The sequence below is a fragment of the Variovorax sp. J22P240 genome (genome assembly GCF_030316855.1).
GTDB lineage: Bacteria > Pseudomonadota > Gammaproteobacteria > Burkholderiales > Burkholderiaceae_C > Variovorax.
The window spans coordinates 446,269-554,884 of the sequence record NZ_JASZYR010000003.1; the positions used below are offsets into that span (position 1 = coordinate 446,269).

At 66.2% G+C, this 108,616-nt stretch carries 92 protein-coding genes and 2 pseudogenes (1 of these 94 cut by a window edge); 43 read left to right on the forward strand and 51 right to left on the reverse strand.

What is annotated here, in order from left to right; translation table 11 throughout:
* The 8 genes from QTI24_RS12095 to QTI24_RS12130 form a co-directional block, all read right to left on the reverse strand.
* Nucleotides 1–447, reverse strand: partial view of a poly(R)-hydroxyalkanoic acid synthase subunit PhaE gene (locus QTI24_RS12095; protein ID WP_286600656.1) — the 5' end (the start) only. It extends 567 nt beyond the left edge of the window; the window shows 447 of its 1,014 coding nt (coding positions 1–447); its start codon is at nucleotides 445–447; its stop codon lies off the left edge, out of view.
* 20 nt (nucleotides 448–467) lie between these two features.
* Nucleotides 468–1,250 carry an SDR family NAD(P)-dependent oxidoreductase gene (locus tag QTI24_RS12100; protein ID WP_286600658.1) on the reverse strand — a complete coding sequence of 261 codons (783 nt, stop codon included), beginning with the start codon at nucleotides 1,248–1,250 and terminating at the stop codon, nucleotides 468–470.
* Nucleotides 1,251–1,269: 19 nt separating this feature from the next.
* Nucleotides 1,270–2,919 (reverse strand): acyl-CoA synthetase, encoded by a 1,650-nt coding sequence (locus QTI24_RS12105; protein WP_286600659.1) that lies wholly within the window; start codon nucleotides 2,917–2,919, stop codon nucleotides 1,270–1,272.
* 4 nt (nucleotides 2,920–2,923) lie between these two features.
* A complete protein-coding gene (locus QTI24_RS12110; RefSeq protein WP_286600660.1) occupies nucleotides 2,924–3,463 on the reverse strand; it encodes a carboxymuconolactone decarboxylase family protein in 540 nt (179 codons plus the stop codon).
* A gap of 62 nt (nucleotides 3,464–3,525) precedes the next feature.
* Nucleotides 3,526–4,146: a protocatechuate 3,4-dioxygenase subunit alpha gene (gene pcaG / locus QTI24_RS12115; RefSeq protein ID WP_286600664.1), complete on the reverse strand. Its 621-nt coding sequence runs from the start codon at nucleotides 4,144–4,146 to the stop codon at nucleotides 3,526–3,528.
* The gene (pcaH, locus tag QTI24_RS12120; protein ID WP_286600666.1) at nucleotides 4,143–4,886 is read right to left on the reverse strand and encodes a protocatechuate 3,4-dioxygenase subunit beta; all 744 of its coding nucleotides are present in this window, start codon (nucleotides 4,884–4,886) and stop codon (nucleotides 4,143–4,145) included. The genes pcaG and pcaH overlap by 4 nt, the downstream gene beginning before the upstream one ends.
* Before the next feature lie 18 nt (nucleotides 4,887–4,904).
* On the reverse strand, nucleotides 4,905–6,317 hold the full coding sequence (locus QTI24_RS12125; protein WP_286600667.1) for an MFS transporter: 1,413 nt from the start codon (nucleotides 6,315–6,317) through the stop codon (nucleotides 4,905–4,907).
* A gap of 214 nt (nucleotides 6,318–6,531) precedes the next feature.
* Nucleotides 6,532–8,430: a bifunctional sugar phosphate isomerase/epimerase/4-hydroxyphenylpyruvate dioxygenase family protein gene (locus QTI24_RS12130; RefSeq protein WP_286600668.1), complete on the reverse strand. Its 1,899-nt coding sequence runs from the start codon at nucleotides 8,428–8,430 to the stop codon at nucleotides 6,532–6,534.
* Nucleotides 8,431–8,579: 149 nt separating this feature from the next.
* Between QTI24_RS12130 and QTI24_RS12135 the strand changes: the two genes are divergently transcribed.
* Nucleotides 8,580–9,377, forward strand: coding sequence for an IclR family transcriptional regulator domain-containing protein (locus QTI24_RS12135; RefSeq protein ID WP_286600669.1), 798 nt, complete (start codon nucleotides 8,580–8,582; stop codon nucleotides 9,375–9,377).
* Here QTI24_RS12135 and QTI24_RS12140 read toward each other — a convergent pair.
* Nucleotides 9,374–10,222, reverse strand: coding sequence for a shikimate dehydrogenase family protein (locus tag QTI24_RS12140; RefSeq protein ID WP_286600671.1), 849 nt, complete (start codon nucleotides 10,220–10,222; stop codon nucleotides 9,374–9,376). The genes QTI24_RS12135 and QTI24_RS12140 overlap by 4 nt on opposite strands.
* Nucleotides 10,223–10,308: 86 nt before the next feature.
* Here QTI24_RS12140 and QTI24_RS31480 point away from each other — a divergent pair, with 86 nt between their 5' ends.
* Entirely contained in the window at nucleotides 10,309–10,554 is a 246-nt protein-coding gene (locus QTI24_RS31480) for a formate dehydrogenase subunit delta (protein WP_353506089.1), read from the forward strand.
* On the opposite strand, the gene QTI24_RS12145 is transcribed toward QTI24_RS31480, so the two are convergent.
* Nucleotides 10,476–11,573, reverse strand: coding sequence for a cupin-like domain-containing protein (locus QTI24_RS12145; protein WP_286600672.1), 1,098 nt, complete (start codon nucleotides 11,571–11,573; stop codon nucleotides 10,476–10,478). The genes QTI24_RS31480 and QTI24_RS12145 overlap by 79 nt on opposite strands.
* A 133-nt stretch (nucleotides 11,574–11,706) precedes the next feature.
* Nucleotides 11,707–12,873, reverse strand: coding sequence for a helix-turn-helix transcriptional regulator (locus tag QTI24_RS12150; RefSeq protein WP_286600673.1), 1,167 nt, complete (start codon nucleotides 12,871–12,873; stop codon nucleotides 11,707–11,709).
* A 316-nt stretch (nucleotides 12,874–13,189) separates the two neighbouring features.
* On the opposite strand from QTI24_RS12150, the gene QTI24_RS12155 reads away from it, so the two are divergent.
* From QTI24_RS12155 to QTI24_RS12175, 5 genes are all read left to right on the forward strand, one after another.
* Nucleotides 13,190–14,515: an adenylate/guanylate cyclase domain-containing protein gene (locus tag QTI24_RS12155; RefSeq protein ID WP_286600675.1), complete on the forward strand. Its 1,326-nt coding sequence runs from the start codon at nucleotides 13,190–13,192 to the stop codon at nucleotides 14,513–14,515.
* 67 nt (nucleotides 14,516–14,582) lie between these two features.
* Entirely contained in the window at nucleotides 14,583–14,837 is a 255-nt protein-coding gene (locus QTI24_RS12160; protein WP_286600677.1) for a hypothetical protein, read from the forward strand.
* Nucleotides 14,838–14,902: 65 nt separating this feature from the next.
* Nucleotides 14,903–15,808, forward strand: coding sequence for an RNA polymerase sigma-70 factor (locus QTI24_RS12165; protein ID WP_286600679.1), 906 nt, complete (start codon nucleotides 14,903–14,905; stop codon nucleotides 15,806–15,808).
* Between the two features lie 110 nt (nucleotides 15,809–15,918).
* Entirely contained in the window at nucleotides 15,919–16,674 is a 756-nt protein-coding gene (locus QTI24_RS12170) for an SDR family oxidoreductase (RefSeq protein WP_286600680.1), read from the forward strand.
* A 117-nt stretch (nucleotides 16,675–16,791) separates the two neighbouring features.
* Nucleotides 16,792–17,811, forward strand: a complete 1,020-nt coding sequence (locus tag QTI24_RS12175; RefSeq protein WP_286600681.1) for an ABC transporter substrate-binding protein — start codon at nucleotides 16,792–16,794, stop codon at nucleotides 17,809–17,811.
* Nucleotides 17,812–17,831: 20 nt separating this feature from the next.
* Here QTI24_RS12175 and QTI24_RS12180 read toward each other — a convergent pair whose 3' ends face one another.
* From QTI24_RS12180 to QTI24_RS12225, 10 genes are all read right to left on the reverse strand, one after another.
* A complete protein-coding gene (locus QTI24_RS12180) occupies nucleotides 17,832–19,634 on the reverse strand; it encodes a tetratricopeptide repeat protein (protein ID WP_286600682.1) in 1,803 nt (600 codons plus the stop codon).
* Between the two features lie 72 nt (nucleotides 19,635–19,706).
* A complete protein-coding gene (locus QTI24_RS12185; RefSeq protein ID WP_286600683.1) occupies nucleotides 19,707–20,408 on the reverse strand; it encodes an ABC transporter ATP-binding protein in 702 nt (233 codons plus the stop codon).
* Between the two features lies 1 nt (nucleotide 20,409).
* Nucleotides 20,410–21,156: an ABC transporter ATP-binding protein gene (locus QTI24_RS12190; RefSeq protein ID WP_286600684.1), complete on the reverse strand. Its 747-nt coding sequence runs from the start codon at nucleotides 21,154–21,156 to the stop codon at nucleotides 20,410–20,412.
* An 82-nt stretch (nucleotides 21,157–21,238) separates the two neighbouring features.
* The gene (locus QTI24_RS12195; RefSeq protein WP_286600685.1) at nucleotides 21,239–22,189 is read right to left on the reverse strand and encodes a branched-chain amino acid ABC transporter permease; all 951 of its coding nucleotides are present in this window, start codon (nucleotides 22,187–22,189) and stop codon (nucleotides 21,239–21,241) included.
* Nucleotide 22,190: 1 nt separating this feature from the next.
* On the reverse strand, nucleotides 22,191–23,063 hold the full coding sequence (locus QTI24_RS12200; RefSeq protein ID WP_286600687.1) for a branched-chain amino acid ABC transporter permease: 873 nt from the start codon (nucleotides 23,061–23,063) through the stop codon (nucleotides 22,191–22,193).
* A gap of 19 nt (nucleotides 23,064–23,082) precedes the next feature.
* Nucleotides 23,083–24,249: an ABC transporter substrate-binding protein gene (locus QTI24_RS12205; protein WP_286600689.1), complete on the reverse strand. Its 1,167-nt coding sequence runs from the start codon at nucleotides 24,247–24,249 to the stop codon at nucleotides 23,083–23,085.
* A gap of 119 nt (nucleotides 24,250–24,368) precedes the next feature.
* Nucleotides 24,369–25,184 carry an alpha/beta fold hydrolase gene (locus QTI24_RS12210; protein ID WP_286600690.1) on the reverse strand — a complete coding sequence of 272 codons (816 nt, stop codon included), beginning with the start codon at nucleotides 25,182–25,184 and terminating at the stop codon, nucleotides 24,369–24,371.
* Complete coding sequence (locus tag QTI24_RS12215; RefSeq protein ID WP_286600692.1) at nucleotides 25,181–26,731, reverse strand: benzoate-CoA ligase family protein; 1,551 nt, start codon at nucleotides 26,729–26,731, stop codon at nucleotides 25,181–25,183. The genes QTI24_RS12210 and QTI24_RS12215 overlap by 4 nt, the downstream gene beginning before the upstream one ends.
* Before the next feature lie 45 nt (nucleotides 26,732–26,776).
* The gene (locus QTI24_RS12220; protein WP_286600694.1) at nucleotides 26,777–28,330 is read right to left on the reverse strand and encodes a 3,4-dehydroadipyl-CoA semialdehyde dehydrogenase; all 1,554 of its coding nucleotides are present in this window, start codon (nucleotides 28,328–28,330) and stop codon (nucleotides 26,777–26,779) included.
* Complete coding sequence (locus tag QTI24_RS12225) at nucleotides 28,327–28,791, reverse strand: 4-hydroxylaminobenzoate lyase (RefSeq protein ID WP_286600695.1); 465 nt, start codon at nucleotides 28,789–28,791, stop codon at nucleotides 28,327–28,329. The genes QTI24_RS12220 and QTI24_RS12225 overlap by 4 nt, the downstream gene beginning before the upstream one ends.
* Nucleotides 28,792–28,955: 164 nt before the next feature.
* On the opposite strand from QTI24_RS12225, the gene QTI24_RS12230 reads away from it, so the two are divergent.
* The 5 genes from QTI24_RS12230 to QTI24_RS12250 all read left to right on the forward strand — a co-directional run bounded on the left by QTI24_RS12230 (nucleotide 28,956) and on the right by QTI24_RS12250 (nucleotide 34,922).
* Nucleotides 28,956–29,888, forward strand: a complete 933-nt coding sequence (locus QTI24_RS12230; RefSeq protein ID WP_286600696.1) for a helix-turn-helix transcriptional regulator — start codon at nucleotides 28,956–28,958, stop codon at nucleotides 29,886–29,888.
* A gap of 134 nt (nucleotides 29,889–30,022) precedes the next feature.
* Nucleotides 30,023–31,693, forward strand: a complete 1,671-nt coding sequence (gene boxC / locus QTI24_RS12235) for a 2,3-epoxybenzoyl-CoA dihydrolase (RefSeq protein WP_286600697.1) — start codon at nucleotides 30,023–30,025, stop codon at nucleotides 31,691–31,693.
* Between the two features lie 44 nt (nucleotides 31,694–31,737).
* The gene (gene boxB, locus QTI24_RS12240) at nucleotides 31,738–33,165 is read left to right on the forward strand and encodes a benzoyl-CoA 2,3-epoxidase subunit BoxB (protein WP_286600698.1); all 1,428 of its coding nucleotides are present in this window, start codon (nucleotides 31,738–31,740) and stop codon (nucleotides 33,163–33,165) included.
* A 31-nt stretch (nucleotides 33,166–33,196) separates the two neighbouring features.
* A complete protein-coding gene (boxA, locus tag QTI24_RS12245; protein WP_286600701.1) occupies nucleotides 33,197–34,471 on the forward strand; it encodes a benzoyl-CoA 2,3-epoxidase subunit BoxA in 1,275 nt (424 codons plus the stop codon).
* Nucleotides 34,472–34,481: 10 nt separating this feature from the next.
* Entirely contained in the window at nucleotides 34,482–34,922 is a 441-nt protein-coding gene (locus tag QTI24_RS12250) for a MaoC family dehydratase (protein WP_286600704.1), read from the forward strand.
* A 33-nt stretch (nucleotides 34,923–34,955) separates the two neighbouring features.
* On the opposite strand, the gene QTI24_RS12255 is transcribed toward QTI24_RS12250, so the two are convergent.
* From QTI24_RS12255 to QTI24_RS12265, 3 genes are all read right to left on the reverse strand, one after another.
* A complete protein-coding gene (locus tag QTI24_RS12255) occupies nucleotides 34,956–35,771 on the reverse strand; it encodes a class I SAM-dependent methyltransferase (RefSeq protein ID WP_286600706.1) in 816 nt (271 codons plus the stop codon).
* A 181-nt stretch (nucleotides 35,772–35,952) separates the two neighbouring features.
* A complete protein-coding gene (locus QTI24_RS12260) occupies nucleotides 35,953–36,588 on the reverse strand; it encodes a response regulator (RefSeq protein ID WP_286600708.1) in 636 nt (211 codons plus the stop codon).
* A complete protein-coding gene (locus tag QTI24_RS12265) occupies nucleotides 36,585–37,670 on the reverse strand; it encodes a PAS domain-containing sensor histidine kinase (protein WP_286600709.1) in 1,086 nt (361 codons plus the stop codon). Before QTI24_RS12265 ends, QTI24_RS12260 begins: the two co-directional genes overlap by 4 nt.
* Before the next feature lie 231 nt (nucleotides 37,671–37,901).
* Between QTI24_RS12265 and QTI24_RS12270 the strand changes: the two genes are divergently transcribed.
* From QTI24_RS12270 to QTI24_RS12305, 8 genes are all read left to right on the forward strand, one after another.
* Complete coding sequence (locus QTI24_RS12270) at nucleotides 37,902–40,169, forward strand: DUF6351 family protein (protein ID WP_286600710.1); 2,268 nt, start codon at nucleotides 37,902–37,904, stop codon at nucleotides 40,167–40,169.
* 50 nt (nucleotides 40,170–40,219) lie between these two features.
* The gene (locus QTI24_RS12275; protein WP_286600711.1) at nucleotides 40,220–42,517 is read left to right on the forward strand and encodes a DUF6351 family protein; all 2,298 of its coding nucleotides are present in this window, start codon (nucleotides 40,220–40,222) and stop codon (nucleotides 42,515–42,517) included.
* 117 nt (nucleotides 42,518–42,634) lie between these two features.
* Nucleotides 42,635–44,449, forward strand: coding sequence for an FAD-dependent oxidoreductase (locus QTI24_RS12280; protein WP_286600712.1), 1,815 nt, complete (start codon nucleotides 42,635–42,637; stop codon nucleotides 44,447–44,449).
* Nucleotides 44,446–46,272, forward strand: coding sequence for a 2-oxoacid:acceptor oxidoreductase subunit alpha (locus QTI24_RS12285; RefSeq protein ID WP_286600713.1), 1,827 nt, complete (start codon nucleotides 44,446–44,448; stop codon nucleotides 46,270–46,272). The genes QTI24_RS12280 and QTI24_RS12285 overlap by 4 nt, the downstream gene beginning before the upstream one ends.
* Nucleotides 46,269–47,324, forward strand: coding sequence for a 2-oxoacid:ferredoxin oxidoreductase subunit beta (locus tag QTI24_RS12290; RefSeq protein WP_286600715.1), 1,056 nt, complete (start codon nucleotides 46,269–46,271; stop codon nucleotides 47,322–47,324). Before QTI24_RS12285 ends, QTI24_RS12290 begins: the two co-directional genes overlap by 4 nt.
* Before the next feature lie 44 nt (nucleotides 47,325–47,368).
* Nucleotides 47,369–47,806, forward strand: coding sequence for a CBS domain-containing protein (locus QTI24_RS12295; RefSeq protein ID WP_286600716.1), 438 nt, complete (start codon nucleotides 47,369–47,371; stop codon nucleotides 47,804–47,806).
* Between the two features lie 233 nt (nucleotides 47,807–48,039).
* Nucleotides 48,040–49,881: a pectate lyase gene (locus QTI24_RS12300; protein WP_286600718.1), complete on the forward strand. Its 1,842-nt coding sequence runs from the start codon at nucleotides 48,040–48,042 to the stop codon at nucleotides 49,879–49,881.
* Between the two features lie 137 nt (nucleotides 49,882–50,018).
* The gene (locus QTI24_RS12305; protein ID WP_286600719.1) at nucleotides 50,019–50,333 is read left to right on the forward strand and encodes an NIPSNAP family protein; all 315 of its coding nucleotides are present in this window, start codon (nucleotides 50,019–50,021) and stop codon (nucleotides 50,331–50,333) included.
* A 20-nt stretch (nucleotides 50,334–50,353) separates the two neighbouring features.
* Here the strand turns inward: QTI24_RS12305 and QTI24_RS12310 are convergent, their stop codons facing one another.
* Both QTI24_RS12310 and QTI24_RS12315 read right to left on the reverse strand, forming a co-directional pair.
* Entirely contained in the window at nucleotides 50,354–51,388 is a 1,035-nt protein-coding gene (locus QTI24_RS12310) for a VWA domain-containing protein (protein WP_286600721.1), read from the reverse strand.
* Between the two features lie 133 nt (nucleotides 51,389–51,521).
* The gene (locus tag QTI24_RS12315) at nucleotides 51,522–52,469 is read right to left on the reverse strand and encodes a DMT family transporter (RefSeq protein WP_286600722.1); all 948 of its coding nucleotides are present in this window, start codon (nucleotides 52,467–52,469) and stop codon (nucleotides 51,522–51,524) included.
* Nucleotides 52,470–52,525: 56 nt separating this feature from the next.
* Here QTI24_RS12315 and QTI24_RS12320 point away from each other — a divergent pair, with 56 nt between their 5' ends.
* From QTI24_RS12320 to blaOXA, 6 genes are all read left to right on the forward strand, one after another.
* Entirely contained in the window at nucleotides 52,526–53,083 is a 558-nt protein-coding gene (locus QTI24_RS12320) for a bactofilin family protein (RefSeq protein WP_286600723.1), read from the forward strand.
* Nucleotides 53,084–53,289: 206 nt separating this feature from the next.
* A complete protein-coding gene (gene bioA / locus QTI24_RS12325; protein ID WP_286600724.1) occupies nucleotides 53,290–54,699 on the forward strand; it encodes an adenosylmethionine--8-amino-7-oxononanoate transaminase in 1,410 nt (469 codons plus the stop codon).
* Nucleotides 54,662–55,894 carry an 8-amino-7-oxononanoate synthase gene (gene bioF, locus QTI24_RS12330; protein ID WP_286600726.1) on the forward strand — a complete coding sequence of 411 codons (1,233 nt, stop codon included), beginning with the start codon at nucleotides 54,662–54,664 and terminating at the stop codon, nucleotides 55,892–55,894. Before bioA ends, bioF begins: the two co-directional genes overlap by 38 nt.
* On the forward strand, nucleotides 55,891–56,631 hold the full coding sequence (gene bioD, locus QTI24_RS12335; RefSeq protein WP_286600727.1) for a dethiobiotin synthase: 741 nt from the start codon (nucleotides 55,891–55,893) through the stop codon (nucleotides 56,629–56,631). Before bioF ends, bioD begins: the two co-directional genes overlap by 4 nt.
* Nucleotides 56,632–56,639: 8 nt before the next feature.
* The gene (gene bioB, locus QTI24_RS12340; protein WP_286600729.1) at nucleotides 56,640–57,677 is read left to right on the forward strand and encodes a biotin synthase BioB; all 1,038 of its coding nucleotides are present in this window, start codon (nucleotides 56,640–56,642) and stop codon (nucleotides 57,675–57,677) included.
* Entirely contained in the window at nucleotides 57,674–58,471 is a 798-nt protein-coding gene (gene blaOXA, locus QTI24_RS12345; protein WP_286600731.1) for a class D beta-lactamase, read from the forward strand. The genes bioB and blaOXA overlap by 4 nt, the downstream gene beginning before the upstream one ends.
* Before the next feature lie 427 nt (nucleotides 58,472–58,898).
* Here blaOXA and QTI24_RS12350 read toward each other — a convergent pair whose 3' ends face one another.
* The gene (locus QTI24_RS12350) at nucleotides 58,899–61,292 is read right to left on the reverse strand and encodes a catecholate siderophore receptor Fiu (RefSeq protein ID WP_286600732.1); all 2,394 of its coding nucleotides are present in this window, start codon (nucleotides 61,290–61,292) and stop codon (nucleotides 58,899–58,901) included.
* Nucleotides 61,293–61,644: 352 nt separating this feature from the next.
* Here QTI24_RS12350 and QTI24_RS12355 point away from each other — a divergent pair, with 352 nt between their 5' ends.
* The 4 genes from QTI24_RS12355 (at nucleotide 61,645) to QTI24_RS12370 (ending at nucleotide 65,099) form a co-directional block, all read left to right on the forward strand.
* Entirely contained in the window at nucleotides 61,645–61,926 is a 282-nt protein-coding gene (locus tag QTI24_RS12355; protein ID WP_286600802.1) for an HU family DNA-binding protein, read from the forward strand.
* A 330-nt stretch (nucleotides 61,927–62,256) separates the two neighbouring features.
* Nucleotides 62,257–63,030, forward strand: coding sequence for a DUF2092 domain-containing protein (locus QTI24_RS12360; protein WP_286600733.1), 774 nt, complete (start codon nucleotides 62,257–62,259; stop codon nucleotides 63,028–63,030).
* Nucleotides 63,031–63,042: 12 nt separating this feature from the next.
* Entirely contained in the window at nucleotides 63,043–63,567 is a 525-nt protein-coding gene (locus QTI24_RS12365; protein WP_286600736.1) for a hypothetical protein, read from the forward strand.
* Between the two features lie 20 nt (nucleotides 63,568–63,587).
* On the forward strand, nucleotides 63,588–65,099 hold the full coding sequence (locus QTI24_RS12370; RefSeq protein WP_286600738.1) for an arylsulfatase: 1,512 nt from the start codon (nucleotides 63,588–63,590) through the stop codon (nucleotides 65,097–65,099).
* Between the two features lie 28 nt (nucleotides 65,100–65,127).
* Here QTI24_RS12370 and QTI24_RS12375 read toward each other — a convergent pair whose 3' ends face one another.
* From QTI24_RS12375 to QTI24_RS12395, 5 genes are read right to left on the reverse strand one after another with little or no spacing between them, the layout of a single operon-like run.
* The gene (locus tag QTI24_RS12375; RefSeq protein ID WP_286600739.1) at nucleotides 65,128–67,227 is read right to left on the reverse strand and encodes a site-2 protease family protein; all 2,100 of its coding nucleotides are present in this window, start codon (nucleotides 67,225–67,227) and stop codon (nucleotides 65,128–65,130) included.
* Entirely contained in the window at nucleotides 67,224–68,567 is a 1,344-nt protein-coding gene (locus QTI24_RS12380; RefSeq protein WP_286600741.1) for an efflux RND transporter periplasmic adaptor subunit, read from the reverse strand. The genes QTI24_RS12375 and QTI24_RS12380 overlap by 4 nt, the downstream gene beginning before the upstream one ends.
* Nucleotides 68,560–69,342: an efflux RND transporter periplasmic adaptor subunit gene (locus QTI24_RS12385; RefSeq protein WP_286600744.1), complete on the reverse strand. Its 783-nt coding sequence runs from the start codon at nucleotides 69,340–69,342 to the stop codon at nucleotides 68,560–68,562. Before QTI24_RS12385 ends, QTI24_RS12380 begins: the two co-directional genes overlap by 8 nt.
* Nucleotides 69,320–70,864: a TolC family protein gene (locus tag QTI24_RS12390; RefSeq protein WP_286600747.1), complete on the reverse strand. Its 1,545-nt coding sequence runs from the start codon at nucleotides 70,862–70,864 to the stop codon at nucleotides 69,320–69,322. The genes QTI24_RS12385 and QTI24_RS12390 overlap by 23 nt, the downstream gene beginning before the upstream one ends.
* 9 nt (nucleotides 70,865–70,873) lie before the next feature.
* Nucleotides 70,874–78,769 carry a cadherin-like domain-containing protein gene (locus QTI24_RS12395; RefSeq protein ID WP_286600749.1) on the reverse strand — a complete coding sequence of 2,632 codons (7,896 nt, stop codon included), beginning with the start codon at nucleotides 78,767–78,769 and terminating at the stop codon, nucleotides 70,874–70,876.
* Between QTI24_RS12395 and QTI24_RS12400 the strand changes: the two genes are divergently transcribed.
* Together QTI24_RS12400 and QTI24_RS12405 are read left to right on the forward strand one after the other, a co-directional pair.
* The gene (locus QTI24_RS12400; protein ID WP_286600751.1) at nucleotides 78,768–79,451 is read left to right on the forward strand and encodes a hypothetical protein; all 684 of its coding nucleotides are present in this window, start codon (nucleotides 78,768–78,770) and stop codon (nucleotides 79,449–79,451) included. The genes QTI24_RS12395 and QTI24_RS12400 overlap by 2 nt on opposite strands.
* A gap of 684 nt (nucleotides 79,452–80,135) precedes the next feature.
* A complete protein-coding gene (locus QTI24_RS12405; RefSeq protein WP_286600753.1) occupies nucleotides 80,136–81,302 on the forward strand; it encodes a hypothetical protein in 1,167 nt (388 codons plus the stop codon).
* A gap of 13 nt (nucleotides 81,303–81,315) precedes the next feature.
* On the opposite strand, the gene QTI24_RS12410 is transcribed toward QTI24_RS12405, so the two are convergent.
* The 3 genes from QTI24_RS12410 to QTI24_RS12420 are packed head-to-tail and all read right to left on the reverse strand — an operon-like array spanning nucleotide 81,316 to nucleotide 83,178.
* Nucleotides 81,316–81,438, reverse strand: coding sequence for a hypothetical protein (locus QTI24_RS12410; protein ID WP_286600754.1), 123 nt, complete (start codon nucleotides 81,436–81,438; stop codon nucleotides 81,316–81,318).
* Between the two features lie 26 nt (nucleotides 81,439–81,464).
* On the reverse strand, nucleotides 81,465–82,505 hold the full coding sequence (locus QTI24_RS12415) for an MBL fold metallo-hydrolase (protein WP_286600755.1): 1,041 nt from the start codon (nucleotides 82,503–82,505) through the stop codon (nucleotides 81,465–81,467).
* Nucleotides 82,506–82,518: 13 nt separating this feature from the next.
* Nucleotides 82,519–83,178 (reverse strand): peroxiredoxin, encoded by a 660-nt coding sequence (locus QTI24_RS12420; RefSeq protein WP_286600756.1) that lies wholly within the window; start codon nucleotides 83,176–83,178, stop codon nucleotides 82,519–82,521.
* A 203-nt stretch (nucleotides 83,179–83,381) separates the two neighbouring features.
* On the opposite strand from QTI24_RS12420, the gene QTI24_RS12425 reads away from it, so the two are divergent.
* Nucleotides 83,382–85,400 carry an acetoacetate--CoA ligase gene (locus tag QTI24_RS12425; RefSeq protein ID WP_286600804.1) on the forward strand — a complete coding sequence of 673 codons (2,019 nt, stop codon included), beginning with the start codon at nucleotides 83,382–83,384 and terminating at the stop codon, nucleotides 85,398–85,400.
* Between the two features lie 71 nt (nucleotides 85,401–85,471).
* Nucleotides 85,472–85,837, forward strand: coding sequence for a YbaY family lipoprotein (locus QTI24_RS12430; RefSeq protein WP_286600757.1), 366 nt, complete (start codon nucleotides 85,472–85,474; stop codon nucleotides 85,835–85,837).
* 27 nt (nucleotides 85,838–85,864) lie between these two features.
* Here QTI24_RS12430 and QTI24_RS12435 read toward each other — a convergent pair whose 3' ends face one another.
* A complete protein-coding gene (locus QTI24_RS12435) occupies nucleotides 85,865–86,266 on the reverse strand; it encodes a phage holin family protein (protein WP_286600758.1) in 402 nt (133 codons plus the stop codon).
* A gap of 119 nt (nucleotides 86,267–86,385) precedes the next feature.
* Here QTI24_RS12435 and QTI24_RS12440 point away from each other — a divergent pair, with 119 nt between their 5' ends.
* Together QTI24_RS12440 and QTI24_RS12445 are read left to right on the forward strand one after the other, a co-directional pair.
* On the forward strand, nucleotides 86,386–86,889 hold the full coding sequence (locus QTI24_RS12440) for a MerR family transcriptional regulator (RefSeq protein WP_286600759.1): 504 nt from the start codon (nucleotides 86,386–86,388) through the stop codon (nucleotides 86,887–86,889).
* Nucleotides 86,886–88,435: pseudogene (locus QTI24_RS12445) on the forward strand (MFS transporter). Before QTI24_RS12440 ends, QTI24_RS12445 begins: the two are co-directional and overlap by 4 nt.
* A gap of 34 nt (nucleotides 88,436–88,469) precedes the next feature.
* Here the strand turns inward: QTI24_RS12445 and QTI24_RS12455 are convergent.
* Complete coding sequence (locus QTI24_RS12455; RefSeq protein ID WP_286600762.1) at nucleotides 88,470–88,853, reverse strand: hypothetical protein; 384 nt, start codon at nucleotides 88,851–88,853, stop codon at nucleotides 88,470–88,472.
* A gap of 143 nt (nucleotides 88,854–88,996) precedes the next feature.
* On the opposite strand from QTI24_RS12455, the gene QTI24_RS12460 reads away from it, so the two are divergent.
* Nucleotides 88,997–89,638, forward strand: a complete 642-nt coding sequence (locus QTI24_RS12460) for a peroxiredoxin (RefSeq protein ID WP_286600764.1) — start codon at nucleotides 88,997–88,999, stop codon at nucleotides 89,636–89,638.
* A gap of 49 nt (nucleotides 89,639–89,687) precedes the next feature.
* Here QTI24_RS12460 and QTI24_RS12465 read toward each other — a convergent pair whose 3' ends face one another.
* The gene (locus QTI24_RS12465; RefSeq protein WP_286600765.1) at nucleotides 89,688–89,957 is read right to left on the reverse strand and encodes a hypothetical protein; all 270 of its coding nucleotides are present in this window, start codon (nucleotides 89,955–89,957) and stop codon (nucleotides 89,688–89,690) included.
* 41 nt (nucleotides 89,958–89,998) lie between these two features.
* The gene (locus QTI24_RS12470) at nucleotides 89,999–91,417 is read right to left on the reverse strand and encodes an 8-oxoguanine deaminase (protein ID WP_286600766.1); all 1,419 of its coding nucleotides are present in this window, start codon (nucleotides 91,415–91,417) and stop codon (nucleotides 89,999–90,001) included.
* 80 nt (nucleotides 91,418–91,497) lie between these two features.
* On the opposite strand from QTI24_RS12470, the gene QTI24_RS12475 reads away from it, so the two are divergent.
* Complete coding sequence (locus QTI24_RS12475; protein ID WP_286600767.1) at nucleotides 91,498–92,139, forward strand: hypothetical protein; 642 nt, start codon at nucleotides 91,498–91,500, stop codon at nucleotides 92,137–92,139.
* A gap of 3 nt (nucleotides 92,140–92,142) precedes the next feature.
* Here QTI24_RS12475 and QTI24_RS12480 read toward each other — a convergent pair whose 3' ends face one another.
* Nucleotides 92,143–92,745, reverse strand: coding sequence for a hypothetical protein (locus QTI24_RS12480; protein WP_286600768.1), 603 nt, complete (start codon nucleotides 92,743–92,745; stop codon nucleotides 92,143–92,145).
* Nucleotides 92,746–92,981: 236 nt separating this feature from the next.
* Between QTI24_RS12480 and QTI24_RS12485 the strand changes: the two genes are divergently transcribed.
* Nucleotides 92,982–94,235 (forward strand): CynX/NimT family MFS transporter, encoded by a 1,254-nt coding sequence (locus QTI24_RS12485; RefSeq protein WP_286600769.1) that lies wholly within the window; start codon nucleotides 92,982–92,984, stop codon nucleotides 94,233–94,235.
* A 21-nt stretch (nucleotides 94,236–94,256) separates the two neighbouring features.
* Here the strand turns inward: QTI24_RS12485 and QTI24_RS12490 are convergent, their stop codons facing one another.
* The 7 genes from QTI24_RS12490 to QTI24_RS12520 all read right to left on the reverse strand — a co-directional run bounded on the left by QTI24_RS12490 (nucleotide 94,257) and on the right by QTI24_RS12520 (nucleotide 101,550).
* Nucleotides 94,257–95,222: a tripartite tricarboxylate transporter substrate binding protein gene (locus tag QTI24_RS12490; RefSeq protein ID WP_286600771.1), complete on the reverse strand. Its 966-nt coding sequence runs from the start codon at nucleotides 95,220–95,222 to the stop codon at nucleotides 94,257–94,259.
* Nucleotides 95,223–95,249: 27 nt separating this feature from the next.
* Nucleotides 95,250–95,987 carry a ribonuclease activity regulator RraA gene (locus tag QTI24_RS12495; protein ID WP_286600772.1) on the reverse strand — a complete coding sequence of 246 codons (738 nt, stop codon included), beginning with the start codon at nucleotides 95,985–95,987 and terminating at the stop codon, nucleotides 95,250–95,252.
* Nucleotides 95,988–96,018: 31 nt separating this feature from the next.
* The gene (locus tag QTI24_RS12500) at nucleotides 96,019–97,020 is read right to left on the reverse strand and encodes a Bug family tripartite tricarboxylate transporter substrate binding protein (RefSeq protein WP_503011245.1); all 1,002 of its coding nucleotides are present in this window, start codon (nucleotides 97,018–97,020) and stop codon (nucleotides 96,019–96,021) included.
* Nucleotides 97,021–97,049: 29 nt separating this feature from the next.
* Complete coding sequence (locus QTI24_RS12505) at nucleotides 97,050–98,048, reverse strand: Bug family tripartite tricarboxylate transporter substrate binding protein (RefSeq protein ID WP_286600773.1); 999 nt, start codon at nucleotides 98,046–98,048, stop codon at nucleotides 97,050–97,052.
* A gap of 41 nt (nucleotides 98,049–98,089) precedes the next feature.
* Nucleotides 98,090–99,889: an L-arabinonate dehydratase gene (gene araD / locus QTI24_RS12510; protein WP_286600775.1), complete on the reverse strand. Its 1,800-nt coding sequence runs from the start codon at nucleotides 99,887–99,889 to the stop codon at nucleotides 98,090–98,092.
* A gap of 123 nt (nucleotides 99,890–100,012) precedes the next feature.
* Nucleotides 100,013–101,041, reverse strand: coding sequence for a LacI family DNA-binding transcriptional regulator (locus QTI24_RS12515; protein ID WP_286600777.1), 1,029 nt, complete (start codon nucleotides 101,039–101,041; stop codon nucleotides 100,013–100,015).
* A 140-nt stretch (nucleotides 101,042–101,181) separates the two neighbouring features.
* Nucleotides 101,182–101,550, reverse strand: coding sequence for a hypothetical protein (locus tag QTI24_RS12520; RefSeq protein ID WP_286600778.1), 369 nt, complete (start codon nucleotides 101,548–101,550; stop codon nucleotides 101,182–101,184).
* Nucleotides 101,551–101,636: 86 nt separating this feature from the next.
* Between QTI24_RS12520 and QTI24_RS12525 the strand changes: the two genes are divergently transcribed.
* Nucleotides 101,637–101,969, forward strand: coding sequence for a hypothetical protein (locus QTI24_RS12525; protein ID WP_286600779.1), 333 nt, complete (start codon nucleotides 101,637–101,639; stop codon nucleotides 101,967–101,969).
* Nucleotides 101,970–102,019: 50 nt separating this feature from the next.
* Here QTI24_RS12525 and QTI24_RS12530 read toward each other — a convergent pair whose 3' ends face one another.
* Nucleotides 102,020–103,816: a SulP family inorganic anion transporter gene (locus QTI24_RS12530; RefSeq protein WP_286600780.1), complete on the reverse strand. Its 1,797-nt coding sequence runs from the start codon at nucleotides 103,814–103,816 to the stop codon at nucleotides 102,020–102,022.
* 256 nt (nucleotides 103,817–104,072) lie between these two features.
* Here QTI24_RS12530 and QTI24_RS12535 point away from each other — a divergent pair, with 256 nt between their 5' ends.
* Nucleotides 104,073–105,698: a tetratricopeptide repeat protein gene (locus QTI24_RS12535; protein ID WP_286600781.1), complete on the forward strand. Its 1,626-nt coding sequence runs from the start codon at nucleotides 104,073–104,075 to the stop codon at nucleotides 105,696–105,698.
* A gap of 5 nt (nucleotides 105,699–105,703) precedes the next feature.
* On the forward strand, nucleotides 105,704–106,084 hold the full coding sequence (locus QTI24_RS12540) for a hypothetical protein (RefSeq protein ID WP_286600783.1): 381 nt from the start codon (nucleotides 105,704–105,706) through the stop codon (nucleotides 106,082–106,084).
* Nucleotides 106,085–106,129: 45 nt separating this feature from the next.
* On the opposite strand, the gene QTI24_RS12545 is transcribed toward QTI24_RS12540, so the two are convergent.
* Nucleotides 106,130–106,552, reverse strand: a complete 423-nt coding sequence (locus tag QTI24_RS12545; protein WP_286600784.1) for a gamma-glutamylcyclotransferase family protein — start codon at nucleotides 106,550–106,552, stop codon at nucleotides 106,130–106,132.
* A gap of 40 nt (nucleotides 106,553–106,592) precedes the next feature.
* Complete coding sequence (locus QTI24_RS12550; protein ID WP_286600786.1) at nucleotides 106,593–106,898, reverse strand: hypothetical protein; 306 nt, start codon at nucleotides 106,896–106,898, stop codon at nucleotides 106,593–106,595.
* 428 nt (nucleotides 106,899–107,326) lie between these two features.
* On the opposite strand from QTI24_RS12550, the gene QTI24_RS12555 reads away from it, so the two are divergent.
* Complete coding sequence (locus QTI24_RS12555; protein ID WP_286600787.1) at nucleotides 107,327–107,884, forward strand: dihydrofolate reductase family protein; 558 nt, start codon at nucleotides 107,327–107,329, stop codon at nucleotides 107,882–107,884.
* A 515-nt stretch (nucleotides 107,885–108,399) separates the two neighbouring features.
* Here QTI24_RS12555 and QTI24_RS12560 read toward each other — a convergent pair.
* Nucleotides 108,400–108,616: pseudogene (locus QTI24_RS12560) on the reverse strand (TorF family putative porin); the annotation flags it as partial.

A 108,616-nucleotide genomic window follows, 5' to 3' on the forward strand; every position in this document is an offset into this window, starting at 1 on the left:
GGCCAGGCCGCCATAGGCGCGTTCGAGGTTGAGCGACAGCGGTTGCAGCGCCTGCCCGAACATCGCCATGGGCTGGCCCATCAGGTTCCAGGCAGCCGCCGACGTGCCGCCCGACGACAGCGCCTGGCTGGTGCTGGACAACCCTTCGGCGAGCTTCTGCAGTTGACCCTGCATCTGTTCCTGGAAGGCGATGAAGGCCTCTTCGGGCTTCGGGTGCGCGAGCAGGGACTGGAAATAGCCTTGGAACATCGGTCCCATCAACTGCTGCATCATGGCCAGCGCCTGCGATACCTGGGGCAGCGGAAACGGCAGCGGGCCCGTTTCGTCGGCGGGCGGCGATGGCATGGGCGAGCCGGCGCCGAACAGGGTCGGTATCAGGTTGAGCCACCAGCCATAGAGCGGCTCGGAAGCCTGCGTCGCATCCACATCGTCCTTGTCATTGGCCATGGAGGGTTCCTTGTCGCGGCTCACAGCGAGCTCACCAGATGCCCGCCGTCGACCGCCAGCACCGATCCCGTCATGTGCCGGCCGGCGTCGCTCGCCAGCAGCAGCAGCGGCCCGTCGAGGTTCTCCAGTCGGCCGAAGCGGCGCGTCGGGATGCGCGAGCGCAGCTTCTCGCCCGCCTCGCTCTCGAGGAAGTCCCGGTTCAGGTCGGTCACGACGTAGCCCGGAAGAATGGCGTTGACGCGGATGTCGTAGCGCGCGAGCTCGAGCGCCATCGCCTTGGTCGCCTGCACCAGCCCCGCCTTCGAGACCGCGTAGGGCGCCACGCCGCCCGCCACGCGCTCGCCCAAGATCGAGGCGATGTTGACGATGCTGCCGCCTTTCTTAGCCGCCACCAGACGCCGCGCCGCCTCCTGGGCGACCATCCAGCCGCCTTTGAGATTGGTGCCGACCACCGAGTCCCAGTCTTCCTCGGTGTGCTGCAGCAGCGGCTTGGTGACTGTCACGCCGGCGTTGTTGACCACGATGTCGGCGGGCCCGCCGGCCGATCGCTCGATCTCGTCGAAGCAGGCCTGGACGCTCGCCGCGCTGGTCACGTCGAGGCTGACCGCGAGGCACTTGCCGCCGAGGCTGCCAATCTCCTCGACCAGGCCGCCGAGCTTGTCGGCGCGCCGCGCGACGACGATCAGTTCGGCGCCCGCCAACGCCAGAGTGCGTGCGAAGCGACGCCCGAGCCCGCTGGACGCGCCGGTGACCAGCGCGCGCCGGCCGTCGACCCTGAACATGCTTTCGATACGGTCTGCCATGGTGTTTGCTCCGTCCGGCTCAGAGGGACTTGGCCTGCTCGCGCAGCAGGAACTTCTGGATCTTGCCGGTCGAGGTCTTCGGCAGTTCGCCGAACACCACGTGCTTCGGGCACTTGAAGCTCGCCAGGTTGGCGCGGCACCACTTGATGATTTCCTCGGCCGTGGCAGCGCCGGCATCGGGCTTGAGCGCGACGAAGGCGCAGGGCGTCTCTCCCCATTTCTCGTCGGGCCTGGCGACCACCGCGGCTTCCATCACCTTTGGATGGCGGTACAGCACTTCTTCGACTTCCAGCGATGAGATGTTCTCCCCGCCGGAAATGATGACGTCCTTGAGCCGGTCCTTGATCTCGATGTAGCCGTCCGGGTGCATCACCGCCAGGTCGCCGGAGCGGAACCAGCCGTCCTTGAAAGCCTCCTCGGTGCCCTGCGGATTGCGCAGATAGCCCTTCATGACGGTATTGCCGCGGATCGCGATTTCGCCGACGGTCGCGCCGTCGCTCGGCACCCGTTCCCCCGTGTCGGCATCGAGCACCGTGACTTCCTGTTGCGTCGGCATGGCCACGCCCTGGCGCGCCATCTTGCCCGCGCGCCCGCCGAGATCGAGGCCGTCCCAGTCGCGCTGCCAGGCGCACAGCGTGGCGGGGCCGTAGGTCTCGGTCAGTCCGTAGAGGTGCGTGACCTTGAAGCCGAGTTGCTCCATCTGCTCGATCACCGCGCTCGGCGGTGCGGCGCCACCGGTCGCCACCTCGACCACGTGCGCGTAGCGCGCGGACGGCTTCGCCGGCGAATGGATCATCATGTTCAGCACGATGGGCGCGGCGCAGAAGTGGGTCACTCGCTCGCTTCCGATCAGCTCGAAGATGCGTGCCGGCTCGACTTGCCGCAGGCAGACGTGCGTGCCTCCGACCAGCGTCACGGCCCAGGTGTAGGTCCAGCCGTTGCAGTGGAACATCGGCAGCGTCCACAGGTAGGCGGTATCGGGCGTGAGGCCGAAGGCGAGCGCATTGCCCATCGCGTTCAGGTAGGCGCCGCGATGGTGGTAGACGACGCCCTTGGGATCGCCGGTCGTGCCGGAGGTGTAGTTCAGCGCGATGGACTGCCATTCGTCCGCCGGCAGCTGCCACGCGAACTCGGAGTCGCCCTGCGCGAGGAAGGTCTCGTAGTCGAGCTCGCCGACCGCCATCGAATCGGGATGGCCGTTCTTGCCCCCTGGGTCGACGATATCGATCACGAGCAGTGGCGCCTCCAGCTCCTTGAGCGCGGCGCGCACGACCTCGGCATGGTCGCGGTCCGCGATCAGCACCTTGGCGTTGCCGTGCTTCAGGCCGAAGCCGATGGCCGGTCCGTCGAGGCGCGTGTTGATCGTGTTGAGCACACCGCCGACCATCGGCACGCCGTAGTGCGCTTCCAGCATCGCGGGCACGTTGGGCGCCATGATCGCGACCGTATCGCCGAGCCCGACGCCGGCCCGGCTCAGGGCCGAGGCCAGGCGTTTGCAGCGCTCGTACAGCTCAGCGTAGCTGATGCGACGGTCGTCGTGGACCACCGCCACCTTCTGCGGATAGACCTTCGCGGCATGTTCGAGGAAGGTCAGAGGCGAGAGCGGCACATGGTTCGCCGCGCGGCGCTCCAGGCCTTCGTCGTCGCGCGCTTGCGTGTCGATGGCCATGGCATCACTCCCCGGCGGCATCGATGCCGAGGACGACCAGGAAACGCGACACCATGTTGTAGCCGGCGATGGTGCCCATCAGCTCGACCAGCTGCTGCTCGCCGAACAGCACCCGTGCCCGCTCGATGATCTCGGGACGCACGGCGACCTGGCGCGTCATGTCGAGTGTCAGGCGCAGCGCGGCGCGCTCGCGGTCGTCGAACAGCGTGGTGTCGTAGCAGGCGGAAGTGACGTCGTCGAGCGCGTCGAGCTGCGCCTGCGTGCCCTTGGCGGCGAGGAATTCCGGCGCATGCTGCAACCACTCGTAGTCGGCATTGTTGAGCCGCGCGACGGCGCAGATCGCCAGCTCGTTGATGTGGCGCGGCACCTGCATCTGGTTGCGGATCGCCGCGAACATCGAGTTCCACCCGCGCGCGAACTGGGGGCTGTGCAGCAGCATGCGGTCGAGGTTCAGCAGCTTGCCGCTCGACCGGCGCGCGCGGATCGTCGCGACCAGCTCCGCCAGTTCGGGGTCGTCGGTGTTGCGATAGGCGATGTTGGGCATGGCGCGTCTCCTCGCGGGTTGTTGTCGGTTTCGGAGCGTTGCAGCGCGCGGGGGCGCTTCGTTCAGATGTCGAAGAACACCGTCTCTCCTTCGCCCTGAAGGCGAATGTCGAAGCGGTAGACGACCGTGTCTCCGCGCGTTTCGCGTTGTGCGATCAAGGTCTTGCGGCGGACTTCCCACTCGATCAGGTTGAGCACCGGGTCCTTGGCGTTGGCCTCGGTCTCGTCGCTGAAGTAGAGCCGCGTATTGAGGCCCAGGTTGATGCCGCGCGCCACGATCCACAGCGAAATGTGCGGCGCCATCGGGCGGCCCTTGCGCCCTTGCACGATTCCGGGCTTGATCGTCTCGAAGCTGTAGAGGCCGGTGTCGAAGTCGCTACAGGCGCGGCCCCATCCGCGGAACGCCGGATCGATCTTCTTGCCCGGCTGCCGGTCGCCCGGGTGGTCGTACTTGCCTTCGGCGTTGGCCTGCCAGCACTCGATCAGCACGTCGCGCACCGGTGTGTTCGAGCCGTCGAACACCATGCCTTCGATGTGGATGCGTTCGCCCTTCGTCTGCGGTGTGACCAGCACGTTGCCGAAGTTGTTCTCGAAGATGTCGAAGCCGGCCTGGTTCGGCGCCAGGCCGATGTGCACATAGGGGCCCGCCGTCTGCGACGCCGTCTCGCGAAGAGTGCCAGTCATTGCGCTTCTCCCTGAACGAGGTTCTCGAAGAGCGTGGCCCGCCGCCCGCGCAGGACGATGTCGAAGCGGTAAGCCCGGCTGTCCAGCGGCACGAAGGCGCTCGTGTCCTGCATCGCGATCAGCCCGCGGATCTGCTCCTCGCTCGGAACGATGCGCAGGATGGGGCAAGAGGCGATCAGCGGATCGCCTTCGAAGTACATCTGTGTGATGAGCCGCTGCACCCAGCCGTCGCCCGAGATCGCGTAGTGGATGTGCGCCGGTCGCCAGTCGTTGACGCGATTGCGCCATGGGTAGGGCCCCGGTCGGATCGTGCGATAGGCGTAGTAGCCGTTCTCGTCGGTCAGCATGCGGCCGCAACCGCCGAAGTTCGGATCGAGGGCGCCGATGTACTGGTCCTTCTTGTGACGGTAGCGGCCGCTGGCATTGGCCTGCCAGACTTCCACCAGCGCGTTCGCCACGGGACGCTCGTACTGGTCGCGCACGAAGCCGTGAACGATGATGCGCTCGCCGACCGGCATGCCGTCTTTCGCGGCATTCATGATCAGGTCGTTGTCGCGCGGGCCCAGCTCCTCGGCGCGGAACACCGGCGCGGTCACTTCAGACAGCGACTGCTGGAGCGAGATCAGCGCGTTGCGCGGGCTGCGCAGCACGCTGGTCTTGTAGGCCGGCGCAAAGGCCGCCGGGTGCGACGTGGTGTCGCGCATCATGAATTCGTCGCCTGCCGCGGGAGCTCTGGACATCGCGCTCTCCTCTGCGGGCTAGGCCGTTGCGTTGGTCATCTTCGGCTTCTCGCCAAGTGCCTGCTCGCGGATGCGGTCGTACTCCTGCTTGGCCACGGGCACCGCGTTCCTGTCGCCGAGATCGTTCAGGTGCACGCGGTAGGTTTCGCGTGCGGTCCAGGCCGAGATGGCCGCCACGACGCAGATGGCGAAGGTGATGAGGCCGATGGTCAACGGGATGTTGGTGGCCCCCGGAGGCGCGACGGTCACGAACAGCACCGGCAGCAGTGCCGTGATTGCCGTGCCGAGGTTCTGTGAGATGGCCATGCCGGAGACGCGGGTGCGCGTCGGGAACATCTCCGGGTAGAAGCTCGGATACACGGCGTTGTAGCCCTGGTAGACCACGCCCCACATCAGCAGCGACATGATGATCGCCATCGGCACGTTGTGGATGCTGATCGCGTAGAGGTAAGCGAAGGACAGCAGCCCCGAGGCCAGCGCACCGATGATGATCGGCGGCCTGCGGCCGATCTTGTCCGACAGGTTGCCGATGAAGGGGATCACCAGCACGGCGACGATGTTGCCCATCACCGGGATCCAGAGGTACACGTCCTTCTCGAAGCGGATGCCGTAGCCCGGCTGCACCGCATAGGCGGCGCCGAAGATGGTGGCAACCACCGGGATCACGTTCATCAGTGAGCACAGCATCACGCGCAGCATGTCGCGCCAGCTTTCGGTGACCGCCTGAATCACGGGTGCCTTGGGCACGCCGCCCTCGGCGCTTTCTTCAGCGAAGGCCGGCGTCTCCTCGACCTCGCGCCGGATGATGTAGCCGGCAACGATGACGATGAAGCTCAGCAGGAACGGAATGCGCCAGCCCCAGGAGTTGAAGGCCTCCGCCGGCATGTAGTGCGCCAGCGGCAGGAACACCGCCGCGGCCATGATCTGGCCGGCCTGGACGCCTTGCAGCGTGAAGCTGGCGTAGAAGCCGCGCCGGCCGAAGGGCGCGTGCTCCAGGATCATCGAGCTCGCGCCCGAGATCTCGCCGGCCACCGCGAAGCCCTGGATCAGGCGCAGCACCACCAGCATCGCCGGCGCCCACAGGCCGACCTGGTCATAGGTCGGCAGCAGGCCGACGGCCACGGTCGAGAAACCCATCAGGAACATGCAGATGACCAGCACCATCTTGCGCCCGTGCGTGTCGCCCCAGTGGCCGAGGAAGAAGGCACCGATCGGCCGCGCCACATAGCCGACGCCGTAAGTGGCCAGCGACGCGACGATCGCGACCTTGGGGTCCGAACTCGGGAAGAAGACCTGCGGGAAGATCAGTGCCGCGGCGGTCGCATAGATGAAGAAGTCGTAGTACTCGAGGGCAGAGCCTATCCAGCCGCTGGCGGTGGCCTTCTTCGTCTGGTGCGTGCCATGCGGTTCGTGGTCAGTTGCACTTGTCATTCGATGTCTCCAAGTTCGCCTTGCCGATTGGGAATTTCGGGCTGCCGACCGGCATACGGCAGCCTGCATGACAGAGCACGGGGCCAGCAGACCTTAGTCCTGAGACCGGCCCCCCGCAATACAAGGCAAGCGCTGTGCGCACGCCTTGCGGACAACCTGTCCGGTGATCGATTCAATCAAGGGTGATCCCTGATAAGAAAGCCCCGCGCGGCGATCAGCGCGTGCCTGCCTGCTGCGCTTGCGATGCCATGCGCGCCGGTGCGTTGAGTGCGCCATAGGCATCGTAGGCGCCTGCGCGCTGGACGATCTCGAAGAAGAACCGGTCGCCGAAGCTTTCCGTGTAGATGTGGAAGTAGTCGCCGTCGGCCGTGCGGTCGAAGAGGATGCCGAGCGTGCGCATTCTTTCGAGCACCGGCGCCGCGATGTCGAAGCGGGTGGCCAGGTCGTCGTAGTAGTTGGCCGAGATCGGCACGAAGGGCGTCCCTCGTTCGCGCATCCGCTCGACGGCGGCAAAGATGTCCGTCGAGCCGAAAGCGATGTGGTGGACACTCCCGCCGCTGCCGCTGGACGCCACGGTACGTGCGGTACGAGTGCGCTGGCTCAGCGAGACGTTGAGCACGAAGCGCAGCGTGCGGTCTGCGTTGGCAAGGCCGCAGGTTCGGATCAGGCCGAAGGGGTCGGCCAGCTCCAGGCTGTCCCCCGGCGACAGCCCCAGCACGGCGCGGCAGAAGAGCACCCAGCTGTCGAGCTGGTCCTGGGCGAGCCCGAGCGCCAGGTGGTCCACGCATTGCAGAAGCGGAGCTACGTCGTCGCCATCGGCTTCGGGAATGAAGTCCACCTGATCGAAAGCCACGCTGGACGGGTCCGGCACGAAATGGATCACCGTGCCGCCGGGCGCCACGATGGCCGGCAGCCGGAGCTCCTCCTGCCCGATCGGACTGTCGAAGCGTGCAGAGAGCAAGGCCGCGGCCCGGCTGGCCGCCAGCTCCGGGTCGGTCGTCCCGAGCCCCAGCGCGTAGACCGTCGGGCCCTGCTGGTCGAATCGCTGGCGCGCCAGCGATTCGACCTGCGCGTTGACCACCAGTCGGATGTCGCCCTGTGCATAGAGAACGGCCTGCTTGCTGCGATGCCGACCCGCACGCCGGAATCCCATCTGCTCGAGCACGGTGCCGAGCCCGGCCGCAGCGGCCTCGTCGACCGCGAACTCCAGGAAGCGGAAGCCTGTCAGTCGCGGCATGGCTGGCGGATCGAACAGCTCTGTGCGCACGACCGGGCCGGCCTGCGCCTGCGTGGACGGCAGGCGCGCCCGGACCTCGCTCTCCAGCAGAAGCAGCGAGCGCATGGCATCGGTCGCCGTGCGGCGGTTCGGTGTTTCCCGAAAGATGTCGTTGAAGATCTCCAGCGACAGCGGACCGGTGTAGCCGGCACGCAGCACGACCTCCAGGAAGCCCACCATGTCGAACTGCCCCTGGCCGGGGAAGTTGCGGAAGTGCCGTGCCCACTGCAGCACGTCCATCGCCAGCCGGGGTGCATCGGCCATCTGCAGGAAGGCGATCTTGTCGCCCGGGATATCCGCGATGCCGGACGGATCGTCGTTCAGAGACAGCGTGTGGAAGCTGTCGAGGATCAGGCCGAGGTGCGGATGGTCGGCCCGCCGCACCCGCTCCCAGGCTTGGCCGAAGCGGTTGACATGGCGGCCCCAGGCGAGCGCCTCGTAGCCGATGCGCAGGTTGCGCCGCGCCGCGCGCTCGGCCAACTCGCGCAGTTGCTCGGCGGCGAGATCGACCTCGCCGAGCGACAAGGGCGAAGTGTTCGAGCACACCAGCACCAGCGGCGCGCCGAGCGCCTCCATCAAGTCGAACTTGCGCTCGGCCCGGTCCAGGCTGCGCTCGAACTGGGCCTGCGGCATGCCCTCGAAATCCCGGAACGGCTGGTACAGATCGAGGCTGAGGCCCAGGTCGGACAGCATCGTCCGCAACTCGCTCGCGCTGCCGGCGAACTGGACGAAATCGGGCTCGAAAAGCTCGATGCCGTCGAAGCCCGCCGCGGCGATGGCTTCGAGCTTCTGGCGCAGCGTGCCGCTCAGCGAGACCGTGGCGATGGAGCGGTGCATGTCGATTTCCCTTGGTAGAAGTCCGGAGGATCCGAAGCGGAGGACAAGCGTAGCGAGCACGCCATTCCGGCACAATGACTGCGCCTTGCGCACTGACCGCTTGGCGGCTGCACCCGTCCGATCAACGTTCGTTTAGATGGTTTCTACGGATGTCCGCACATGCCTCCCCGACGAGTTCGACCGATGCGTTCCCGATCGAACCGGAAGACCATATCGAAGGCCTGGCTCGCGGCCTCTCGGTGATCGAAGCCTTCGATGCAGCGCATTCGCGCATGAGCGCTTCCGAGGTGGCTGCGCGCACGGGACTGTCGCGCACCGCGGCGCGCCGCCATCTGCTGACGCTGTGCCATCACGGCTACGCCAACACTGACGGCAAGCTGTTCTGGCTGACGGCGCGTGTCCTGCGGCTCGGTGAAAGCTTCCTGGACGCGGCGCGCGTGCCGCGCCTGGTCCAGCCCGCGATCGAACACCTCTCTGCCCGCACCAGCGAGACCGTCAATGTGAGCGTGCTGGAAGGCCACGACGTGGTCTACATCTCGCGCAGCAACAGCCCGCGATTGGTGTCGGTCGGCTTCTACCCTGGCCTGCGTGTCGCGGCACACGTGGTGACCCCGGGGGTGGCGCTGCTCGCGACACTCGACGACAACAAGCTGCAGCGCTGGGTCGGTGAGCATGTGTTCACGGCTTTCACGTCGAAGACCGTGACCGATCCGGCGGTCTTCCTGGAGCACGTCCGTGCAGCCCGCGACCTGGGGTATTGGATCATCGAGGAACACCTCGATCCCGCCCTGCTCGGCGTGGCCATGGCCGTGCGCGACCGGCGGGGCGTTGCCGTCGCCGCGATCAGCATCACGCTGCAGATGCGCTCGTGGTCGCGCGAGCAGGTCATCGCGAGGCTGGTACCGGCCTTGAGCGAAACGGCGCAGTCCCTGCGGCCGCTGCTTTAGGCGCCGAACAGTGCGCGCACCCCGGACAAGTCCGCGGCGACCTTCCGCGAAATGTCCGCCATGCCGAAGAACGAAAGGTATTCGGGGACCTGCTGGATCAGCATCTCGAAGCCGGGATAGGCGCGAATGCCCCGGGTCTCGCAGGCGCGCAGCAGCGGGGTGGGCTGGTTCTTCATCAGGATGTCGACCAAGCTGGCACCGGCGTCCAGCCGAGCGACGTCGACAGCCAGCGGATCGCCGGGGTCGAGCCCGAGCGGCGTGGCGTTGATGACCAGGTCGTAGCCGGCGGGGTCGGGCGTCGCGACCGACACCACCTCGCACTCGAAGCGCTCGCGCAAGCGCGCGGCCACGTCGATCGCAGGGCCGGGATTTCGGGCGGAGAGCGCTACGCAGCCGGCGCGGCGTGCTGCCAACGACGCTGCGATCGCGACGCCGGCGCCGCCCACTCCCACCACCAGAATCCGCCGCCCTTCGATCGGGATCGCCCAGTGGTCCAGGGCCTTGGTGAAACCCACGCCGTCGAACAAGGCGCCTTCGATCGACCCATCGTCATTGCGGCGTGCCGCGTTGACTGCGCCGGCCGCGAGCCCCAGCGCATCGCAATGGTCCAGCAACGGGATCATGCTGCTCTTGTGGGGAATCGTGAGCCACAGGCCGTCGATGTTGCGCGCCTTCAAGGCCTGCGTCGCAAAAGCGGCGAAGTCCGCCGGCGCCACGTGGGCAGGGACCAGCACCGCGTCAACGCCGTGTTCACGGAAGAGGTGGTTGAAGGCCTGCGGAGCCTTGACCTGCGCCACGGGGTCGCCCAGGATGAGGAAGACGCGTGTGCTGCCTGAGATATTCATGGGCCGGCCCCGAGGTGAAAGGTGGTCGGCGGCAGAGTAGCCGGCAGGACGGGTGCAAAACAAGAAGGTCAGGCCCCCGTTGCACGATGACCGCTGGAAGTGCGCGCCATGCGATCGAACCGAGGGTATCCACCAAGGCGACGCCGACCTGCCATCGGCCCGCTGACCGGCCGCAGGCCATCGCCGACATAGCAGTGCATATCCAGCGCCTCTGGGAGCCGCGCATGCGCCGGCGGACGGGCCGTACCCCGCATCATCCCGCCGGGATCGTGCGGGGACGCGGATCGAAGTACGTGAACTGGTTTGCAATCGGCAGTGCCAGGTTCGAATAGGAGAATGAAAGGCTCACGTCCAGCGAGCGCACCTGGTGCCACCAGCCCAGCGGCAGGAACATCGTCTCGCCCGGTTCCACCACCACCTCCAGCACGTTCACTCCCTCGAACAAGGGAAATTGCGCGAGATCCACCGCATCCAGGTCGATGGGACTGAAGACCCCGTTCGTGTTGTAGAGGCGCGGCCCCTGAAGCGGAGAGATCAGTCTCCAGCGCTTGCGTCCTACGACCTGCGTGTGGAAGAGCATCAGCGTGTCGTGGTGAAGAGGGGTCACGGTGCCGGCCGGACCGAACCAGAAGGAAGAGCGCTCGGCCAGCTCCGCGCGATTGCAATACGGCGGCAGGCTTCCGATGTCATCCAGCAGCGGTGCGAATTCCGGCCGCCGCAAAGCCTCGTTGTTCGCAGTGAGGTAGTAGTCGTTGGTTGCCCCTCCTGCAAGTACCTGGTCGACAAAATCACCGAGTCGGACGGTGCGCCGATGCAAGCCCTTGTCTTCTTCGTAGCGAGGATTGACCTGGCGTTCTGCCTGGATCTCCACGTCGAAGCCTCCGAACCTCGTCTTGAGATCGGCAGGCGACCATCGCTGCATGGCTGGCCAATCCCGCGCGTGGCCGGTGAGCACCAGCGGGCGACATCCGAGAACATAGCGGTACACGAATTCGGCGTCCGAAACCACTGAGCGCTTGTCCACCGCGGCGTAGGTTGGCTCGAGCTCCCAAAGGCGCTGCAGGTTGGCCACCGTGGACTCCAGCTTGCGCAACTGATGTGCCTGGCGCTCGGCGGCGACATAGATCGGGTTACCGGGCACGAGCTCGATCACCGAAGCACTCGTCTCCCGCTCGAGGCCCGCGGCGGTCATCGATGCGAGCATGGACTCGGGCGTACATCCGCGCAGATGCTGCTCGGCAACCCAGCCCAGCCACTCGAGAGTCACCGGCGCCTCTGCAGGCGCCGGTGCCGTGTTCTTTGCCGATTGAGAAGGGCGAGGCGGAGTCGGCGGCGGCGTCAGATCCGTCACGTTGATCCCCCGAGGCCGACGGTCGGTCCATTGAGACTGACAGGCATGACGCGCTCCTTCCAAAGGCTGACAGGGCAAGGCCAAGTGCCCGGATGCTAGCGGAGTGGCCGCGTTCCGGTTAGCTTCGACTGACTCAGGTCGATGGCATCTGCAGCAGCAAGCGCACCAACTCCGCCTGACGATGCGTCTGGGTCTTCTCGAACACCGATCGCAATTGGGTTCGGACGGTCGGCATCCCGAGCCCGGTTCTTGTCGCATGCTCTTCTGGCGTTCTGCCTTCGGCCATGGCGATGGCCACGGCAGCCTCCGCCTTGGTGAGCCCGAAGGTCTCATGCAGGATTCTCGGCGTGAGGTTCACGGGAGCGTCGCGCATCTGCGCTGTGATCATGACGTCGGCGCTCGAGAGCAAGAGGCCGAATTCGGAGGGCCGCTCCAGTCGTGCGATTCGGAGCATGCATGAATCCAGCCCGCTGCGCAGCCCCGAAATGGCGAGGTTCACCGCGCAGCCTGTGTCCATCACCCGCTTTATCGCTACTCGTAGCGTGCTGGCATTGTCTGGAAGAAGGGCGGCAAGAAACCCATTCTGCTGCGCAAGGCAATCCCGGCGTTTCAACAGCGCTTCGGCCGCCGGATTCAGGTGGACGATGCGCCTGAATGAATCCAGACCTATCAGCGCGAAGGCAGACGCACGGGACAAATGCGTGCCGAGGCGCAGGGATTCGGTATGCGCCCACAGTTGACAGGCTTTGCTGACGTGGGCCATGAGGCGCTGCCCGGTCGCGATGTCTGCTTCGGAGAATGCGCTCGGGCGATCCGCATTGCGAAGCACCGCCAATGCGGTCTCGTGATTGGAGTTGCTGAGTGTCTTGGTCCCCATCATGTACCGGTGGCCGCTCGGCAACAGGAAGTCCTGATAGAACTCGCTGCGCGCGACGTAGGCTTCGGAGAACAGGTTCTGGCACAGGAAAAGCTCCCCGACCGGAATCGTCTCGGCGAACTGCCTTCTCGGATCGATGCCGCCGTAATAGGCCGAATACTTCTCGCCTTGCGTCACGAATTCAGGATTCGAAAACAGGTTGAAGTCGGTCTCGAACTTGGTCTTGTTCCAGCCCAGGAAGTGAAACGAATCCGCGCCGACGAGAGGCATGATCGATGACAAGGCGTCATGCCACCGGTCCGGCGTCACCGCAGCTTGATAGAGGCCGAACACGGCCTCGACTTCCGTCGCGTGCTTGCTCATCGGGGTCCCTCCAGACGCTGGCAGTGGACTGCCATGACGTAGCTTGAGCACGGCAAACAAGGCACGATTCCGACCCTCAGCCTCTCAATACTGTGCACTATTTGCCTACAAAGAGGCGCAATTCTTTACAAATATGAACGCGACGCCAAGGGGGCTTCGAGGAGCACGTTGTTGAAGTGCAACAAAGAAAGGGTCGTTCAAAAGACGTCGCGAGCGCTCGCTTGCATGGAGCTTCTTTGCTGGCGCGTGGGCATCGTTTACGGGGTAGGGGAAAGGGCGTAACCTTTCTTCAAAACCTGCGCGGCCGTAGCGGCAGACAACAGGCAAGCTTCAAACCGGCAACGCCGGAAGACCGAAGCTCTCAGGGGATGACTCCATGGTTCCCACCACCCACTACGCGAAGAGCGGTGGCGTCAACATCGCCTACCAGACGATCGGCAATGGCCCGCGAGACCTCGTGCTCGTTCCGGGATGGGTTTCGAACCTCGATGTCTTCTGGGAGGAGCCAGCGCTGGCGCGGATGTTCACGCGGCTGGCCTCGTTCTCCCGACTGATCCTGTTCGACAAGAGGGGAACGGGTCTGTCGGACCGCGTCAGCGACATGCCCACCCTCGAAGTCCGCATGGACGACGTGCGGGCGGTCATGGACGCCGTTGGCTCGGAGCGCGCGGCGCTGTACGGCTATTCGGAGGGCGGCGCGATGTGTGCCCTGTTCGCCGCCACCTACCCCGCTCGCGCTTCGGCGCTCATCATGTGCGGTGCCTTCGCAAGGCGCACTCGGGGGGCCGACTACCCCTGGGGCCTGACGAGGGATCAATTGCTCGTCGTTGCCGATCAGGTGGAGCGTGACTGGGGCGGCGCGGTCGGCATCGAGACACGGTGGCCGAGCCAGGTCGGGGACGAACGGTGCCGTCAATGGTGGGCGCGCTGGCTGCGCTCCAGTGCCAGCCCTGCAGCTGCAGCGGCGGTTTTGCGCATGAATCTGGATATCGATATCCGCCACGTGCTGCCCGCAGTACGCGTGCCCACCCTGCTGTTGCACAGCCGAAACGATCGCGTCATCGACTTCGGCGCAAGCCAGTACATGAGCGAGCAAATCGCCGGAGCGAAGCTGGTCGAACTTCACGGCATCGATCACGTCCCGTGGGGCTGCGATGGCGACGTCATTCTCGATGAGATCGAAGAGTTCCTCACTGGCGCCCGACTCGGCGTCGAGGCCGACCGGCTTCTGGTCACTGTCATGTTCACCGACATCGTGGGGTCCACGGAACGCGCCGCCGTCCTCGGCGATCGCGGCTGGCACGATCTGCTCGAAAGTCACCACGCATTGGTTCGCCGCGAGCTGGAGCACTTTCGGGGACGGGAGATCGACACCGCGGGAGACGGGTTCCTTGCCACCTTCGATGGCCCGGCTCGCGCAGTGCGCTGCGCGTGCGCCATCTCCCGCGAAGTCCGTGCGCTCGGCCTCGAGATCCGCGCGGGGCTTCATACCGGGGAGTGTGAGGTGATCGGTGACAAGGTTGCAGGTATTGCAGTGCATACCGGCGCGCGTGTGGCGACGCATGCGCAGACGGGCGAAGTGCTTGTTTCCAGCACTGTCAGGGATTTGGTGGCGGGCTCCGGGCTGTCATTTCTGGATCGAGGGATGCAGCGCCTGAAGGGAATCCCTGAGGAGTGGCGGTTGTTTGCCGTTGAGCAGTGAGGAGGTCGCCTCGGTCCCGGCGTTTTCGCGCATGATGCAGGCCCAACTCAAACCAAGGGGACTGCGAATGAGGACGCTCCTGCTCTCGGCTCTCATCGCCATCGCTCTCTGCGGATGCACGACGACCTCCTCGGACGTCGTGCTGCTGAAGACGGTGGTCGGACCGGCCCATTGCTCCGCACCGGCCAACGGTGCGTGCGCGAGCTGCGAGACGGCCTGTCCGGCGCTCAAGCAGGCGCTGTGCGTCGGCGGCTCCAGCGTGCTGGCGACCGACACTGCGGCGGCTTCGTGCGTCAAGCCGCCCTCGTGCGCCTGCCAATAGCATTCGAAAGCCGCCGCTGGTTGGACGGCTGTCACAAACCGGGGTGGCCGAACGTCTAGGCATTCATGAACGATACGACCGACACCTTCACGCGCCTGCGCCCTCGTTTGCAGGGCATCGCCTACCGCATGCTGGGCTCCTCCGCCGAGGCGGAGGAAGTCGTGCAGGACGCCTGGCTGCGCTGGCATGAGGCAGAGCAGGAGCGTGTGGACAACAGCGAGGCGTGGCTGGTCTCAGTCACCACGCGGCTGGCGATCGACCGGCTTCGCTCCGCCAAGGTCCAGCGCGAGCACTACATCGGCACCTGGCTGCCGGAACCCCTGCTGTCCGACTCGCCGAGCACGCCCGAGCAGATGCTGGAGCGTGCCGACGACATCTCCATCGCCTTTCTCGCCGTGCTGGAGCGCCTCGCGCCCGAGGCGCGCGCGGCCTTCCTGCTGCGGGAGGTATTCGACGCGGACTACGGCGAAGTGGCCGCGGCCCTCGGCAAGAGCGAGAGCGCGTGCAGGCAACTCGTGCACCGAGCCAAGGAGCAGTTGCAGGACAAGCGGCCCCGCCATGTCGTGCCTCGCGATACCCAGCTTCGGCTCTTGCAGGGCTTCGCCGATGCCGCGACGCGCGGCGAGTTCTCCGCGCTGAAGGCCATGCTGGCCGACGACGCGCAACTCATCGGCGATGGCGGCGGCAAGGTGCCGAGCTTCGGCGTGCCGCTGGTGGGCGGCCAGCGCATCGCGCAGCTCTACTACGCGACGAGCCTGCGGCATCACGAGGCGGTGCACTTCGAGGTCGTCATGCTCAACGGGGAGTGGGGCTTGCTGCGCTTTATCAACGGCGAGCTGGAATCCGCGCAGGCCATCGAAACCGATGGCGAGCGCATCCTGCGCATCCACGCGCAGCGCAATCCCGACAAGCTGGCACGCATCGTCGCCGCGCTCGGCGGGGATCCCGCCGCCGCGAATCGGCCGCACTGAGTTTTTTTCGCCGATCCGTCACAACCGGCCTTCGTCGCACGTCTTGCAGGTATGGATGGTCGAATGGGCTGCCGTCCTCCACCTCTCAACAACGTACTGAAGGACCTGACATGAAAGTCGTGATCGTCGGAGGCAGCGGCCTCATCGGAAAGAAGCTGTCGACCTTGCTGCGCCAATCCGGCCACGAGGTGACGTCGGCGTCGCCCTCATCGGGCGTCAATACCGTGACGGGGGAGGGCCTCGCCCAGGCGCTGGCGGGTGCGCAGGTCGTCGTCGACGTTTCCAACTCTCCCTCGTTCGCAGACGACCAGGTCATGCAGTTCTTCCAGGACTCGACCCGGAACCTGCTGGCCGCCAGTACCAACGCGGGAGTGGGCCACTTCGTCGCGCTGTCCGTGGTGGGTGCGGATCGCGCGCCCGCCAGCGGCTACCTGCGCGCCAAGGTGGCGCAGGAATCGTTGATCGAAGGCGGAGGCGTGCCGTACACCATCGTGCGCGCGACGCAGTTCTTCGAGTTCCTGATGCCCATCGCCCAGGCGAACACCAGCGGGCAGACGGTGCGGCTGCCGACCGGCCCTCTCCAGCCCATCGCCTCGTCCGATGTGGCGGCGGCTCTCTCCGAGGTCGTGGGCCACGAGCCATTGAACGGCATCAGGGACATCGCAGGCCCGCAAGCCGTTCCGCTGGATGACTTGATCCGCCACGTGCTGAGAACCGCGAAGGATGCACGCGAAGTCGTGACGGACCACGACGCCACCTACTTCGGAGCGCCGCTGACCGATAGTTCGTTGATCCCGGCCGGCAAACATTGGACGGGCAGGACGTCCCTGGACCACTGGCTGGCGGCCGAAGCAGACGCGCGCTGAGCGGATCCGACGCGTTCGCCCCCTCGCAAATCCTCGGCGTGAGCCGATTGACGGTCCCTATGTCGAGGCGTACCGTCCCAGCCGATGCCTGCCGGCATGCATGGGGGCGCAGAGATCATGATTTCCAGATCGCTCGATGCGGGCGGGAGGCTGAAGCGCCGAACTGCCTGCGCCGCGCTGCTCCCTCTGCTGACGCTGCCTTGGAGGAGCCTGGCCCAGGTCTTGGGCCGCCAGGCTCGCGTCGGGCTTCTGATCGAGCCGGCTCTCGATACCGGTATGCAGCGAGCGGTTGTCGAACCATTTCGCCAGGGTCTGCGCCAGTTGGGGTACATCGAGGGTCAGAACATCGTTCTCCAGGTCCGGTCAGCCGACGGCAAATTCGAGCGCCTGCCTGAACTCGCCAATGAGTTGCTGCGGCTCGAACTCGATGTCCTGGTCGCGGCGTTTCCCGCCGCAACTTACGCTGCCAAGAATGCAACCCGCACACTACCCGTGGTTGCCGCAAGTATCGAGAACCCGATCGTGATGGGCCTCGCGGTGACGATGGCGCGTCCCGGCGGCAATATCACCGGGATCAGCGCGTACGGACAGGAGGTCGTCGCCAAGCGCGTGCAGCTTGTGCACGAGTTCGTGCCAACCGTGCGCCGGATCGGGATCCTGGCCAATCCCAATGCGGGCCCGTTCACGGGCTTGGACCGCGAGATCGCCAAGTGGGAGCGTACGCTGGGCGTGCAGATCAGTGTGTATGAGGCGCGAGGGCCTGACGATTTCGAGGGCGCGTTTGCGGCCATGGCTCGCGAACAGGTTGGTGGCCTCGTCGTTTTCGCCGATAGCAACACGTACACGCATCGGGTGCGACTCAACGAGTTGTGCCTGCAGCGGCGCATGCCCTCCGTGTGGGGCGGCCGCGATTTCCTGACCGGAGGCGGCCTGGCCTCGTACCAGTCGGATTTCCCGGCCATGTTCAGGCGTGCGGCCTCCCTCGTCGACAAGATCCTCAAGGGCGATAAACCGGCCGAGATGCCCTTCGAGCAGGCCACCAAGCTCGAACTGGTGATCGACAAGCGGGCCGCCAAGGCGCTCGGCATCACCGTGTCGAAAGCGCGTTTGATGTCGGCGGACGTGGTTCTCGAATAGATTCCTGCTGACAGCGACCCTCAAAGCCGCGCCAGATCCGGCCCGCCACGCGGCCCGAACCACGCGCGCTCATAGGCCCCCTTCGCTGCCCGTTCCGCCGATGCGTCGCCCCTCTTGCGCTCCACCTCCACCAGCCCCGCGAGCGCCCAGCCGTTGTTGCGCACGTGGACCAACGAATCGCGAAACGCCTGCTGCGCCTCGTCGAGCTTGCCCTGGCGCAGCTTCACTGACCCGAGCGACTGTCGCACCGGGTAGTACCAGTAGGGCGGTTCGGTGTAGGGGATGGTGTCCTCGATCTTGATGGCGTCCGAATAGAGCTTGGCCGCCGTATCGAGATCGCCGTTCGCGTCGGCGAGCCGCGCCGCAGCCACGAGGCCCGCGGTGCGGATGATCTCCCTCGCGGGTAGCGCCCACGCCTCGAAGGCCTTGTAGTCGGCCGTGCGCTCGATGTTCTCGATGGCGTCGATTTCCTTCTGCGCGCCGGCCTTGTCCTTCTGCGATGCGAAGGCGACGGCGCGCGCATAGTGGTACATGGTCGAGACCAGTGCGGCGTCGTCGCTCGGCGGCGAGAGCTGGAGGATGGTGTCCGCATCGCTGAAGCGCGCATGGGCCGCGAAGGGGGCGGACTTGATCGGCTGCAGGATCGGGAACGCCTTCACCAGCTCCATCGGCACCGAGGCGTCCAGCTTCTTCGCCGACTCCACGGCGGTCTTGCCGTCGCCGCCCATCTGCGCCGACACCAGCACGAAGTGGATGTTGTGCGGGTAGTAGGCCGTCTTGTAGATCGGGTCCGACGGCGAGGTCTTGAAGTAGTTCTCGTCGACCTGGGCCGCCTTGCGGTTGAGCGTCATCGAGTCGCGGTACATGCCCACGCGGTAGTAGATGTGCGCGGGCATATGGACGATGTGGCCGGCGCCTGGCATCAGCGCCGCGAGGCGGTTGGCGTAGGGCAGGGCCTTCTCGGGCTTCGTCGACGCTTCCATCGCGTGGATGTACAGATGGATCGCGCCCGCATGAGCCGGGTCGCGACCGAGCACGGTCTCGAGCGTGCCGACGATGTCCGCGCCGCGCCCCTTCGCCTTGGCGCCGCCGGCTTCCCAGTAGTCCCAGGGCTGCGTGTCCATCGCGGCTTCGGCGTAGAGCGTCAGCACCGTGTTGTCGGAGGGAAAGGCAGTCGCGACCGCCTTCATTGCATCGGCATAGGCCGCATCGAGCGGCGCGCGATCGGGCGGAGGATTCGCGGCATAGCGCTTTTCGAGCGCACCGATCAGCGCCTGTTCCTTCGCGGTGGCGTTGCCCTTGAGGGCGACCGCCTTGCCCAGGGCCCCCATGGCGGGCGCGTTGGCCTCCGGCATCATCGGAACGTTGATGTTGGTGCCGAGCACATAGGCTTCGCCCCAGAAGCACATGGCGCACTGGGGGTCGAGCTTCTGCGCGGCCTGGAAGGCACGCTGCGCCTCGGCGTGGTTGAAGCCGAAAGCCAGTCGCAATCCTTGGTTGAAGTACGCCTGCGCCTGGGCGTTGCGGGTCGTGATGCGGAACTGGAGCGAGCCCAGGTTCTTGTAGAGCGGCGGCTCGCCGCCGGCCGCGTCCGCTGGCGGCGCAGTCTGGTTCGCGACGCGGATCAGCGCTTTCAACAATTCGGGGGGGCCGGAGACGACCGGTCCACAGATGCTGCCCGTGGGCGACAGCAATGGGTCGAACCCGTCAGCGGCGCGACCGGCGTTGACACCGTCCGCCACCAGCAAGCCGGTTGAAGCGAGGATGCAGGCGGACGCCGCGTAGACGCGCCGACGCGGCATAGGAGATCGATGCGAAGGCATGGCGTTCCTCCTTGGAGCGCCGAATTTTGGCACTCGATGCGGGGCTCCGCAATCGAGCTCCGCGCCGGCGGATCACACGCCCAGCAGTTCCTCCAGCACATCCGGCGCAGCCACCAGCTCCGCAGAAGCGCCCTGCCGCACGATGCGGCCCTTCTCCATCACCACCGCCCGGTCGGTGTGCGCGAGCACCTTGCGCCAGTCGCGATCGACGATCAGCGTCGCGATGCCCGTCGCGCGGATGTCGCTGATCACGCGCCAGATTTCAACCACGATCAGCGGCGCGAGTCCCTCGGTCGCCTCGTCGAGAATCATGAGACGCGGGTTGGTCATCAGCGCGCGGCCGATGGAGAGCATCTGCTGCTCGCCGCCCGACAGTTGCTGGCCACCGTGCGAGAGGCGCTCCGTCAGCCGCGGAAACGTCGCCATCACGCGGTCGAAGGTCCAGTCGCGCTTGCCGTCGATGCCGGCGCGCGCGCTCATCACGAGGTTCTCGCGCACCGAGAGGTTCGGGAAGATGCCCCGGCCTTCAGGCACGTAGCCGATGCCGCGGCGCGCCATCTTCTCCGGCACCCAACCGGTGACCTCCTGGCCGTCGAGCCGCACGTGGCCGGAAGCCGGGCGCACATAGCCCATCAGCGAGCGGATCAGCGTGGTCTTGCCCATGCCGTTGCGGCCGAGTAGGCCGACGGACGTGGCGGCGGGAATCTCGACATCCACGCCGCGCAGGATGTGGCTGTCGCCATAGTAGGTGTTGAGGCCTTCGATCTGGAGCATGTCAATGTTCCTCACCGAGGTAGGCCGTGCGCACTTCGGGGTTGGTACGGATCGAAGCGGGATCACCCGTCGCGATCACCGTGCCGTTGACCATCACCGTGATGCGGTCGGCAATGCGGAACACCGCATCCATGTCGTGCTCGACAAGAAGGATCGCGTGCGAGGCCTTCAGGCTGGACAGCAGCCCCAGCATGCGCTCGGTCTCCTCGGCGCCCATGCCGGCCAGCGGCTCGTCGAGCAGCAGAACGCGCGGATTCGTGGCAAGGCACATTGCGACTTCGAGCTGGCGCTTGGCGCCGTGGCTCAGCGTTCCGGCGATGCGATCGGCCACAGCGTCGAGTCCGGCGGCCGCGAGGGACTCGCGCGCGGCGGCATTGCTCGTGGCGCACTGCTTCGACGATTGCCAGATGGCCCATGGCCGCGGCGTCGCGGCCTGCGCGGCGAGCCGGCAGTTCTCGAGCACGGTGAACTCCGGAAAGATCGTGGTGCGCTGGTAGCTGCGGCCCACACCGGCCAGCGCGCGGCGGAACTGTGCGCGCTGCGTGATGTCGGCGCCGTCGAGCGAGATGCGGCCGTCGGACGCGCTGATCTCGCCCGAGAGCATGTTGATCAGCGTGGATTTGCCGGCGCCGTTGGTGCCGATCACGGCATGCACCTCGCCCCGGCGCAGGTCCAGCGTCACGGCATTGACGGCGACGAGCCCGCCGAAGCGGCGCGTCAAGGTATCGACTGCAAGAAGGGTGGTCATACAAGCCCCCAAGCTCGGCACTTTGTGTCCTCGCTGCCCCCCGAGGGGGTGCGAGCTTGCTTGGGGCGGCCCGGCGCCGCGCTCATGCGGCCCCCTTCGGCGAAATGCGCGACGCAATCCCGATGATGCCCTTGGGCAGCAACGCGACGAAGGCGATGATGGCGAGGCCCAGCGTCAGCTGCCAGTGGTCGGCCAGCGGCCCGACGATGGCATGCGTGGACAGCAGTTCCTTCAGCAGCGTGAAGGCGACGGCGCCGATCACCGCGCCGCGCAGATGGCCGAGGCCGCCCAGGATGATCATCAGCAGCACCTCGCCCGAGTTGTGCCATGCGAGCAACTCCGGGTTCACCACGCCGTCGCGCGACGCCACGAGAAAGCCCGCCAGCCCTGCCAGCGCCCCCGCGATCACGAAAGCCGCGAGCTTGTAGCCGTACACCGGAAAGCCCGCCGCGCGCATGCGCTGCTCGTTGACGCGGATGCCCGCCAGCGCGGCACCGAAGCGCGACCGCCGGATCAGCGCGAGAAAGCCGTAGGTGCCCGCGAGGGCGGCCAGCACGAAATAGAACTGCACGCTGCGGTTCTCCATGTCGAGCGCGCCGAGGGCAGGGCGGATGTACATGTAGATGCCGTCGCTGCCGCCGCCCAGCGCGGTGTCGTGGAATACGAAGAAGGCCATCTGCGCGAAGGCCAGCGTGACCATGATGAAGTACACGCCGCGAGTGCGCAGGCTCAGCGCGCCGACGACGAGTGCATAGGCTGCCGCCGAGCCCATCGCCAGCGGCAGCAGGAAGGCGATCGAGCCGCCGTCCTTGCCCGAGCCGAGCACCGTGGCATACGCGCCGATGCCGTAGAAGGCCGCGTGGCCCAGGCTCACGAGGCCGGTCATGCCGACCAGCAGTTCGAGGCTCAGCGCGAAGATCGAAAGGATCATCACCTTCACGACCAGGTCCGAGAGATAGGGGCTCAGCATCGGGCCGAGCAAGGCCAGCGCGATGGCGCAGAGCAGCGGGATGAAGTGCGAGATGCGTTGCATGTCAGACCTTGCGCCCCATGAGACCTTCCGGGCGCCAGATGAGCACGATGGCCATCAGCACATACACCCCCATGCCGCTCAGTTCGGCGAAGAAGACCTTGCCGAAGGTATCGACAAAGCCCACCAGCAGCGAAGCCACGAGGGCACCGGTGATCGACCCGATGCCGCCGATCACTACCACCACGAAGCAGATGATCAGCACGCTCGCACCCATGCCCGGATAGACGGAGGACATCGGCGCCGCAATCATCCCGGCCAACGCCGCCAGCGCCACGCCGGCCGCGAAGACGATGCGATACAGCCGGCGGATGTCGATGCCCAACCCGCGCACCATGTCGCGATTGCTCGCACCGGCGCGGATCATCATGCCCAGCCGCGTGCGGTTGACCACGTAGTACAGCGCGACCGCCAGCACCACGCACGCCGCCGAAGCGAAGAGCCGGTACCACGGGTAGCTCATGAGATCGCCCAGCGCGAAGCTGCCTTCGAGCCAGGGCGGCGCCTTCACGCCGTGCACGTCATTGCCGATCAGAATTGAACGCAGTTCCTCGAAGACGAGGATCAAACCGTAAGTCATCAGCACCTGCTGCAGATGGTCCCGTTGGTAGAGGTAGCTGAAGAAGGCCCACTCCAGCACATAGCCGAAGACGGCAGCCAGCACCACGCCCGCCACCAGCATCACGATGAACTGGTCGCCGAACAGCGGCGACAGCGCGAACGCCATGTAAGCGCCGATCATGTAGAAGCTGCCGTGGGCGAGATTGATCACGCCCATGATCCCGAAGATCAGCGTCAGCCCGGAGGCGACGAGGAACAGCAGCAATCCGTACTGCACGGAGTTCAGGCACTGAACGAGAAAGGTACCGAAGTCCATGCAGTCTCTTCGTTGACGATTAAAGCTTGCAGCCGCGGGCGGGGTCGGCCAGATTTTTCACGGCGATGTTGACGACCTTGTTCTCGTTGCCTTCGACCTTGCGCAGGTAGATGTCCTGCACCGGGTTGTGCGCCTTGTTCATCGTGAAGGCGCCGCGCGGGCTGTCGATCTTGGCCTTCTCGATGGCGGAGGCGAACTCGGCCTTCTTCGAAATGTCGCCCTTCACGGCGCTGAGGCCGACCGCGAGCATCTGCGCCGCGTCGTAGCCCTGCACCGCATACACGTCAGGCTGCAGCTTGAAGGACTTGGCGTAGGCCGTGCGGAAAGCGGTGTCACGCGGCGTGTTCAGGCCGTCGGCATAGTGCAGCGTGGTCTGCATGCCTTGTGCGGCGGCGCCCTGCGCTTCGAGCGTGCCGTCGGTCAGGAAGCCGGGGCCGACGAGCGGGATGGTCTTGTTGAGGCCGGCCGCCGCGTAGTCCTTGACGAACTTGACCGCGCCGCCGCCCGCGAAGAAGGCATAGACCACATCCGGCTTGGCCGCTGCGATTTCGGTCAGCAGTGCCTGGAACTCCACGTTCGGGAAGGGCACGGTGAGCTGCTTCTCGACCTTGCCGCCGGCCTTCTCGAAACCTTCCTTGAAGCCCGCCACCGACTCGTCGCCGGCCGCGTACTTCCAGGTGATGGTCATGGCCTTCTTCTTGCCATCCTTGCCGGCGACTTCACCCATCGCGTAGGCCGGCTGCCAGTTCGAGAACGAGCTGCGGAAGATGTTCTGCGCGCACATCGGGCCCGTCACGGCGTCGGCGCCGGCGTTGGGCACGATCAGCACGGTGCCGCTTTCCTTGGCGGCCTTGGCCATCGCCATCGCCACGCCCGAATGCACGGTGCCGATGATGACGTCGACGTTATCGCGCTTGATCAGCTTGTTGACGTTGTCCGTGGCCTTGGCCGGATCGGATTCGTCGTCGACCTTGACGAACTCGATCTCGCGGCCGCCGAGCTTGCCGCCCTGTTCCTCGATGCGAAGCTTGAAGCCGTTTTCAATGGCCACGCCCAGCGCTGCGTAGGTGCCGCTGAACGGAAGCATCAGGCCCACCTTCAGCTTGCCCTGTTGGGCATGGCCCAGCGTGGCGATACAGGCCAATGCGAGGGCTGTCAGCGTGGTGCGTGCGATGCGGGTGCTCATGGATGGGACTCCTTGTTGAAAAAAACGGAAGGTTGCGACCGCGGACGGTTCGGAAATTCAGGGACATCCGCCAATACACGAGAGGTCAATACTTTATAGCTAAACTATTTATCTCTCAATTAAGCGTTTTCCCGGGGTTTCCCCGAAGGGTCTTTCACGAATGAAACGGTCGCAACTATCGCTGTTTCGGGCTGGTCGCGATGCGGGGAATGCCCGCAGTCCGGGATCTCCACGAGCCGCGTTTGCGGCGCCCGCTCGGCGATGCCGCGAATCTGGCGAAGCGTGCCGTATTCGTCGTCGATTCCCTGCATAGCAAGAACCGGGCAACGGATGGTGTCGAGCTCGCTTTCGATGGTCCATTGCCGGAAGGGCGGGTGCAGCCAGATGCGGTTCCAGCCCCAGAAGGCGGAGTCCACGTCGTCGTGGTAGCGGCTGAGCTTCTTCGGCATGTCCGTCTGGAGGTAGGCCTGGCGCGCCAGCTCGATGTTGGCGACCGTCACGTCCTCCACGAAGATGTGCGGCGCCAGCACGACGAGGCCGGCGACTCTGTCGGGAAAGCGCGAGGCATACAGCAGCGAGATCGAGCCGCCGTCGCTGTGGCCGAAGAGCCAGGGCTTTTCTTCGAGACCGATCGCCTCGAAGAAGGCGGGCAGCACCTCGTGCGCCTGATGGTGCATGAAGTCCACGTCCCATACTTCGTCGGCGTCGCGCGGGGTCGAGCGGCCGTAGCCAGGGCGCGAGAACACCAGGCCGCGAAATCCGCCGGCCTCGCACAGCCGCTCGGGGAAATCCTTCCACATCGCGATCGAGCCAAGGCCTTCGTGCAGGAAGACGAGGAGGGGCGCGTCGGTGCGTTCCGGGGCGATGCGCACGTATTCGATGCGCACGTCTTTTCCCCGCCAGCGGATGGCGGCGAATTCGGAGGGAGCAGTCACGCCTTCTGCTCCCGCTCGCGGAGTCGGAAGCGCTGGATCTTTCCTGTGGCGGTCTTGGGGAGTTCACCGACGAACTCGATGAAGCGCGGGTACTTGTACGGCGCGAGGCGCTCTTTCACGAAAGCCTTCAGCTCATCCTCACTGACCGACTGGCCGTCCTTGCGCACCACGTACGCCTTGGTCTTGGTCAGCCCGTCGGCATCTTCCTTGCCGATCACCGCGGCTTCGAGCACGGCCGGATGCTGCATGAGCGTGGCCTCGACCTCGAAGGGCGAGACGTAGATGCCGCTGACCTTCAGCATGTCGTCGCTGCGGCCCGCGTAGGTGTAGTAGCCGTCGGCGTCGCGGGAGTACTTGTCGCCGCTCTTGGTCCAGCCGTCGCGGAAGGTATCGGCGCTCTTTTCGGGGTTGGCCCAGTACATGAGCGCGGTGCTCGGTCCCTTGATGTAGAGGTCGCCGACCTCGCCGACCGCTACGGCCTGGCCGTCCTCCCCCCGCAGCTCGATCTCGTAGCCTTCGACCGGCTTGCCCGTGGTGCCGTAGCGGATGTCGCCGGGCCGGTTGGAGATGAAGATGTGCAGCATCTCGGTCGAGCCGATGCCGTCGACGATCTCGCAGCCGAAGTGCTGCTTGAAGCGCTGCGCGATCTCGCCGGGCAGCGCCTCGCCGGCGGAAGAGCACATGCGCAGCGCAACCGCCTCGCGCGCCGGCAGGTTGGGCGAGGCCAGCATCCCGGCGAATCCTGTCGGCGCGCCGAAGAAGACCGTCGGCTTGTGCGCGCCGGTCCAGCGCTTGAAGGTCGCGTCGGGCGTCGGCCGCTCGGCCATCAGCAGCACGGTCGCGCCGACCGACAGCGGAAAGGTCAGCGCGTTGCCGAGCCCGTACGCGAAGTACATCTTGGCGGCGGAGAAGCAGACGTCGTTCTCCGTCAGGCCCAGCACCGGCTTGCCATACAGCTCCGCCGTCCACCACGGATTGGCGTGCGTGTGCACCGTGCCTTTTGGCTTGCCGGTCGAGCCGGAGGAATAGAGCCAGAAGGCGTGTTGCTGCGGCGCTGTAGGCGCGGGTTCGGAAAGGGGTGCGTGCGCCGCGATGGCCGAGTCGAGGTTGTGCGCGCCGTCGGGCAGCGGCCCGGTGGGTTGCGATACGAACAGCGTGCGGACGTGATGGGGCGCCTTCGCCATCGCCTCCTGCAGCATCGGCAGCAGCGCGCCGGAGACCAGCGCCGCCGTCGCGCCGCTGTGGTCCAGCATGTAGGCGTAGTCGTCCGCGGTGAGCAGCGTGTTCACAGCCACCGGCACGATGCCGGCGTAAAGGCTGCCGAGAAAGCACACGGGCCAGTCGCTGCTGTCGAGCATCAGCAGCAGCACGCGGTCTTCGCGGCGCACGCCCTCGTCGAGCAGGGCGGCGGCGAGGCGGCGCGAGCGGTCTTCGAGTTGGCCGTAGCCGAGTGCGCCCCGGTCATCGACATAGGCTCTCTTCTCCGCACGGCCACGGTTGAGCGCGAACAGATGCTCCGCGAAGTTGAAGGGGTTGGGCAGGCTCATCGTGTGTCTCCTCGGGTCCGTCTTGATCGGGAATGCGGGCTGCGGCTACTGAAGCCCGAGCTGAGCCAGCACGCCGGGGCTGGCCTGCACCGCGCTGCGGCGGTGATAGAAGTCCAGCGCTCGGAGGCCGCCGACCTCGGCGCCGCCGCCCGCGCGGCCGGGGCCGCCGTGCAGCGACATCGGCATCACGTTGCCGTGGCCGGTGTGGACTTGTGCGACTTCGGGCGAGATCACGTGCACACGGCCATGGCTGGCGGCGAGCTGCACGGTCGCCTGGCCGAGCGCGGCGTCGTCTGCGCCGTAGAGCGAGGTCACCAGCGAGCCTTGGCCGCGATGCGCGAGCGCGATGGCATGGTGGAGGTCGCGATAGGGCAGCAGCGTGGCGACCGGCCCGAACACTTCGACGTCGTGCACGCGGTCGGCCGCATCGGCATCGCGCGCACCCAGCAGCACCGGGCCGATGCAGGCGGCGATGGCCGTGTCGGCATCGACCAATGCCTTCTGACTGCCGTCATGCAGCACGGAGGCCTGCGACTTCAGGGATTCCAACCCTTCGCGCACCGCGTTGAGCTGGGCGCGGCTCACCAGCGAACCCATGCGCACGCTCTCGTTGCGCGGGTTGCCGACCGTGATGCCGGCGAGCTTGGCGCCGATGGCTTCGGCCGCCGCGTCGTACACAGCTGAGGGCACCAGGATGCGGCGGATGGCAGTGCATTTCTGGCCCGACTTCACCGTCATCTCGCGCACGACCTCGCGCACCAGCAGGTTGAAGGCGTCCGAGCCCGGCCCGGCATCCGGCAGCAGCAGGGCGGAGTTCAGGCTGTCAGCCTCGATGTTGACGCGCACGGAGCGCTGGGCCACGGCGGCATGCGAGCGGATCACCGCACCCGTCTCGGCCGAGCCGGTGAAGGAAACCACGTCGAAGGCTTCGAGTTGGTCCATCAGCCCGTTGGAGCTGCCGCAGATCACCGATAGCGCGCCGGCCGGCAGCACGCCCGAATCGACCACGTCCTTGACCATGCGCTGCGTCAGCCAGGCGGTGGAGGTCGCGGGCTTGACGATCACCGGCACGCCGGAGAGCAGCGCGGGCGCGGCCTTTTCCCACAAGCCCCAGGAGGGGAAGTTGAAGGCGTTGATGAAGAGCGCCACGCCGCGCGTCGGCACCTGCAGGTGCTGCGACAGGAACACCGGCTCCTTGCCGAGCTTCGCCGCATCGCTGTCACGCAGGGCGCGCACGTCGCCGAGCGCATCGCCCCACTTGGCGTACTGGCCGAGGGTGAAGATTGCACCGTCGATGTCGACGGCCGAGTCGTTCTTCACAGTGCCGGAGTTGGCGGTGGCGATCTCGTAGTAACTGTCGCGATTGGCCTGCAGCACCTTGACGACGGCGGCCAGCAGGCCTGCGCGCTGGCGGTAGGTGAGGCCGCGCAGCGCAGCGCCGCCGGTTTCCCGTGCGAAGCGGAAAGCTTCGGGTAGATCGAGCCCGGTGGCATCGACCCGTACCAGTTCGGTGCCGAGCACCGGATCGAACAGCGGCGTTCCGGCGCCGCTGCCGGCCTGCCAGCGGCCACCTACATAGTTAGAGAGAACTTCGGTCATTTGGTGAACTGGATCTGCCCCTCGGGCAACAAGTAGAGGACCAAGGCGCGGCCTTGCGCCACAGTGGGGTGATGGGCACTGCCCGGTGGGTAGACGCACCAGCCCGCAGGCCGGCCGTCGAAGGTCGCGTCCCCTTCCAGCGGCATGATCAAATCGATCTCCCCGCCGGGATGCGTGTGATGCGGCCCGGCGATGTCGCGCATGTCGACCACATCGACCGAGAAACGGCCGAGCGAGTCCTCGGCCTTGAACACCCGCCCGTAGCGGATGCCGCCGCCTTCGCGGTCGCAGAGCCAGCCTTCGGCCACGCCGTCGATGCATGCCTGTTTCAGCTGGTCGAAGGACGGCGTGCCGGCGCCGTGGTGGGTGTTGAGCCAGCGGTCGAGTTCGTCGTCGAGCGGCCGGCCGGCGATCTGTGTCGCCACGTGAGCGACGAGCTGGTGGAAGGCTTGCTTGGACATGGCGCTTTCTTCGTGCGTGGGGAACAAACTTGCGGCAATCGCCTGCGTGCAGTATCTTGCCTGTACACGAACCATAAGCATGCAGTCAAAAGGTGTCAAGCAATATAGTGCATGAGTTCGTGTTAACCCTGAATGCAGCCACCGAGGACATCGAAAGAGATTCCATGAACGAGCGAGCCGACGACGCGGTACTGACCTTGCCCACCGACGCGAACACCCCGGCCGAGGAGGCCAAGAACCCGCTGCTCGTCGCGCTGGGCGAGCGCGTGCGCAACCTGCGCGCGCGCCGTGGCCTCACCCGCAAGGCGGTTGCGCAGGCGGCCAATGTGTCGGAGCGGCATCTCGCCAATCTCGAATACGGCATCGGCAATGCCTCGATCCTGGTGCTGCAGCAGGTGTCGACCGCCCTGCAATGCTCGCTGGCTGAACTGGTCGGCGACGTCACCACGATCTCGCCCGAATGGCTGCTGATCCGCGAACTGCTGGAGCATCGCGGCGAGGCCGATCTGCGCCGCGCACGCATTGCATTGGGCGAGTTGCTCGGCACGGCCGCCGGCGACCCGGCCCGGCATCGCCGCATCGCGCTGATCGGCCTGCGCGGCGCGGGCAAGTCCACGCTGGGCCAGATGCTGGCCGATGACCTGGAGGTGCCCTTCATCGAGTTGAGCCGCGAGATCGAGAAGGTCGCAGGCTGCAGCGTGCGCGAGATTCATGACCTCTACGGCACCAACGCCTACCGCCGTTACGAGCGCCGCGCGCTCGAGGAAGCCGTGCAGATCTACAGCGAAGCGGTCATTGCGACGCCGGGCGGCATCGTCTCCGATCCGGCCACCTTCAACCAGCTTCTCGCCCACTGCACTACCGTGTGGCTGCAGGCCGCGCCCGAAGAACACATGGGCCGCGTCGCTGCTCAGGGCGACACCCGCCCCATGGCGGCCAGCAAGGAAGCCATGGACGACCTGCGCCGCATCCTGAGCGGCCGAGCCGCCTTTTATTCGAAGGCCGACGTCAGCGTGGACACCACCGGACACGACCTGGCGAAAAGCTTCGAGCTGTTGCGCACCGCGGTGCGCGAGACGATGAGCCACAACGGCTGAGCGGATCTCTCAACGAGCTGTAAAAAATTCATTCCAGAGTTGACGCGCCTCAAAACATGCAGCATGATGCATGTTCCGGCGATCGACAAGTGCACTATTGTTCCTCGCCACCGAACCTTCAAGGAGACTTCGACATGGCCGAAACCGCTGCTCACCCCGCCCGCGTGGACTACCGCACCGACCCGACGCAATACCGTCACTGGAAACTGAACGTGGAGGGCCCGGTGGCGCGCCTGTCGCTCGACATCGCGGAAGACGGCGGCATCCGCCCCGGCTACAAGCTCAAGCTCAACAGCTACGACCTGGGCGTGGACATCGAACTGAACGACGCGCTGAACCGCGTGCGTTTCGAGCACCCCGAAGTGCGTTCGGTCATCGTCACCAGCGCCAAGGACCGCATCTTCTGCTCGGGCGCCAACATCTTCATGCTGGGCGTCTCCAGCCACGCCTGGAAGGTGAACTTCTGCAAGTTCACGAACGAGACCCGCAACGGCATCGAGGACACGTCGAAGCACTCTGGCCTCAAGTTCATCGCGGCCGTCAACGGCGCCTGCGCCGGCGGCGGCTACGAGCTGGCGCTGGCCTGCGACGAGATCGTGCTCGTCGACGACCGCTCTTCGTCCGTCTCGCTGCCCGAAGTGCCGCTGCTCGGCGTGCTGCCCGGCACCGGCGGCCTCACCCGCGTCACCGACAAGCGCCATGTGCGCCATGACCTCGCCGATATCTTCTGCACCAGCGTCGAAGGCGTGCGTGGCCAGCGTGCCGTCGACTGGCGCCTCGTCGATGCCATCGCCAAGCCGGCCCAGTTCGGCGCCGCCGTGCAGGAACGCGCCGCCAAGCTTGCCGAAGGCAGTGATCGTCCGGCGAATGGCAAGGGCGTGAGCCTCACCCGCCTCGAACGCGAAGAGGGCGCCGACAGCCTGCGCTACGAACACGTCACGGTCGAGATCGACCGCGCCCGCCGCACCGCCACCTTCACCGTCAAGGCACCGAAGGGAGCGCAGCCCGCCGACATCGCTGCCATCGAGGCGGCCGGCGCCGCATGGTGGCCGCTCGCGATGGTCCGTCAGCTGGACGACGCGATCCTCAACATGCGCACCAACGAGCTCGACATCGGCACCTGGCTCCTCAAGACCGAAGGCGACGCGCAGGCCGTGCTCGCCAGCGACGCCACGTTGCTCGCCAACAAGGACCACTGGCTCGTGCGCGAGACCATCGGCGCACTGCGCCGCACGCTGGCGCGCCTCGACGTGTCGTCGCGCAGCCTCTTCGCGCTGATCGACTCGGGCTCCTGCTTCGCCGGCACGCTGGCCGAGATCGCCTTCGCGGCCGACCGCGCCTACATGCTCGCGCTGCCAGACGACGCCGAGCGCGCACCGAAGATCACGCTCGACGAGTTCAACTTCGGCTTCTTCCCGATGGTCAACGACCAGAGCCGCCTGCAACGCCGCTTCTATGAAGAAGCCGCGCCGATGGAAGCCGCGCGTGCCGCCGCCGGCAAGCCGCTCGATGCGGACGCGGCGATGGCGCTCGGCCTCGTCACGATGGCGCCCGACGACATCGACTGGGACGACGAAATCCGCATCGCCATCGAAGAGCGTGCCGCCATGTCGCCCGATGCACTCACCGGCCTCGAAGCCAACCTGCGCTTCGCCAGCAAGGAAAACATGAACACGCGCATCTTCGGCCGGCTCACCGCCTGGCAGAACTGGATCTTCAACCGCCCGAACGCCGTCGGCGAAAAGGGGGCCCTCAAGGTCTATGGCACTGGCGAGAAGGCCGGCTTCGACTTGAACCGCGTCTGACGACACAGAGCACACGAAGCCCGATCAACCCCCAAGGAACAACGATGAGCACGATCAACTACAGCGAGAAGATCCCCAACAACGTCAACCTCGGCGAAGACCGAACGCTGCAGCGCGCGCTCGAAGGCTGGCAGCCCAACTTCGTCAACTGGTGGGACGATGTCGGTCCCGATGGTTCGACCGCCTACGAGGTCTACCTGCGCACTGCGGTCAGCGTCGACCCGCAGGGCTGGGCCCAGTTCGGCCACGTGAAGATGCGCGACTACCGCTGGGGCATCTTCCTGAACCCGGGCGATGCCAACCGCGAGATCCACTTCGGCGACCACAAGGGCGAGAAGGCCTGGCAGGACGTGCCCGGCGAGCACCGCGCCAACCTGCGCCGCATCATCGTCACGCAGGGCGACACCGAGCCGGCATCGGTCGAGCAGCAGCGCCACCTGGGCCTCACCGCGCCCAGCATGTACGACCTGCGAAACCTCTACCAGATCAACGTGGAAGAGGGCCGCCACCTGTGGGCCATGGTCTACCTGCTGCACAAGCATTTCGGCCGCGACGGCCGCGAAGAAGCCGAGGCGCTGCTGCAGCGCCAGTCCGGCGACCAGGACAACCCGCGCATCCTCGGCGCCTTCAACGAGAAGACGCCCGACTGGCTCGCCTTCTTCATGTTCACGTACTTCACGGACCGCGACGGCAAGTTCCAGTTGTCGGCGCTGGCCGAGAGCGCCTTCGATCCGCTGGCGCGCACTACCAAGTTCATGCTGACCGAGGAAGCGCACCACATGTTCGTGGGCGAGAGTGGCGTCTCGCGTGTGCTGCAACGCACCGCGCAGGTCATGAACGAGCTGAAGACGGACGATCCGCAGAAGGTGCGCGCCGCCGGTGCCATCGACCTCGGCACCATCCAGCGCTACCTGAATTTCCACTACAGCGTGACCATCGACCTCTTCGGCGCCGACCAGTCGAGCAACGCCGCCACCTTCTACAGCTCCGGCCTCAAGGGCCGTTACGAGGAAGGCAAGCGCACCGACGACCACGTGCTCAAGGGCCAGACCTACAAGGTGCTGGAAGTGGTGAACGGCCAACTCGTCGAGAAGGACGTGCCGATGCTCAACGCGCTCAACGAAGTGCTGCGCGACGACTTCATCAAGGACTCCGTGGCCGGCGTCGGCCGCTGGAACAAGGTGCTCGAGAAGGCCGGCATTCCGACCCGCCTGACCGTGCCGCACAAGGCCTTCAACCGCCAGATCGGCGCCTTGGCCGGCATCAAGATGTCGCCCGAAGGCCGCGTGGTGAACGAGCAGGAATGGGCCGCCAAGAAAGCCGAATGGCTGCCGACGCCCGACGACTTCGCTTTCGTGGCATCGTTGATGGGCCGCGTGGTCGATCCAGGCAAGTTCGCAGGCTGGATCGCGCCGCCGGTGATGGGCATCAACCGCCAACCAGTCGATTTCGAATACGTGCGTTTCGGTTGATCTGGCGAGGGAGGGGTACAAGGAGACAACCATGGACATGGCCGAAATCAACGTCATCAAGCAGCACCTGATCGACCCCGAGATCTGCATCCGATGCAACACCTGCGAGGCGACCTGCCCGGTCAACGCCATCACGCACGACGACCGCAACTACGTGGTGCGCGCCGACGTGTGCAACGGCTGCATGGCCTGCATCTCGCCGTGCCCGACGGGCTCGATCGACAACTGGCGCACCATGCCGGTGGCACGCGCCTATTCCATCGAAGAGCAGCTCACATGGGACGAGCTGCCCGCCGAACTCTCTCCCGAGCAGCTCGAAGCGGAAGGCGTCGCGACGCCCGGTGAAACGCTGATGCAGGTGCCCTCCGCCGCGCCGCAGCCGCCTGCCGAACCCGGCGAAGTCGCCTTCAATTCCGCGCAGTACGGCGCCACCGTGCCGCCATGGTCGGCCGCCCATGCCTACACCAACCTGTTCCCGCCAAAGAGCCCGACCACCGCGACCGTGGTGGGCAACTTCAACTGCACCGAAGCCGGCTACGAGAACCAGACGCACCACATCGTGCTCGACCTCGGCAGCATGCCCTTCCCGGTGCTGGAAGGCCAATCGATCGCCATCATCCCGCCCGGCGTCGACGCCAACGGCAAGCCGCACTTCGCGCGCCAATACTCGATCGCCAGCCCGCGCAACGGCGAGCGGCCCGGCTACAACAACATCTCGCTGACCGTGAAGCGTGTGCTGGAGGACCACCAGGGCAACCCCGTGCGCGGCGTGTGCAGCAACTATGTGTGCGACCTGAAGGTCGGCGACAAGGTGCAGGTCATCGGGCCCTTCGGCTCGTCCTTCCTGATGCCGAACCATCCGAAGTCGCACATCGTGATGATCTGCACCGGCACCGGCAGCGCCCCCATGCGCGCGATGACCGAATGGCGCCGGCGCCTGCGCAAGAGCGGCAAGTTCGAGGGCGGCAAGCTCATGCTCTTCTTCGGCGCGCGCACGCAGCAGGAGCTGCCGTACTTCGGCCCGCTGCAGACGTTGCCCAAGGATTTCATCGACATCAACTTCGCGTTCTCGCGCACACAGGGCCAGCCCAGGCGCTACGTGCAGGACATGATGCGCGAGCGCGCCGCGGACCTCGTCGAGCTTCTGAGGGACGGCCAGAGCCACTTTTACGTGTGCGGCCTGAAGAGCATGGAAGAGGGCGTCGTGCTCGCGCTGCGCGACGTCGCGACCGAAGCCGGCCTCGACTGGGACACCGTCGGCCAGAGCCTCAAGCGGGAGGGGCGTCTGCACCTCGAAACGTATTGACAATGTCCTGATGAAATTCGCCGACTTCCACGCGGGCCAGATCATCGAAGCGGGCCCGTACCTCGTGACGGAGGCGGAAGTCCTGCAGTTCGCGCGGGCCTATGACCCGCAGTGGTTCCACACGGATGCCGACGCGGCGGCTGGCGGCCCCTTTGGCGGACTTATCGCGAGCGGCTGGCACACCAGCGCGATCGCGATGCGGCTCGTCGCCGATGCCGCTCTCGCCGGCTCCGAATCCTTCGCATCGCCCGGCTTGCAGTACCTCAAGTGGCCCAATCCGGTGCGGCCCGGGGACAGCCTGCGGCTCGTTGCCGATGTCGCGGAAGTGCGGCGTTCGGAAAAGCGGCCGACGCTGGGCATCCTGCGCTGGCGCTGGCGGCTGTTCAACCAGCGGGAACTCCCGGTGCTGGATCTGGAGGCGACCAGTCTGTTCAGGTTGGAACCCACATAGTTCAGCTAGGAAGCGCCCCGCCGTTGTCATGATTCACGGTCTGGTTGCTGCCGTGAGCACGGCCGGCATGGGCACTTCATAGCCAAGCCCTTTCCTGAAAGGCTCCAGCGCGGTCAGGATCGCGTCGTCGATCGCATCCAGCGCCTCGGCATGCTGGCGCTGCAGCGTGCCGCGCATCCGAACGGTGCCGGTCTTCAGGGTGAGCAGGACCTGCTCGCTCGATGAAGGTCGCCAGGTCTGCAGCACCCGTGTCACCGCGACGTCCTGGAAGCCTGCGGAGGTCATCGCCTTCTCGCTCGTCGCGGCATCGGCAAACAGGAACATGTTGGGCCCTCCGGGCAGGCCCACGTCCATGGAGCCATGCGCATTGACCGCGTCGAGGACGGCGCCGAAGAGCTTCGCTTCCTGCGGTGCATCCCAGACCGCGAAGGCGAGTCTTCCTCCGCTCTTGAGCACACGAAACGCTTCTCGAAAGAATCGCTCAGGGTCCGGAAAGTGAAGCACGCCGTAATTGGCGACGACCGCATCGAAGGTCGCGCCCGCAAAGGGCAAGTTGCCTGCGTCGGCCTCCATGAAGGCCGCGGCCGGAAAGCGCTGTTTGGCGAGGCGTACCTGCTCGGCCGAGAAGTCGGCGCCCGTGACCTGGGCCCCGCGCGCGAGGACTGCGCCCGCGGCATAGCCGGCACCTGTCGCCACATCCAGCACGACGCCGCCCGCCTTGATGCCGGCGGCGTCGAGCAGGGGGCCGATCGATTGGGTCGTGAGGCTCGACAAGAGGTCGTCGTAGCTCGCGCAGACAGTGGGGTCCGCCCAGCCGGCGTGCTCGAAGTCGCGGAACGATTCGGTCATGGACGCCTCCTGTGCGAGCGACTCCCGGATCGAAAAATAGTGCGCCCTCCTCGCAGCAGTGTCAATCGAACTCCCGCCGACTTGCGCACCGCTACCGGATGGGGACAGCTTCATTGATCGGCGGCGCGCTTGGTCTCGTGGCGTCGACCGTCATCTTTGCGTTGCGTGAGCGAACGGCACGCTAGTCCAGCAGTCGGTTGTGCACCGCGTACTGCACCAACTGGGCATTGGAGCCGACGCCGAGCTTCTCGAGGATGCGACGCCGGTAGGTGCTGACGGTCTTCACGTTGATCAGCAGTCGCTCCGCGATGGCCGTCAGCGCCTCGCCAGCGACGATCATTCGCATGATCTCCGACTCGCGTGTCGAAAGATGCTCGTGCGGCCTGGGGTTCGGCTCCAGTCCGTGCAGCGAATCGAGCAAGGCCTCGGTGACCGCCGGCGGGATGAACTTCTTGCCGCGGTTGACGTTGCGGATCGCCGCGATGAGGTCGCTTGCTTCCATGTCCTTGGCCACATAGCCCTTGGCGCCGTTGCGCAGCGCGCGCATCGCGTACTGCGGTGCGGCATACATGCTCAGCATGATCACGTGCACCGTGGGAAAGCGCTTGTGCACCAGGTCCAGGACATCCAGTCCGCTGCTGTCCGGCAGGTTGATGTCCAGCAGCAGCACCTGCGTGTCGCGGCGCTCCAGCATGGCGAGGCCTTCCCGCCATTCGCCAGTCTCCTCCACGCGTTCGATGTCCGGCGCATCCTGCAGCACCTTGCGCAGGCCGGAGCGGAACATCGCGTGGTCGTCGATGATCAGGACGTTGATCATCCGCGCAGCAAAGGGTTGTCGACGATCGGCGCGTGCAGCGTCACCTTCGTGCCCGCGCCGGGCGCGGAGTCGATGGTGAGCGTGCCGCCTATCTCGTGTGCGCGCTCCCGCATCGAAATGAGGCCCAGCGAATGTCGGGTCGCATCGTGACGGATGCTGCCGGCGCCGGGCATGCCGCAGCCGTTGTCTTCGATCTCGAGCCATAAGGCGTGATCGGTGCGGCGCAGGCGCACCGCGACAGCCGTGGCTTTCGCGTGGCGTGCGATGTTGGTCAGTGCCTCCTGGAAGATCCGGTAGACCGCGATGGAGCGCCATCGACACAGGTCGAGATCGAACTCGCCCGGCTCCATGCTGACCTTGAGCCCCGATCGCTCGCGAAACCGCGCCAGATGGCTCGCGATCGCTGCGTGCAGGCCCAGGTGGTCGAGCAACTGCGGTCGCATCGACTCGGACAGTTCGCGCACGTTGTCGATCGCCTCCACCAGCAGGGCGTTCAGGTCGGTCGCGATGCCGCGGATGGTCCGCGAGCGAGAGCGCCGCGAGATGCGACCGACATCCAGCTTCATGGAGGTGAGCAGGCCGCCGAGCACATCGTGCACCTCGCGTGCGTACTCGGCGCGCTGCTGCTCGCGGATGCTGTTGAGATGCGATGCGAGCTCGCGGTACTCCTGGCGCGATTGCCGAAGCTCGGCGTCTCGCTGCACCTGCGCACTGACGTTGACGCCCACGCCCACGATCGCGGGCCGTCCGCGGTATTGCATGGCTTCGCCGTGTACTTCGATGTAGACCACGTGCCCATCGCGATGCAGCCCCTGCGTGATGAAGCGCATGCTCTTCACTTCGCCGGAGATGCGGCGGTTGTAGCGGTCCATCACCTCCGCTTCGTAGTAGGCCGGGACGCACTCGCGCAGCGGCCGGCCCGTCATCTCGTCGACCGAGTAGCCGGCCATCGCGCCGAAGGTCGCGTTCGAATAGTGGAAGTGCTCGTCCTGCAGGATGTAGATGCCAGCCACGGACTGTTCCACGATCCCGCGAAACGGCACGGCTTCGATCCCGCTCTTGCCAAGGGACTCTTGCGTCATGGTCTCGTACGCACGCCGGAGTGCCGGCGCGCGCAACGTGTCTCCGAAAGTTTGTTGCCGTATCAAATTGTGCCGCCTCTTGCGGCGTGCCGCATTCGCCTAATCCCGAGTACGGCTCAGTGATTCCCCTGAGTCCGATGCCCGTTTATCTGACAGCAACTTCCCGTTGATCTGACTGGTGGGCCAACGGCCCGGGCCCTACGATCGAACGACAAGGATGGAGACAAGCGAATGAACGAGTGCTGGAAGCGGGCGCGGATGGCGGCCGCGTGGATGAGTGTGGGCGTGAGCGCATTGGCCCTGGTTGCATGTGGAGGAGGCGGCAGTGGCGGTGGCTCCGCCTTCCTTCCCCCTTCGGCTCAGACGCCCGCCGGCTCGGATTCCGGAACCGGCGGTGTCGCCAACCCGACAACGACTGATCCGGACACCCAGGTTCCCGACACGAAGGTCCCAGATCCGGGTACCCCGAGGCCGGAAGTCTCGCTGGCGGGCCTGAAGTTCTGGGTGAACGAAATGGGCCCGTCCGGCGAGACCGCCTTCAGTGGTCCGCAGCAGTCGGCCTTCCTCTGCCTGACGCAGCTGTCGAACCTGGGCGCGCCCGAGGTCGACAACCACGACGGCGTGGGCCAGCCGATCTACCAGGTGCCGGGCAATGCGAGCAGTCCGTTGCTGGGCTACAGCAAGAGCTGCAGTGTGAAGACGCAGCTGCGCTACTTCTACTACACGGGCACCGACTTCGCCCCCTTCAATCCCGCCACGCAGTTCACGACGCCGCCGGCCAACCTGCAGCGCGTGCGCGTCAACGGCGTCGACGTGCCCTTCGTCGTGCGCGTCGAAGCCGGCACCATCAATCGCTTCGCGTACAGCGTGGCGATGCTGGCACCCTTCGCGGAAACCACCGCGCAGCCGCAGGACCTGAACAACTCGGCGTGGAACCAGAAGCTCGTCTACTGGATGCGCGGCGGCGTGGGCGTGGGCCACCAGCAGGGCAAGGCCATGTGGTTCGGCGGGCTCTGGAGTGAGGAGAAGCCGGTGATGCCGCGTCTGCTGGAGCAGGGTTACGCCGTCGTTTCGTCGTCGGGCAACGAGACGGGCGTGCACTACAACCTGCAACTGGGCGAGGAAACGGCCGTCATGGTCAAGGAACATTTCGTCCAGACCTACGGCACGCCGAAGTACACCGTCGCCATGGGTATCTCCGGCGGCGCCGTGCAGCAGTACGTCTACGCGCAGAACAGGCCTAAGGGCCTCTTCGATGCGGGCGTGCCGATCCAGTCCTATCCGGACATGGTGACGCAGGTGCCCTACGTGTCCGACTGCCCGCTGCTCGAGCAGTACTTCAAGGACGAGGTCGCGCTCGATCCATCGTCGATGTGGGCCACGTGGAGCCGTCGCACGCTGGTCGAGGGCCTGGCCACGAGCGATGTGCGTCCCAACAGCTTCCTGGGTGGCACGGGCTCGTCCGAATGCATCGAAGGCTGGGGCAAGGCGGGACCGGTGGTCTTCAATCCGGTCTTCACCGATCCAGCCTTTCCGAGCACGGCGGCACTCCTGGGTTGGCCCAACGCGTTCGCCAACGTGAAGTGGACCCACTGGAACGACCTGGCCAACATCTACGGCACAGACGCCCAAGGCTTCGCGCCGATCCCGATCGACAACGTGGGCGTGCAGTACGGCCTCAAGGCGCTGAAGGACGGTGCGATCTCCGCGCAGGAATTCCTGCGCATCAATGCCTGCGCCGGCAGCTGGAAGGAGCAGGACGAGTTCCTGAACTGGCTGCTGCCGCCCACCGACCCGTTCGACAGCCGCAACATGCGGCGCAGCGCCGACTGTCGCACCGACGCCGGCACGCCCGCGCCGCGGCGCAGCGGCAACGTGAAGGCGATGAACCTTGCCTACACCTCGGGGCAGGTGTTCACCGGCAAGACGCTCGACATCCCGCTGATCGATCTGCGGCCGTGGAAGGAAGACGTGCTGGACATGCACAACTCCCGCCAGTCGTTCTCGGCGCGTGCGCGTCTTGCAGCCGGCGGCGGCAATGCCGGTAACCAGGTGATCTGGTTCACCCGCGAGACCAGCACGGCCGGCGTTGCCACGCGCGCCACAGATGCGCTCGCGGTGCTCGACGCTTACCTCACGAACGACGCCAAACCGGCCCGATTCGTCGACCAGTGCTTCGACGCGGCAGGGCAGACCATTGGAGCCGGATCGCAAGTCTGGAGCGGCATCCTCGACGGTGGCAGCGCGGGCGCCTGCACGCAGAGCTTCACCGTCAACACGAGCCCGCGCATGGTCGCTGGCGATTCGTACCGCGGGGACATGTTCAAGTGCGCGTCCAAGCCGGTTGCCAGCGCGCTCGCCGACGGAACCTACGCGCCGAGCGCCGGCGGCGGCGCCGACCCATTCAGCCCGGCGGAGAAGGCTTGGCTGAACAGGATCTTCCCGCAAGGCGTCTGCGACTATTCCAAGCCCGACATGGGGCGGCCCGCCGGCTTCTGAGCCGGGCGCACGACCCCCGCGAATCCAACGAATACAACGAGGAGGTATCGATGAACCCGAGACCTGGACCGGGCCTGCGGCAAGCCTTGCTGGCAACCTTGATGGCCAGCCTGCTGGCCGGTGGACTGGCATCCTGCGGCGGAGGCGGCAACGGAAGTGCCTTCATGGTCCCGCCGCCTGCCGCGGCAACGCCGCAGCCCCCGGCCACTGGAGGCGGCTCGACGAATCCCATCGACCCGATCGACCCGACCGGGCAGACCCCCGTCGAGTTGAAACTCACGACGCTTTCCAGTCGACCGGACCTGGTCAGCGGCGGCGACACGCTGGTCGAAGTCGAGGTGCCGAACGATCTCAAGGCGGCGGACGTGAAGGTGCTGAGCAACGGCAACGACGTCACGGCAATGCTCGAGGCCTCCACCGACGGCCGCAAGCTGCGAGGGCTGGTGTCCGGCCTCGCCGTGGGTGCGAACAAGCTGGTGGCGCAGGTGGGACCGGACAAGGCCTACGGCGAACTCGCGGTCACGAACCATCCGATCACCGGGCCGATGTTCTCGGGGCCGCAACTGTCGCCTTTCGAATGCCGCACCAGCGAGTCCGGCCTGGGCGCACCGCTGGATGCCAGCTGTTCCGTCAACACGCGCCTCGAGTGGTTCTACTTCACGTCTGCTGGTGTGCGCCAATCGTTGACCGATCCATTCGGCCCCCGCCCCGCGGACATCGCGAACGCGACGACCATCGACGGCAAGACGGTGCCCTTCATCGTCCGCGTGGAGTCCGGCACCATCAATCGCTCGATCTACCGCATCGCCGTGCTCGACGATCCCGCCGTCCCGGGGCAGTTGAACAGTGCGGGCTGGAACCGGCGTGTCGTGTTCCGCTTCGGCGAATCGACGGCAGCCCAGTACAACCAGGGCTCCAATTCGGTGACCGACGCCTTCAAGAGCGATGCGGTCGACCAGCAGAGCATCAAGGCGCTGGAGCGAGGCTTTGCCTACGTCGTCTCGACGCTGAACATCAACAAGGTGAACGTCAACGACGTGGTCGCGGCCGAGACCGCAACCATGATTCGCGAACACATCGCCAAGACCTACGGCGTGCCGCGCTGGATGGTCGGCATGGGCGGATCGGGCGGTGCCATCCAGCAGATGCTGATCGCGCAGAACTACCCTGGCATCCTCGACGGGATCATGCCCGACGCGGCCTTTCCGGACGTGTTCGGCACGGCGATGGCGGTGTCCGACTGCCGCCTGCTGAACCGCTACTTCGCCGCCAATCCCGCGTCGTCCGGCGCGCGCAAGGCATTCGAAGGCCACATGAACACCGTCTGCGCCAACTGGGATGCGGGCAACGGCAATGCCATCCTGGCCACCAACGGGGCGGTGTCGCCGGCCTGCGGCCTGAACGACAGCAGCAAGGTCTACAACACGCTCACCAACCCTGCCGGCGCGCGCTGCACGGTGTATGACATCAACGTCAACAGCCTGGGGCGCGATCCGGCCACCGGCTTCGTGCGCAGGCCGCTCGACAACGTGGGCGTGCAATACGGGTTGGACGGGCTCAGGAAAGGCCTGATCACCGCCACGCAGTTCCTGGACCTGAACGAGAACATCGGCGGCTACGACGCGGACGGCAACATCGTGAAGCCCCAGCGCACGGTGGCGGACGCCGAAGGGTTGACCCGCGCCTACGAACTGGGCCGCATCGGCTCCGGCAGCGGCGGCCTGGCGACCGTGCCGATCCTCAGCGTGCATCCCTACGCCGAGCCGGGTGGCGATATCCATACGATCTACAACGACATCAAGATCCGCGAGCAGCTCATGAAGGCCAACGGCCGCGCGGACAACCAGGTGATCTGGTTGTTTCCGAATCCACAGCTGGCACAGGTAATCGGCAAGCCTGCGCAGGTCCTGCCGCTGTCGCTGCTTCTCAGAGACCTGATGCTCACCCGTCTCACGCTGATGACGACCTGGCTCGACGGCATCACGGCCGATCCCGCGGCGCTCACGGCCGACAAGGTGGCGCTCTACAAGCCGGCCGATGCGGTCGATTCGTGCTGGGACGTCAACGACGGCACGCGCTACAAGGAGGTCGCCACGCTGAACGGCAGCGGTATGTGCAACACGCTCTATCCGAAGACACCGGCGCCGCGCATGGTGGCGGGCGGCCCGGCAAGCGACGACGTGCTCAAGTGCCAGCTCAAGCCGCTGGACGATGCGGACTATGCGCCGGTGGTCCTCACGGGGCCGGAGAAACTGCGCCTGCAAGGCATCTTCGCCCAGGGTGTCTGCGATTTCGGCAAGCCCGGAGTGGGGCAAGCGAAGCTGAAGGGAACCTGGCTCAAATACTGACGACGGGGCGCTGCGGGATTCCACCAAGGAATTGATGCGCCCTGGGCGGCGCATACTGGCGGCAGACCCGCGATTGCCCTTCCCCCGGGGCAGCGGGCAGCAGCCAGGAGACAAGCCTTGCAGCGAACCGACATCGCCAACCCGGCCTACTTCCACAAGGTCGTGGATTGCCAGTACGCCTGTCCGGCGCACACCCCTGTTCCCGAATACATCCGCTTGATCGCGCAACGCCGCTACGGCGATGCGTACATGGTCAACTGGGTCTCCAATGTCTTCCCCGGCATCCTCGGGCGCACCTGCGACCGGCCTTGCGAACCGGCCTGCCGTCGCGGGCGTGTCGAGGAAAGTAATGCGAAAGACCCCGAGCCGGTGGCGATCTGTCGGCTCAAGCGCGTGGCGGCCGACATGAAGGAGGACGTGCGTTCGCGCATGCCGACGGTCGCGCCGAAGAACGGCAAGCGCATCGTCTGCGTGGGCGCGGGGCCGGCCTCGCTCACCGTCGCGCGCGACCTTGCGCCGCTGGGCTACGAAGTGACGGTGTTCGATGGCGAGGCCAAGGCCGGTGGCTTCATCCGCACGCAAATCCCACGCTTCCGGCTGCCCGAGTCGGTGATCGACGAGGAGACGGGCTACATCCTCGACCTGGGCGTGGCGTTCCGCGGCGGCGAGCGCATCGACTCGATGAAGGCGCTGATGGCGCAGGGCTGGGACGCGATCTTCGTCGGCTGCGGCGCGCCGCGCGGTCGCGATCTCGACGTGCCCGGCCGGGAGGAAGCGGCTGACAGCATCCACATCGGCATCGACTGGCTCAACTCCGTGTCGTTCGGTCACGTCACCAGCATCGGCCGGCGCGTGATCGTGCTGGGCGGCGGCAATACCGCGATGGATTGCTGCCGCTCGGCGCGACGTCTCGGCGGCACCGACGTGAAGGTGATCGTGCGCAGCGGCTTCGAGGAGATGAAGGCCTCGCCCTGGGAGAAGGAGGACGCCCAGCATGAGGGCATCCCGATCATCAACTTCCATGTGCCGAAGGCCTTCGTGCACGAGGACGGCAAGCTGAAGGGCATGCGCTTCGAGATCGTCCGCGCGGAGTACGACGCGCAGGGCCGCCGTACGCTGGTGCCCACCGGTGAGCCGGAGGCCTTCTTCGAGTGCGATGAAGTGCTGGTGGCCGTGGGCCAGGAGAACGCCTTCCCATGGATCGAGCGCGACTGCGGCATCGACTTCGACAAGTGGGGCTTGCCCAAGCTTGACGAGAACACCTTCCAGGCCACGGTGCCCAACGTGTTTTTCGGCGGCGATGCGGCCTTCGGCCCCAAGAACATCATCACGGCCGTGGCCCATGGGCACGAGGCCGCTGTCTCCATCGACCAGTTGCTGAATGACGAGCCGGTCCATGTCCGTCCTCCGCCGATGACCAACCTGGTGTCGCAGAAGATGGGCATCCACGAGTGGAGCTACGACAACGACACCTCCAACGATCTGCGCTACAAGGTGCCCTGGGCCAAGGCCGAGAAGGCGCTGGCCAGCATCCGCGTGGAAGTCGAACTGGGCTTCGATGCCGCCACCGCCTTCAAGGAAGCCGAGCGCTGCCTGAACTGCGATGTGCAGACCGTGTTCACCGAGACCGCCTGCATCGAATGCGACGCGTGCGTGGACATCTGCCCGATGGACTGCATCACCTTTACCGACAACGGCAACGAAGCGGAGCTGCGCGGACGATTGAAGGCGCCGGCGCTCAATCTGGCGCAAGACCTGTACGTGTCCGGCGGCCTCAAGACCGGCCGCGTGATGGTCAAGGACGAGGACGTCTGCCTGCACTGCGGCCTGTGCGCCGAGCGCTGCCCGACGGGAGCCTGGGACATGCAGAAGTTCCTGCTGAAGATGACGCCGGCAGGGGCCACGCGCATTGAAGAGGAGGTGCCGGCATGAGTGCGGCTCCGCGAATCGAAGCGGTCAACGATTTCGTCATCAAGTTCGCCAACGTCAACGGCTCGGGTTCGGCCTCGGCCAACGAGCTGTTCGCCAAGGCGATCCTGCGCATGGGCGTGCCAGTGAGCCCGCGCAACATCTTCCCGAGCAACATCCAGGGCTTGCCGACCTGGTACGAGGTGCGCGTGACCGAGAAGGGCCACCTGGGCCGGCGCGGCGGCACCGACATGATGGTCGCGATGAACCCGCAGACCTGGGATGCCGACGTGGCCGAGCTGGAGCCTGGCGGCTACCTGTTCTACGACAGCACGCGGCCGCTGCCGCCGTCGAAGTTCCGCGACGACATCCGCGTCATCGGCATGCCGCTGACCGAGATCTGCAACGCGGTCTATCACGACCCGCGCCAGCGGCAGCTCTTCAAGAACATCGTCTACGTGGGCGCGCTGGCGATCTTGTTGGGCATCGAGCCGGAAGTGGTCGAGAAGCTCTTCGGCGAGCAGTACAAGGGCAAGGAGAAGCTGCTGGCTTCCAATGTGCAGGCGCTGAACCTGGGGTGCGACTTCGCCCGTGAGAACCTGCGTGAGCCGGTGGGCCTGCGGGTGCGGCGCGCCAACAGGGTCGGCGACAGGATCTTCGTCGATGGCAACAGCGCCGTCGCGCTGGGGTGTGTGTACGGCGGCGCGACGGTCGCGGCCTGGTACCCGATCACGCCGTCTTCGTCTGTCGCGGAGGCCTTCCAGCGGTACTGCGCGAAGTTCCGGGTCGACCCGTCCACCGGCCAGAACCGCTTCGCCATCGTGCAGGCCGAAGACGAACTCGCCTCGATCGGCATGGTGGTCGGGGCAGGGTGGAACGGCGCACGCGCCTTCACGCCGACTTCGGGGCCGGGCATCTCGCTGATGAGCGAGTTCATCGGGCTGGCCTACTTCGCGGAGATCCCCGTCACGCTCGTCAACGTGCAGCGCGGCGGGCCGTCCACAGGCATGCCGACGCGCACGCAGCAGGCCGACATCCTCTCCTGTGCCTACGCCTCGCACGGCGACACCAAGCACGTGCTGCTCTTCCCCGAAGACCCGTACGAATGCTTCGAGCACGCAGCGGCGGCGCTGGATCTGGCCGATCGCTTGCAGACGCCGGTGTTCCTGATGACCGACCTCGACATCGGCATGAACCAGCGTCTGTGCAAGCCCTTCGCGTGGGACGATGGCAATGTCTACGATCGAGGCAAGGTCATGACCGCCGAGGAACTGGAGGCCGGCCGCGACTTCGGCCGATACAAGGACGTCGACGGCGACGGCATCCCCTGGCGCACGCTGCCGGGCACGCATCCGACCAAGGGCAGTTTCTTCACGCGCGGCACCACGCGCGACGCCTATGCCCGCTATTCGGAGCGCGGCCCCGACTACATCTACAACATGGAGCGGCTGCTGAAGAAGTTCGCGACCGCGGCCACGCTGGTGCCGCAGCCGGTGTTGCGGCTCGCTGCCGAGAAGACCGACCTTGGCGTGATCTATTTCGGATCGACCAGCCCGTCCATGCACGAGGCGCTGGAGGCGCTGGAAGAGAGTGGCATCCATCTCGACGCGCTGCGGCTGCGCGCCTTTCCGTTCCCGGACAGCGTGGTGCGGTTCCTGGCGCAGCACACGCAGGTGTTCGTGGTCGAGCAGAACCGCGACGCCCAGATGCGCAGCCTGCTCGTCAACGAGCTGGGCATCGATCCGGCCCGGCTGGTGCCGGTGCTGCATTTCGACGGCACCCCCATCACGGCACGCTTCATCGCCGACGCCATCAACCGCGTCATCGAGACCAAGGAACCCGCATGACCTATCTCGCGAAGCCCCGGCTGCGCCATCCGACCCTGGCCACCAACAAGGTCGGCTACACGCGTCGCGACTACGAGGGCAAGATCTCCACGCTGTGCGCCGGCTGCGGCCACGACTCCATCTCCGCCGCCATCATCGAGGCCTGCTGGGAGCTGGACATCGAGCCGCACCGCGTCGCCAAGCTCTCGGGCATCGGTTGCAGCTCCAAGACGCCGGACTACTTCCTCGGCGCCTCGCACGGCTTCAACACCGTGCATGGCCGCATGCCCAGCGTGCTGACCGGCGCGAACCTCGCCAACCGCGACCTGCTGTATCTCGGCGTCTCGGGCGATGGCGATTCGGCTTCCATCGGCCTGGGCCAGTTCGCCCACGCCATGCGGCGCGGCGTGCGCATGGCCTACATCGTCGAGAACAATGGCGTCTATGGGCTGACCAAGGGCCAGTTCTCCGCCACTGCCGACCAAGGCTCCAAGAGCAAGAAGGGCGTCGTCAACACCGACAGCCCCGTCGATCTCGTGGCGATGGCGCTGCAGCTCGGCGCGAGCTACGTCGGGCGCGGCTTCTCAGGCAACAAGGCGCAGTTGGTGCCGCTCATCAAAGGCGCGATCAGCCACGGCGGCTCCGCCTTCATCGACGTGATCAGCCCCTGCGTCGCGTTCAACAACCACCCCGGCAGCACCAAGAGCTACGACTACGTGCGCGAGCACAACGAGGCGGTCAGCCGCATCGACTTCATCAGCGGGCGCGAGGAAATCGCGGTGGACATGGCGCCGGGCGAAGTGCTGGACGTGCGCCAGCACGACGGCACCCTGCTGCGGCTGCGCAGCCTGCACCATGACTACAACCCCGGCGACCGCTACGCCGCCATGGCCCACATGCAGCGGCACCAGGAAATGGGCGAGGTGGTGACCGGACTGCTCTACGTCGACCCGCTGGCGACCGACCTGCACACGGCGCTCAACACCAGCGACCGGCCGCTCAATACGCTGAGTCCCGCGCAGCTGTGCCCCGGCGCCAAGGCCCTGGAGCGGCTCAACGACGCCTTGCGCTGAGGGCGGGCAAAGCGCACCATTGCCGATTCTTCGGGGGACGGACCATGGCCGAACGCACTGTTTTCCAGTCGATCTCGCGCAAGCATGTGACCAGCCTGGGCCCGCAGGCCAGCGTGCGCGATGCCGCGTGCGTGATGACGCGCGCCAACTGCGGCAGCGTGCTCATCATGGAACCGCCGGACATCCTGCTGGGCATCCTGACCGAGCGTGACCTGATGACTCGCGTGCTCGCGCGCGGCCTCGATCCCGAGCACACGACGACGCGCGAGGTCATGACGCCCAACCCGATCTGCGTGCCGCCGGAAACGCCGGTATCGGACGCCATCGTGCTGATGCTGGAGCGCGGCTTCCGGCATCTGCCGCTGCTGTCGGGCAAGAAGATCCTGGGCGTGTTCTCGGTGCGCGACGCGCTGCCGCGCGAACTCGGCGCGGCGCTCAGCCAGGCGGAGTTCAACGAGCAGGTGAACGACGTTCTGGGGTAGGGCGGTCGCCCGGCGGCCCTTCGCCGTTCTGACGACTGCTCCATGTAATTCATACGTTGTCATACAACAGGGTCGACCCCCGGGGTTACCCGTGTTTGCCAATTGATGGACTTGACCCTCTGGGAAGGCGTCTTCAATAATCGCCGCCCCACAGCCGTAAGACAACTGATGTTGTACGACATCTGATGACTGTGCCGGTGATTTTCAGACACTCAACCAGAAAAGGATTGCCCATGAAGCGCAGACAGTTCGCTCTTTCGGTCCTGTCCCCCGTCGCGCTGGTCGCCTGCGGCGGCGGCAGCGACAACCCCGTCTTCCTCCCCCCTGCTGCCGCTCCTGCGCCCGCGCCCGCGCCTGCCCCGGCACCGGGTCCCCAGGCCCCCGCCCTGGTGGCGCTCAAGAGCGCCACGAGCTACATGGACGAAGTCGTCTCCTACAAGGGCGGCTACGTGTGGTCGTATTCACCTGACCTCACGCAGACTTTCGGCGAGATGGAAGCCAAACGCACCATGCTCTGGCTGCAGCCGCCGGGCACCTCCTCCATCGGCCACATCTATCTCGACGCCTACCACGCGACCGGTGACGAGCGCTTCTACCAGGCGGCCGACCGCACCGCCAAGGCGGTCGCCTCCGCTCAGCACAGTTCGGGCGGCTGGAACTACATCTATGACTTCGCCGGCGAGGAGTCGCTGAAGCACTGGTATGACACCGTGGGCAAGAACGGCTGGCGCCTGGAAGAGTTCCAGCACTATTACGGCAACGCGACCTTCGACGACGCCACCACCGCAGTCGCCTCGCAGCTGATGCTGCGCATGTACCTGGAGAAGAAGGACCCGGTCTACCAGGCCGCCACCAACAACGCCATCAAGTTCATCACCGAAGCGCAGTTCGGTCCGCAGTTCGGCGTGGCCGACGGCGGCTGGCCGCAGCGCTTTCCGCACAACCCGAACGCGGTCAGCTCCATGCCTTTGCCCAACCCCACGCAGTTGCCTGCGGGTGCGCGTGCGGGCATGGAAGACAGCGACTACACGCTGCACGTGACCTTCAACGATGACGTCATGGGCGAGAACATCAAGTTCCTGACCCTGTGCGTGATGGCGCTGGGCCGCACGGACCTGGTGGCGAACATCACGCGGGCCATGGATTGCATGCAGCGGATGCAGTGGACCTCGCCGACGCAGCCCCTGCAGTCGGGCTGGAGCCTTCAGCACCTGTCGCGCGATACCAGTGGCCGCCCGGCCGGCGCTCCGGCAGGCGCGCGCTCCTACGAGCCGCGTTCGCTGGCCACGCACACTACGCAGACCAACATTCAGCAGCTCCTGGGCTACTTCCAGCTGACCGGCGACAAGAAGTACCTGTCGCAGCTGCAGAAGGCGATCGACTGGCTGAAGTCCCCCTCGATCCAGCTTCCCGCCAACGTCTCGACCCTCAACCCGCTGCTCGCCGGCCGCAACGTCGCGACCTTTATCGAGCTGGACACGAACGAGCCGCTCTACATCCACCGCTACGGCTCCAACATCAATAACGGCGCGTACTTCTTCGACAAGGACATCACCAACACCATCAGCCACTACTCGTCGGGCCGCTCGGTCGATCCCGCCGCGCTGCAAAAGCGCCTGGACGATTTCAATGCGATGACGCAGGCGCAGATCGATGCCATGGTTGCGAAGTCCCCGCTGAGAGCCACCACGGCCCGCGCCCTGCCGAAGTACTTCGCCGCGATTCGCGAAGTGGATTTCCCGGACCTGTTCGAAGGCGCCGTGATGAAGACGCCGGTGGTGCCCGAATCCGAAGTGCAGACGATCATCTCCGCGCTGGTGGACGGCAAGTACTGGACCGCGCCGGTGCCCGAGATCGTGAACCCGTATCGCGGCGACGGCCCGGCGACGCCGTACACCGGCACGGCCTATCGCAGCCGCCACGTGGGTGATGTGTACGACACCTCTCCGTACCCGGCCGATGTGCCGCCGGATATCGCCCCCTATGTGAAGCGCGACAAGCCGCAGTTCATCATCACGTCGAACTTCATCGCCCGGATGGGGCGGCTGATTTCGTTCGTCGGGCCGGTGGCCTGAGGCGGTGCGACGACCTGTGCCGCCGCTTTGCCAGGAGTGAGCGGCGCAGGTCGAAGCCCGCGCCGGCTTCCGATTGCCCCGCAAGCGTTCAAGTGCTTCAATGTCGGCTCTTGCTTGCTGCGACGAAGGAGACTTCCATGGCCTACGAAGCGCGATATGTCCTGCGACCCAACCCCGGAGCCGATCTCGGGACCGTCATCGAATCGTTGAAGGCGGGCGCGGCACTCTGGAAGAAGCATGGCGCGCCCAGCCCGCGGTTTTGGAGCGTGGCATCAGGCGAACTGGGCAGCTATGTTCTGACCGTGCAGTTCGAGAACGCGATGGAATACGCCAAGGTCACGGACCCGTTGTCGGCCGATCCCGAATTCCGCCGCTGGCAAGCGAACAACCTCCAGTCCGGAGCGTTCACGTGGGTGCGCAGCGACCTCATGCGCGAGATCGCTCTGCCGTAACGCGGAAAGCAGTGCTTCGCTCAGGCGATGCGCCCGAACCAGAGCAGCGACAGCGTGGCTGCCGCTGTCGCAATCAGGGCGGAAATCAGCGCCAGAACGCCGGTGAGCTCGGTTTCCCGCGTCAGCACCTGCAGACGCGAGCCCAGGTTTTGATAGACGCCGCGCAGCATCTCTGCCGTGCCCGCATGGTGGTACTCGCCGCCGGTCATGCGCGCCACTTCGCGCAGGGTCGGTTCGTCCAGCTGCATGTAGATGGCCATGCCCTCTGGCGTGGCAGCGTCGCCAGCCACTGTCCCCAGCCCGATCACGTAGATGCGAACGCCACGATCGGCCGCCATCTTCGCTGCTTCCAGGGTATCGACGCCGGTGGTGCGACGACCATCGCTCAGCAAAATGATCGCGGCCGAGTCGTAAGACCCCGGCGCCACCGGCGTGATCTGCTTCGGCGGCGCCTTGGCTTTCTCGTCCAGGCTGCGCCCGATGCGCATGCTGCCGAACGTCATGTCGCCGAGCTCAATGCCCTGCTCCGGAAACAGCTCAGCCAGACACAGCACGATCGCATTGCCCACCGCAGTCCCCATCTGCATCTGGAAGGCATCGATGCTTGCAACAAGGGAATCGCGATCCAGCGTCGCGCGTTGGGCGACATGGCTGCTGCCGGCAAATGTGACGAGCCCGACTTCAATGTTCTTGGGCAGCTCGCGCAGAAATGACTTTGCCGCATCCTGCGCGGCCACGATCCGGCTCGGTTTCACGTCCGTGACGCGCATGCTGAGCGACACGTCGATGGCCAGCATGATCGAGGACCGTGCCCAGGGCAGAGGCACTCGCGCCACGGGGCGAGCGGCCGCAATCAACAACCCCGAGCAGGCCAGCAGGAACAACGCCGGAGGCAGGTGACGCCGCCAGGCGTGGCCAGCGGCCGCGCGGACGACGCCAAGGCTGCTATAGCGCAAGGCCGTCTTGCTTCGACGGCGCAGCAGCCAGACATACGCCGCCGGCAATAGCAGCAAGCCTGGCAGGAGCCAGAGGAAGTCGGGCCAGAGGAAGAACATCGGCGGCGCGTTGCATTGATCCTGCAGCTCGGCAATGGCGCCGCAACCCCGGCAGGCGGGTGCAAGCGTGGGTCCGCGTTGCAGCAATATCGTGCCTGCGAAGGGCGCGTTCCGCAACCGGGGACCGAACGCGTCAGTGCTCCCGTGGGCGCAAGGATCTACGGGAGTCTGCGTTGATTTCCTGTTCCTTGATCTCCGGACGATCGGCGCGCACCGGCCACAGTACCGAGGCGATGGCCACCATCATGAGCACGACGGCGGTCCAGTCCTGCCAGTACACCGTCTCGCCCAGCCACAGCGCTCCGCTGAACACGCCGAGCACCGGGATCAGCATGACGCTCAGGGTGGAGGCGACCGGCGGCAGTCCGCGTGCGAGATAGAACCAGGCCGCGTGCGCAAAGCCGAAGATCAGCACGGCGTTGTAGGCGATCGCGGCCCAGGCGGCTTGGCCGGGGGGCTGCCATTGCGAGCGCTCGAATACCAGCGAGAGCAAGGTCATCACCACGGCGGTGAGCGCCGTCATCCAGAACGAGAGCGTGAGCGTGGGCAACGGGATGCGCGTGCGGCGCAGCAACTGCGTGCCCAGTGCCCAGGTGGCGGCGGCCACCAAGGCCAGCGCGACGAAGCCGGGGCGCCCTGCGAGATGGGTGAACTCGTGCCACAGCAGCAGCCCCACGCCGAGCGCGCATGAGCTCACGCCCAGCCAGCCGCGACGCGTGAGCATTGCCGAGAAGAGCACCGCGCCGATCACGGCCGAGAACACCGGCATCGTGTAGCCCAGGATCGCCGCACGGCCGCTGGACAGTGCCTTCACCGCCAGGATGATGCATGCGTGCCACACGAACATGTTGGTGGCCGCGAGCCAGAGCAATTCAGGCCAATGGCGCCGCGGCACCCGGAATGGCGTCTTCATCACCACCAGCGCCAGACCGAGGACGGGCAGGCCGAGCCACAGCGAGAGGGTGCGAAAGGCCAACGGCGGATAGTCGGCCACGCCCAGTTTCATCACCGGCCAGTTGAGGCCCCAGACCAGCGTGAGTGGAACGAGCAGGGCGATCTGGCGCAGCGAGAGGGTTTGCATGGGTGGGCATTGTGGCCTGCATGCCTACGATGGGCGCACTCTGAAGGAGACACGTCATGAGCACACAGTCGCCTTTCTTTGGCAAACGCGCACGCGATGCCGAAGCGGATTCCGGTATCGCTCGCCCGAGCGCCGAAGCGGAACCCCACATGGACTTCAATCCCTCGGCGGCGCAGGTGGCCAACGCGACACTGGCGGCGGCCATGGAAGGTGGCAGCAAGCTCATCGTCGGCCCGAACATCAAGCTCAAGGGCGTCGAGATCACCGACTGCGACACGCTCGAGGTCGAGGGGATGGTCGAGGCATCGATGGATGCCCGCGTGATGAAGATCGCCGAGCAAGGCGTCTTCAAGGGCTCGGCCCAGTTCGATCTCGTGACGATCCACGGCCAGTTCGATGGCAGCCTCACGGTGCGGCAAGTCCTCGTGATTCATGCGACCGGGAAGGTCACGGGCAAGGTTCGCTACAGCCGGCTCGTTGTCGAAGAGGGCGGGCAACTGTCGGGCGAGATCAGTGTCTACAGGGCACAGGAGAGCCCACGGTCGCCGCCTCCGGTACCTCCGCCGGCGGCCGTACAAGCACCAGCCGGGCCTTCGCCGGCACGACGCCCCTGAAGAAGTCCCTATCGATCGCGCCGCAAGAAGTTTCTTGAGGGAAACGAGACGACGCTGCTAGGCACCGCGGCGTGCGCCTTCGTACAGTCTGCGGCGCGACTAAAGGGAGTGCCTCATGTCGTCCTCGCCGGACATCCATCCCTCGGCAGGGTCGCCCGAGTATCACGGCGGGCGACGCACGGCGCATTTGCCGACGGGAGACGACCATGAACATTCCGGAGCTCCCGTCCATCTCCCCTGACTTTGCGCGGCGCAGCACCCGTGCGATCTGGCACCCTTGCACGCAAATGAAGCGTGCCGAGGCGATGCCCCCACTCGGCATCGTGCGCGGCGAGGGAGCATGGCTGTATGACCAGGCCGGGCGCCGCTACTTCGATGCGACCAGTTCCTGGTGGGTCAACCTCTTCGGCCACGCCGACGCCGGCATCAATGCCGCCATCAAGGATCAGCTCGATCGACTGCCGCATGTGATGCTGGCGGGCTGCACCCATCGTCCGGCTGTCGAACTCGCCGAGCGACTTTCCGACTTGACCGACGGTGAGTTGGGCCACTGCTTCTTCGCGAGCGACGGCGCCTCGGCAGTGGAGATCGCGCTCAAGATGAGCTTTCACTTCTGGCGCAACCGCGGCCGCGGCTCCAAGCGCGAGTTCGTATGTCTGCGACATGGCTATCACGGGGAGACCTTGGGCGCCTTGGCCGTCACCGACGTGGCCGTGTTTCGGAATGCGTACGATTCGCTGCTCATGCCCGCCCACCAGGTCATGTCGCCCGACGCGCGGCAGGCCGGACCGTGCGAAACCGCAGTCCAGGTGGCCGCGCGCGCGGCCAACGAATTGCGAGTCCTCCTGGAGGCGCGCCACGAACAGATCGCCGCCGTCATTCTTGAGCCCTTGGTACAGGCCGCAGCCGGCATGGCCATGCATGATCCGACGTACCTCGCCACCGTACGCGCGCTGTGCGATCGTTTCGAGGTTCACTTGATCGCGGACGAGATTGCGGTGGGATGCGGTCGCACCGGCACTTTCTTTGCCTTCGAGCAGGCGGCGGCGCCGGGCCAACTTCGGATATGGCCCGATCTGATCTGCTTGTCCAAAGGCATCAGCGGAGGCTATCTTCCGCTCTCGCTCGTCCTGTCACGCCACGAGATCTACGAGGCCTTCCTGGACGACGACGTGGCGCGCGGATTTCTCCATTCGCACTCGTACTCGGGCAATGCACTCGCGTGCCGCGCTGCGTTGGCTGTGCTCGACCGATTCGAAAATGACGATGTACTTCGGCGCAATCGCATGGAGGCGGAAAACTTCTCCAAGTCGCTCGCACCGTTGGCCATCGATCCGCGCATCGAGCACCTGCGCCAACGCGGCATGATTTGGGCGTTCGACGTCCGGCCAGAGCACGCAGGCGCGCGCTTTGCCGAGCGCTTCCATCTTGCGGGGCGGGCCAACGAGTTGCTGATTCGTCCAATCGGCCGCTCCGTCTACTTGCTTCCGCCCTATGTGCTGGACAGCACGATTTCCGAATGGCTTGCGGAGCGGCTGCTGAAAACGCTCCATGAAGTCCTGAACCAGTCCACTGCCGATGTACCTGATCCATCACTTGAACCGCGAACTGCTTGAGCGCGAGGCGCGAGGTCTGCGCCGGTCGCGCCGAGTCGCCGAATCGCCTTGCACGCCACGTCAACGCTTCTCGCATCTCGGCCTGCCTGGGTGCGACCCGGTCTCGTTTTGCAGCAACGACTACCTGGGTTTGGCCAACCATCCAGCCTTGATCGAGGCGCTGGTCGAGGGTGCGCAGCGCTACGGCGCGGGCAGCGGCGCGTCGCACCTCATCAGCGGGCACTCGCGCGCCCACGCCGAGTTCGAGGACGATCTGGCGGCCTGGATGGCGACGTGTATTCCAGGCGCGAAGGCGCTCGGGTTCTGCACGGGCTACATGGCCAATATGGCTTTGCTCACGGCGCTGGGGGATGCCAACGCCACGATCTTTTCCGATGACTTCAATCACGCCTCGATCATCGATGGGGCGCGGCTTGCCAAGGCGCAAGTTCAGCGCTACCCGCATCGCGACATCGTGATGCTCGAGGACCTGCTTCGGCGCGCGGCGTCACCGATCAAGCTGATCGTGACCGACGCCGTGTTCAGCATGGACGGCGATCTGGCCGATCTGCCCGGCCTGCTCGAACTCTGCGAGCGCTTCGACGCCTGGCTGGTCGTGGACGACGCCCATGGCTTTGGTGTGCTCGGGCCTCATGGACAGGGAAGTTTGGGGCACTTCGGCCTTTGCAGCGAGCGCTTGATCTACATGGGTACGCTTGGAAAAGCCGCAGGCGTGGGTGGAGCCTTCGTCGCCGCACATCCGAGTGTGATCGACTGGCTGGTGCAGACCGCGCGGCCCTACATCTACACCACAGCATCGCCACCAGCGCTTGCACATGCCTTGCGGGTGAGTTTGAGGCTCGTGGGTAGCGAGGAAGGCGATGAGCGGCGTGCGAGCCTTCAGCGGCTGGGTCGGCTGCTACGCGCCCAACTGCAGTGCCTGGTCGACGCAAACCCTGGACTTGGTTGGGTATTGCCTGCATCTGAAACCGCGATCCAGCCTCTGATCGTCGGTGCGAACGAGACGGCACTCGCGCTGGCGACCGCGCTGGAGGCCCGCGGCATACTTGTCCCGGCCATCCGTCCACCGACTGTGCCAGTGGGAACGTCACGATTGCGCATCACCCTCAGCGCCTCCCATACCGCCCGGGACGTGCAGCGCCTGGTCGACGGATTGACGCACGCTGCAAGAGAACCCTCGGAGCCGACTCCGTGAACCGGACTGTACCGTCGCACGGTTTCTTCGTCACCGGCACCGACACCGAAATAGGCAAGACGTGTGTCAGCGCAGCCCTGTTGCACTTGTTCGCGCAGGCGGGTTGCCGAAGCGCAGGCCTCAAGCCTGTGGCTGCAGGCACCGGATTGATCGACGGTGAGCGGATCAATGAAGACGTGCGGTCCCTGCGGGCGGCAGGCTCACTGGCGCTGACAGACGCTGAGGTCGGCACGCTTCAACTGGATGCAGCCTGTGCGCCTCATATCGCCGCGGCTCTCGAAGGCCGTGCCATCGATCGCGGCGCGATACTGCGCGCCTCGCGAGCATTGGCCGAACGCGCTGACGTGCTGGTCGTCGAAGGGGTGGGCGGGTTCTGCGTTCCGTTGGGAGCCGATTGGGACACATCGGACCTCGCCGTCGATCTCGCAATGCCCGTGGTGCTGGTGGTCGGCCTGCGCCTGGGCTGCATCAACCACGCGCTGCTCACGGCGCAGGCCATTCGATCGCGCGGTCTGCGGCTGGCGGGATGGATCGGAAACTGCGTCGCATCCGACATGCCCTGGAGTGACGAGAATGTGTCCACCTTGCGTGGCTGGCTCTGTCGCCTGCATGGCGCGCCTTGCCTTGGCGTCGTGCCGCGGCTGGCGCAACCGGATGCGCCCGCCGTGGCTGCTCATCTGGATGGCTCCATCTTGCGAGTCCTCCTGACATCCTCCATTTCAATGATTACTCCGTAAGCAACTTCATGACTACTTCATCCACCGTTTCTGTGGAGACACTGCGTGCGTCCGCGACCCGCCCAGCCGTTTCGGCGTTTGCTCCATCTGCCTCGCGGCGCTGGCCCGATGCCGAGGTCGAGGCGCTGTACGAGTTGCCATTCATGGACCTGTTGTTTCGCGCACAAACGGTTCACCGCGAGCACTTCGATGCGAACGAAGTGCAGTTGTCGACCTTGCTGTCGATCAAGACGGGCGGCTGTTCCGAGGACTGTGGCTACTGCTCCCAGTCGGCTCATTTCGAGGCCGGGGTGCAGGCCACCAAGCTGATGCCACTGGAGGAGGTGGTCGAGGCCGCGCAAGCGGCCAAGGCCCAGGGCGCAACGCGCTTTTGCATGGGAGCGGCGTGGCGCAGCCCGAAGGAGCGCGACATGGAAAAGGTCATCGACATGGTTCGCGAAGTCCGCGCGCTCGGCCTGGAGACCTGCATGACCTTGGGAATGCTCGAGGCCGAGCAGGCTCGCGCCCTGAAGGAAGCTGGGCTGGATTACTACAACCACAATCTGGACAGCGCACCGGATTTCTACGGCAACATCATCGGAACTCGCACCTACCGTGATCGGCTTGAAACCCTGGACCAGGTGCGCAAGGCAGGCATCAACGTCTGCTGCGGCGGCATCATTGGCATGGGCGAAAGCCGCACACAACGCGCCGGGCTGATTGCGCAACTGGCCAACCTCGCTCCCTATCCCGAGTCCGTGCCCATCAACAATCTGGTCGCCGTGAAGGGCACGCCACTGGCGGATACGGCGCCGATCGATCCGTTCGAGTTCGTCCGTACGATTGCCGTCGCGCGCATCACGATGCCGCGCGCCATGGTTCGACTCTCCGCCGGACGCCAGCAGATGGATGAGGCGCTGCAGGCGCTTTGCTTTGCCGCCGGCGCCAATTCGATCTTCTATGGCGACAGGTTGCTGACGACTGGCAACCCGCAAGCAGACGGAGATCGACGCCTGTTCGAACGCCTCGGGTTGAGGGTGAAGGTGCCTTCTGAAATCAGACCATGAACCGACGAAATCTCATCCTCTCCGCCTTGCCCGTCTTCTTTGCGTACGAGGCGCTCGCTGCCACGAACATTCAGGACCGGGCCGATTGGTCCAGATTCTTCTCCGAAGCCAACTCTCGAGGCACCATTGTTGTGGTCGATGCCCGCCGTGGACGCGAGGCTAGGTTTGTGCATGACGCAGAGCGCGCCGCGCGTCGCTACACGCCCGCGTCCACCTTCAAGGTTCCCCACAGCCTGTTCGCCCTGGATGCCGGCGTACTGCACGACGAGTTCCAGCAGATTCCCTGGGACGGTATCAAGCGCTCTCCCGAGGCCTGGAATGCAGATCAGGATCTGCGCTCCGCGATGCGCAACTCCACTGTCTGGGTGTACGAGCGATTTGCCAAGCAGATCGGCACAAAGCGCGAGACGGCCTATCTGCAACGAATCAAGTACGGAAACGCAGTCGCCACAGGCGAATCGCCCTTTTGGGTCGAGGGAGACTTGGCCATCTCGGCCCACGAGCAGATTTCATTCTTGCGCTCGCTCTATCGCAATGAATTGCCTTTTCGTATCGATCATCAGCGGCTGGTCAAGGACGTGATGATCAACGAGGCTGGCAAGGACTGGATCCTTCGTGCGAAAACAGGATGGAGTGGCAAGGTCGGCTGGTGGGTCGGTTGGATTGAATGGCCGACCGGGCCGGTATTCTTTGCCCTGAATATTGATACACCGAACAGATTGGGCGATCTCCCAAAGCGTGTCGAGATCACGCGAAGCATTCTGCGATCCATCGATGCATTGCCGCAGAGTTGAAAATGCTCCGAGACAGCGACTCCCCAGCCGGGCCAGTCGCGCGACCGCCCGCGACCCTGAGTTGGGGCGCACTTCCGGGCAGATTTCGTGAAGTAATGCACGCCCACTAGACCGTCCAGAGGATGGCGCCGGCAAGGAGGGGCCCCTAACGTAGTCCCCTTGTGGCGCGCACTTCAGGCGCCGCTCAAGCCTGACGGCGCGAGTTGGACGCTTCGCCCGTCAACTCCTTCTGGCTGGTTAGAAAGGCGGGGGCGCTCATCGCGCGCGGACCGCCACCAGCCAGCCTTTTCCCGCCATGTCGAATCCGCCTGGCCTCGATCTGCGGGTCGAAAATGGTGCCCCCAAACGTCGAACAGCGACACCACGTGCCCGTGGTGTCGCTGTCCATCAGACCGTCGCTCGGACGGCGATCCGGCCTCCGGTCAGGTCAGAAGGCGAAGTTGGCCGTCAGGCGCGCCGAGCGCGGGATCCCCGGCGTGTAGCGGTAGCCGCTCTTGTTGATCGCAGCCACGTAATCCTCGTCGAAGACGTTGTAGACGTTCAACTGAAGCTCGACGTTCTTGTTGATGCGGTAGGAGGCCATCGCGTCGAACACCCAGTAGGAATCGGTGTAGGCCGGCGTGCCGACCGCACCGTCGGTGCCGCGCTGGAGCTTGCCGTTGTAGCGCATGCCGCCGCCCAGGGTCAGGCCGAAGGGCAACTGATAGCTGGTCCAGAGGGTGAACGCGTTCCGGGGGGTGTAGGCCAGGACCCTGCTGCCGTCCGCCGTCACGGCGGGGCCGCTCTCGACCGACGTGTCCATGGTGGTGAAGCCGGCGCTGACACCCCATTGGTCGGTGATGGTGCCGGCGGCGCCCAGTTCGATGCCCTGCACACGCTTCTTGCCCGTCTGGTAGTACAACAGAGTGGTCGAATCCTGCACCACTTCGTTGGTTACTTCCGTGCGGTAGAGCGCGGCAGTGAGGGCCAGGCGATTGTTCAGCAGGTCCCACTTGGTCCCGACCTCGTAGGTCTTGGATTCCTGCGGCTCGAAGTCGGTGCGCGAAGCGCTGTTGCCGCTGCCGGCGGCGGCAAGCTGGAAGTTGGCGCCGCCCGGAGGCTGCGCGGAGTTGCCCCATGCCGCGTAGATGCTGCCGTTTTCGGCCGGCTTGTAGATCACGCCGAACTTGCCGGTCCAGATGCCGTTCGAGGTCGACAGGTCGGTGGGGGTGATCGCGAAGGCGGGGCCGGTGCCGCGTGCAGTCGCCGAGTAGTCGGTGCTGTAGTGGTCGTAGCGCAGGCCGCCGGTGAGCTGCCACTGCTCGTTGATCTTCATCGTGTCGAACGCATAGGCGCTGATCGTGTCGGTCTTGCCGAACGAACCCGTGCCATTGCTGATCCGGTTGTAGCCGGTCACGTTGGGATTCGGGTTGTAGAGGTTGGCGACCGGCCACGAGCCCGCGGGCGCGAAGGTCGTATTGACCGAAGCGAAGCCGGGGCCGAAGAAGTTGGCGGAGTCCTGCTCTTCGCGGATCAGCTCCACGCCGAAGTTCGCCGTGTGGCTGAAGCTGCCGGTCTTGAACTTGGACGAGAGGCTCGTCTGGTTCAGGAAGATGGTGTTCTCGATGTCCTTGTTGGTCGGCAGGTTGCGCGTGACCGTCCAGGTCGTGGGGTTGGCCGGGTTCACCGTGTTGATGAAGCCCGCGGTGACCGCGGGGACCGTGCCGCGGTAGACGTTGGTATTGCCCACGCGGGAGGCCGTCAGGCCGCCCAGCATGAACGAAGTCAGCATGTAGTCCTGCGAGGTCTTGCCGTAGCGGGTGATGTTGCGCACCGTCATGTTCGGCGTGATGTCGTGCTCGACCCGTGCCGTGAACAGGTCGGACGTCACGTCGTTGAAGTCGGACGTGGTGCCGTAGAAGTTGCTCGAATCGACGCGTTGCGCAAAGTTCAGGAAGGTCCGGCGCAGGATCGGCGAGTTGATCAGCAGCGCATCGGGCGTGGAGTAGCCGGGCAAGCCGATGGTGGGCACGCCGCCGTCGGGCACGTTGTCCTGTTTGACGTGCACGTAGTCGAGGAAGACGCGCGTCGGCGTGTTGATGCCGAAGGCGATGGAGGGTGCGATCCCCCAGCGCTTGTTCTTCACCTCGTCTCGGCCCGCCACGCCACCGTCCTCGGCCACTGCGTTCAGGCGGAACGCGGTGCCCGAGCCATCGGCGTTGGTGATGACTCTGTTCCAGTCGATGGTGCCGCGGCCGAAGTCCGCGCTGCCGTAGGTCAGCGAGCCCGAGAAGCTGTTTTCCAGCTTCGGTGTCTTGGTGATCAGGTTGATGTAGCCCGTCGGCGAGCTGCGGCCGATGTCGGTGCCGGACGGACCTTTGACCACCTCGACCTGCTCGATGTTGAACATGTCGCGCGAGATCGTGCCGATGTCGCGAACGCCGTTGACGAAGATGTTGGCCGAGGCATCGAAGCCGCGCATGAAGATCGCATCGCCGGTGCTCGTATTGCCGTTTTCGCCGAGGAAGAATGCGCCGGCACCGGGGACGTTGCGCATGGCCTCGGTGAGCGTGGTCGCGCCTTGCTCGCGCATCAGGCCTTCGGGGATCACCTGAATGACCTGCGGGATATCGACCAGCGGCGCAGTGAACTTGGGATTGGCGGATTGCTCGACTCTGAAGTCGTTCGCCGTGTTGTCCTCGACGCGCACTTCCTTGAGTGTTTGCGTGGAGGTCTGCGCGCCGGCCGGTAGCGACAACGCGAGAAGCGTGGCGGCGGCGGCACTGCCGAACGGGGGCAGCACGCGCGCGACGGCGTGCTTGCGGCTCTTTATGTAGGCCATGAAGGATCCCAGGTGAAGAAGAAACTGAGAGCTCGACTGGCGGGTCCGGCATGCCTCAGAGAACGAGGGGCGGATTGGCTGGGTGAGCTGATTCGCGAGAGGCGCGAGATCAGCGAATGATAACGACTCTCATTACCTTTGTTAACCTAACGTTCATGTTCCTACAGATTCCAGATGCATTTCGGAGCGGAGTTTGTCGTTCCTGCGCAACGTCCGGGCTCGATGCCCGTCAGGAAGGTTCTTCTTCTGGCGGATGCCGTCTTCGCTCGTTGTATTGCTTACCTGGGTCGCGATGGAAGAGGCGCGGGCGTCGGCTATCCTGCTCATTTGCTCTCAGAGAAGGAACCCAGTTTTGAACAAGACCGAACTCATCGCCGCGATCGCCGCCGACACCGACCTCAGCAAGGCAGATGCCGGCCGCGCACTCGAATCGGCGCTTGAAAACCTGACCCGCACGTTGGCACGCGGCGAAGCCGTGCAGCTCATCGGCTTCGGCAATTTCACCGTGGCGAGCCGTGCCGAGCGCACCGGCCGCAATCCGTCGACCGGCGAGCAGATGACCATCAAGGCGAGCAAGGCGCCGAAATTCACGGCGGGCAAGGCATTGAAGGATGCCGTCAACACGGCGGCCTGATAGCCGCTTCAGGCGCGCGCGGTCCAGCCGCAGCGCCACACTCGGGCGGTAGCGCCGTCCGAGACCCCGACGACGCGGGATGGTCGTTGCCCCGATTCGGCCCAGGGCCCATGCGCGCCTTGGGACTTGCGATAGTTCATCCCCTCCACGAAGACAAGCGATTGAACGGTTGATCCCTGCCGGGGACCAGCCACGCCACTACACCAAGGTCTAGTGGCGCGACGCGCACCGACTTGCTACTTTTGCGCGGTCGTTCGTCGAGGACCGCGCGCCGTTCGATTCGATGCATCGACCCGAGCTCGCTCCTTGCACGTCATTCAGGAGATCGCCTTGAACGTCAAATTGCTCGCAGCCGCATTGCTGGGCCTTTCGCTTGTCGCCGCACCCGCCGTCCATGCGCAAACGGAGCCAGCCGCCACCGCCAAGCCTGCCGAGAGCGCGGTCAACCCCGGGGCGATCCAGGCGCTGAAGGACATGGGGGCCTTCCTGCAGTCCCTCAAGCGCTTTCACGTGTCGACGGGACTGACGGGCGAGGTCGTGCTGGCCGACGGCCAGAAGCTGCAGCACACGGCGAGGGCCGACGTCGACGTACAGCGCCCGAACAAGCTGCGCGCCCGCATGTTCAGCGCCCGCGCCGAGCGCGTGATCTTCTTCGATGGCCAGAAGGCCACGCTCTTCCTGCCGCAGCAGAAGTACTACTCGACCGTCGATTTCACTGGCAATGTCGACGGGCTGGTCAGCAAGCTGGAGGAAAGGTATGGCGTCGAGATTCCATTGAGCGATCTCTTTCTCTGGGGAACGCCGGCTGCGCCGCTCGACAAGATCGAGTCGGCCATGAACGCCGGGCAGGATTTCATCGGCAAGGACCTGTGCAACCACTTCGCCTTTCGCCAGGGAAATTTCGACTGGCAGATCTGGATCACGACCGGAAGCAAGCCGCTTCCGCGCAAGCTCGTGATCATCAACCGGGCGGATGACGCGCGACCGCAGTCGGTGTCTCTCATCGACTGGAACCTCAATCCGTCCACCAAGGACGACGTGTTCCGATTTGTTCCGCCCGCGGGCGCCAAGCAGGTCGAGCTTCGTGCGCTCGAGGCCAAGTAAGGGGGCATGACCATGAACCAGTCACTGAACAAGTACTTTCTCGTGCCCCTTGCCGCGCTCGTCGTCGGCAGCGTCGCTCTGATCCCGGATGCCCTGGCCAGGCCAGGCGGAGGCGGAGGGGGGCACGGCGGTGGCGGCATGCACGCCGGTGGCGGCGGCGCCCGTGCCGGTGGCGGCGGCGGCGGCAACAGGCAGGTCAACAACGTCAACCGGGACGTGCGCGCCAACAACGTGCGCAGCACCAGCGTGAACAACGTCAATGCGAGCCGGAACGTCAATGCCAATGTGAACCGGAATGTGAACGTCAATGTGAACAACCGCGGCGGTTGGGACAACGACTACCACCACCCGGTCGCGGCCGCTGCGGCAGTCACTGCCGGTGTCGCGGTCACGGCGGCGGTCGTGGGTTCGATGGTGAACAGCATTCCCCCGAGTTGCGTCCCGGTGAACTATGGCGGCCTGATTTACCAGCAGTGCGGGAACGTCTGGTACCAGCCGCAAGGCAACCAGTACGTCGTGATCAACCAACCCTACTGAGCAACGCAAGGAGCGCGAAGATGGCGAAAAGCAAGCAGCCGAACATTCTGGTCATGTGGGGCGACGACATCGGTCAGTCGAACCTGAGTTGCTACACCAAGGGCGTGATGGGCTATCGCACGCCCAACATCGACCGGATCGCGAAGGAGGGGATGATCTTCACCGACTCCTACGCCGAGCAAAGCTGCACGGCGGGGCGGGCGTCCTTCATCACCGGCCAATGCGGCTTGCGCACGGGCCTCACCAAGGTCGGGCTGCCGGGCGCGGAACTGGGACTCAAGGCCGAGGACATCACCATCGCCGAGGCGCTCAAGCCGCTCGGCTACCGCACCGGCCAGTTCGGCAAGAACCACCTGGGCGACCGCGACGAGCATCTGCCGACCATGCACGGCTTCGACGAGTTCTTCGGCAACCTCTACCACCTGAACGCAGAGGAAGAACCCGAGGAGGTGGACTATCCGAACGTCAAGGACTACCCCGATTTCAAGAAGAAGTACGGCCCTCGTGGCGTGCTGCACTGCTGGGCCGATGGCAAGGGCGGCCAGAAGATCGAAAACACGGGCCCGCTGACCAAGAAGCGGATGGAGACCTGCGACGACGAGTTCTTGGAAGCGGCCAAGAAGTTCATCCAGGCGGCCCACGACGCGGGGGAGCCCTTCTTCGTGTGGTTCAACACGTCGCACATGCACGCGTGGACGCATGTGAAGCCGGAGAGCCGCGGCCAATCCGGCCGCTGGCAGTCCGAATACCACGACGTCATGATCGACCACGACAAGTGCATCGGCGAGATGCTCGACTTCCTCGACAAGCTCGGCATCGCGGACAACACCTTCGTGCAGTACAGCACCGACAACGGGCCGCACATGAACACCTGGCCGGACGCGGGCACGACTCCGTTCCGGAACGAAAAGAACTCGAGCTGGGAGGGCGCCTATCGCGTTCCCTGCATGGTTCGCTTTCCCGGCAAGATCGCGGCCGGATCGGAGTCGAACGAGATCGTCAGCCACCAGGACTGGTTTCCCACCATCCTTGCATTGGCCGGCGAACCCGACATCGGCGAGAAGCTCAAGAAGGGCCACAAGATCGGCAAGAAGACCTACAAGGTCCACCTCGACGGCTACAACCTGCTGCCGCATCTGACGGGCAAGGAAGCCAAGAGTCCGCGCAAGGGATTCATCTACTTCACGGACGATGGCGACGTCGCGGCGCTGCGCTACGACAACTGGAAGATGCTGTTCATGGAGCAGCGCGTCCAGGGGACGCTCAAGATCTGGCAGGAGCCCTTCGTGGTGCTGCGCACGCCCTACATCTTCAATCTGCGGATGGACCCGTACGAGCGTGCCCAGATCACATCGAACACCTTCTACGACTGGATGTTCAGGCACATCTTCCTGCTGGTGCCGGCGCAGGCCATCGTCGGGGAGTTCCTGGCGACCTTCAAGGAATTTCCGCCACGGCAGAAGTCGGCGAGCTTCAGCCTGGATCAGGTCGTTGAGAAGATGACCGAGGCGTCCAGCAGCGGAGGGCATTGAGCCCGTCAGCGACGTGGGTGCCGGAAGCTCAGAACCCGCTCTCCCGCAGCAGCACCGCGAAGACCCGCGTCAAACCATCGGCCAGCAGGCTGCGCCGCGCGGCCTCGATCTGCAGGTGGCCGCGTGTCTCCTTCAGGTTCGGCACGGCTTCGTCAAGTTGCACCAGGACGTGAAACAACGCCGGCGCAGGCACCAGTGCCTCGCCGTGCGGCACGGTGTTCAACGGTCCGCCGAAGCGTGACGACAGCATCGGATGCTCCAACTGGTTGACGCGCGTGGTGCCGATGGCGATCACGTGTCCCCGGATCGGCACGGGCTGGCCTTCGGGATAGAAGCGCACGCTGCTGCCGATGCTCAGGCGCTGCACTTCATCCTGCTGAACGTAGGCGTCGACCTGCCAGCGCGAGGGGTCGACCAGCACGCCGATCAGCTCGCGGCTGCCGATCCACTGGCCGTTGCGCCAGTCGGGATTGACGTCCAGCCACTGGCCCGCGAAGGGGGCCTGCAGGTTCAGCCGCGCCATCTCCGTACGTGCGGCGCGCACCTGTTCGAACTGCGCGTTGAGCCGTTGGCGCGTGGCGGCTTCCTGCGCCAGGCCGGACGGGTCGGCCATCAGCCCGGCCAATCTTTCCTGGTAGCCGCGGATGCTGGCTTCATTGCCCTGGCTGCGCGCCGCGATGTCGGGCTCGTCGAGCACGGCCAGCGTGTCGCCGGCCTTCACCCGACCGGCTGCGTGAATCTGCTGCAGCAGGGACGGGTAGGGCGCATACACGCGCAGTTGCTGCTCGGCCCGTGCCACGCCGCGCGCGTGCACCTGCGTTCGCCACGGCACGGCCAGCGCGAGCATCAACGCGATCAGCACCATCGCCAGCATGATGCGGCGCCCGCGTACCACGTCCTTGCGCCGCGCCCACCAATGCTTCAGTTCGCGCCACACCGGCATCACGATGAACCATGCAATCTCGACCGCAAAGAGCACGATCCCCAGCAGCTTGAAGAAGAACAGGTACACGGCCACCGCGATGCCGAGGAACAGCACCAGCCGGTAGAGCCAGGTCGCGACCGCGAAGGCCACCAGCATGCGTCGCCGCGCGGGGCTGAAGGGCTCAGGCCAGGGCTCGTCGAGGCCGAGCACCGATCGCCGCAGCGCCACCCTGGCCAGTGCCCCAGAGCGCTCGTGCAGGTTGGGAAAGTCCAGCAAGTCCGAAAGGATGAAGTAGCCGTCGAAGCGCATGAACGGGCTCGCGTTCAGCGCCAGCGAGAGCACCCAGCTCGTGGTCGCGAGGTAGAGCAATGCGTTGCGCAGCGGGCCGGGGTCGCTCAAGGCCCAGCCCAGGGTCGAGAGGCCGGCCAGCGCCAGTTCGGTGAGGATGCCCGCGGACGCGATCGCCAGCCGCTGGCGAGAGCTGCGCAGCTTCCAGCTCTCGCCGGTGTCGGTGTAGAGCATCGGCCACATCACCACGAACGCGATGCCCATGTGCGCCACGCGCAAGCCCAGGCGCGTCGCGACCAGCGCATGGCCGAGTTCGTGCAACGTCTTGGCGACGATCAAGGCCAGCGCAAAGCTCAGCAATCCTTCGGTCGAGAAGGACTCGACGACGTCCGTCGCGAAGGTGTCCCACTGGTGCAGCACCATCACGATGCCCGTCAGGCCGAGCACGATGACGACCCATCCGGTGACCGGACTGAACAGCCAGCCCAGGTGACGCGAGATGCGCGCCAGATGCACCTGCGGGCGCAACAGCGGGATGCGGAAGAAGAGGTAGTGGTGCAGCCACCAGCGCCAGCTCATCCACGCGTTGCCCTGACTTCGACCCAGCAGGCGCGCGACGGCTTCAGGGCCGGGGCGCAGCAACTGGTGCTGCTCCAGGAAGCGGCGGAAGTCGAGCACCTGGCGCACGTCGGGTTTCAACGCGGTCTGCTCGGCGATCTGTTCGCTGATGCGGCGCGGCGATTGCCCCCAGCGCAACAGGCATTCGAATTCGAGCCAGCCGATGCGGTAGAAACGATTGACCACCGTGTCCTGGATCACCCACGCCGGATCACCTCGCTGGCCGGGGCCGGCTTCGCTCAGCCGAAGGTCCTCGCGCAGGGGCGGGGTCGGCTGGTCGGCGGGATCGTCGGTCACAGGCCGGTCCATGCGCGCACGGCGGCCAGCGGCCGGCGCAGGAGGTAGTAGCCCAGGATCACGCGCTCGCCGAAGAGCTTGGCCGTGCCATGCAGGCCGAGGCGGGCGTGGGCGGGCGCATCCTCGATGCTGGCGAGAAGGCGGTAAGAGGACACGCCTTCCTCGCTGGGCTTGGCCTGGTAGCTGGTCTCCAGGATCTGCCCTTGCAGCGGATCGAGCGGGTACGCGGTGAGAAACAACGTGACCTTGCCGCCAGGTTCGAGCGCGATGGCATCCGCCACCGGCAATTGCACGCGCATGGCCGGTTGCTTGGGGTCGGCCACATGCAGGATGCGTTCGCCGGTGACGACCGGCTTGCCCAGCCAGTCGTTCGGATCGCTGAACACCGCCACGCCCGCGCGCGGCGAGAGCACCTGCGTGCGCTTGAGTTGCGCCTCCACAGCGGCCAGTTCCGCGCGCCGTTGGCGCGCGTGGGCGTTGAGCAGGGTCAACTCGTTCTTGCTTTGCGGGTTGTCGAAAGCGCGTTGGCTGGCGGCCATGAGTTCGGCATCGGCGACGGCGACCTCCTTGCCGAGCACTTCGGAGCGGCTCCGCAGCGTGGTCTCGTCGAGCGTGAAGAGCGGCGTACCGATCTCGACGGCCTGATTGGGCCGCACCTGCATGCGCTCGATCACGCCATCGATCGGCGAGCTGATGACTTGCGCGTTCAGCGACACCACCTCGGCGGGCGCGAGCACCGTCTGCCGCACCGGCAGCAGCATCAGTGCCGCGAGCACGACAAGCACGACGAGCGCGTGTCGTCTGCTCGGCCGCCAGCGCGGCAGGCGACGACGCGCGTCGAAGGCTGCCCAGCAATGCGCCCATGTCTGCCAGACGCCTTGCAGCATCGGCTGGAATCGTTCGGACGGCGGCTGGTCGAGCAGATAGAGCAGCACGCCCAGGCGCTTGCCCTCACGGTCGTTCAGCGGAATGCACCACAGGCCGGCGGGCCACCACTCCGCCCAGCCCTCGGCGATGTCGGCGGGCGGGTCGACCGCGTGGCGGGTCAGCCATCGGGGCTTGTCATCGCGAAGCTGCGTCGCGAGCCAGCGACTTGCGCGGCGCAGCCACACCAGATAGGGCGAGTCCTCGCTGGGCCGCGCCAGGCCCGAGACGCACAGCAGTTCGAGCCGGTCGCCGTGCTGCGCCATCACCAGCGCCTGCCGGTAGTGCAACAGCGGATAAAGATCGTTGGCCATCGAGAAGGCCAGCGCGTCCAGTGACGGCGCTGCCAGCGCCCTGTCGCGCAGCGCGTTGAGGCTGAGCAGCAGCTGCGCAGCGGGCGGCGGTCGCTCAGTCACGGTCCGAGGGGAACCGGGCGATGCCGCTCATCCCCGGGATCAGCTCGGGATGCTCGCTGTTGAGGCGCGCTTCGAGCTCCACGGTCTGGGCCACCGCATCGACACGGGAATTGATCGCGCTCACCTGCGCCGGGTAGCTCTTGCCCGTCTCGTGGATGGTCACGACCAGCGGCGCGCCCGGCTTGAGCCGCGCCAGCAGCGTGGAAGGCACGTTGAGCCGCACCTTGAGCGCGCCGTCGCTCACGAGGTCGAAGAGCGGCGTGCCGGCGCTCACGGTCTGGTGGGGCTTGGCCAGCACCTTGGCGATGCGGCCGCCGAAGGGCGCGCGCACCTGGCAGTAGCCGCTTTGCGTGCGCGCGAGCGTGAGGGCGCCTTCGGTCTTGTCGACCTCGGTGGTCGCCATCAGCACTTCGAGGTCGCCCGCGGCGTTGAGCTTCTGCAGGTTGCGCTTGGCGTCGAGGTTCTGGCGCGCCATGTTGAGTTCGGCGGCTGCCACCTTCACGCGCGCCTGCGTCTCGGTGCAGATGAATTGCGCCAGCAGCGCGTTCTTCGCCACCTTCTGGCCCAGCTCGACCTGCAGGTCGCCGAGCGTGCCGTTCATCTGGCTGGACAGCGTGGTCTCCAGCCGCGAAGCCAGCAGCACGCGGATCGCGCCCGGGTCGTCCATGGCCAGGTTCGGAGGCTTGCGCGCGTCCGTCGCGGCCCAAGCCGCCGGCATGCCTGCCGCCAACAACAGGGCGAGCAGGGCGCGTTCAGTTCTTCCGTGCAACGACATCGCCGCTTCCTTGCGTTCCGGCACTCGCGATCAGGCTGCGCTGCTCGTGCTCCTGGACCTTCTTCTCGATGTCCTTCGCCAGCGACGGGATGTCGCTCTTGTCGATGGCTTCCGGCAGCACATCGAATCCCACCGAGTTGTAGAGCCGACCCTGCGCCGCCTGCGCGCTGGCGTAGGCGGCTTCGCGCTGGTAGCGCGACAGCAGGTAGCGGCCTTCGGCGCGAATCAACTCCAGCTCGGTTCCGACCGAAGCGGTGCGGGCCGACTGCGCGTACTCCAGCAGGCGGCGGTCGACACGCAGGCTCTCGTCCGCGAACTCGACTTCCTGCCGCGCCAACTGGTAGCGCAGGTAGCCCACGCGCACCTGCGTGAGCACGGCCATCGACAAGGCGACTCGCCGTGCCTCGGCCGTCCGGGTCTGGTTGGCCTGCGCCGAATTGAGCGAAGGCATCTGCAGCAGCTTCAGCAGGTTGAACGACACCTGCACGCCGATGACGTTCCAGGAGTTGTTGTAGAGGAATTTGTTCGAGTCATACAGGCTGTCCAGGGTGATGCCGACGTTCGGCCACAGCTGAGCCTTGGCGACTTTCAAGTCGTAGTCGTCGACCCGCATGCGGTACCACTCTTCCATGACTTCCGGGCGGTTTTCCAGCGAGAGCTGCTCGAGCCGGTCGATGTCCTTGGTCACGGCCGGCATCGATGGCTCGGCCATGTCGGCCAGCACCATCTTCGAGCCAGGCGGCAGCGATATCAGCGCGGCGAGTTCGGCCTGAGCGAACTCCAGGTCCTGGCGCCGCACGGTCAGCAGGTAGACCGAATCGATCAGTGCGCGCTGGTAGGCGAGGACGTCCTGGCGCGGCAGCAGGCCCTTGGTCTCCGCCTCGCGGGCGGCGGCCAGCGCCTTGTGCGTGCGTGCCAGCAGGCCGTCGACCTCGGGCAGCAGGCGCTGGGCGCCGAGCGCTCGCCAGTAGGCGTTGCGCACGTCCTGCAGCACGTTCTGCGCGACCTTGCGGCGGCGTTCGTTCGCCATCAGGATCTGGTCGGCCCTTTGTTGGGTGCGGTAGTAGGCGACGCCAAAGTCGAGCAAGTTCCAGCTCAATCCCAACCCTGCGAGGTTGCGGTCGCGCTCCTCGGAAGTCGAGGCCCGCAGGCTCACCTGCCGGTCCTCGATGCCGATGGAGGTGCCGCCCGAATCGTTGTTGCGGCCGACGTAGCCGGCCGATGCCACCAGCCGCGGCAGCATCTCGTAGCTCGCCACGTCGCGCAGGTCGGTCGCCAGCGCGCTTTCCATCAGTTTGAGGCGGTAGTCGAGGTTGTACTTCAGGGCCCGCGCTGCGGCTTCGTAGAAGGTGATCGGCAGCGTGACCGGCTCCTGGTCGGCATACATGCGAACCTTGTCGTCGGAGACGCGCTTGCGCAACTCGTCCTGCGTGTAGGGGGTGGGCTCCATCGAGCCGCAGGCGCTCAGCAGCAGCGCCGTTCCCATGGCCGCGCTCAGAATCTTGAAAGGATGCCGTCGCATGTTCTTCCTTCAGATGCGTGTCGTCGATTCGGGAACGTCTGCCGGCCCGAGTGGATGGAGGCGCTGCGCCGCCTCGCGCAATTGCTCCCTGAAGCCGAGGGCGGTCTGTGGGTCCGGTGACGCATCGTCCAGCACCATGTCTTCGGGGTCTGCAATGAAAAGCGACGGCGCGGTGAGCAGGCCGTCGGCACTGAGATTGACGCGCCCTTCGCGGCCGAGGATCCACGCCAGGTCGAAGTCGCTGTCGCGCCGACTCTGTCCGACGGCGCGGGCGACGTGCTGGTCGGCCACTTCGCCGAGGCCGGAGCCTATCGAGGTACTGCCCATCTCGGGCGGCAACTGCCACAGCAACTGGCTGCCGTCGCTGCCCCAGGCGGAGATCTTCAGTGCGGTGTCGACCTGCTCCACCACTGGGGAGATGTAGATCGCGGGCCGCACTTCGGGCAGCGTCGCGCCCGCATAGTCCCTGTCCAGGAAATACATGAAGTAGTTCGGCCCCGGCGGCGCGAGGTAGGGCGCCGCGATGTCGAGGTCGATCACCAGTTGCGCTGCGTCGATGGCGCCCCCGCGGTCCGCGACGGTGTAGGTGAACACGTCCTGCAGCACGCGGCCCAGTCCGGCCGAGGCCAGCACGTCGGGGTTGGTCTGGTCGACGGTGTAGGTGTAGCTGCCGTCGGCGTGGATCACCAGCGTGCCGTAGCGGCCTGCAATGCTCTGGCCGACCGTGCCGGGTGTGCCCGTCCCAGCCTCGGCGCCGCTGCGGATCGCGACCACCTGCAGGCCTTCGCCGCCATCCACGTCGGAGTCGTTGGGCAGCACGTTGCCGGCGGCCTGCGGGGCGGGCCGCTCGCCGAGCGCGACGTTGCTGTCGTCGCGCGCGACCGGCGCGTCGTTGGCGCCCTGGATCAGCACATTGAGGCGTGCTTCGGAAGTCGCCCCAGCGGTGTCGCTGACGCGGTAGATGAAGCTCTCGCTCAGCGTCTCGCCCGCGGTGCGCAGCGCCTGCACGGTGGGGTTGACGTTGTCGAGCACGTAGGTGTAGCTGCCGTCGGCATTGAGCGTGAGCTGGCCGTAGAGGCCCGCCAGCACCTGGCCCGCGGCGACGGATTGCCCGACTGCATTGCGCAAGCCGAGCACGCGCTGGGCATTGATGCCGCCGACGCTGTCGACGCCGAGCACCCGCTGGGTCTCGCCGTTGGCGACACTGTCGACGTCGCTGTCGTTGGTCAGGACGTTGCCTGTGGGATTCACCCCCGGCGTCTGGTTGGCGACGCCGCCCGCCTCGACGGCGGTCGCGTTGTCGTCCCGCGCGATCGGCGTGTCGTTGCGGCCGTCGATGGTGATGCGCAACTCGGCCGAGGAGGGTGCATCCCAGATGTCGACCAGCGAATAGGTGAAGGTGTCGGTCAGCGTCTGGCCGCTCGTGCGCAGGGCTTCGACTTCGGGGAGGCTGTTGTCGAGCACGTAGGTGTAGCTGCCGTCGGCGTTGAGGGTGAGCTCGCCGTAGAGGCCGCGCAACGCGGTCCCGACCGTGCCGGTCGTCCCGCTGCCTGCGGAGGTGCCCGTGCGAAAGCCGGTCACGACCAGCGCATCGCCCTCGACGTCGGTGTCGTTGGCCAGCACGTTGCCCATTGGGTCCAAGCCCGCTTGCGTGTTGTTCAGGCCGCTTGCCTCGACGGCGGTGGTGGCGTCCGCGACGCCCTTCGGCGGATCGTTGAGGCCCACGACGATGATGTGGATCTGGGCCAGGTCGTTGAGCCCGCCCAGGTCCGTCGCCTGGTAGGTGAAGTACTCGTCGGCGAACTGGAGCAGGCCCAGTGCCTGCACGGCAGGATTGTTGACGTCGACGACATAGGTGGCCGTGCCGTCGGCGCCGATGTTCAGCCGGCCGTACAGGCCTTCGATCGCCGTGCCGTTGAGGTTGCTCGTGCCCGGCGCGACGTTCACCAGCGCACCGCCCGCCGCTTCGGTGCCCACGCGGACGCCGGACACATGCAGCACGTCGGCCTGGTCGATATCGGTGTCGTTGTTCAGCACGTTGCGCGTCGGGTTGAAGGCGCGCCCGACGCCGTTGTTGGCAAGGGCCACCGCCACGTCGTCGACCGCCACCGGCGCGTCGTAGGCGCCTCGGATGACGATGTTCAGCTGCGCGATGTCCGTCGCGCCAGCGAGGTCGCGCATGCTGTAGGTGAACACCTCGTTCAACGTCTCGCCCGCTCGCAGCGCCTGCACCGCCGCCGCGTTGTTGTCGAGCTGGTAGGTATAGCCGATGCCGTTCGCGGCCGTCGTGAGGGTGCCGTACCGTCCGATGATGTTCAGGGTCGGGGCCACCGCCGTGAACGCGCCGCCGGCGGCTTCGGGGCCGGCACGGATGCCCGTGACGGTCCTGGCGTCGCCGGCATCGACGTCGGTGTCGTTGGCCACCAGGTCGATCGAGGGGTTGAAGCCCGGCGTGCCGTTGAAGGTGCCGCCGGCCTCCACGGCGATGGCCGCATCGTCCACTGCCACCGGGTTGTCGTTGCGCCCCTGGATGATGACGGTGAGCGGTGCCGAACTCGTGGCGCCCGCCAGGTCCCGGATCTGGTAGGCGAAGGTTTCGACCAGCGTGTCGGAACTGGTGCGAAGCGCCTGGACGATCGGGTTGTTGTTGTCCAGCGTGTAGGTGAGCGTGCCGTCGGCGTTCAGCAGCAAGGTGCCGTAGGTGGTGGCGAACGGCGTGCCGATGACGCCGGCGACGGGACCTGCGCCCGTCGCGTGGATGACGCTGGAGGCGACCAGCGTCTCGCCGAACCCATCCACGTCATCGATCAGGCTGAAGGCGTTGCCCGACGGGTCCACGCCCGGCGTGCTGTTGCTCACGCCGCCGGCTTCGATGGCGATGACGGTGGTCGGCTCGGCCACCGGCGCGTCGTTGGTGCCCTGGATGGTCACGGTCAAGGTGGCGCGATCCTGGGCGCCGGCCGCGTCGATGTCGGTGTAGCTGAAGCTGTCGGTGAGGGTGTCGATGTCGCGGCGCAGGGCCTGCACGGCGGGGTTGTCGTTGTCGACGCGGTAGGTGTATGTGCCGTCGGCATTCAAGGTCAGCCAGCCATAGGCGCCGCGCAACTCGCTGCCGAGCACGCCCGCGGTGCCGGTGCCTGCTTCGGTGCCGGTGCGCACGGAGGACACGGCCCGCGTCTCGCCGTAGTTCACCGGGTCCGTCGGGACTTCGCCGCCGTCCACGTCGATGTCGTTGGCGAGCACGTTGCCGGTCGGGTCGACGCCCGGCTGGTTGTTGTTCTGGCCGCCGGCCTCGACGGCGGTCGCGGCATCGTCGGCTGCCACCGGGTTGTCGTTCTGGCCGCGGATCAGCGCGATGACTTCGCCTTGGTCGATTTCGCCGTTGCCGTCGTCGACGGTGAAGGTGAAGCGTTCGATCAGGACATCGGAGATCAGGCGCAGGGCCTGCACCGCGGCGTTGTTGTTGTTGACCGCGTAGGTGTAGGTGCCACTGGATTGCAAAGTGAGCGTGCCGTACTGGCCGACAACGACCGCGCCCGTCGGCCCGACCGGCGTGTCGATGCCGCCCGCGCCCTCGGCGCCGGCACGGACGGAGGTCACGGTCAACGGATCGCCGTCCGGATCGAAGGACGCGCTGGTGGCATCGCCGGTCGGGTCGACGCCCGGCGTGGCGTTGGCGACGCCGCCGCGTTCGGTGGCCAGCGCCACGACGTTCTGCGCCACCGGCGGGTCGTTCACCCCACGCACGGTGATCACGAGCTGCGCCAGGTCGGTGAGGCCGCTGGTGTCGGTGAGCTGGTAGGTGTAGATGACGTCGATCGTCTGACCCGCCTGCAGTGACTGGAGCGTGAGGTTGTCGCTGTTGACGTCGAAGGTGAAGGCACCGTCGGCCCCGATGACGAGCGTGCCGAAATCGCCCGCCACCGGCACGCCGCCCTGCAGGGCGTAGGTGCCTGCGATCGAGGTGCCGTTGGCGAGGCTGGTGCCGGCGGCCACGCCGGACAGCACCACGCCCGGCCCTTCGGGCCCGGTGCCAATGCCGGTGACCGCCATCAGCGAATTGGGGTTGTCGGTGCGGTCCACGTCGAGGTCCACGCCATTGCCGCCCGGCTGCCCGATGGTGCCCGGGCGGCTCGGAAAGAGGATGACGTTGCCGGCCGGATTGCTCTCCGCCGCATTGCCGTTGGTGGAGGCGGCCTGCGCGTCCGCATGGTCGTCGCTGGCCACGGGGTTGTCGTTGGCGCCGGAGATGACGATGCGCAACTCGGCCAGGTCGTCGAGTCCGGCGGCATCCGTGACCCGGTAGCTGAAGACATCGCTCAAGGTGTCGCCGGGCACCATGCGCTGCACGTCGGGGTCATTGTCGAAGATGACGTAGGTGTAGGTCCCGTCCGCGCCCAAGGTCAGGGTTCCGTAGCGGCCGATCACTGCCGTGCCGGTGCCGGAGGATGTGCCGGGGTTCACCCCGGACACGGGTCCCTGCGCCAGTGGCCCCACATTGCGGACCCCCGTGACCTGTTGCGTCTCGCCATTGGCCGCGCTGTCGACATCGGTGTCGTTCGCGAGCACATTGCCCGTCGCGTTGCTGCCCGGGGCGGTGTTGTTCACGCCGCCGGCCTCGACGGCGTTGCCGACATCGAAGGCGGCCACCGGCGTGTCGTTGGCGCCGTGGATGGTGACGGTGAGCACCGCCGTGTCACGAAGGCCCTCGATGTCAGAGAGCGTGTAGGTGAAGCGTTCGACCAGGGTCTGGCCTGAAAGCCGCAGGGCCTGAACCGTCGGGTCGTCGTTGTTGACGGTGTACTGGTAGCCGCCGTTGGTGCTGACGACCAGCGTGCCGTAGAGGCCGTTGACTGCGTTGGCGCCGATCGAGGGCAATCCGACCTGCTGGCCGCCTTGCAGGCCGAAGGTGATCACGCGCAACTGATCGCCATTGGTAGCGATGTCGACGTCCGTGTCGTTGGCAAGCAGGTTGCCCGCCGGGTCGAGCCCGATCAGCCGGTTGTCCGTGCCGCCGGCTTCCGTCGCATCCGCAACGTCGTCGATCGCGTCGGGTTGATCGTTCACGGGTGCGAGCACGATTTGCAGGGTGTCCTGGTCGCTCAGGGCGTCGGCGGGGTTCTGGGTGGGGACGCCGTCGCCGTTCGCGTCGCCGGTGTTGCCGCGGTCGTTTGTCAGGATGGTGAGCGTGTCGGTGCCGTTGTAGTCGAGGTTGCCCAGGTACTGCAGGTTGGCCAGCGCGAGGTTCAGCGCGGCGAGATTGCCGCTGAGTCCCAGCGTGCCCGTCGCGGAGCCGGTCACCGTCACGCCGGGCGGAACGCTCGAGAGCGACAGCGTGCCGTGCAGCACCGAGAGCGTGATGTCGAGCGTGCCGCCGGCCGCATCGACGTCGGTCACCGACAGGCCGGCGATGGGCAGCGTCACGTCTTCGAGGCCGCTGGGCGGCACGGCGGGCAGGTGGTTCTCGGGTGCGTCGTTCTGCTCCACGTAGCCGGCGTTCGCGGCGGCCGTCGCGGCTTCGCCGAGGGTGACGACGATCTGGCCGAGCGGGCTGGCGGCGTCGGTGTCGATGCGCACGCGCAGGTCGCCCAGCGGCTGGGGATAGCTGATGGTGCCGCTCGGCGTGTCGATGCGGAACACGCCGGCAGGCAGCACGCCGAAGCGGTACTGCCCGTTGACATCGGTCGTCGTCGTGAACACGCGGTTGTCGGCCGCAGTGGCAAGGTTGCCGTCCACGCCGCCCCAGGTCAGGCTCACGGTCTGCCCGGCGAGCGGCGGGCCGTCAGGCACCGCGTTGGCGGTGGCGCTGGCCGTGTCGTCCCACAGCGTGCCCTGGATGATGCCGAGGCCCGCGCCTTCCGCGAGCACATAGGTGTTGGGCGTGCCGCCGATGCCGGTGCGCTCGCCAGCGACCGTGCCATCGACGCCCACCGGCGTGCCGCCCCAGGTGGTGAAGGATTCCGGAAGACTGGACCATGTCAGCACCGCGCTGCTGCTCGCGATGGCGGCCGCGTTCGGCAGCGTGACCTGGTAGACCACCTGTACCTGCGCGCCGGGGTCCAGCCGGTCGAAGTCGACTGTCAGGCCGCCGGTGGTGCCGACGGCAATCCCAGCCGGGAGATTGGCCGCCGTGTAGACCGTGCCGTTCAGCGTGAGGCTGACGAAGGTGTAGGCGCTGCCGACCGGGAACGAGTCGGCGAGATGCGTGTTGAATGCGGGCAGCGTCCCGTTCTCGGTGAAGCTCACCGCCACGGTGGCCGTGCCGGTGGCGCCGGCCGGATTCGGGTTGAAGTCGATCACGCGCTTGTCGACGCCGTTGAACGCCGGTTCGACGATGCGTTCGCCCACGGTGTTGCCGGTCGCGCGCGGCCCGCCGCCGACGAGTTCGCGGGCCGTCACGTTCAGCACCGCGCCCGCCGTGTTGGAAGCCTGATTGAGCACGCGGGCGTTGAACTCCAGCGAGATCCCCTCCAGGTCGGGATCGTTGGGGAGGCCGTTGACCATATTGCCGAAGTCGAAGGTGATCGTCTGGCTGCCGTCGGGGTTGACGACCACGTGGATGAGCGCCGGATTGAACACGCCCGTCGGTGCCGCGCCGGTGAGCGTGGGCGTGATGTCCTGGGCCTCGGGGCTGTTCTCGTTGCCGAAGACGAGCAGCGTGCCGCTGAGGGCCAGGTTGGCGTCGGTCGTCAGCTCGTTCTCCGAGATGAGTGCGACGCGCACCGCGTTCTGGAGCGCATCTGGCGCGATGAAGCCGAGCCCACTGGGCAGCGTGACCTGCACGTGGTAGTCGGGGTTGTTGCCCTCGGGCACCAGCACCAGCACCCGGTAGCGGATCACTTCGCCGATGGTGACCTGCTCCAGCGGCGCCGATGTGGGCGACACGGCCGGCGTGTCCGGAAGGCCGCCGACACGCGAGATCCGGATGCCCTGGGCCACCTCGAAAGTCAGCACGTTACTGCGCCGATAGTCATTGAGCACGCCCGTATTGAGCAACCCGTCGACACCGGTCCGTTCGCCGGCCGGCTCGGCCGTGCCGGCGGTGCTGCCGTTCAGGCTGGTCCACTGCACCTGTGCCGTGTTGGTGAACAAGGGCTCGGCGGCCGCCGAAGCGTTGACGACCCCGGTGATGCGCAACACGATGCTGCCGCCCCTGCCGATGTCGATGTTCGCGCCGGCGGCCGTGCGCAACTGGCCGCCGACGATCTCGAACCCGGCGCCGCCGTTGTTGGTCGCGGCGCCCTGATAGGTCACCTCCGCCAGCGTCAGGTTGTTCAGTTCGGTCGGCAGGTTGTCGAGCAGGCTGATGTCGAAGGCGTCGAAGTCGCTGCTGCCGTTGCCGTTGCTGATCGTGATGGTGAATTCGACCGGGTCGCCATTGTCGAAGCCTAGGCCCGGATTGGTGATGAGCGCCTGCGCGATCAGCAGCGTCGGTTCCCGCACCGTCACGATGGGCGCGCCGCCCGTCAGCGCCACGTTGCGGTCGACGGGCACGCTGCCGTTGGGCGTGTCGGTGTCCGGGTCGCTGTAGATGATCTGCGCGCTGTTCTGCAGGGCCCGGTTCGCCTGGTTGCCGGTGACGTTGCTCGCCACCAGCCGCACCCGCACGACGAAGCTGTTGTTGTCGGTGACGTTGTCCGCCGTGGCGCCCGCGGCGGTGAAGGCCAGCCGCGCGCCGGCGCCGTCGTTGCCGATAGTGCCCGAGATGGCGCCGATCGCGCCGGGCGTGACCGTGCCGTTGAAGTCCGCGCCCAGCGCAGCGCTGCCCGCCGTCGTCGTGATGAGCTGGTAGCCGAGTCCGCCGTTGAAGCCGGTGTCCAGGCGCAGGCCGGCCGGAATCAGGTCGTCCAGCCGCAAGGACTGCGTGGTGCCTTCGGGCAGCGTCACGACGATGTCGTAGAGCATGCTTTCGCCGACCACGAGGTCGCTGCCCGTGGTGTGCGTGGCGCTCGAATCGCTGTTGTCCAGGCTGCCGCCCGCGAAGTTCTTGCGAGGCGGTTCGGCGGCGCAATCGCCGCTCGATGAGCAGCGCGGCGATCAGCGCCGCCTGGATCAGCATCACGGCGAGGATGAGCAGCAACTGTCCCCGGTGCGCTTCCCAGAAGGTGGGCTCCCTGAAGTGCACGATGGCATCGGGCGGAATGTCGGCAATGCCCCATCGCTGCGCCTGACGCCAGTCGATCTGCGTCACCGACGGCATGCTCGCGGGCAGGCCCAAGGCGGCGGGCGGCGTGCCGTCGAGCAGCTTGTTGACAGCGAGCGCGGCCTGCCGCCCCATCTCCACGTAGCCCGACATGCGGCCACCGACCACGCCCGTGCCGATGAAGGTGCTGAAGGGGCCGTAGACCGGCGCGTCGGCCGACGCGGCCGCGATGAGCGCGGCGGCTTCGCGGGGCGAGAACTCGCGGCCCGTTCCGTCCCGGAAGTAGCCCGGCGTGAACACGACATCCTCCTTCGACAGTGCGCTCAGCTTCGCCTTGAGTGCATCGGTCGGCAGGCCCGAGAGGAACTCGACAGACTGGCGAACGCCAAGGCGCGCGATGTCGTCGCGGATCTGTGTTTCCCAAATGAGGTCCCGAGCGCTTGAACCCGTGACCACCACCAGCCGCCGCGCGCCGGGATGCCAGTGCAAGGCTTGCTGGATGGTGCCGTCGAAGTCGTAGTCGACGGGGACGCCGACCACTTCGGCGGGCAGCGGCGCGACGGATTGCAGGTAGGGCTTGTCGACAGCCAGGTGGACCACCGGCACCTCCGAGAACAGCCCGTCGCGACGGCGCAGCATGAATTCGAGCGCGGGCTCGCCCGCCACGACGATGGCGGCCGGCGGCCGCGCGGCGTATTTCTCCCGGAGGTAGGTGCTGAGGGTCTGGTCGAATGCCGGCCCCGTGAAGGTCGGCCGGTCCAGGAATTCCTCGAAGAGGTCGACATGCCGCTTCGGTGTGTTCGCAATCCCTACACGCAATCCGCGATCGACCTCGACGTTCGCCGGCAGAAGTCGGGTGTTCGAGAAGAGCACCAGCACGTTCCGCGTCTCCGTCGCTGTCGCAGGCGACGAGGCCGCAAGGCAGAACGCGAACAGCAGCAGGGGAAGGCGCATCGCTCCGAGAATGGAATTGCGCGTGGCCGTTGCCCATTGGGCGAAGGTGCAGCGCCTGTTGCCCCTTGGGGCAGTCCGGGGCCCACACGGCCTGCGGCTGTTTGCCATCCGGCAGCATTCCGCTAGCATTTGACGCGCCCTCGGAGCCCCGGGGGACCACAAGATTGGTACCGCATGCAGGTCTCGTTCAACAGGCATGGTCCGTTCTATCGCATGCAGCGCCGTCTCGGCCTGTTGTCCGATACCAATCTCGCCGTAGGTCGCCGCGCCGTGCTGTTCGTCGCGCTGTCGTGGATCCCCGGCGTGGTGCTCGCAGCACTCGAAGGCGTTGCGCTGGATCCGAATCACGAGCGGGCCATGCTTCTCGATTTCAGCGCCTACGCCTTTTCCATTGCCGTTGTGGCCTTCGTGCTCATGGAGGAGATCTCGGACCGGCGCATGGTGAAGCTCGTCGCGCAGTTCGAGGACCGCGATATCGTGCCGCAGGCGTCGCGCGGCGGCATGGTGGCGGCGCGGGCGAACATGGAGCGGCGCACTGGATCGTGGTTGGCGGAAGCTGTCATTCTCGTGGTTGCCTACGCCCTCTCGTACTTCTGGCTCATGCGGGCACCGATGGGTGCCGATGGGGGCACGTGGTATGGACGCCTGGTCGACGGTTCGCTCCGGCCGACGCTGGCCGGCTGGTGGTCGATGCTCGTGGCGCTGCCGCTCTACTGGTTTCTTCTCGGCCGCTGGCTGTGGCGCTTCGTGACCTGGGGGCTCATGCTGTACGACATCGCGCGTTGCGATTTGCGCCTGGTTGCCACGCATCCCGACCGCTGCGGCGGCCTGGCCTTCATGGGACAGTACCCGCAGACCTATGTGCTCTTCGTCTTCGCGGAAAGCACGGTGGTTTCCGCGACGGTGCTCAAGCTGGTCGTGCATGGAGATGCCAGCCTGATGGGCTTCAAGTTCGCGCTGTTGGGGATGATCGCCTTCTTTGCCATTGCGTTCGTCCTGCCCCTGCTGGTCTTCATGCCGCGCCTCGTGTCGCTCAAGCACGAGGGGCTCGCGCACTACGGTTCGCTCGCCAGCCGGCACAACATCGCCTTCGACACGAAATGGGTCTCCGCCCCGGAAGCGGAACCGTCCGAGGAAATGCTGGGTTCGCCCGATCCGTCTTCGCTGGCGGACCTGGCGGCAGGCTACGACCTGATCAAGCGCATGCTTCCCGCGCCGGTCACCCTGGAGAGCATCGCGCCGATCGTGCTGGCCTCGCTGGTGCCGGTGGTTTGCGTAGCGGCGACTCAGGTGCCGTTTGCGCAGATCGTCGAAACGATCAAGACCTTGTTGCCTCTCTGAAGCAGAAGCGCGATCAGCCCGCCACGGCCTGCGGGACGGCGGCCGCCGCCTTGGGCGGCTGCGGCTTGGGTTCGCAGCCCGCGAGCGCGACCAGGGCCGCGCAGACGCAAAGAAATGAGAGCTTGCGGTAGTTCATGTCCATCTCCTTCGACAGCCGGGGCCTCAGGGCTCCTTGCCGGTCTTCAGCGGGTAACCCACCTCCCTCCATGCCTTCATGCCGCCGTCCAGCGCCACGGCGCGCATGAAGCCCATGGATCGCAGGGTCGCGGCGGCGAGCGTCGAGATGTAGCCCAGTTCGCAGCACGCGAGGATGCGCCGCGTGGGGTCGGGCAGGTCCTGGTTCACGCGCAGTTCGAGCTGGCCGCGCGGCAACAGCCGGGCGCGCGGGATGTGACCGCCTTCGTAGGCATCGCGCTCCCGCACGTCGAGCACGATGAGATCGTCCTCGGCTGCTTCGACCCTGGACTTGAGCTCGGCCAGCGACATGAACGGAACGGCCGCTGTCGCCTCGGCCAGCAGGCTTGCCACGGTCTTGCCGCCGCTCATGTTCGTGCGCAGGGCCTCGGTGATGTGCGTGGGCATCGTGAGGTTCAGGCTGCGCATCATCTCGACGAACTCGCCGCGATCGCGCTTCTGCAGGCGCGGATTCGTCGCGATCTCGTCCGCGATGGTCGAGTGGCTGCGCCCCTTGTAGTCGTGCGCCGGGTACACCTGCAGCGCAGGGTCGAGGTGCAGCAGGCGATTGAACAGGCTGTCGTACAGCGCCTCGGGGTCGCCGCTGGGCAGGTCGGTGCGGCCGGTGCCGCCGATGAGCAGTGTGTCGCCGGTAAAGACGCGGTCCTCGACCTGCAGGCACATCGAGTCGGCCGTGTGGCCCGGCGTGTGCAGGGCCTGCAGCCGCAGCTTGCCGAGCACGACCATCTCGCCGTCGCCGATCCGCATGTCGACGAAGGGTGCCGGGCTCGCGCGGTGCATGACCACGGGCACGTCGAGTTGCCGCGCCAGCTCCTTGGTGGCGGAGAAATGATCGGCGTGCGTGTGCGTATCGATGAGGTAGCGGATGCGCACGCCGTCGCGCGCGGCCAGCGCGAGGTAGTGGTCGATCTGGCTCAGTTCCGGATCGATGAGGGCGGCCACGCAGGTCTGGTCGCAACCGATGAGGTAGGACTGGCAACCGCCCGTTGCGATCTGCTCGAAGACCATGGTGCGCGCCGGATCAGCCCGGTTGCTTGACCACCCGCAGATAGGGCTTCGGTGCCTTCCAGCCATCGGGGAAGAGCTTCTTCGCGTCGTCGTCCGAGACCGAGCCGGCAATGATCACGTCCTCGCCGTTCTTCCAGTTGACAGGCGTGGCGACCTTGTGCGCCGCGGTGAGCTGCATCGAGTCGAGCACGCGCAGGATCTCGTCGAAGTTGCGGCCGGTGGTCATCGGGTAGGTGAGCATCAGCTTGATGCGCTTGTCCGGGCCGATGACGAAGACCGAGCGCACCGTGGCATTCGTGGCGGCGGTACGGCCTTCGGAGGTGCCGGGTTCCTCGGCGGGCAGCATGTTGTAGAGCTTGGCCACGGCCAGGTCGGTGTCGCCGATCATCGGGTACTTGGGCAGGTAGCCTTGCGTTTCCTCGATGTCCTTGGCCCAGCGATCGTGAGCATCGACCGGGTCGATGCTCAGGCCGATCAGCTTGGCGTTGCGTTGGGTGAACTCGGGCTCTATCTTCGCCATGTAGCCCAGCTCGGTCGTGCACACCGGCGTGAAGTCCTTGGGATGCGAGAACAGGATGGCCCACTTGTCGCCAATCCAGTCGTGGAACTTGATCGGCCCCTTGGTGGTGTTGGCCGTGAAATCCGGGGTGACGTCGTTGATGCGCAGTGACATGTCCGCTCCTTTGGAAGTGTGTGGTGGCATGGCCTGCGGCCGGGGCAACGGGATGATGGATCGCCGGGCCTCTTCGGTCGCCGCAGGGTCAGCAGAAAGTACACCACGATCCGATGGCAGGTACAAGCGTACAAGTACAGAACCTGTGCTTTCCCCGATTGAGCCGGGCCGGCGCTGCGCGTTAGGCTGCACAGGTGAATCACATCTCTCCACCCATCGTTCCCCAGATCCCCCAGATTCGTCTCTACCAGGATTGGCTGCGCGAGAAGCGCGGACTTTCCTTCGATTCCTACGATGCGCTGTGGCGCTGGTCGGTCACCGATCTGCCCGCCTTCTGGCAGAGCATCTGGGATTTCTTCGACATGCAGTCCCCGACGCCGGCGAGCACCGTGCTGGTCGACGCGCACATGCCCGGCACGCGCTGGTTTCCCGGCGCGCAGGTCAACTACGTGCGCGAAGTGCTGCGCCATGCCGATGCGGCGCACGCGGCCGGCATGCCGGCCATCATCAGCGACAACGAACTCGGCGAAGTGCGCGAGATGTCCTGGCCCGAGCTGCGCCGGCAGATTGCGGCTTTTGCGCTGACCTTGCGCGAGCTCGGCGTGGTGCGCGGCGACCGCGTTGCGGCCTACCTGCCCAACGTGCCCGAGACGCTGATCGCCTTCCTCGCGTGTTCGAGCATCGGCGCGGTGTGGAGCGTGTGCGCGCCCGACATGGGCACGGCCGCGGTGGTCGACCGGTTTCGCCAGATCGAGCCCAAGGTGCTGATCGCAGCCGATGGCGTGCATTACGGCGGCAAGCCGCTGGACCGCAGCGCCGTCGTGCAGGAGCTGCGCGCCGCGCTGCCCAGCGTGAAGAAACTCGTGCTGGTGAGAACACCCTTCGCTGCGCAGCAGATCCCCGCCGAAGCGGAATGGACGAACGCCGTAGCGCGAAACGACGGAGCGACCGCCATTTTCGAGCCCGAGTGGCTGCCCTTCGACCACCCGATCTGGATCGTCTATTCCAGCGGCACCACCGGGCTGCCCAAGCCCATCGTGCACGGGCAGGGCGGCATCATCGTCAACATGTACGCCTGCGGCCTGCACCATGACCTGGGGCCGAGCTACAGCGCCAACAACTTCGGCGAGCGCTACCACTGGTACAGCTCGACCGGCTGGGTCATGTGGAACTCGCAGCTCTCGGGGCTGGCTTTCGGGTCGACCATCTGCATCTACGACGGCAACCCGGCCGGCAGCAAGGAGAAGCCCGACTGGGGCGTGCTCTGGCGCTTCGTGGCGCGGCACGAGGTGACCTTCTTCGGCGCTGGTGCGGCCTATTTCACCAACTGCATGAAAGCCGGGCTGGAAGCGAAGGACTGCGGCGACCTCTCGCGCGTCCGCGCACTCGGCAGCACCGGCTCTCCATTGCCAGAAGAGGTGCAGCTCTGGGGCACGGCGCAGGTGCTCGCGGCCGGTTCGCCCGCCGTGTGGTGGTACAACATTTCGGGCGGCACCGACTTCTGCGGCGGCTTCGTCGGCGGCAACCGCGAACTGCCCGAAGTGCCGGGGCAGATGCAGTGCCGCTATCTCGGCGCATCGGTCGAGGCATGGAATGAATCCGGCCAGCCGGTGATCGGCGAAGTCGGCGAACTGGTCTGCACGCAGCCCATCCCTTCCATGCCGCTCTACCTCTGGGGCGACGAAGGCAATGCGCGCTATCTCTCGAGCTATTTCGACACCTATCCCGGCATCTGGCGCCATGGCGACTGGATCAGGATCGGCGACGACGGCGGCTGCATCATCTATGGCCGCAGTGACGCCACCATCAACCGCCAGGGCCTGCGCATGGGCACCAGCGAGATCTACAGCGCGGTCGAAGGGCTGCCCGAAGTGCTCGACTCCATGGTGGTCGACCTTGAATACCTGGGCCGTGAAAGCTACATGCCGCTGTTCGTGGTGCTGCGGCCTGGCGTGGCGCTCGACGATGCCATGCGCGCGAAGATCAACAACGCGATCAAAACCTCGCTGTCCCCGCGCTTCGTGCCCAACGACATCTTCCAGGTCGCTGAGATTCCGCGCACGCTCTCTGGCAAGAAGCAGGAGCTGCCGATCAAGAAGCTGCTGCTCGGCCAGCCGATCGACAAAGTCGTGAACCGCGAGGCGATGGCGAATCCCGGCAGCCTGGAGTGGTACGTGGCCTTCGCCGAACGCCATGCGCAAGCGCACAATGCGGCCGCATGAGGAAACGCACCACATTATTTGCGCTCGCTGCGGTCACCAGTCTTCCGCTGCTGGGGGCTTGTGCATCCTCGATGAACACCACCACCTCGACTGACAAGGCGCCGGCGCTGCGCGTGACGGGCTCCGTCACGTTCCGCGAACGCATCGCGCTCGACCCTTCCGCCGAGATCGTGGTGCAGCTCCTCGACGTCTCGCGCATGGACGTGGCCGCCGTCGTGCTGGCCGAGCAGCGCATCCGTGCGGACGGCAGGCAGGTGCCTTTCAACTTCGCGCTGAGCGTGGACCCGGCACGCATCGATCCGCGCATGCGCTACAACGTCTCGGCGCGGATTCTTCAGGGCGACAAGCTGCTCTTCATCAGCGACACCGCCTATCCTGTGCTGACACAGGGGCGTGGCACCACGGCGGATCTCATGCTGGTGCGCGTCGCTCGCTGATCGACCGGGCCCTCGCACCTGGCACGGCTACAGCCACTTCCCTTCCGATGGCATCTGGATGCGCGTTTCCGGCGTGCCGCCGTCGATCAGCGCGCCAACGCAGATGCTGAGCAGCGAGATGAAGATGCTCGCGAACAGTGCCGTCCAGAAGCCGGACACCTTGAAGCCCTTCACCAGCGCCGACACCAGCAGGATCATCAGCGCGTTGATGACCAGGATGAAGAGCCCGAATGTCAGCAACGTCAGTGGCAGGGTCAGGATGATGAGCAGCGGCCGGACGATGGCATTGGCAAAGCCGAGCAGCAGCGCCGAGACCACGAGCGCCGAGACGCTTTCGAAGGTGATCCCCTTGAAGATGTGACTGGCCACCCACAGCGAAAAGGCGGTGATGGCCCAGGTGATCAGGAAGGGAGCCAGGGAATTCAGCATGTCGGTCGCTCTCGTCGTTGGTATGACCGGCGCATCATATCGGCGAGCGACGCGAATCCTTCATGGGTCCGTGGCAGCAAACCTGTACGTGAACGTACACGTTGATGTAGAATCGAATCATGGCCCAGATCCCCGACACCATCACCGTCCGAGAAGCCGCAGAGCGGCTCGGCGTGACGCCGCGCACCCTCAAGTACTACGAGGAACTCGGCATCGTGGTGCCGGTGCGCAGCGAAGGGCGCTATCGCCTCTATCAAGCGGCCGACCTCGAAAAGCTTTCGCGGGTGCTGCGCATGCGATCGCTCGGCTTTTCCCTCACCACCATCACCGCGATGGTCCAGAAGCCCTTCGAGCCTGCCGCCGACGGCGGAAGGCCGCGGCTGTCCAACGCATCGCTGAAGGAATTGAAGGAAACGCTGGTCAACCAACTCGACGCGCTCGATACCCGCGTCGCGCAGGTCCGACGCGAACTGAAGGAGGCCGCCACGCTGCAGGCGCAGCTGCGGCGCGACATCGACTACGTGGAGCGCCGGCTCACCGGCGAGCCGATCGAGTCGGTGCTTCGAGAGCGTCGGCGCGCCGAGCCCGCCCGGGCCGCCGGACGCAAGAGGCCTGAAGAATGAACACCTCCGCCTCGGCGCCTGCCGGCCGCGGCATCGACGTCGCCGCGCTGGCGCCGTGGGTCATTGGCCTGGTGACCGGCATCGATTACTTCGACAACGCGCTGTTCGCCTTCTTCGCGAGCTATATCGCCGGGGGCGTGAACGCATCGGCCGATGAACTCGTCTGGGCATCGAGTGCCTATGCGCTCGGCGCTGTCCTCGGCATCCTGAATCAGCACGCCTGGGTCGAGCGATTGGGCTATCGACGCTACCTCGCGACCTGCATGTTCGCCTTCGCCATAGGTGGCGTGTGTGCCGCGCTGGGTGAGAACTCGGTGCAGCTCATGCTGGCGCGGGGCTTCCAGGGCTACTTCGTCGGGCCCATGCTGGGCGCCTGCCGCATCCTGATCCAGATCGGCATCCCGCCACAGCGGCGCGCCAAGGCGCTCAAGTCCTTCATGGTCCTGATCGTGTTCAGCGGCGCATTGGCGCCCATCATGGGCGCCTGGCTCGTCACGCATTTCGAGTGGCGCTCGCTATTCCTCTGCACGGCGCCGGTCGCGGCGCTCACGGGCGTGATGGCCTGGTGGACGCTGCCGGACATCGGCGACGTGGCGCCGCACGAGCGTACCGAGCCGCACTACGCGGCGTACGTCGTGTTCGCGCTGGCGCAGGCCGCGCTGCAGGTGGTGCTGACGCGCGCGCACTTCGAGCTCTTTTCCGGTTCGCCCACGCTGATCGGCCTTGCCATCGCCGGCATCGCGGGCCTCGGCTGGTTCGCATACCACCAGTGGCGGCATCCGGCGCCGCTGGTGCGGCTCGATGCCCTGCGGCAGTCGACCTTCCAGATCGGGTTGGCGCTCTACGTGATCTATTACTACCTGTCGACCGGCTTCAGCTACCTGCTGCCGCGGCTGATGGAAGGCGGCCTCGGCTTCTCGGTCGGCGACACCGGCTACTTCACGGGCACGACCTCGCTGGCGTCGGGCCTGCTGCTCTTCGTGTATCTCAAGTTTTCCGCGCGCGTCACCCACAAGAAGTGGCTGGTCGTCACGGGCTTCGGCATCGCGGCGCTGGCCGCATGGCTCTTCGCGCGCATGTCGCCCGAGGTCGGCCGATTGCAACTCGCGGGGCCGCTGCTGCTGCGCGGGCTGATGATGCTGTTCGTCATGCTGCCGGTCGCGAACGTCACTTTCCGAGGCTTGGCCGCGGATGACTTCGCCCACGGCTACCGGCTCAAGAATCTGGTGCGGCAGCTCGCCATTTCATTCGCACCGCGAGCGTCATCGCGCTCCAGCAGCACCGCGTGGCGCTGCACCAGACGCGGCTCGCCGAATCGGCCAGCCCGTCCAACGCCACCTTCATGCAGTCGCTCGACATGCTGACGCGCGGATTCACCGCCGGCGGCCATGCGATCGGCGAAGCGCATTCGATGGCGCTGGCTTCGCTCTCGCGGATGCTCGAGCAGCAGGCGACTTTCATGGCCTCGCTCGACGGTTTCCAGGTGATGGCAGTGATCGCGCTGGTCTGCGGCGTGTTCGCGGCCTGGCAGCGTGAGATCGACTGAGCCGGGCCGCGAGTCGGCAGACAAAGGGCCAACGTCACAAGTTCGCGTGCGCCCACCGCTGGACGGCTTCGGCGGTGTCGCTCGGCTTGGTGTTGAAGCAGATCCTGGCGCCAGGGGCCGCCCGATGCACCACGTTGATCAGCCGCTCGAAGAGAAGAAAGTAAGCGGGAATGGTCCGGATGCCGGCACCGATGACCACGCAGTCGAACGGTTTCTCAGCGAGCTTCCGAGCAGTCATGTCGGCAGCCGTTTCCCCGAGATCCGTCAGGCAGAGTTCTGCTTCGTACCCCAGAGCGGCGAGCTTGGCCTGGTCCGCGGCCAGTCCGGCCCGGACCTTGTCGGCGTTCATGTCCGGCATCGTGCTGAAGTCGACCAGGTTCGGCTCCAGGCCGATGACCAGTACCTGCGTCTTTTTCATTGGATTCTCCTTCGAGGCCGGGCCCTCGGGTCCGGCCGAGGCATATGCGAAATTGCGATGTAGAAAGTACAAGACATTCGTTGGGACGGACCACGGGATTTTCGACAATCGCGCTCCCTTCCTTCCGATCTTCTGGAGTCTTCATGACGACCCTGCGACTCGGCGACACCGCCCCCAACTTTTCTCAGGAGTCCAGCGATGGCCCGATCGACTTTCACGCGTGGGCCGGCGATTCGTGGGTGGTGCTCTTTTCGCATCCCGCCGATTTCACGCCGGTCTGCACCACCGAGCTGGGCAAGACGGCGGCACTGTCGGGTGAGTTCGCCCGGCGTGGCGTCAAGCCGATCGCGATCAGCGTCGATCCGGTCGACAAGCACAGGGAATGGATCGGCGACATCAACGACACGCAGAACACGACGGTGGACTTTCCCATCCTGGCGGACGCCGATCGCAAGGTGGCCAATCTCTATGACCTGATCCATCCGAACGCCTCCACCACGGCGACAGTGCGCAGCGTCTTCATCATCGATCCGAAGAAGGTGATCCGCACGATCATCACCTACCCGGCGAGCACCGGGCGCAACTTCGACGAGATCCTGCGCGTGATCGATTCACTGCAGCTCACGGACAGCCACAAGGTCGCGACGCCTGTGAACTGGCGGGACGGCGATGACGTTGTCATCATCCCCAGCCTGCAGGATCCGGCCGAAATCGCCGAGCGCTTCCCCAAGGGCTACAGGGCCATCCGTCCCTACTTGCGACTGACGCCGCAACCCAACAAATGAAGGCGTGGCCTGAAACGGGGCGGCCATCACGGAAAACCGTGAGTGGCACCTAGAGATCGGCGAAGCCCGTGCTGCCGGAGTGGTCCCTCGATTGCCACTCGGCCAGCCAGAACTCGACGCGCGTGACGACCCGGTCCAGGGCGAGCTTCCTGTCGCGGTCCAGGTTCGACACAAGCATGCGGCAACGCAGGACGCCGGCTTCGCGCAGTTCCGCCACGCCGCCGTGCATCTGGTCTTCGCCCCGTGTGAGTTGGAGGTCGAAGGTCCAGCCTTCCGGCAGGTTCAAGGAGATTTCGAGGCTGGCGTCTGGGTGGTCCATGGCAACCTGACAGCATACCGCCGCGGGCTGACGGGATACCCTCAATTCACATGAGGGTGGCGGGCCTTTTCATACAGCGTGCGCGCGAGGTCGCGGTGGCGGGCGAGGAGGGGGTCGAGCTCCAGATCGGTGAAGCGCCCGTCGCGAATCCGCACGCGGCCGTTGATCACGTTCAGGGCCACGGCGCCCGGCTGGCAGAACACCAGCGCGGCCACCGGGTCGTGCCCCGCGCCGGCATGCGCCACGCCGCGCAGGTCGAAAGCCACGATGTCGGCCGACATGCCCGGCGCGAGCGAACCGATGTCGTCGCGGCCGAGGACCTGGGCGCCACCGAGCGTCGCGATCTCCAGCGCCTCGCGCGCCGTCATCGCCGCGGGGCCGAAGCCCACGCGCTGCAACAGCATGGCCTGGCGTGCTTCGCCGAGCATGTGGGCGCCATCGTTCGACGCGCTGCCGTCCACGCCGAGCCCCACCGGTACGCCCGCTCGGCGCATTGCACCGATGGGCGCGATGCCCGAGGCCAGCCGCATGTTGGAGCACGGGCAGTGCGCCACGCCGGTGCCGGTGCGGCCGAAGAGGGCGATGCCGGCCTCGTCGAGCTTGACGCAGTGCGCGTGCCATACGTCACGGCCGACCCAGCCGAGATCCTCCGCATATTCGGCCGGCGTCATGCCGAACTTCTCGCGCGAATAGGCGATGTCGTTGTCGTTCTCCGCCAGGTGCGTGTGCAGCGAAACGCCGCGCTCGCGCGCCAGTTCCGCAGACAGCCGCATCAAGTCGCGCGAGACCGAGAAGGGCGAGCAGGGCGCGAGCACGATGCGGCGCATCGCGTGGCGCGAGGCATCGTGCCAGTGGCCGATGAGCCGCTCGCTGTCTCGCAGGATCGCATCCTCGGTCTCGACAACTTCGTCGGGCGGCAGGCCGCCCAGGCTCCGGCCCACGCTCATGCTGCCGCGCGAGGCATGGAAGCGCATGCCCATGGTGTCGGCCGCCTCGATCGAGTCGTCGAGCCGCGCGCCGTTCGGAAAAAGATAGAGGTGATCGCTGGTGGTGGTGCAGCCTGAGAGCATCAGTTCGGCCATCGCGGTTTGCGTCGACACGCGGATCATCTCGGGCGTGATGCGCGCCCACAGCAGGTACAGATGGGTGAGCCAGCCGAAGAGCTCGGCGTCCTGCGCCTCGGGCACCGCGCGCGTGAGGCTCTGGTACATGTGATGGTGCGTGTTGACCAGCCCCGGCATCATCACGTGGCCGCGCATGTCGATCGACTCGGCGCGTCCGGCCAGAAGCGCATCGGCGTAGACGGCCGGCAGCTCGGCAGTGGGGCCCACCCATGCGACGGCGGGGCCTTCCGTGACGACCGCCCCGTCCGCTATCTCGCGCCGCGCCGCGTCCATGGTGACCAGCACGTCGGCATGTTGGAGGACGAGCGGGCGGTGGGGTGTGGAGGACGCGGTCATGGGTCGGGATTCTGCGCCGGCATGCAGAAATAACTTGCACCACCCCTGTTCAGCGGCCGTCCTCCTGCCGATAGAACGGAGTGACCCCGACCCGACACGGCGAGCCCGGCTACCGAATCCTGATGCGCGAAGGGTGCAGGCTCGTCTATGGGCCCATGCCGCTGGCGGAGTTCCTGAATCTCCTGAGTCGGGCGCATGACAGCGAGGTGCTGCATCCCGGCCTGGCACGCATGCTGGGTGCGACGGCGGTCGTCGGGCCGCTCGAGGCGCTGGCGCGGATTCGGCGGCAGGAAACTCCTGCTGCAGTCGAGCGCGTGCGCGTGCAACTGGGCCGCGCCGCGCTGCTTCTCGATCTGTATTCGCTGCGCTGGCTCGCGGCTGGCGAGCAGGGCCCCGCCAGCCTGGCCCTGTTCGTGCTGTTGACAGGTGTGAGACCCCGGTACTACAGGGGGAGGACGACGGAAGACGTCCCGCGCGAGGCGAACGCCTTCCGTCGTTGCCGCCAGCTGATCGAACAGGTGCCGGCGCTGCGGCGCGCCTTGCCGGTGCTGGCGCAGCGCGTGGCGGAGCCCGGCATTGCGGAGTGGGCGGCCATCGCCGAAGCCTGGGACGATCTCTGCGAGCAGATGGACCACGAGGCGCCCGATTGGCGGGACGGCCCGATCAAGGCCCAGGGCGTGACGGCCATGCTGAATTGCTTCCGCGAGCTGGAAACTGCCTGAGCTTCAGTGCCCCGGCCTGCGTGCGCTGCCGTTGCGCGCCCGATGCGAGAGGAACCGGCGCAGCCAGGCGTTGGCACGCGGTGCCTTGCCGGGCAACGCGGCAGTTTCGCGCTCCCTGAAGGCTGCCCATTCGGCCTGAGTGGCTGCGTTGAGTGCCGACAGATTTGCGACGTTGTATTGCCAGAACGCGGCCACCGCGAAATGCCCCGCGCGTTCGCCCTTGGGCTTGGGCGTGATCACGATGTGCTCCGCGCCGATGCTCTGCAGCAACGCCGATCGAGAACCGGCCAGGCGGATGCCGTTGCCGTAGCCCTCGATGTCCCGGTTCAGGACGAAGCTGATCACCGACACGCTGGAAAAGTGTGTCGCAATGAAGGCCACCAGCTCCAGGAGCAGCACCCGGCCGATGCGCAGTTTCTGCAGGGCGTGGCTACACGCTTCGGACGATGGCGTGTAGTGCTGGATGCGAACTTCCGTACCGCCGCGGCTCACGGGCACCGGGTCCAGCGTGCCGACGTGGATCTCGCCGTAGTAGGCGAAGATGGGCGCGCCCAGCACGCAGGGGGCCGAATCGGGCCCTGTGAACCGCAGTGCTGTGATGCTCATGTGTTGCCCGCGCTTCCCTCATCCGTTTGAGTCATCGGCACCGCGCGCAGGCGCCCGTACCGCTATGGCGCTCGATTTTCGAGCGCACTGCCTGAGTTGAATTGGCCGAACAGCGGGGTGTTTCCCCGCGATGTTCGCGCGGCTACTCCGTGGTGGCCGGCACGGGCGAAAGGATGCGGCTACAGTCCCCGGCGGCTCGCGCCCGCTTCCGAATCCCCGAGAACAAAGACAAGTCCATGCCTTCTTCAGCCCGAGCCCCCGGCTCACTCGCGGCTCCCACGCTCGCCCTCACATCCGCCACCACCTCGACCCCGACGCGCGCACGCCAGGTGTTGCTGGGCCTCAGCCTGATCCTGATTGCGTTCAATCTGCGGCCGGTGTTCGGCAGCCTCTCCGTCCTGCTGCCCGAGGTCATGAAGGACACCGGCCTCTCGCCATCGGGCGCGAGCCTGCTCACGACGCTGCCGCTGCTTTGCCTCGGCCTGTTCGCGGCGCCCGCACCAGCGCTGGCCCGGCGCTTCGGCCCCGAGCGCACGCTGCTGGGCGCGCTGCTTCTGATCTGCATCGGCACGCTGTTGCGCGGAACGGGCAGCCTGCCGATGCTGTTCTTCTCGTCGGCGCTGGCCGGAGCGGGCATCGCGGTCTCCAACGTCCTGCTGCCGGGGCTGGTCAAGCGCGACTTCAGCAGCCACGCCGCGATGATGACGGGCTTCTACACGCTGGCCGTGTGCGCGGGCGCGTCGAGCTCCGCGGCGTTCACCGTTCCGCTGGAGCATTCCTTCGGAGGCTCCTGGACGGCCGCATTGGCCTTCTGGGCGCTGCCGGCCGGCATCGTCGTGCTGCTGTGGGCGCCGCAGGCGCTGGCCGCACGCCCGCGGCAGGCCCACGCCAGCGCCCACACGGGGACCCTGTGGCGTGACCCGCTCGCGTGGCAGGTGACCTGTTTCATGGGGCTGCAATCCGCGCTGGCCTACATCGTCATGGGATGGCTCGCGCCGATGCTGCGCGAGCGCGGCCTGGACAGCGCGACCGCCGGCTTCGTGCTGGGCGTGTCGATCCTCGTGCAGCTCGCGACCTGCCTCGTGACGCCTTCGATCGCCGCGCGCTGCCGCAACCAGCGTGGGCTGGCGCTGGGCCTCACGGTCATCATCCTGCTGTCGATGCTGGCCTTTCTCTTCGCGCCGCTGAGCGGCGTGTGGTTCTGGGCCGTGCTGCTGGGCTGCGGGCAAGGCGGATCGTTCGCGCTCGCCCTGAGCCTGATCGTGATGCGCTCGCCCGACGCGACCGTGACCGCGCAGCTGTCGGCCATGGCGCAGGGCTGGGGCTATGTGCTGGCGGCGACCGGCCCGCTCATCGCGGGATTGCTGCGCGGCTGGACCGGGGGCTTCCAGTCCTCCGCCGTGCTGATGGTCGTCATCGCCGCCGGAATGGCCTGGAGCGGCTGGGGCGCCGGTCGCCGCCTGCACGTGCGGCCGGGTGGCGCGCGCTGAGGCACGCGCGTTCCATCGAGGTCATTCGGGCTGGATGCCGGCGTCCTTGGCGACCTTGGCCCACTTGACCGTCTCGGTGCCGATGAAGTCGGTGAACTGCTGCGGTGAGCCGCCGCCGGGTTCGATGCCGTTGTCCAGCAGGGTCTTGCGCACGTCCGGCATCGCGAGGATCTTGTTGACCTCGGCGTTGAGCCTGGCGACCGTGGCCTTCGGCGTGCCGGCCGGCGCAAGCAGACCGCCCCAGGTGCTGGTCTCGTAGCCGGCCAGTCCCGCCTCCTGCATCGTGAGCACATCCGGCAGGATCGACGAGCGCTTGAGCGTCGTCACGGCCAGCGGCTTCAGCCGGTTGGCCTTGACCTGCACATTGACCGCCGCGACGGTGTCGAACATGAGCGAGGTGCGCCCGCTGATGAGGTCGGGGTGCGCCAGCGTGCTGCCCTTGTAGGGGATGTGCGTCATGTCGATCCCGGTCATGCTCTTGAACAGCTCGCCCGAAAAGTGCGGCGCGCCGCCGCTGCCGCTGGAGGCGAAGCTCAGCTTGCCCGGGTTGGACTTGCCGTAGGCGATCAACTCCTTGAGAGAATTCACCGGCAGCGTCGGCGACACCACCAGCACGAGCGGCACGACGTGCGTCAGCACCACCGGCTCGAAACCCTTGACCGTGTCGAAGGGCAGCTTCTTCACCATGCTGGGATTGATCGCATGGCTGCTCGCCACCAGGGCCAGCATGTGGCCGTCCGGCGGGCTCTTGGCCACGAGATCGGTGCCGATGATGCCGGTGGCGCCGGCGCGGTTGTCGATCACCACCGACTGGCCCCACGCCTCGGTGAGCTTCTGTCCGATGAGCCGCGCCGTCAGGTCGATGGCGCCGCCCGGCGAGGCGGGCACGACGATGGTGATGGGCTTGCTCGGGAAGGTCTGTGCCATCGCGGGCAGGGCGCACGCGATGGAAAGAAGCGTTGCGGCGGCGAGTGTTCTGCGTTGCATCAATGACTCCGTGTTCGACTCGCCGGCTTAGTCCGCGTTGCCCTTGCGCGTGGCCTCGTAGGCGGCACGCGTCTCCGCGTTGGGCGGATAGGTGCCCGCGAGCTTCGCGCCGCCTTCGATGCGCGCGAGGATGAAGGCCTCCATCTTTTCCTGCTCCGTCGCGTCGCGCGCCACTTCTTCGGCGAGATGCTGCGGGATCACGACCACGCCTTCTTCATCACCGACGACCACGTCGCCCGGATACACGGCCACGCCACCGCAGCCGATCGGCACGTCGAGGTCGATCGCGTGGTGGTGGATCAGGTTCAGCGGTGCGCTCCCGCCGGCGCAGAACACAGGGAAGTCCATCTGCGAGATCGGACCGCTGTCGCGCACCGGCCCGTCGGACACCAGCCCTGCCGCGCCGCGCACCTTGAGCCGCGTGGTGAGGATCTGGCCACCGGAGGCCACGCGTGTCTCGCCGCGGCAATCGATGACCAGCACGTGGCCGGGCGGCACGCTCTCGATGCCCTTGCGTTGCGGATGGTTCGGATCGTCGAAGGCGCTGATCTGGTCGAGATCCTCGCGCGCCGGGATGTTGCGCATCGTGAAGGCCGGGCCGACGAGATTGCCGCCCGAGGGCTTCGTCAGGCGGCCGACGCCTTGCAGGTAAACGTTGCGGAACCCGCGCTTGAAGAGCTGCGTGCACAGCGTGGCGACGCTCACGTGGCGCAGCAGTTCGCGGGATGCATCGGAGAGGGGAGTGGATGTGGTGGCTTCGGTCATGGTTGTTCGAGGTGATGAGAGATGTTGGAACTCAGTTGGCCGTCGCTCCGGACTTGCGAACGAGTTCACCCCAGCGAGGGATTTCCTTCTGCATGAGCGCTGCGAGCTGCGCGGGAGAGCCGGCCACGACCTCCATGCCCAGCTGGTTCGTGAGCTTGTCCTTGACGTCGGGCATCTGCAGGATCTTGGCGATCTCGGTCGAGAGCCGCTGTGCGATCGGCTTGGGCAGGTCCTTCGGTGCATAGACCGCTTGCCACGAAGCCATCTCGAATCCGGGAACGCCGGCCTCGGCCATCGTCGGCAACTGCGGCGCCAGCGCCATTCGCTTGGCGGTGGTGACGGCCAGCAGCTTCAGCTTGCCGGCCTGCACCAGCGGCAGCGCGGCAGTGATCTGGTCGAACATGAAAGTGACCTGGCCGGACGACACATCGAGCATCGCGGGGGGCGTGCCCTTGTAGGGGATGTGCGTGAGCTTCACCCCGATCATGTCGCCCAGCATCTCCCCCGCGAGATGCGTGGAGGTACCCGCGCCCGAGGAGGCGAAGGTGCGCTTCGAAGAATCCTTCTTCAGCAGCGCGATCAGTTCCGGCACCGAGTTCACGCCAAGGTTCGGATCGACGATCAGCACGTTGGGCAGAAAGGCCACGAGCGAGATCGGCTCGAAGTCCTTCACCGGGTCGTAGGGCAGGTTCTTGTAGAGGCTCGCGTTGATGGCGTGCGTGCTGATCGTGCCGCCGAAGAGCGTGTAGCCATCGGGCTTCGCCTTCGCGACATAGCTCGCGCCGACCGCACCGGCTGCACCCGGCTTGTTGTCGACCACCACTGGCTGGCCGAGGACTTCGCCGAGCTTCTGCGCGATCACGCGGCCGATCACGTCGGTCGAGCCGCCGGGCGTGAAGGGAACGACGTAGGTGATCGGCCGGCTCGGCCACGCGTCGGCCTGGGCCATGGCGATGCCGGGAATCGCTGCGGCGACGCCGAGGCCGCCGAGGGTCTTGAGTGCCGCGCGGCGGCTGCTGAAGGGCTGGGTCATGGGCTTGTCTCTCCGGTGGGATGCGGCACTCAATCGACGCCGATGTTCTTGTCGCGAATCACGCGGCCGTAGCGCGCGCGGTCGGTGTCTATCAGTGCCTTGAGTTCCGCCGGGCCGGTGCCGCGCGGGACCGCGCCCTGTTCGACCAGGGTCTGTCGTGTCTCGGGCACCGAGAGCACGCTTTTCACATCGGCGGCCAGCTTGTCCACGATCGGCTGCGGCGTGCCTGCGGGCGCGAGCAGCCCGATCCACGAACCCGATTCGGCGTTGGGCACGCCGGCTTCGGCGAGCGTCGGCAAGTCAGGCAGGGTAGGCGAGCGGGCGCTGCCCGTCACCGCCAGGCCGCGCAGCTTGCCCGCCTTGATGTAGCTCGCGGATTCGAGGATGGATGCGAAGAGCACATCGACGTGGCCGCCCATGAGGTCGGTCATCGCGGGCGTGCCGCCCTTGTAGGGCACGTGCGTCATGCGCACCGCGGCCGCCGCCGCGAAGATCTCGCCCGTCAGGTGAGGCGAGCCGCCGCTGCCGGAGCTGGCGAACATCAGCTTGTCCGGCGAGGCCTTGGCGAGCGCGACGAACTCCTTCACGCTCTTCGCCTGCACGCTGGGGCCGACCATCATCACGAAAGGCAACTCGGCCACCAGCGACACGGGCGCGAACGCGCGGTCCGTGTCGTAGGGCATCTTCTTGTAGAGCGAGGGATTGATGGACTGCGTGCCGACATTGCCGATCAGCAGCGTGTAGCCGTCGGGCTTGGCCTTGGCGACCATCTCGGCACCGACCAGCCCCGCCGCGCCGGCGCGGTTGTCGACGACCACGCCCTGGCCCCATTTCTGCGCGAGCTTCTGCGCCAGCAGGCGTGCGCCGAGATCGGTGCCGCCGCCTGCGGGGAAAGGCACGACGATGGTGACGGTGCGGTTCGGAAACGCGTCAGTTGCTGGTGGTGAAGGCGGCGTTTGCGCGTGGGTCGCCGCGGCGCATGCCAGCAGCAGAGAGAGGACGCCAACGCGTCGCAGGGTATGGCTCATGTTTGTCTCGCTCCAGTGTTGAGAGATGCGGCGCTGCGCCGTCAGTGGATTTCGGGCTCGCCCTCTGTCGGGGCTTCTCCTGCGTTCTCGCGGTAGTCCGGTGCCAGGAAGTCGAAGTCGCAACCCGTGTCGGCCTGCTGCACGTGCTTGAGGAACATCACGCCGTAGCCCCGGCTGAACTTCGGGATCGGCTTCTGCCATTCAGCCCGGCGGCGCGCGATCTCTTCGTCGCTCACCTGCATGTCGATGCGTCGCGCGTCGACGTCGAGCGTGACGAGATCTCCGTCACGCACCAGCGCCAGCGGACCACCGACGTGCGATTCGGGCGTGACGTGCAGCACGCAGGCGCCGTAGCTGGTGCCGCTCATGCGGGCGTCGCTGATGCGGACCATGTCGCGCACGCCTTCCTTCAGCAGCTTCTGCGGGATCGGCAACTGGCCCCATTCGGGCATGCCGGGCGCGCCCTGCGGGCCGGCGCTCTGCAGCACGATCACGCTGTCCTTCGTCACGGGCAGCGCGGGATCGTCGATGCGTGCGGCGAGGTCGTCGTAGTTCCTGAAGACGACGGCTGGGCCGGTGTGGCGGCGCAGGTGCGCTTCCATCGCGGCGGGCTTGATCACGGCGCCGGCGGGCGCGAGGTTGCCGTGCAGCACGGCGAGTCCGCCGCTTTCGAGCAGCGCTTCGGCGCGCGGGCGGATCACGTCGGCGTTGTAGGTGCGGGCGTCCTCGATGTTCTCGGCCAGCGTCCGGCCGTTGCAGGTGCGCTGGCTGCCGTCGATCAGGTCGCCCATCTCGCGCAGGAAGGCGCGGAGGCCGCCGGCGTAGAAGAAATCCTCCATCAGGTATTTGCCGCCGGGGCGCAGGTTGGCGATGACCGGGGTGCTGCGCGCGAGTTCGTCGAAGCGCGCCAGGTCGAGCGCCACGCCGGCACGTCGCGCCATCGCGATCAGGTGAACGATGGCGTTGGTCGAGCCGCCCAGGCCCAGCACGGCGGTGACCGCGTTGTCGAAGGACGCCGGCGTCAGGAAGTCGAGCGGCTTCAGGTCTTCCCACACCATGTCGACGATGCGGCGGCCGGTGTGCGTGGCCATCATCGCGTGGCGCGAATCCGCGGCGGGGATCGACGACGCGCCAGGCAACGTCAGGCCCAGCACTTCGGCCGCGCTGGTCATGGTGCTGGCCGTGCCCATGGTCATGCAGGTGCCTGGCGAGCGGGCGATGCCGTCCTCGACGTCCTGCCAGTCCCGCTCGGTGATATTGCCGGCGCGAAGCTCGGCCCAGTACTTCCAGGTGTCGGAGCCGGAGCCCAGGAACTGGCCCTTGTAATCGCCGCGCAGCATCGGCCCGGCGGGCACGAAGATGGTCGGCAGGTTCATCGCCAGCGCGCCCATCACGAGGCCCGGCGTGGTCTTGTCGCAGCCGCCCATCAGCACGCAGCCGTCGGCGGGGTAGGAGCGCAGCAGCTCCTCGGCCTCCATCGCGAGCAGGTTGCGGTAGAGCATCGTGGTCGGCTTCTGAAAAGCCTCGCCCAGGCTCATCGCCGGGATCTCCACCGGAAAGCCGCCCGCCTGCCACACACCGCGCTTCACTTCCTCCGCACGCTGGCGAAAGTGCGTGTGGCAGGAGTTCATGTCGCTCCAGGTGTTGAGGATGGCGATGACCGGTTTGCCCAGGTAGTCGTCGCGCGAGAGCCCCATCTGCGCCGTGCGCGACCGGTGGCCGAAGCTGCGCAGATCCTTCGCGCCGTACCAGCGGTGGGAGCGGAGATCTTCGGATTTCTTGCGATGGGCAGCGGGCGAGGACGAGGCAGGGGGCGATGTCGGGGAAAGCGGGTCGGTCATGGTTTGTCTCTCCGCGCCGTCCGGCTGGGATGCCGTATGAAATGTTAGCGCTGTCATTTCATCATAAGACCGGAGCCGGCATGCGGTCAACAGGGTATTTGCGGCTGGCCCGGCGCGCGGCCGTCAGGCGCTGGCGCGTTCGATCAGCGAGAAGCCGAGGTCGATGACCTTCTGTTCGACGGGCCGCCCTTCGGCGCGGTCGATGATGAAACGCGCAGCCTGCCGGCCGATGGCGGTGCCATCGATGCGCACGGTGGAGATGGCGGGGTGCGCGTGGCGCGCGAAGCCGAGGTCGCCGAAGCCCATTGCCGCGATGTCCTGCGGAACCCGCATTCCGCGTGCCTGAGCCTCGGTGATGACGCCGTGCGCGAGCGCGTCCGAACTGCAGACCACGACGTCGATATCCGGAGCCTCGTCGAGCAAGCTGGCGAATGCCGTTCTGCCGCTGCCCAGCGTCGTCGGCGCCGCGACGCTGCAAATTTCGGGCTGCCGGCCGCCGAGCGCCTGCCAGGCCTGCTCGAAGCCGTCGCGGCGCAGGTTCGCACGCTGGTCATCCCCGGTGATCACCGCAGGCCGGCGGTAGCCCTTGCCATGAAGGAATTTCGCAATGTCAGTGCCCACTTTCTCGTGAGAGAAGCCCACGAGCATGTCCACCGGTGTCGGCGTCAGGTCCCAGGTTTCGACCACCGGAATGCCCGACGCCAGCAGCCGCCGCCGCCCCTCGGCCGACCGCATGATCCCCGTCAGCACGATCCCGTCAGGGCGCCGTCCGACGATGGCGTCGATCAGCGCGTCCTCCCGCGAGTTGTGATAGCCGGCCTGGCCGAGCATCAGCTGATACCCGGACTCGGCCAGCGCCTCGGTGAGCGCCTGGATGGTCTCCAGGAAAACCGGCCCCGCGATGGTCGGCACCAGCGCGGCCACCAACCGGCTGCGGTTGGAAGCCAGCCCGCCGGCGAGCAGATTGGGCACATAGCCCGTGCGCTCGACGGCCAGCCTCACTTTCTCGCGAGTCTTCGGCGACACGAGTTCCGGCGAATTGAGCGCCCGTGACACGGTGATGGCCGACACGCCCGCGAGCTTGGACACGTCGTCGAGGGTGATGCCGCCGCTGCTGCGGCGCGTCGGACGGGGAGGAGAATCTTGGGTCACGGCTTCAGAATGTCGGCGCTACCATGCGCCGGTCGCCGCATTATGTGCGAGCCTACCCGAGGCCCGAGAGGCCCGGATGGTCGTCGGGCAGCCGCGCGAGCCTGGACCGGCTGGTCAAGGCGTTGCGGCCCGAGGCCGCGTCAGGCCAGATCGAACTGGGCGGTAAAGGCCACGCAGAACTCCGGCGTGCCGCTGATCGACATCGTCACCGTGTGCCGGGGCGTTGCCGGCGGCCCTGCGTGCACGCAGACCCGAAGCGTGTCCTCGTCGAACTCGATCGTCTCGGGCACGGTGATTTCCTGCATGCCCTGCAGGTCGTAGTCCCAGTCGCCGCCCTCGCCCACCGGGCCCCTGCGTCCGGGAAAGGCGGCGTTTGCCCATTCCAGCACCTGCGCGATCTCGGCATGCACTGCCGCGACGTGCTGAGGCCCGGTGGTGGCCATGGCGTCGAACACACCGATGCCCTCGGTGTCTTCGCTGTAGTCGAAATCCAGATAGTCCAATGTCATGCGGCGCTATACATTTGTTGCATAAGAGAACTTGGCTGTTCGAATGGTTGCAGACTTCCGCACGCAATTGAGCGAACCTTCACCCCATGAACACTGGCGCACTTCCTCCCACCCTGTCGAAGTTGATCGGCTGGTTCTCCGTGACACCCGCCGAGCCGATCTCGGCTAGGTTGCTCCGCGATATTCCGGCGACCTTTTCGGAAGAGCAGGCGGATGCGGTGCTCGATCTCGAAGTGATCGCTGCACGAGATCAGTCCCGCGCCGGGCGTCGCCTGCGGGAATGCACCCCCTCGCTATTCACGCGCGCCCAAGCCGAGTGCGTTCGCGAGTTGCTCAGTCTGGACCCTTGGGATCTGCGTGCCACGCTCGCAGACGCGATGGAGCCCTGCGAGTTGCGGGATCGGCTGGCATTCGCGTAGATCGGATGTCGAGCGCCCTCATCAGCTCATAGTTCATCGTCGCGCTCCCGCTACCCGACGCGCGGCTGGTCCTCCCAGTCCACCCAATTCACCGGATGGGTATCGAGATAGCTGCCCACGGCGGCACCGATGGTCGGGAAGAACACCGCTTCTCCCATCCTCGCGAACAGCCCGAAGCGCTTCAGCTTGTCCTTGACGGGGTCCTTCATCTCGGCGATGCACAGCTGGATGCCAGCCGCGTGCAAGGTCTCGTCCAGTTCGGCCAGCATGTCGGCGGAAGTGACGTCCACGCTCGTGACCGGTTCCGCCGCAACGACGAGCCAGCGCACCGGCGTCGGCGATGCGGCCACCGCGTTGAGCACCCGGTCCTGGAACAGTTCGGCGTTGGCGAAGAACAAGGGAGCATCCCAGCGAAACAGAACCAGCCCCGGAATGAGGCGCGCATCGGGATAGCGCGTGATGTCGTGATAACCCTTGACCCGGTCTGCGCGCCCCAGGACCGCTGAGTACGGGCGCCATGCATCCCACAGGAATTCGATGATCGCCATCACAATGGCCAGGCCGATGCCCTCGATAGCGCCCAGCACGGCCACTCCGACCGTGCAGACGATCGATAGCCAGAACTCCCAGCGCTGGATGCGATAGATCCGTCGCAGATCGGTGATCTCGATGAGGCCGATGGCCGATGCGATCACCACCGCGGCGAGTGCGCTGGAGGGCAAGTTCTTCAGCAGGTCCGGCGCCACGACCAGCAGCAGGGCAACGGCCAGCGCACCGACGACGCCGGTCAGTTGGGTCTTCGCGCCCGCGGCCTCGGCCACGGGCGTCCGCGACGAACTGCTGCTGACCGGAAAACCCTGGAAGAAGCCCGCGGCCAGGTTGGCGGCGCCGAGCGCCACCATCTCCTGATTCGGGTCCACGTAGGTTTGGGTCCGCGCGGCATAGACGCGCGAGAGCACGCTGGTGTCTGCAAAAGAGACGAGGGCGACGGCGCACCCGCCGATCAGCACAGGGGCGATGTCGGCGCGGGTGATCCACGGGATGGCGAACGACGGCAGGCCCTGGGGCAGGGCACCGAGGACCGACACATCGGCGCTCGCGGCAAGGTCCAGCACGCCCACGGCGATGGTTGCCGCCACCACGGCAATCAGGATGCCCGGCAAGCGCTTGTGGCCCTTGAGCAGCAGGATGAGCGTGAGGGTGCCCGCACCGACCGCGAAGGCGACCCAGTTGATCTTTCCATCCATCACGGCCATGCCGATGGCCTGCAGGTTCCGCAACGGCCCGTCGCCTTCGATCGAGAAGCCGAAGAGCTTTGGCAGCTGGCTGATCAACACCGTCAACGCGATGCCGTTCATGTAGCCGTAGCGGATCGGCTTGGAGAGAAGCTCGGTGACGAAGCCCAGGCGCGCGATGCCCGCGAGGACGCACACCGCGCCCGACACGATCGCCATCATGGCCGCCAGGGCGATCGCGCGCTGCGGGTCGCCGCCGGACAGCGGCAGCACGACGGCGAGGATGACGGCGGCCAGTGAGGAGTCGGGGCCCAGCACCAGGATCCGGCTGGGGCCGAACAGCGCATAGGCGATCAGCGGAACGATGGTCGCGTAGAGCCCGTAGATGCCGGGCACGCCCGATGCCACCGCGTAGGCGATCCCGACGGGCACCAGCATCGTCGTCAGCACCAGTCCGGCCACGATGTCGTGCCGCAGCCAGGCCATCTGGTACGCGCGCAGCGTGTGGAGGCCCGGAAGCCACCGGGCCCAGCCCGTCAGGTCGGCGGCTTTCGCCCGCCGTGCAATTCGGCCCGGCTCCGGGATGGGGGACGAAAGATCGGACTTGCTCATAGGTCGCCGGCCAGTTGACGGCCGGCTTGCGGCGCTTGAAGCGGTCACTTTACAAGAGAGATCCGCGGGCGCGCATCGACTAACCGGCGCCCCGTCGTCGCCGTCCTCAAGAGAGTGGTGGACAGGGGTGCGATCGGCGCGCATGCTCGCAACCTTCAGGCTCGTGCGGGCACCTGATTTCGCGTGGCGCATTGGCCCGCTCTCATCTGTTGTGCTGGGGATGACCGTGGCGGTCATCCAGTCACGGAGTCGCCAAATGACCCAACTCGAGATACTGCGCAGCCCAGGGACCCGCCTCGGCGGAGTGCTGCTTGCCGCTACGGTGTTTGCGGGCGGCGCTTCGTTTGTCGGGCAGGCCTGGGGACAGGCCGCCGACGAAAAGCTCGGCAAGGTGCATTTCGATGTGTCCTGCACGCCGTCGGCCCAAGCGCTTTTCGATCGCGCGATGCTCTATCAGCATTCGTTCTGGTACCGCGCCTCGAAGACCGCCTTCGAGGACGTCGCGAAGGCCGACTCTGCGTGCGGCATGGCTTACTGGGGCATCGCGCTGAGCCTGCTCTGGAATCCCCATACCCCGCCGCCCGAGAAGAATCTCGCAGAGGGCACCGTCGCGCTGGCCAAGGGAAAGATCGTCGGCGCCAAGACCCAACGCGAACGCGACTACCTCGATGCGCTCGGTGTCATGTACGCCGACTACGACAAGGTCGACCATCGCACGCGCGTTCAGGCCTATGCCAAGGCGATGGAGCAACTCGCGCTGCGCTACCCCGATGACGACGAGGCGCAGATCTACTACGCACTCGCGCTGAACATCTCGGCCCCTCCCACGGACAAGACCTACGCGAGCCAACTCAAGGGTGCGGACATCCTGGAGCAGATCGCCAAGCGCCAGCCGCAGCATCCAGGCGTCGCCCATTACCTGATTCATCTCTACGACTCGCCGGCCCTCGCGGACAAGGGCCTGGCAGCCGCCCGGCGGTATTCGAGCATCGCCCCCGCTGCGGCCCATGCGCAGCACATGCCCTCGCATGTCTTCACCCGCGTCGGGTATTGGAAGGAGTCGATCGCCTCCAACACGGAATCGTCACGCGTGGCGGCGCTGGGCAAGGAAAGCAACGACCAGCTGCACGCCATGGACTACCTCGTCTATGCGAACTTGCAGCTGGGACGGGATGGCAGCGCCAGCGCGATCATCGATGAGATGGGCAAGGTCACCGGCTTCACGGAGACCTTCATTCCCGGACCCTACGCGCTGGCCGCCTCGCCGGCGCGCTACGCGGTGGAGCGCGGCGACTGGAAGGCCGCGGCCACGCTTGCGGTTCGGCCCAGCCCCTTGCCCCACGTGCAGGCGATCACGTACTTTGCGCGTGCCCTGGGCGCCGCACGCTCGGGCGACACGGCGGCCGCCGAAGTCGACATCGCGAAGATCACCGAAATGAGAGACAAGTTGCGCGAGGCCAAGGATGTCTACTGGTCGCAACAAGTCGAAATCCAGCGCCAGGTGGCATCCGCCTGGGTGCTCTACGCCAACGGCAAGTACGACGATGCACTAAAAGCCATGGCCGCCGCGGCCGACGCCGAGGACGCGACGGAGAAGCACCCCGTCACGCCGGGCGTGCTGAAGCCTGCGCGCGAACTCTACGGTGTCATGCTGCTGGAGCAAGGCAACTCCAGCGAAGCGCTCGTTGCCTTCGAGGCGACGCTGAAGAAGGAGCCCAACAGATTGGGCGCCACCGCAGGCGCGGCGAAGGCCGCTGAAAAGAGCGGTGATTCAGTGGCGGCCCGCAAATACTTCAGTCAGGTCGTCGCCATTGCCGATGGCGCCGACAAGAGCCGCATCGACGTGAACGACGCCCGCGTGTACCTCGCGAAGAAACCATGAGAGCAATGCGTGTCCGCCTGCTCCTGATCTTCACGGCCGCAACGGCTGCTCAGGCATGGGCTGGCCCGTTGCAGGTGGTCGGATACTCCGGCAGCCTCGGCGAGTGGGAATGGAGCGCGAGCGTGACGGAAAAGATCGCCGGCCGAACGAAAGAATTCTCCGGACCTTTGACGCTGCAACACGTCGGCGTCTGCACTCAGGAGGGCCCCGAGACAAAGACGGGCCAGATCCGGTTTCAACTGTCGAAGCTGCCGTCTGAGATGAAGGCGACGATATGGATCGATGGTGTCGAGTGCACGTTCAGTGGTCGCCTGTCGGATCGGTATTCGGGGTCGATGACCTGCCCGGATCGACAGGCGATGCCGCTGAACATCTGGCTGAAGTAGCCTGCGTGGCGGCGCTTCCTTGGCCAGCCGTGATCGCCGCTGCACTCATTCCCTCCGTCGGTACAGCGAGGCGTGTTCTTCCGTGTAGCTGCCAAGGGGCCCGGCGCGAACATCTTCTGGTCGAAGCAAAGCTGGATTCTTCAGATAGATGAATGTCTCAACGGTGTCGGCCGACGGCGCATCGGCCTCTCGCACCGGGACGCGGACGCGTTCGTAGCCGTCGGGCTCGCCAACGCGCTCCAGCGAATCCATCTGTTCGAGTCCCGCGTCAGTCACTTCAAACAGTTGCCCCTCGACGTGGAGTCCATGTCCCGGACTGTTCAGCACCCACGGCGAACGGCGCTCGCCGACGAGATAGAAGGGATAGCGGTTCTCGGTGACAAAGCGGCCGGGGACACGAACGCCAGTGTTGACCGCGCTGTTGGGGAATCCCTCCTTGAGGGTGCCGAAGACGAAAACGTGATGCACTTGGGGCTCCGGAGGCGCGTCGCCTCGGCGATGGCCGGAATCACGGCATGCGCTTGTACGTGCCCTTGGGCAGGCACTTGCTGGAGCCGGTGACCTTGAGCTCGGTGAACTGGAAGTCGGATTTGATCGCGTAGTCCTTGCCCGCATGCGAATGGCTCGCGCGCGTGCGAGGGCGGAACTTCTTGTCGGGACAAAGGCTGGACACGAACTCGTTGCCCAGGCGGCCGCCGACGCGCCACTCGATCTTGGTGCTGCCGTTCGCGTAGGTCCCTTCGAAGTCATCGTTCGCCAACAGGCCGGTCGATGTGGCGGCAAGGAGGATCGAAGCAAGGAACTGCTTTTTCATCTGGTGCGCTCGCTGTTCAGCCTCGTGCGCCCGCGGCAAGCTGGCAGCTGTTCCGGGCGGTCGAGCAGCCTTTCATGGCGTCATTGAGGCGAGGGCGGCAACTCTTCTCTTTGGCGTTCTTGCAGAACTGGTAGTCGGCCTTGGCCGTCTGCTTGCACGTGCTGTATCGAAGCTCGCAAGGGGTCTGGCTGCCACCGTTACCTTGAGCCGAAGCAAAGCCCGAAACGGCCGCGACGATCCATGCGGCGGAGCGGAGCGCGATTCTTCCCATGTGCGTGCCTTCATGCGGGTCGGGGACTGCATCTTAGTCCCTTGAAGAGGGTGAATGAATTGACAGTAGGATGACGGGAGATCGATCAAGGAAGGCGCGCCTTGCAGTTCTGCGGTGCGCCTGATGGCGACACCCAGACTCACGGAGAACGCGAGCCATGAAGACCCAGTACTACACCGCTTGCAGCCTGGACGGCTTCATCGCGACGGACGATCATTCGTTGGAATGGCTATTCCCACTCGGCGATATCAACGACACCAGCTATCCAAGATTCATCCAGGGCGTTGGCGCACTCGCGATGGGTTCATCCACCTACGAATGGATGCTGCGTCACGTCGTGAAGCCAGGTACGAAGGATCAGAAGGCTTGGCCCTACGAGCAACCGGCATGGGTGTTCAGCAATCGCGAACTTCCAGACGTGCCCTCGGCGGTCATTCACTTCGTCCGAGGTGACGTCAGGCCCGTGCACGAGGCAATGGCGCTGGCCGCAGGGGGCAAGAACGTATGGATCGTCGGCGGCGGCGATCTGGTCGGGCAGTTCTATGACGTCGGGTTGCTTGACGAGATCATTGTTCAGGTCGGATCTGTGACTCTGAGCTCGGGCAGGCCCTTGCTTCCCCGCCGTATCGTGTCGCCGTCCCTGCAACTCAAGGATGCAAGGCGAGTCGGTCCTGGCTTTGCCGAGCTCACCTATTCGGTGCCGACGAAGCGATGATGCCGACCTGCTAGCTATCGACCCACCGTCGACATCACGGTCGCGCGACACCTGGCCTGCTCGGAAGGATGCAGCAGGCGGCAGTTGGCGAGGGCGCGTTGCTGCATGTCGCTCAGTCGGGGCTGATTGCGCCGCGGAGGAGGTGCCTGATTCCAGTGACGCGGTGGAGGGCCGTGCCAGTGCTGTTGATGAGGGGGACGGTGCCAGTTCTGGTTGTGATTCCACCGGCGACCGGGGCCACGCTGCCAACCCCTTTCCCACATGCAGCGCTCGAAGTTCACGCCTCGCCGGTCGCAAGCCCGGAGGTCGCGATCGAATTGGGGGCTGTTGTGCCACTGGGCAGAGGCGGACCCGGCGGACATCAGCCCTGCGACCGCGAGGAGGATTGCCGAGATCAGCTTCTTCATGGCACGGAATATTGCACCCGCGCGCCCATCGCGCAAGGCGGGGCAGCCAATCGCCTCAGCTGTTACGAATGCTGATGAAGGCCGCCGAAGTCAGATGGCCAGTGCCACCTACAGCGTCTTGGTCAGAGTGAGGATGAAGCGGGTCTTGTTGGGCGAGAAGGTGGTCTGGCCGAAGGTGACGCCGTTGATGTCCACGCCCGGGCTGGAGATCAGGTTGAAGGCGCTCTGTTCGCTGCCGCCCTGGATCCATCCGCCCAGGGACAGGCCGCTGCCGAAGTCATAGGACACGCCCACGTTGTAGTCCAGGTAGTCCTTGTAGCCCAGG

Coding starts and splice junctions, on each gene's coding strand:
- QTI24_RS12125 (WP_286600667.1), bottom strand. CDS start 6,317: ATGACAAGTGCAACTGACCACGAACCGCATGGCACGCACCAGACGAAG.
- QTI24_RS12395 (WP_286600749.1), bottom strand. CDS start 78,769: ATGCTCTACGACATCGTCGTGACGCTGCCCGAAGGCACCACGCAGTCC.
- QTI24_RS12415 (WP_286600755.1), bottom strand. CDS start 82,505: ATGGTCTTCGAGCAGATCGCAACGGGCGGTTGCCAGTCCTACCTCATC.
- QTI24_RS12215 (WP_286600692.1), bottom strand. CDS start 26,731: ATGAGCCTGCCCAACCCCTTCAACTTCGCGGAGCATCTGTTCGCGCTC.
- QTI24_RS12315 (WP_286600722.1), bottom strand. CDS start 52,469: ATGCAAACCCTCTCGCTGCGCCAGATCGCCCTGCTCGTTCCACTCACG.
- QTI24_RS12440 (WP_286600759.1), top strand. CDS start 86,386: ATGGCCCAGATCCCCGACACCATCACCGTCCGAGAAGCCGCAGAGCGG.
- QTI24_RS12290 (WP_286600715.1), top strand. CDS start 46,269: ATGACCTATCTCGCGAAGCCCCGGCTGCGCCATCCGACCCTGGCCACC.
- QTI24_RS12110 (WP_286600660.1), bottom strand. CDS start 3,463: ATGCCCAACATCGCCTATCGCAACACCGACGACCCCGAACTGGCGGAG.
- QTI24_RS12365 (WP_286600736.1), top strand. CDS start 63,043: ATGAACCAGTCACTGAACAAGTACTTTCTCGTGCCCCTTGCCGCGCTC.
- QTI24_RS12455 (WP_286600762.1), bottom strand. CDS start 88,853: ATGAAAAAGACGCAGGTACTGGTCATCGGCCTGGAGCCGAACCTGGTC.
- QTI24_RS12140 (WP_286600671.1), bottom strand. CDS start 10,222: ATGAATATCTCAGGCAGCACACGCGTCTTCCTCATCCTGGGCGACCCC.
- QTI24_RS31480 (WP_353506089.1), top strand. CDS start 10,309: ATGACCGCTGGAAGTGCGCGCCATGCGATCGAACCGAGGGTATCCACC.
- QTI24_RS12470 (WP_286600766.1), bottom strand. CDS start 91,417: ATGACCGCGTCCTCCACACCCCACCGCCCGCTCGTCCTCCAACATGCC.
- QTI24_RS12195 (WP_286600685.1), bottom strand. CDS start 22,189: ATGCAACGCATCTCGCACTTCATCCCGCTGCTCTGCGCCATCGCGCTG.
- QTI24_RS12490 (WP_286600771.1), bottom strand. CDS start 95,222: ATGCAACGCAGAACACTCGCCGCCGCAACGCTTCTTTCCATCGCGTGC.
- QTI24_RS12420 (WP_286600756.1), bottom strand. CDS start 83,178: ATGTCACTGCGCATCAACGACGTCACCCCGGATTTCACGGCCAACACC.
- QTI24_RS12155 (WP_286600675.1), top strand. CDS start 13,190: ATGGTTCCCACCACCCACTACGCGAAGAGCGGTGGCGTCAACATCGCC.
- QTI24_RS12495 (WP_286600772.1), bottom strand. CDS start 95,987: ATGACCGAAGCCACCACATCCACTCCCCTCTCCGATGCATCCCGCGAA.
- QTI24_RS12165 (WP_286600679.1), top strand. CDS start 14,903: ATGAACGATACGACCGACACCTTCACGCGCCTGCGCCCTCGTTTGCAG.
- QTI24_RS12230 (WP_286600696.1), top strand. CDS start 28,956: ATGAACGAGCGAGCCGACGACGCGGTACTGACCTTGCCCACCGACGCG.
- QTI24_RS12160 (WP_286600677.1), top strand. CDS start 14,583: ATGAGGACGCTCCTGCTCTCGGCTCTCATCGCCATCGCTCTCTGCGGA.
- QTI24_RS12305 (WP_286600719.1), top strand. CDS start 50,019: ATGGCCTACGAAGCGCGATATGTCCTGCGACCCAACCCCGGAGCCGAT.
- QTI24_RS12295 (WP_286600716.1), top strand. CDS start 47,369: ATGGCCGAACGCACTGTTTTCCAGTCGATCTCGCGCAAGCATGTGACC.
- QTI24_RS12285 (WP_286600713.1), top strand. CDS start 44,446: ATGAGTGCGGCTCCGCGAATCGAAGCGGTCAACGATTTCGTCATCAAG.
- QTI24_RS12175 (WP_286600681.1), top strand. CDS start 16,792: ATGATTTCCAGATCGCTCGATGCGGGCGGGAGGCTGAAGCGCCGAACT.
- QTI24_RS12500 (WP_503011245.1), bottom strand. CDS start 97,020: ATGACCCAGCCCTTCAGCAGCCGCCGCGCGGCACTCAAGACCCTCGGC.
- QTI24_RS12130 (WP_286600668.1), bottom strand. CDS start 8,430: ATGCACCGCTCCATCGCCACGGTCTCGCTGAGCGGCACGCTGCGCCAG.
- QTI24_RS12200 (WP_286600687.1), bottom strand. CDS start 23,063: ATGGACTTCGGTACCTTTCTCGTTCAGTGCCTGAACTCCGTGCAGTAC.
- QTI24_RS12170 (WP_286600680.1), top strand. CDS start 15,919: ATGAAAGTCGTGATCGTCGGAGGCAGCGGCCTCATCGGAAAGAAGCTG.
- QTI24_RS12180 (WP_286600682.1), bottom strand. CDS start 19,634: ATGCCTTCGCATCGATCTCCTATGCCGCGTCGGCGCGTCTACGCGGCG.
- QTI24_RS12320 (WP_286600723.1), top strand. CDS start 52,526: ATGAGCACACAGTCGCCTTTCTTTGGCAAACGCGCACGCGATGCCGAA.
- QTI24_RS12100 (WP_286600658.1), bottom strand. CDS start 1,250: ATGGCAGACCGTATCGAAAGCATGTTCAGGGTCGACGGCCGGCGCGCG.
- boxB (WP_286600698.1), top strand. CDS start 31,738: ATGAGCACGATCAACTACAGCGAGAAGATCCCCAACAACGTCAACCTC.
- pcaH (WP_286600666.1), bottom strand. CDS start 4,886: ATGTCCAGAGCTCCCGCGGCAGGCGACGAATTCATGATGCGCGACACC.
- QTI24_RS12350 (WP_286600732.1), bottom strand. CDS start 61,292: ATGGCCTACATAAAGAGCCGCAAGCACGCCGTCGCGCGCGTGCTGCCC.
- QTI24_RS12225 (WP_286600695.1), bottom strand. CDS start 28,791: ATGTCCAAGCAAGCCTTCCACCAGCTCGTCGCTCACGTGGCGACACAG.
- QTI24_RS12480 (WP_286600768.1), bottom strand. CDS start 92,745: ATGAGCATCACAGCACTGCGGTTCACAGGGCCCGATTCGGCCCCCTGC.
- QTI24_RS12555 (WP_286600787.1), top strand. CDS start 107,327: ATGAAGACCCAGTACTACACCGCTTGCAGCCTGGACGGCTTCATCGCG.
- bioF (WP_286600726.1), top strand. CDS start 54,662: ATGTACCTGATCCATCACTTGAACCGCGAACTGCTTGAGCGCGAGGCG.
- QTI24_RS12260 (WP_286600708.1), bottom strand. CDS start 36,588: ATGATCAACGTCCTGATCATCGACGACCACGCGATGTTCCGCTCCGGC.
- QTI24_RS12385 (WP_286600744.1), bottom strand. CDS start 69,342: ATGTCGTTGCACGGAAGAACTGAACGCGCCCTGCTCGCCCTGTTGTTG.
- QTI24_RS12505 (WP_286600773.1), bottom strand. CDS start 98,048: ATGAGCCATACCCTGCGACGCGTTGGCGTCCTCTCTCTGCTGCTGGCA.
- QTI24_RS12135 (WP_286600669.1), top strand. CDS start 8,580: ATGTCCGCACATGCCTCCCCGACGAGTTCGACCGATGCGTTCCCGATC.
- QTI24_RS12275 (WP_286600711.1), top strand. CDS start 40,220: ATGAACCCGAGACCTGGACCGGGCCTGCGGCAAGCCTTGCTGGCAACC.
- QTI24_RS12405 (WP_286600753.1), top strand. CDS start 80,136: ATGCAGGTCTCGTTCAACAGGCATGGTCCGTTCTATCGCATGCAGCGC.
- QTI24_RS12255 (WP_286600706.1), bottom strand. CDS start 35,771: ATGACCGAATCGTTCCGCGACTTCGAGCACGCCGGCTGGGCGGACCCC.
- QTI24_RS12105 (WP_286600659.1), bottom strand. CDS start 2,919: ATGGCCATCGACACGCAAGCGCGCGACGACGAAGGCCTGGAGCGCCGC.
- QTI24_RS12520 (WP_286600778.1), bottom strand. CDS start 101,550: ATGACATTGGACTATCTGGATTTCGACTACAGCGAAGACACCGAGGGC.
- QTI24_RS12465 (WP_286600765.1), bottom strand. CDS start 89,957: ATGGACCACCCAGACGCCAGCCTCGAAATCTCCTTGAACCTGCCGGAA.
- QTI24_RS12525 (WP_286600779.1), top strand. CDS start 101,637: ATGAACACTGGCGCACTTCCTCCCACCCTGTCGAAGTTGATCGGCTGG.
- QTI24_RS12270 (WP_286600710.1), top strand. CDS start 37,902: ATGAACGAGTGCTGGAAGCGGGCGCGGATGGCGGCCGCGTGGATGAGT.
- QTI24_RS12485 (WP_286600769.1), top strand. CDS start 92,982: ATGCCTTCTTCAGCCCGAGCCCCCGGCTCACTCGCGGCTCCCACGCTC.
- QTI24_RS12190 (WP_286600684.1), bottom strand. CDS start 21,156: ATGACCACCCTTCTTGCAGTCGATACCTTGACGCGCCGCTTCGGCGGG.
- bioB (WP_286600729.1), top strand. CDS start 56,640: ATGACTACTTCATCCACCGTTTCTGTGGAGACACTGCGTGCGTCCGCG.
- bioA (WP_286600724.1), top strand. CDS start 53,290: ATGAACATTCCGGAGCTCCCGTCCATCTCCCCTGACTTTGCGCGGCGC.
- QTI24_RS12540 (WP_286600783.1), top strand. CDS start 105,704: ATGCGTGTCCGCCTGCTCCTGATCTTCACGGCCGCAACGGCTGCTCAG.
- QTI24_RS12530 (WP_286600780.1), bottom strand. CDS start 103,816: ATGAGCAAGTCCGATCTTTCGTCCCCCATCCCGGAGCCGGGCCGAATT.
- QTI24_RS12535 (WP_286600781.1), top strand. CDS start 104,073: ATGACCCAACTCGAGATACTGCGCAGCCCAGGGACCCGCCTCGGCGGA.
- QTI24_RS12460 (WP_286600764.1), top strand. CDS start 88,997: ATGACGACCCTGCGACTCGGCGACACCGCCCCCAACTTTTCTCAGGAG.
- QTI24_RS12250 (WP_286600704.1), top strand. CDS start 34,482: ATGAAATTCGCCGACTTCCACGCGGGCCAGATCATCGAAGCGGGCCCG.
- QTI24_RS12185 (WP_286600683.1), bottom strand. CDS start 20,408: ATGCTCCAGATCGAAGGCCTCAACACCTACTATGGCGACAGCCACATC.
- QTI24_RS12370 (WP_286600738.1), top strand. CDS start 63,588: ATGGCGAAAAGCAAGCAGCCGAACATTCTGGTCATGTGGGGCGACGAC.
- QTI24_RS12310 (WP_286600721.1), bottom strand. CDS start 51,388: ATGTTCTTCCTCTGGCCCGACTTCCTCTGGCTCCTGCCAGGCTTGCTG.
- pcaG (WP_286600664.1), bottom strand. CDS start 4,146: ATGACTGGCACTCTTCGCGAGACGGCGTCGCAGACGGCGGGCCCCTAT.
- boxA (WP_286600701.1), top strand. CDS start 33,197: ATGGACATGGCCGAAATCAACGTCATCAAGCAGCACCTGATCGACCCC.
- QTI24_RS12220 (WP_286600694.1), bottom strand. CDS start 28,330: ATGACCGAAGTTCTCTCTAACTATGTAGGTGGCCGCTGGCAGGCCGGC.
- QTI24_RS12205 (WP_286600689.1), bottom strand. CDS start 24,249: ATGAGCACCCGCATCGCACGCACCACGCTGACAGCCCTCGCATTGGCC.
- QTI24_RS12550 (WP_286600786.1), bottom strand. CDS start 106,898: ATGAAAAAGCAGTTCCTTGCTTCGATCCTCCTTGCCGCCACATCGACC.
- QTI24_RS12435 (WP_286600758.1), bottom strand. CDS start 86,266: ATGCTGAATTCCCTGGCTCCCTTCCTGATCACCTGGGCCATCACCGCC.
- QTI24_RS12300 (WP_286600718.1), top strand. CDS start 48,040: ATGAAGCGCAGACAGTTCGCTCTTTCGGTCCTGTCCCCCGTCGCGCTG.
- boxC (WP_286600697.1), top strand. CDS start 30,023: ATGGCCGAAACCGCTGCTCACCCCGCCCGCGTGGACTACCGCACCGAC.
- blaOXA (WP_286600731.1), top strand. CDS start 57,674: ATGAACCGACGAAATCTCATCCTCTCCGCCTTGCCCGTCTTCTTTGCG.
- araD (WP_286600775.1), bottom strand. CDS start 99,889: ATGACCGACCCGCTTTCCCCGACATCGCCCCCTGCCTCGTCCTCGCCC.
- QTI24_RS12390 (WP_286600747.1), bottom strand. CDS start 70,864: ATGCGACGGCATCCTTTCAAGATTCTGAGCGCGGCCATGGGAACGGCG.
- QTI24_RS12430 (WP_286600757.1), top strand. CDS start 85,472: ATGAACACCACCACCTCGACTGACAAGGCGCCGGCGCTGCGCGTGACG.
- QTI24_RS12400 (WP_286600751.1), top strand. CDS start 78,768: ATGCTTTCGCCGACCACGAGGTCGCTGCCCGTGGTGTGCGTGGCGCTC.
- QTI24_RS12410 (WP_286600754.1), bottom strand. CDS start 81,438: ATGAACTACCGCAAGCTCTCATTTCTTTGCGTCTGCGCGGCCCTGGTC.
- QTI24_RS12265 (WP_286600709.1), bottom strand. CDS start 37,670: ATGACGCAAGAGTCCCTTGGCAAGAGCGGGATCGAAGCCGTGCCGTTT.